Origin of the sequence: Nocardia sp. NPDC051756, assembly GCF_040681495.1 — a bacterium.
GTDB lineage: Bacteria > Actinomycetota > Actinomycetes > Mycobacteriales > Mycobacteriaceae > Nocardia.
In genome coordinates, this window is record NZ_JBFAYV010000005.1 from 257,164 (window position 1) to 369,735 (window position 112,572).

The following is a 112,572-nucleotide window of genomic DNA, read 5'->3' on the forward strand; positions in this document are numbered from 1 at the left end:
CGTGACGGTGGGCCGGTCGGTGTGGATGCCGTCGATCCGCTCGACTGTGGTGTCGAACCGCAGCGTGCCGCCACGGCGCAGGTACTCCTCGATCAGGTCGGTGACCAGGTCCTGCTGCGGGTACACCGTGTGCACCCGCCTGCTGCCGAGCTCGCCGTAGCGCAGGTCGACACAGCCTGCGGGACTGCGGAATTCGCAGCGATCATGGGTGTGACCGCGGGCATCGAGCCCGGCGGCGAGACCGTGCTCGCGCAGGACGTCGACGCTGTCCGGCGCGAGAAACCCTGCCCTGGCCCGTTTTTGCACCTGGACGCGACTGCGACGCTCGAGCACTGTCGTCTCCACCCCCGCGGCCTGCAAGATGTTGGCCAGCACGAGGCCCGCCGGGCCGGCACCCAGTACGAGCACTGTCGAATTCGGGTGTTTCACACTCTGGCGCACGTGCAGAATCTAGAACACCACAACGTCAGCGTCGACCGCTGTCCAGAGCTGACCGACGTGCCCGAACCGGCGATCGGCCATCGCACGACCGTGCAGCTATTCGCGACACTCGAGCACTCCAGAGATGATGTCGGCAACCGCAGCGACCATGATGGGTCGATGACGCGAAACGAGGACGAGGTGGGATCACCGGCGGCACGGGAGCTTCGAGTGCTCGCCTTCAATACGTGGCACAGCGGCAGCAAGGTCGCTCACGGCACCGAGCTGATCGCCGATCTCATCATCTCGACCCGTGCGTCGATCGTGCTGCTGTCGGAGGCGACCCACGCAACCATGGCCGTCGCGGCCGAATTGGCCCGGCGCGGACACGAATTCAACACGGTCAGCTCCCCCGACACGGGCATCCTGACCGTATTCCCGATCGAGGACAGCGCCGACCTGCGCTGGATGGTCAAGGCGCGGTTGAACATCGACGGAAGGCGCCTCACCGTCTACTCGGCGCATCTGGAGTTTCGCTGGTACGCCTCCAACCTGCCCCGCGGTTACGGCCCCGGCGTCCCGCCGCCAGATGAGTTCGCCGAGTACAACTTCGAGAAGATGCCGGGCGGCCCGGTGACCGACCCCGCGGTGATCCAGCGCGCCAACGCGGCCTCGGGACGCCCCGAGGTCATCCGCGCCTTTCTCGCCGACGCGAAAACCGAAGTTGCCCAGGTTTCTTCGATCATCATGGCTGGCGACCTGAACGAACCGTCGATGCTGGATTGGACACCGGCCACCGCAAACATGTTCGACCACAACGGCGTAACGGTGGCGTGGGAGTCCACTCGGCTCCTGCACGAAGCCGGCTTCATCGACGCCTACCGATCGATGTACCCCGATCCGGCCACCCACCCCGGACTCACCTGGCCCTCGGACAACGCCGAGGTGGACGTCGCCGAACTCGCCTGGGCCCCCGAAGCCGACGAACGCGACCGCGTCGACTTCGTCTTCGCCCGGGGAACTGCCCTCACGCTGTCCACCGTCGGCATAGTCGGCCCCCGCACATCCATCGTGCGCGGCACCCGGCAACCGGAAACCACCTCGGACAATTTCGCCGAATCACCGTCGCGGTGGTGCAGTGACCACAAAGGAATACTCGCGACGTACCGATTCACCGATTAGCTTCGACCGTCCGCCTTGTCGACCGTGAAGTCGCGAACCAGCAGGAAGAACGGGATCGCGGTGGCGATGCCGACCGCGAAGGTGAGCACGAACGAGACAGCCCACCAGCGCACGATGCCCAGCCGCCGCGCTTCGGCGAACGCCCACGCGTGGAAGCCGAGAACCACGAAGCCGAGGTCGGCCATCGCGAACCGGCCGGGCACCGTTTTGTAGATGTCGCCGACGAAGAAATCCAGGGCCGACTTCGGCCCATTGCGCCGCACATACGGCAGCGCGATCGAATTCTGGGTGATGAACGCGGCGATGAGGGTCGCGATAAGGGTGGGGCGTCGCCAGGACAGATCCACGGTGTGGTCGGACATGGAGCAATCTCCTTTGGTCACTCTGCGCCGGTGAACCGATCGGTCCAATCGGACCCTAGTAGACCGATTGGTACATCACAACCCCGAGACCCGTCGGCTCGCGCCGGAAACCGTTGTGCGGCACCCGCGCGAGCCGGCGGTAGTTCAGACCAGTTCCTCGACGGTTCGAGCGAACTCCTGGGCACCGTGACCATCCGCAACCTGGCGATCGATCAGGTTCTTGATCGGAGCGACGAAGTCGACGGTGACCCCGGCGTCGCGGGTGGCACGGTTGATCGCATCGAGAGCGGCCTTGTGGAACGCCAGGGATTGGACGGGCCGGGTGTAATCGCCGCCATCGATGATCTGTCCGTATGCGGGGAGCATCTGGGCCATTGCGGTCACCCACGCGGTCGCACGCTCAGCGAAGGCACCGGCCGAAACGCCGACCGAGCGCATCATGGCCGCACCGTGCATGAACCCGGCGAACATGGTGTACATATTGGCAAGCAACGCGAAGTCGTAGGTCGAGGCCAGTCCGGCGTCATCGCCGAAATACTCTGCGGCCGCCAGCAATTCGAGGGTTTCGCGGTGCTCGGCGTAAACCGTGCGCGAGCCGCTGTAGAGGATGGACGCGCCGGGCTGCCCGATCATCGGCGGAACCGCCATGATGCCGCCGTCGAGGTAATCGATGCCATGCCCAGCCGCCCACGTGGCGAGTTCGCGAGCCTCGTCGGGCGCGGTACTGGTCAGGTTGATGACCTGTCGACCGGACAGTTCGCCGACCACCGGATCGAGAGTGGCGTGCACGGACGCATGGTCGAACAGGACAACGATGATCGGCCCACCGGCCTGCACCGCCTCGGCGACCGACGCGGTACCGACCGCACCGGCGGCAACAAGATCGGCGTCCTTGCCGGGCGTGCGGTTCCACACCGTCGTCGGATGCCCGCCCTTCAGCAGCCTCGCGGCCAGCGCCTGGCCCATCGCGCCGAGCCCGAGGATCGTCACCGGGGTGTTCGTGGTTTCCGCCATTGCGGGGTCAACTCCTTGGTAAGTCGGTGAACAAAGTGGTCAGCGCGCTGAAACCAAGGTTGCTCGTTGCCCGCGACACCGACAAGTACCTACTATTTGGTCGGGTACTTACCAATGGGTGTGTGAACAGGTAGCGAGGTCGGACGATGGGCGAAAAGAGATCCGGACCATACTTCTGCGGCATCGACGCGGCGATGGACGTGGTCGGCGGCAAGTGGAAGGCGCTGATCCTGTGGGAGCTGGACACACACGGCGTTCGCCGGACCGGTGAACTGCGCCGCGGCCTGCCGGGCGTCTCGGAGAAAATGCTGATTCAGCAGCTGCGGGAGCTGGAGGAGGACGGGATCGTGTCCCGGGAGATCTATCGCGAGGTGCCGCCGCGCGTCGAATATCGGCTCACCGCTTCGGGTGTCGCCCTCAACCGGGCGCTCGAACCGCTCGGGTCCTGGGGTCGCGCGCGCATCGACCGGATCGGCGCGGACCGCGTCCACCCGGTGACGGCCTAGCTACTATTCGCGACCGGGCGCGGGCTTATCGATTGTGGGCGAGGGCATTTCGTTCCCGGCCGAGGTCGGCGGCGTCGAGATGAACGGCAACGTCCGCACCTGCTGGTCGGTTGCCGGCATCGGCGGTTCGTTCTCGGGCATCAGGAACAGCGCCATGATCACGAGCAGCAGAGCTGCCAACCCGCCAAGGATCGGTCGGCAGTAAACGCGCACATGCGAATGATCGCCGCCTGTGCTCGATCCGTTACCGAAATCCGCGAATCAGGCCATCTTCGGGGCCAGTGCATCCGCCAGATAGTCGATGATCCGCCGGGCATACCGGCCGTCGGCATCGAGATCAGGGTTGTAGATCGTCAAAGTCATTCCGACACAACCAGGTTGGAGGGCAGCGGCGGTGATCGCGTCGAGATCCGGCCAATCCAGCCCACCCGGTTGCGGGTAGTCGACAGCAGGTAGCGCATCGGTCGACAGCACATCCAGATCGACATGCAACCACCAGGAGAAGCCGCGGCGGCGAAACCGGCCGACGGCGATCTCGGTGGGAACGGCGGCCTTCCCCCGCAACTCGCGATCGGTCAGCAACGCGATGGTCGACCCGAGCGATTCGACACCGGCCGCCCGCAACTCGGATGCGTCCCGAGGCCCAAGGGCCACAACCCGCGTCGGATCGAGAACGGGCAACCGGTCAGCCAACTCGGTCGGCAAGCCCTCAGCACCGGCCAGCGCCAGACCGAGTTCGCAATCGGCCGCTTCGCCGGTGGTACTGCGATCCGGCGGCCACGCATCCTCGTGCCCATCCACGAAAACCAACGCGACATCACCGAGCGCATCTTGCGCGCCACGCAGGGCGCCGAGCAGCGCCGAGCAGTCTCCACCCAACACCAGCGGAAACTCCCCCGCCGCGATACTCGCGACCACCGCCGCGCAAACGGAAACCGTTGCGGCAGTGAGCGACTGCTGCGCCATGAGCCCACTCGCCGGGTCACGCGAAGCCACCGGCGACCCGACATCGACGTCCCCGACATCGCGCACGTCAGCAATCCGCCCGCGTAACACGTTGACCAGCCCGGCCGCTCGCAACCGCGCAGGCGCGTTACCCACTCCGCCGGCGACTCCAGCGGAGTTGAACGGTGCACCGATCACGGTCAGCAGCGTCCGGCCTCCTACTCGTGCGCGGCGCGGACGGCCGAACCGACGTCTCCCCCGTTCCGACGATAACCCCAAGCGCGCATACCAGACGAGAACTTTCGCCGACCCGCCATGCCCGGCCTACGCCCGCTGCGACGCGCATCACATCTGCCTATTGAATGTGACCCCCGCTTGGTGCTAAACATTGTGGCACGCAACGCAATACACGTTGCACTATATGCAACGTGCGATTGAATGGATCGAAAATCTTGATGCTGCACCGTGAATTCCGGCCAGGCGGGGCCGTACGACGCGCACTCACAGTCGGGGCCGCACTGTTCCTGCTCGCCGGCTGCGCGCCGGTCCAATCCGGTCCGGCCGGCACGGGCGGCGACGAGAAGACCGGCACCGTCCGCGTCTGGCTGTTCGACGAGGCGAACCGCGCACCGAAGGAAGCGGTGATCAACGAGGCGATCGCCGAGTTCGAGGCGACCAGGCCGAACGTCGAGGTCGACGTGCAGTGGGTGCCGGTCGCCGCACGCGCGGAGAAGTTCGCCGGCGCGTTCAACGATCCGGCCAGCGCCCCCGACCTCGCCGAGTTCGGCAACACCGACCTCGCCGGTTACGCCGTCACCGGCGCCTTCGCCGACCTCGGCGCCGATCTCGCGGCCTGGCCGGAGGGCAAAGACCTCGACCCGTCGGTGCTGGAAACGGCGAAATCCGGCGGCAAGGTCTACGGGTTGCCCTGGTACACCGGTATCCGCGCGCTGTACTACCGCACCGACGTGTTCACCGAACTCGGCCTCCGCCCGCCGGCCACGCTCGCCGAGGTCACCGAGACCGCGCGCCGCATCCGCGCGAAAAAGCCCGACCTGTACGGAATCTCGGTCGGCGGCAAGTACACCTACGCGATGCTGCCGTACCTGTGGGCGCACGGCGGCGAGCTCGCCGAGAACGACGGCACCATGTGGAACGCCACGGTCAACTCGGACAAGGCGAAGGCGGGGATCACCCGCTACGCGGAGCTGATCCACGACGACATTTGCCCGCCCGCGCAGTGCGCCGACTTCACCGGCACCCAGAGCGTGCAGGCCTTCGCCGGCGGCAAGGCGGCGATGACGATCGGCGGCGACTTCAGCCGTAAGGCGATGGATCAGGGTGCGTCCAAGGACAAGTACGCGGTGATCCCGCTGCCCGGCACCGAAACCGGTTCGGTCGCACCGGCTTTCGCGGGCGGCAACCTACTCGGCGTGTTCCGCGCGAGCATGCGGCGCGGCCTGGCCGTCGACTTCGTCGAATTGCTCGGCAGCGCAAAGTATCAGGAGAAGATGTACGCGGCGATGGGCAACCTGCCGACCCTGTCCGGGGTGCAGCGCAAGCTCGCCACGAACGATCCCTTCCTGGCTCCGTTCGTCGAATCGCTCAGGGCCGGTACGAAGTTCGTGCCGAGCACCCCGGCCTGGTCGAAGATCGACAGCCAGAACCTGCTGCCGACCGCGGTGCAGCAGATCGCCACCGGCGCGAAGGAACCGTCGGCAGCGTTGAACGCGGCGGCCGCCGCGATGAACAAGGCATTCAGGTAGGCGCACATGGCAATTCAGGAATTGACCGTCCCGACCCCGGCCCCGCGCACGCCGCCGAAACCGCGTCGCATCAGCCGGGACACCGTCGCCGCATGGCTCTATCTCGCCCCGGCGGGGATCCTGCTGGCCGCCGTCCTGATCTATCCGATCTATCAGATCGTGCTGATCTCGTTCTTCGACTACGGCCAGGCACAGGCCACCGGCGCGGCGCCGCTGGAGTTCATCGGTCTGGGCAACTACCGGGAACTGCTCTCGGACAGCCAGTTCTGGATCGTGCTGGCCAACACCTTCGTGTTCGGCGGGGTCTGCGTGATCGGCGGGCTGGTGGTCGGCACCGCGCTGGCCGTCCTGGCGACGCGGGTCCGCGCGGTACCCCGGATGCTGCTGTTCCTCGCCGCGCTCGGCGCGTGGGCGACGCCCGCCATGGCCGGGTCCTACGTCTGGCTGTTCCTGTTCGACGCCGACTTCGGCATCGTCAACGAGGCGCTGTCCGGTCTCGGGTTCGGTTCGATGGACGGGCACTCGTGGACCTTCGGCACCCTCAGCGCGTTCGGATTGGTTGCCGCCGAGGTGATCTGGTGCTCGTTCCCGTTCGTCATGGTGACCATGTACGCGGGCATCAAGGCAATCCCGGAGGAGGTGCTGGAGGCCGCGGCCCTCGACGGGGCGTCGACCTGGCGATCGGCCCGCTCGGTGATCCTGCCGATGCTGCGGCCGCTGCTGCTGATCGCGACCATCCAGTCGATCATCTGGGACTTCAAGGTATTCACCCAGATCTACGTCATGACCAATGGCGGCGGGGTCGCCGGGCGCAACCTGGTGCTCAACGTCTACGCCTACCAAAAGGCTTTCGCCGGGCAGGAATACGGGCTCGGCTCAGCGATCGGAGTCCTGATGACGCTGTTGCTGTTGTCGATCACCGGCCTCTACGTCCGGTCCCAGCGCAGGAGCACGCCATGGCAGTGAAACCCTTGCTTCGCGCACCGCGCAAGCCCGGCCGCCTGGTCGCCGAGGTGATTACCGTGGTGATCGCCGGATTCGTCGCCTTCCCGCTGTACTGGATGGTGCTCTCGGCGATCAAGCCGCCGGGTGAGATCCAGTCGGCCGATCCGAGACCGTGGACGCTGGCGCCCAGCCTGGACAGTTTCACCCGGGTGCTGTCGATGAACGGCTTCGGGCGGTTCTTCCTCAACAGCTTGCTGATCGCCGTTGTGGTGGTGCTGTTTTCGCTGCTGCTGTCGTTCCTGTCCGCGGTGGCGCTGACCCGCTTCCGGTTCCGTGGCCGGACCGTGCTGCTGGTGATGATCCTGGTGGCGCAGATGGTTCCGGTGGAGGCGCTGACGATTCCGCTGTTCTTCCTGATGCGCTCGATCGGCGGCACCGTTCCGGCGTTGGGGCTCAACGAACTCGGCTCGATCATGCTGGTGGATCTGGTGTTCAGCCTGCCGCTGTCGATCTGGTTGCTGCGCGGGTTCGTCGCGGCGGTGCCGATCGAGCTGGAGGAGGCGGCGAAACTCGATGGGGCGAGCCGGCTTCGGTTCGCCTGGCAGATCCTGCTTCCGCTGGTGGCGCCCGGGCTGGTGTCGGTCAGTGTGCTGTCGTTCATCCACGCGTGGAACGACTTCCTGTTCGCCAAGACGTTCATCATCTCCAAGACCGAGAATCAGACCCTGCCGCAGGCGATCCTGGTGTTCTTCAAGCCGGAGGACACCGATTGGGGCGCGGTGATGGCGGCCTCGACCCTGATGACCATTCCGGCGCTCGTGCTGTTCGTGCTCGTGCAACGCAAACTCGTCTCCGGCCTCGGCGGGGCGGTGAAAGGCTGACATGCCCGGCTTCGATACCCTGCTCCCCCGGCCGGTTTCGGTGACGCCGGCACCCGGCGTATGTGCCTGGCCCACCGAACTCGACGTGCACCTCGACCCGGATCTGCCGCCCGAAGGGTACCGGCTGGAGATCACGCCGAGCGGGATCACGCTCACCGCAGCGGATCAGGCCGGGCAGACGCACGCGCAGCAGACGTTGCGCCAGCTTGCCGGTCCGAATGCGTTCCGCGCGGCCACCATCGACACCGACCCGGTGGTCGTGCCGTGCGGTGTGGTCGAGGACCATCCCCGATACCGTTGGCGCGGTTGCCTGCTCGACGTCGCCCGGAACTTCCGCACCAAGGCGGAGGTGCTGCGGTTCATCGATCTGCTGTCGGCGCACAAACTCAACGTGCTGCACCTGCATCTCACCGACGACCAGGGCTGGCGCATCGAAGTACCGGGCTTCCCGAAACTCACCGAAATCGCCTCGTGGCGAACCGGATCGATGGTCGGCAGGCACGACGGCCCCGAACGCGACGGCCGCCCACACGGCGGCTTCTACACCACCGACGACCTGCGGGAGATCGTCGCGTACGCGGCCGACCGGTCCATCACCGTGGTGCCGGAGATCGACGTCCCCGGCCATGCGCGCGCCGCCATCACCGCCTACCCCGAACTCGGTCCCGATACCGAAACCCCTTGGGAGGTATGGACTTCCTGGGGCATCAGCACCTCACTGCTGGACCCCACCCCCAGCACCCTCGACTTCTTCCGCCGCGTCTTCGACCATGTGCTGACCATCTTCCCGTCGGAGGTCATCGGCATCGGCGGCGACGAAGTCCCCGGTGCGACAGCGGAACACGGCCGCCTCGTCGCCGACCTCGCCGCGTACCTGGCCACTCGGGGCCGCCGAGCCTTCGGCTGGGACGAGGTGCTCGACGCAGGCCCGCTACCGCCCATGGTGATCGGTGCCTGGCGCGACGCGACGGCCGCCACCCGAGCGGCGACCGCGGGCCACGACGTCGTCCTGTGCCCGGAAGACCACTTCTACCTGGACCACCGCCAGTCCGATCACCCCGAGGAACCGATCCCGGTCGGTTACCTGCGCACCCTCGAAGACGTGTACCGCTACGAGCCCACGCTCGACGACCCACGAGTCATCGGCCTGCAAGCCCAGCTGTGGAGTGAACACCTGGACACGGTGCGCCGAGTCGACTACGCCGCATTCCCCCGCCTGTGCGCCATCGCCGAGCTCGCCTGGAGCCCCGCCGCCCGTGACTACTCCGAGTTCCTGTCCCGCCTCCGCGACCACCACCTCCCCCGCCTGGCCGCCCTCGGCGTCGAATACCGCCCGCTCGACGGCCCGCACCCCTGGCAAACCCGCCCCGACGTCCCCCCAACCGCGCACCGCCCCAACCAACTACCCGTGCCGTCGGCCTGATCGACCGTCGGCCGGCATACACGGGCGTCCATTCACGCCACTCGAATGGACGGCGAAGACCGCTATCCGGAGATATCTCTGCGGATAGCGGTCGAATTCGCGCCGGAGCGGTGATCGCCCACCCGATCACCGTGCCGAATCAGGAATTACGCTGCTCGACGTAATTCACTGCGGGCACTTCTTCCACGCGAAGTGATAGGTGGTGTTGATGCTTCCGTCCGTGGAATCCATCGTGATGAAGCTGGTGGTCTTTTTCGGGTCAGAGGTGCCGGCGTCGACACGCAATTGGGTATTGATATTGAAATTGCGGAACTCGCCACACGGCTGGTAAACGATCGCCCCGACCTCGGTGGAGTCGGTGTACTGCCAGTCGTCACCGAACGGGCCCTTGAGGGTGTGATCGACGAAGTCGGTCGGCGAATTGCCCTGGAAGTAGTAGCGGGCCCGCTCCAGCGCGGTCGCGCCCTTCGCCAGCGAGGCGAAGCCACGGTAGTCGGCCTGCGCGATGCCGTAGGTGAAGCCCTGCGGGACATGCACTTTCAGGTTGAGCTGGCAGTTCATCCGGAATTCGGTCGGACCGGCTCCGATACCCACCTTGGCGGTGTACTGGCTGTAGGTGACCGTGAAGGCCTCATTGTCGGGCGAGACCGCGACGGCCGCGGTTCCGGCCGGGCAGCCGGTGCCATTTACGGTCGCGACATCGATAACAATCTTGTCGGGCGGAGTGGGCATGTCGCGATCGGTGGTCGGCATTCCAGACGCCGGCGAGCCGGCCATCGGAATAGCAAGCGCGAATAGTGCAGCGCCGAGCGTGACTGATTTCTTGTACATGAGGTGCCTCACAAAGGGCGGGGATCGGATAGGTCTCACTGTAAGACGTCTATACCCGCCCGAAGCTCCCCAATGGAAGTGGGGAAAATCCGGAAACTCTTACCGCCCCTACATAATTGGTGGTCGGTTCTCCGGATGCGGCGATAACCGTTGAATGTTGCAGTTTTACCTGCTCTAAGGGGCGTTCAAGGCCGGAGTAGGTGAAAAGCGTCCATCCGCTGCCGGTGATACTCCAGATCGTCCTCGTCGTGCTGGACGCCGCGGCCGACCGCGATGCCGAAATACACTGCCTCCCTGCGCAATCGGTGCCGCATCAACTGCGCGAGAGCAATGTCGTCGAGCTGCCCGGCGGTGCCGCCCGCGGCGTGATAGTCGTCGACGAATTGCCGCGCTCCGGTCAAATCGCGCCCGAGGACGTCGGCGAATTCCAAAGCGGCGGAGGCCAGTTCGACCTCCGGCGGGGCGATCAGCGCCTCATCCCAGTCGAGCACGGCGGTCACATGTCCGTCGCGGGCCAGCAGATTGCCCTCGTAGTAGTCGCCGTGCAGCGGTTGCGCGCGGGCGGACTTGCTGAACTCGCCCAGCCAATGATCCAGATCGGGATCGGGTAATTCAGCAGACGGTGACCCATCGAGCCCGACCTCCAGAAACGACCGTTTGGGCCGAGGCAACGGCCGGTAGTCCGCCAGCGCCCGATGCACCCGCGCCAGCAGCCCGGCCGCTTCGGTGACCTGCACCGGATCCTCGCTACTCGCCCACTGCCCCTCGATCAGCGGCCATACGGTGATCGGCCGGCCCGCCACCACCTCGACCGTCGACCCATCCGCACGCGGCAGCGGCGCCACCGCCTCCGGCACCGTGCGGGCGGCGGCAACCGCAATCCCGTTGCACCACTCCACTTCCGCCGGATCACGATCCACCGCGCCGATCCGCACCACCACCTCGCCGACCCGATACGCCGCGGATTCCTCACCGCCGTACAGGCGCACCCCGTCGCCCTTGTATCCCCACTCGGCCGCGACAGCGGCCCGAATATCCTCGGTCAGCGGAACGTCGACATAGATCACGCATCCACTTCTACCAGCGTCCCCGCAAGTCGGCCCGCCTATAGCCACCAGGCGTAATACGCGCGTATTATGCGAGGTGTGGGTTTCGAGTGGCCTGATTGGGCGTTGGACATGCTCATCGGGATCTCTCCGAACGAGGTGATGCAGGTGCTGACCAAGCAGCGACGGTGGCCACGGCGCGGACGCGGCACGGCCGGCATGGAGATGCTGACGATCTGGGGCCGCACGGCCGCGGGTCGCCCGCTGATCGTCGGCCTGCGCCAGGCCGAGGCCTGGCAATGGCAGATCGTCGCCGCCCGACCGATGAGCCCGGAGCAGCTGACCGAGTTCGAAAAGTGGGAACAGGAGAACCAGTGATGGGCGACAACACATTCCCCACCACCCCGCAGGGTGTGGACGAGTTGATGGACAGCCTCGTCTTCGACGACGCACCGGTACGCGACACCGACGTACCGCCCCCGATGGCGCCCGGCGAAGACATCATGGTGGTCCGATCGCTGCGCATTCCCCTCGACATGGACCAATCCATCAAGGCCGAGGCCCAGGCCCGCGGCATCACCATGAGCGAACTCATCCGCGACTGGCTCGCCGTAGAACTCGCCGCCCTCGCCGACGACCAACCCATCTCCCGCGCGGATGCCTTACGCGCCCTGGCCGGAGTACGCCCGATCCACCATCGCGCCAGCTGACCCCCGCCTCGCAGCCCACGTCAAGTCAGTTGGCTGCCCTCGGTACTCGACCTGTGCGGAGCCGGCCGTGGTCGAGGCGAGCAGAGTCTTGCCCTGCCTCATCGTGGTGGCTCGCGACGCCGCGCGCCCAGGCGAACGCCGTCGACGTGGTTCACAGTCGACGCACGCGCAGCACGCAGGTCAGCATCGGAAGGGTGAACTCGCCGTGGGTGGTCTCCGGTCGGCCGGCGAGGAAATCGCGAATTCTGCCCAGGGTGGCCTGCTGCTGCTGTTCCGGCATGACCAACATCCCCGCACGCGTCGCCAGTGTCGCTACGAGTGAGTCGGCGGTACGAATCTGACCGTGGGCGAACTCGGCTTGCTCCGGTGAGCCGAATCGTGCGGCCGCGCCGGATTTCGGCAGATGCATCTCGGCTGTCTCGGCTCGCCAACTCACCGGCGTATCCCGCGGGCCGATCGCCGCGCTCCCGCTGACCTGCGCGAGCCCCGCAACCCAGTCGACCCCGTCGTCCATGACGTTCCACAGACCAGCGAGAACGCCGGCCGGCGCGAGAACTCTGGCAATCTCCGGTCCCGCGACATCCATGTCGAACCAGTGCATGGCATTCCCCGCCAATACGGCATCGACAGAAGCGTCCGGCAGCGGAATCGACTCGGCGCTCCCCGACAGGGCACGAACACCAGGCAGTGCATGACGCAACTCGGCCAGCATCGCCGAATCCGGCTCAACCGCAACAACTTCGGCACCCAACCCGAGCAGCGTGGCAGTCAGCTTCCCCGTTCCGGCCCCGAGGTCGAGCACCCGCACCCCCGGCGCACCGTCGAGCGCCCACCGCACCGCGGCCTGCGCATAGTCCGGCCGATGCTCGGCATACGCCGCCGCCGCAGTTCCGAACGAAGAGGCAAGAACTGACTGTTCATCCTGGCGCACACAAACACCCTACGTACCTCCACGCGCCGCACCCCCGCAATCACGAACCCGAGCAAGATCCGCACCTGAACTCGGGATCTGCACTCACTCTAGGGCCCTATTCCGAGTGCGGATCCCGAGAGGGAGTGCGGATCTTCGGCGAATCCAGGCCTGGGGCGGAACGCGCAACAACGGGCGTTCGACAGTGTTGAACTGGTGAAACGTTGTGTGAACTGTGGGTGAGTAGCCGCCTGGTCAGCGGTGGCAATCCGCACGCCGACCGGCCGTGGACTTTCGGCACCGCCCCCACGCATCCCAGCGTGAAAGTAGTCACGGCTATTTTCCAGCGAATTACCTCTAATCTTCCCTCAACTGGTCGTACGACCAGTTTCTGTTTCACCCAAGCAGTCACCTTCCACACACCTGTGCACAGCACCCCTCTTGCTAGGAACCAGCAAATGAGAAGCATCCTCCGTTCGTCGCGCACGGTCGCGGCGATCATGGCAGCCGCGATTGTCGGATTAGGGCTCAACGCCGCGGTGGCCGTTGGGGATCCGGGCCCGGAGACGCACTCCGCCGACACCGTCGGATACGGCCCGGTACTGACCGACGAGGCCGCGGCCTTCGCCTACGGCCTGGTCAACCCGGACGTCGCACCGCAGGGGTCCAACGACTGGGCCTGCAAGCCCGACGACGCGCACCCGCGCCCGGTCGTCCTGGTGCACGGGACCTGGGCCAGCGCGTTCGGCGCCTACTCCTACATGTCCCCGCAACTCGCCAAGGCCGGCTACTGCGTCTTCACCTTCAACTACGGCCGAGCCAACGTCGCGGGCGCGGGGCTCAACCAGCCGACGATCGGCGCCACCGGCTACATCGAGGACTCCGCGAAACAACTCGCCGCTTTCGTCGATCGGGTCCGCGCGGCCACCGGCGCCGGCCAGGTCGACATGATCGGCCACTCCCAGGGCGGCGTAGTGGCACGCCAGTACCTGAAATTCGACGGCGGCGCGAACGCCGACGACCCCGCGGTCAACAAGGTGAACAAGCTCATCACCTTCGGCGCCACCAACCACGGCACCACGCTCAGCGGTCTGGGCAGCCTCCTCGGCGTCTTCAAAAACACCATGGGACTTGACCTTTCGACCCCGACCGAGGCGCTCATCGGCCACGCGGGCATCCAGCAACTCATCGGCTCGCCGGTGCTCACCAAGCTCAACGAGGGCGGCGACACGATGCCCGGCATCGACTACACCATCGTCGCCGACCGCTACGACGAGGTCTCCAGCCCGTTCACCCGCACCTACCTCGCGGCGGGCCCGGGCGCGACGGTCGACGATGTCCTCCTGCAAGACGGCTGCGTCCAGGACATCTCCGACCACAACTCGATGCTCTACTCCCCCCGCGCGGTCTCCCTCGCCCTGCGCGCACTCAACCCGGCCACCCATCCCGCGCCGGTCTGCGCGATGAACCCGTGGCTGCTCTGATCAGAGCCAGCTCCGGATCTCGTCGGTCAGCGGAATCGGGGCGTCGTAGTGCATCAGATGCCCCGATTCACCGATCAACCGGAACGTCGCGCCGGGAATGAGTTCGGCGAGTTTGCGGCCTTGGGCAGCGGGGATCCACGTGTCCTCGCTGCCCCACAGCACCCGAACCGGAATATCGATCCCGCCGAGTAGCTGCTCGTTCTCGATCAGGAAAGTCTCGTCGTAGTGCGCGATTTGGCGATAGAAGGCCGGCTGGCCCTCGTCTCCGGTCCACGGAGCGACCAACGCATCGAGGTCGTCATCACGCAGCCCCCGATGACTCGCCCCCTGGATGTAAGCCCGCACGATCGCCGCGTGAATGTAGGCGGGAAGCTGCCCGAGCAGATCCGGATGCTCCTTGACGAACCGGAAGAACGGCGACCCACTCGGCGGAATCGCGACGACATCGATCAGCATCAACGACCGATACGGCACACCCTCCATCAGATGCGCACGCAACGACACCGCACCACCGAAGTCATGCGCGATAACGTGCGGACGATCCAGCTGCCAATGTTCGAGCAACGCCGCGAACGCCGAAGCCTGACTCCCGAAGTCGACCGCATCCTCGGACCGTTTCGACGACTGCCCATACCCGGGCATATCCCAGACATGAACGGTGAAATCGCGACTCAACGCCTCCGCGAACGGTTGCCACAGCACCGACGAGAACGGCGTCCCATGGCAAAGCACCACGGCAGGCCCCTGCCCGACTCTCCCCCACGCGATTCGCCGACCCCGCCACTCGAAACATTCCGAAAGGTCCATACACCAGCGCTACCCGCATCGCGTCCGCGAAAAACCCGGAGCACGTCCCACTAGAGTGGCACTGCACGGACCGTGGCGGCCTTACGGTGCGGCCGAATCCGGAGGGGTCCCGATGAATGTGCTGGTACTGGGCGGATACGGAGCCGTCGGCGGACACGTTGTCCTGCTGCTCCGAGCGAACGGAATAGCCGCACTAGCCGCCGGACGTGACCCGGTCCGAGCCGACGTGACCCTCGATCTCTCCGACCTCGACAGCTTCACCGCAGCATTGAATGACGTTGCCGCAGTGGTCAATTGCGCAGGCACCGAGAATATCCGACTAGCCGAAGCATCCGCCGCCCGCGGAATACCGTTCCTCGATATCTCCGCCACCAGCGAATACGTCCAGAACTTGGAGGAAATCGCCGGCCCGGCCGTCCTCGGCGTCGGCTTGGCCCCCGGCCTGACCACCCTGCTCGCCGTAGACGTCCTGTCCACCCACCCAGGCCCCCTCGACATCGTGATCGGCCTCGGCTCCGGCGAACGCCACGGCGCCGCCGCCACCGCATGGACCTACGGCCTACTGGGACAACACTTTCCAGACCCCGACGGCTCCTCCGTCCGAAACTTCACCAGGCCACAACGATTCGAAACCCCGAAAGAATCCGGCTATAAACCGGCTCCCGCCCTCCGCACCGATTTCGCCGACCAACACCGCCTCACTCGCGAATTCGGCGTCCCGGTCCGTACCTACCTGCGCATGGACACCCGCCTCGCCACCACCGGCCTCGGCCTCCTCACCAGAGCCCCCGCCCTGCAAGCGCTCGCACCGAAACACATGCCGGGCAGCGACAAATGGATGGTGCTCGCCCGCTCATCGAACGGCTCGTCCCGCTGGGCAGCCGGCCGCGGTCAGTCCGTGGCAACGGCCGTCGTCACCGCCGCGGCCGTCCGAGCCGCCGTCGACCGCAACCTCACCGTCCCCACTTGGATCCACGAGATCCTCAGAATTGATGACCTGACCGATACCTTGCGCGCCAACGCGATCACTCTCGGACGCTGAGCGGCCGGGCTCGAATCCACGCCCCGCCCCCGATCATCGTCGGCCACAACGACAAAAGCACTGCTCAGCGGCGTGTCGACCGCTCGCGACCCGGTCCGCCCTGCCAGGATGGGCACGCACCGGGGCAACGTTGTCGGACGCTCGTCGAGGAGAGGTATGTCGCGTCGCCGTCTTGTCGGCATTGTTGTTCCTTTGTTGCTTCCCTTGATTCCCGTCGCGGCGCACGCTGAGACTGTGGCTGATTCCAGTAGGTACGTGAATCCATTCGTCGGCACGCAGGACGGCGGCCCCGATTTCGGACACGGCGGCGGCGCGGGAATGACCTTCCCCGGCGCGGTCTCGCCGTTCGGGATGATGCAGTGGAGCCCGGATACGGTGCGCACCGCGGGCGGCGGGTACAAGTACGAGGACAACCGGCTCTACGGCTTCTCGATGACGCACATCTCCGGTCCCGGTTGCACTGGTGCACAAGACTTTCCGGTGCTGCCGGTGTCCGGGATCATCGGCCGCTCACCCGCCGTCGACGGCGCGGGCTATCTGCAAACCTTCGATCACGCGAACGAGCAGGCCAACCCCGGCTACTACAGCGTCACCACCGACAGCGGCGTGCAGACCGAGCTGACCGCGTCGACCAGGGCCGGCGTCGCCCGGTTCACCTTCCCGAAGAACAAGCCGGGCACGCTGCTGCTCGACGTCACCGGCTCGGTCAACGGCGTCGACGACTCCTCGATCCGCATCGACGGCAACACCGTCTCCGGCTGGGCCCTGACCGGCGGATTCTGCGGCGCGCGCACCCGCTACCGGATCTACTTCCACGCGACCTTCGACCGCCCGATCACCGCATCGGGCGCGTGGAAGGACGCCGTCATCAAGCCGGGCGCCACCAGCACCGGCGGCGCGGCCCCCACCCGGCGCACGAATTCCGGTGATATCGCGAGCAACGGCCTCGGCACCGGCCTCTTCCTGCAATTCGATTCCGCGCAGCCGGTGCAGATGCGCACCGGCCTGTCCTACGTCAGCGTCGACGGCGCCCGGCGCAATCTGGCCGCCGAGGTCGGCGCGAAGGACTTCGACGCCGTCCGCGGGAACGCGCACGACGCGTGGCAGCGCAGATTCGATCAGATCCAGGTGACCGGCGGCGATCAGAAACGGCTGCAGACCTTCTATTCCGCGCTCTACCACGTCTTTTTGCAGCCCTACATCTTCGACGACGTCGACGGCAACTACACCGGATTCGACGGTCAGACCCATCAGGTGCGTCCCGGTCACCATTACTACGCCACCTTCTCCGGCTGGGACATCTATCGCAGCGAGGCCCAGCTGCTCGCCTGGCTGGCGCCCGACGTGGCCTCCGACATCGCCCAATCGATGTACGACAACGCGCACGTCCTCGGCGACGTGTGGGACCGCTGGTCGCATCAGAACACCATCACCGGGGTGATGAACGGCGACCCGTACCACTCGGTCGTGGCCAGCGTGTACGCGTTCGGGGCCCACGATTTCGATGCCGAGGGCGCGCTCACCTCGATGGTGGCCGGCGCCGAACGCATCGGGGAGAAGGCCGGCTACACCGAACGCCCGAGCAACGACGAGTACCAGCGGCTCGGCTGGGTGCCCAACCAGGTATCCGACACCCTCGAATACAACATCGCCGATTTCGGTATCTCGCAGCTGGCCCAGCGGCTCGGCAACAGCGAGGTCAACGCGAAGTTCCTGCGCGCCGCGCACAGCTGGCAGCACCTGTTCAACCCGATGACCAAATGGTTGCAACCCCGTACGGCCCAGGGCTTCTTCGGGCCGTTCGACCCGGCAGGCACCGACGGATACGTGGAAGGCAATGGCGCGCAATACCATTGGATGACCTTCCACGACGTGCGGGCCCTGTTCAACCTGATGGGCGACAACGTCGAGGACCGCGGCAACTCCGAGGCGATCCGGCGGCTGGACCTGTTCTTCACCAAGCTCAACGCCGGCCCCCACGAACCCTTCGCCTACCTCGGCAACGAGCCGACGCTGCAAACACCGTGGCTGTACGCCTGGGCAGGACTGCCCAAGCGGACCCAGGACGTGGTGAGCAAAGCCCGCGACGACCTGTTCGCGCCGACCCCGAACGGCCTGGTCGGCAACGACGATCTCGGCACCATGTCCGCCTGGTACGTCTGGGCCTCGCTCGGCATCTATCCCGTAATCCCCGGCCGCGCAGAACTTTTCGTGCACAGCCCGGCCTTCACCAGGGCCGAGATCGTCCGCTCGTCCGGCGAGCAGTTCACCATCACCGCCCCCGGCGTAGATTCCGCCCCCTACATTCGCGCCTTGCAGGTGAACGGCGAGACCACCACGAAAGCCTGGCTGCCCGAGGCGTTCGCGCTGTCCGGCGGCACCCTCGACTTCACCATGGGCACCGAACCCGGCCCGGATTTCGGCACCGCGAAGGCCGACGCGCCACCGTCGTTCAGCGTTCCCCGCTGAACCCTCGGTTCGGCCATCGGATGGTGGGACGTATACCGATCGTATGGAATCCATTCTGCTGTCGAGAAACTGGCCCGTAGGCCAGCCGCCGAGCCCACTATGGAGGAGGGCGCGGAGGATGAGGTTTCGGTGGTGGATCATGTGCGGGAGATCGTCGGTGCGGTCGAGCTGATCGACGTGTTTCCGACGGTGGACGAATTGAGCGAGTACGTCGACGAATTGGTCGCGACGGTGCCGGATCGGGTGACGGTCACCGAGATCGGCAGGTCACGCGGGGGTGATCCGATTCGCGAGGTGCGGGTCGGGTCCGGGGCGAGGCAGGTGGTCGTCATCGGGAACCCACACCCGAACGAGCCGATCGGCATGGCGACGATCCGCCATCTGCTGGGTCGGCTGACCGCGGATGACGCGCAAACCCTGGGCGCTACTTGGCATTTCGTGCTGTGCCTCGACCCCGACGGAACGCGGCTCAACGAGGGCTGGTTCGCCGAGGCGCGCACCAGAACCGGCGTCGCGCGCGGTTTCTACCGTCCGCCCGCCGCCGAACAGCCGGAGTGGTGCTTCCCGACCAACTGGCGCGGCAACGCGGTCGGCACGCCGCTGCCGGAAACCGTTGCCCTGATGCGCCTGATCGATCGGACCCGACCCGCCCTGATCGTGTCGCTGCACAACGCCGATTTCGGCGGCGGATTCTTCTACACCACCGGCGGCGACCGCGACTACTGGACCGGGCTCACCGATCAGCTCACCGCGACGGGTGTGCCGATCTATGCGGGCGCGGCCGATGTCCCCGGCGCAAGAACCTGGGCCCCAGGGGTTTTCGAGCTGCCGTCGTTCCAGCGGATCGCCGAGACCCTCGCGGCCGAGGGCGTCGAGCCGTTGGCGATGATGTACGGCGCGGGCATCCGCGACTACGCGGCCGCGCACGCAACCGCCCTGCTGGTCTGCGAATTGCCGCTGTGGGTCGACTCCAGGGTCACCGACGAGGCCCCGAGCGGACGCACCATGGCGAGCGCGTTGTGTTCCACCGCAACCGCTTACGAGGAGATCGCGGACATCGTGCAGGGTGCCCTCGACCGGCTAGCCGACCGTTTGACCGGCCGAAGCCCCTTCGAGCGAGCCTTGAAAGACACCGTGCGCGCCCTGCGCGGCAACGCCACCGCCAAACGCTCCGCCACCGACTCCCGCCCCGCCACCCGCGGCGACATCTTCATCGAAGACTACGTCTGGGTCGGCGTCGCCCGGCTCCGCGCCGGCGGCATGCTCCTGCGCCTGTTGGACGAGGAAGCGCAGCAGAACCCGTCCCCCGAGGTCACCGCCGAACGCACCCACTTCGCCGCGATCTTCGAAAAGTGGTGCACCGACATCGAGACCAATGCCCCCGGCCGGCCCATCCCGGTCCCCCACCTGGTCACCATCCAGTCCGCGGCCATAGTCACCGCGGTAACCCGCCTCCGGGACAACCTCCCGCTGTGACGGATTCCAACATCTGATCGAAGCCGATGACGGAATCCGTGAGAATCCGCGCGGCAGCTCGCGGTGCGGCACCGGGCGAGGCGAAGCTCGGATCATGATTCTCGACTTCGATGACCTGTATACGACCTCTACCGTGCCCTGGGATCTCGGCGAACCCCAGCCGGCCGTTGTCGCGTTCGAGCGTGCGGGACGGTTGTCCGGTGCGGTGCTCGATGTGGGCTGCGGCCTCGGCGACAACGCGATCTACCTGGCCGGAAAGGGGTACCGAGTCACCGCGATCGATGCTGCTGCGCCTGCGGTCGAACAGGCGCGGCAGCGAGCTGTGGCGCACGGTGTGGACGTTGAATTCACCGTCGCCGATGCCACGACCCTGACCGGCTTCGACGGCCGGTTCGACACCGTGTTGGACAGCGCGCTCTACCACTGCCTCGCCGACGAGCACCGGACGCAGTACGCCGCGGCGTTGCATCGCGCCACGAAACCTGGCGCGCGGCTGAACATGCTGTGCTTCTCCGACCAGACAATCGGCGGAGTTCCTTCCCCACTTCCCGTGTCGGAAAAGAACATTCGCGACACCCTGACCGCAGGCGGTTGGGCGATCACCGACCTGACCTCCGGCGAACTGCTCGCACTCACCGAACCTTCGCGAGAGTTCGTCGAGCAGTACCCGAATGCCGCGACCGACGACAAAGGGCGGATCGCAATGCCGATCTGGATCGTCCAGGCCGACCGCGTCACGTGAAATCATGAGGGCCACATCGGTGGCGAACGGAGGCGGCGTGGTTGGGGACGAGCGGGTGTCGGCGGCATATGCGGCGAATGCCGAGTTCTGGATCGGCATCGTGCGAGACCGGGTCGATCCGTATCAAACGCAGTTGACCGACCCGGCGCTGCTGGCGTCGATCGGCGACTGCGCAGGGCTGGCGATCCTCGACGCCGGTTGCGGCGAAGGGTATCTGACGCGCGAACTGGTCCGGCGCGGCGCGCGACATGTGTACGGAGTCGATACCTCCGCCGAATTCATCAGGGCGGCAATCGATCACCCTGATGCAGCACCCGAGACATCGACGTTCCACCACGCCGATGTCGCCGCCCTCCCCCTCGCCGATCACAGCGTCGATCTCGTCGTGGCCAACCGGCTGCCGAACGGAATCAACGACCCGGGCCATCGCTTTCACGAGTTCGCCCGGGTACTCAGGCCATCCGGCCGCATGATCCTGCTCGGCATGCATCCGTGCTTCTATGCCGCGCGCAGCGAACGAGCCGACGGCACAAAAGACTTCGCCATCGACGCCTACTTCGGCAGCCGAACGGTGGAGCAGAAGTTCAACGTCGCCGGCCGGACCTCACCGGCCGCCTCGGTCCAGCAGTTCTTCTCGCTGGAGACCTACATCCGCATGATCACCACCGCCGGTTTCGTCATCACCGGCGTGCGCGAGCCCCACCCGACCGACGAGCAGCGCCGGCAAACCCCTTGGTGGAACGACAATTTCACCCGTCCACTGTTCCTGCTACTGGAGTGCGCGCCCCGACCGGACGGCCGGGGCGCGCAACCGGATCAGTAACCGAACTGACGCAGAATCGGCCCGCAGACGTGCCATTCATCGCCGCCGTCGTGCGCCTCGTGGGCAAGGTGCGCGACGTACCACATCACGATGTCGGCCCCGTCGGTGTTCTCGCCGTTGACATGTCGCCAGAGCTCGTCGTCGTTCGCGTTGCCGAGCGCGCCGCCGAGGTCCTCGGGACCGTGGTAGGCGGTGACGGCGACGTCGAGCCGGGAGAACCAGTCGCTGGCGCCGTCGAACGGTCCCTTGTCGATGAGAAACCCACGCCCGGTGCCCTTTTTGAGCACCGCCCAGCGATTGTCGCCGATGTGGATCGAGGACAGTTCGCTGGTCCGCGGGATCCAGCCGGGCCCGTAACCCCAATCCTGGCTCGTCAGTGCGTGTTGCAGCGCGAGATTGTTCGCCGCACCGTCGATGTCCCAGTCGAATCGCCAGTACGTGTGGTGGCGATGGTTGGCCGGGTGTTGCAGGCCGGCGCTGTAGAGCTGCGGCAGGATGATGCCGTCGCTGCGGAAGATCCACCGGTTGAGCAGGCGGTAGCGGCCGATCACGTGGTAACTCTCCACCACGAGGAAGCGGTACTCGGGGTTGGTCCCTTCGTAGACCGCGACGGGCCGCTGCATGTTGCCGCTGCTGAGCGCGTCCTTGTACGGACCGCCCGCCCCACCGTCGTATTGCACGCGGATCATCGGCAGGCTGGCGCGGTGCAGCACCTTGACGCCCTTGTAGAAGACGTCGCGGAAGGCGATGGCTTCGCTCTTGCCGTCCAGCACCTCCCAGAAGAACTTCCAGACCGGGGCCTCGGGCGGCCAACTCACCGTCCCTGAGCTACTCATGACGTCCCTCCGGGATCAGGCCGACCTCGGCGACGTCCTCGGCACTCAGATCCACGATGGCGAACGCCGTGGGCAACCGCCGATCCGCGGGTCCGAAGCGCAGATCGACGAGCCGATGCCCATACCGCGAGCTGTGGATGTTCACGTCCTCGACGATCAGCCCGGCGCCGGTGCCGACGTCGATGCCCTGCTCGGCCAGCCGGCCGTCGCGGCGGACCAGTTCGATGGCGCGAGCTTCCTCGGCCGCGGACACGGCAGGCTGGTTCTGCGTCGTGTGCACCTCGACGAGCGAGCGCGTGGCCACGTCGACCATGACCTCGACGACGATATCGTCGGCATAGTTGTAGATGACGACCACCGGATATTCGGTGTCGCGATCCAGGAATCGGGTGCCGACGCTGATGATCTCGTAGCGTTTGCCGTCGAGCAGGTCGGCGATGCCCGGCAGGCCGAGCGCGATCTCGGGCGCGGCCGCGGCGGCTTCGTCCGCCGCCCGGAGGTCCCGTTCCGGCGAATGCACCGGCGTCGTCCGCACCGGCGAGAGCAGTTCGCTCCAGTCGCGCGCGTCGGAGAATTTCGGATCGATGTCGTGGCCGAGATCGGTGATCTCGGTTCGCAGAAATCCCGGAGGCGGCAGGGTGAATCTTTCGGCCATGAGCGAACTCCATGCTCTTGGTAATTACTGCGCGGTGTTCCGCACGCCCTCATCCTTCGACGCCGCGCCACCCCGGTCGCGAGTACTTCTGTACTCCACTTACCCGTCCCCACCAACCGGGGACACCAGGTAGCCGAGCCCCCGACCAGCGCATTCATCGCTCGTTCAGCCGGTCTGCCACCGCACGCCCGGCGACCCGCGGGGCAAGCAATCGGGGCCGCCGACCCGGCGATTCAACAGTCACGGTTTCGTAACGGCCCCGATTGGGTATTGAGAGATGTATGACATCGACGGATCACCGACCAACCCGGATCGCCGGCGTTGAGCCGGGGACCGCGGTACTGGCATTCGCTACGTGCCTTGCCTTTTCGATCGGCATCGCAGCTCTGACGCAGTCTGCTACCACCACGGTCCTCGCGCTCGCCAGCCTCGCCGCCGGACTCGCGCTTGTACTGACCATCCTGCCGCACAAGGCCTGACCCCCTTTCCGCTTCCGCCACCACCGGCCACATCGAGCGCCCGGCTCTTGCTTCCCGGGCCCGAGCCTGGTGGCATAGCAAGCATGCTGTCCCTTCAAGAGATTTCGGACCGCCTGGAGATCCAGGACCTGATGGTCCGGTACTCCCACGCGGTCGACACCGGACAGTGGGAGCTGCTCGACGACATCTTCACCGAGGACGCGCACATCGATTACTCGGCGATGGGCGGCTCGGCCGGCGACGTGGCGGCGACGAAGAAATTCCTCGCCGCCATGTTGCCGAATTTCCCTGCCTTCCAACACTTGATCAGCAACTCGTCGATCACCCTCGACGGCGATACGGCCACCGGCCGGACCATGTGCCACAACCCGATGCTGCTCTCCGGCGGCGACGGCCCGCCGAGCCTGATGCTGTGCGGGCTCTGGTATTTGGACACCTTCGCCCGCGTCGACGGGCAGTGGCGGATCGCCCGCCGGGTCGAGGAGAAGAGCTACATGTTCGTCGCGCAAGCGCTGCCCGGCACCAGCTGATCGACTGCGGCCCAACCGATATCAGCCGACGATCGGCAACCCGCGTTCCTCGGCGAGGCCGCTCAGCGCCTCCTGCATGACGCCGGTGACGTGCGCGTAGGCGGCGTCCAGATCCAGCTCCGGCCCCAGCTCGGCGCGCAGATCGATCGGGTCGAGGAACTCGACGGTGACCTTGCTCGGCAACGGAATGTGCCCCGCGAGATCGCCGACATTGAGCCCCCACGGCAAAGCGATCGAGATCGGGAACACCTTGAGCCGCAACATCTGATCCAGCCGGAGCAGCCGGGCCAGCCGGTCTCCGCGGGACAGCATCAGCGCGGTCTGCTGGGCGCCCATGTTGACCATCGGCACGATGGGCACGTTTTCCTCCCAGGCCAGGCGGAGGAAACCGGTGCGGCCGGCGAAGTCGATCTCGTCTTCTTTCCAGCTGGGACGATGCACTTCCCAGTCGCCGCCGGGATAGACGAGCACCGCCGCGCCGTCGCGCAGCACCTGCCTGGCGCTGTCCTGGTCCGCACCGACCGCGCCGAAGCGGCGCAACAGGGTGCCGATGACCGGATAGGCCATCACCATGTCGTGCGCCAGCTGAAAGAACGGGCGGTGCGGACCGAACCGGCGCACGAAGGCCAGCGTGGCCACCAGCACCTCGGGTGAGACGTTGCCCCCGGAATGATTGCCGACCAACAGGACCGGGCCTTCGGCCGGTATCCGCTCGAGCCCCCGGACCTCGGCCCGGAAGTACAGTCGCGCGAACATCCAGCCCGGACCCACCGTGTCGATGATGAACTCGGGATCCCGCTCGGCCGGATCGGCCGCGGGGACGCGCGAATTCACCTGTTCGGCGACCCAGTCGGCGACCTGGTCGATCCGCTCGGTCGGCAATCGAAACAAGTTCATGGGCAACGCTTTCCGCTAGGGACGCTTACGACTCGATCGACAGCAGCCGACGGAAGAAGCCCCGGTAGCCGCGCAGCGCCTGGCGGAGGTCTTCGGTATCGGATTCCTGTAGACCGGCGCTGCGCTCCTCGAGCACCCGCTTGCGTTCGGCGTAGACGGTGGTCAGCTGATAGATGATGTCCGAGACGATCGTGTCGGCCTGGGTGACCGCGTCGCGCGGGCTGTCGACGAAGGCGCCCTGCACCTCGCGCCACTGACTGCGGAGCCGGTCGAGATCGGCCTCGGCGAACAGCGGGGTCTCGACGTCGTCGAGCGAAACATGCTGCTGCTCAGCGCCGTTACTCGCGGGATTCGCCTGCTCCGTGGCCGTGTCGGTCGCGGCGGGGGTGAACTGCTCCGCATCGGTGTCGGCGGCCGTGGTGGTCACGTGGTCCTCCTCGGCGGTCGGTCGCGCGTCGTAGTCGTAGTCGGCGGCGGTCGTCTCCGCGGGCTGTGCGTCGTAGTCGGCCGTGGTCGCCTCCCCCGCACCGGAATTCGCCGTGGTCGCCCGATCGGGCTCGGCGTCGTATTCCGTCGTGCTCACGTGCTCCGGTTCGACATCCACGTCGGTCGTGCTCGCCCGCTCGGTGCTCGAATGCTCGTCCGCGAGGCCGGTTTCCGATTCGCCGGTGGTTCTCGCGTGCTCGGCTTCGTCCCCCTGCCAGGACGACCGCGCCTCGTGTTCACTCAGCGGGGCCTCGTCGGTCGACTTGTCGGAATGCACGGTGCGCTCGTATTCGGTGCTCATGACAGTGCTTTCTTGTCGTGCTCGGAATTCTTGTCATCGGTGTGCTTGTCGGTGGCGCCATTCAGCAAGTCCTGGAACAGGTCTCGGTAATGCACGATGGCGGCGCGCCGGTCCTCGGTGGACACCTCGGTGCCGGTCGCCCTGGTCGCGATCTCGTGCGCGGCGCGATAGTGGCCGAGCGGCTCCGCGTGCTCCACGGACAGGTCGGCAACCTGCTGGTCGAAATTCTCGGTGGGATAACCGCGTTGGCTCATCACCGTGGTCAGCAGCCGATCGGCGGCTTGCAGCGCCTCGGCCGGATCGTCGATGAACCGCTCCTGCACCTCGACCCACTGCGCGGTGTAGAGCTGCTTCTGTTCCGGCGTCAGCGCGCGCAGTTCCAGCTCGGCGTGACGCTTTTCGCGTTCGGCCAGTTCACGTTCGGCCGCCCGGCGGTCGTCGTGTTCCTCGACCGTCCGGTCGTACTCGGGGCCGAACTTGCTGCGCAGTCGCTGCCTGCGCACCATCGGCCACACCGCTAACGCGACGACCACCGCCGCGACAACGACCAGAACGATCACAATGATCAACACTCCAGACGACACCTGAACCTCCTTGCCGAGCCTGTCGTATTCGGACAGGTAATGCCTCGCCGTCGAGGTTCCAAACTCTTGATCTCGTTCGGATGTCACCCAATGGGATCGGGCCGCGCCCAGGAGTTTCCGTGCCCGCCCGACTCAGCCGAAACGCAGCGCCTCGACCGGGCAACTATCGATGGCGAGCTGGATCAGGTCGTGGTCGTCGTCCTCGATCGCGTCGGCGATCGGCTCGACGATGCCGTCGTCGCCGACGCGGAAAAGGTTGGGGGCCAGGGCCTCACACATGCCGTGCCCTTCGCAGCGGGTGCGGTCGGCGTTGATCTTCATGACGGCAGTCGCTCCAGGTGGATGGGCAATCCGTCGGCCGGCATCGGGCCGGTGCCCGCGACCAGCGGCACCTCGTAACCCGGCCGCACGGACCAGCTGTATTGCAACAACATCTGGTGCAGAACGGCTTTGACCGTCATGCCGCCGAAGTAGAGGCCTATACATTTGTGCGCGCCGCCGCCGAACGGCGACCAGGCGAGGCGGTGCGACTTGTCCTCGCGCCGGTCTGCGGCGAACCGCTCCGGGTCGAAGACGTCCGGGTTGTGCCAGTACTCCTCGGTGCGCATCATCGGGTACGCGCCGACCATGACCAGCGTGCCCTTCGGCACGTAGTGGCCGAGAATGTCGGTGTCCCGGATGGTTTCGCGAATCTGCTGCGCCACCGGCGAATACATCCGCAGCGCCTCCTTGAACGCCAGGTCCAGCGCGGGCAGCCGGTCGAGATCGGCGTAGTCGAGGGTCGGCTTGCCGAGCGCGCGAGATTCGGCGCGCAGCCGGTCCTGCCATTCCGGGTGGCGGGCCAGTTCATAGGCGAGCATGGACGCGGCGATGGTGCTGGTGTCGTGCGCGGCCATCATCACGAAGATCATGTGCTCGATCACCTCCTGATCCGAGAAGGTGTGTCCCTCATCGGTTTCGGCATGACACAGCACGCTGAACAGATCGGTCCCCGTACCCGCCCGCTTGGCCGGCAGTTCGCGCCGGAAGTAGTCGCTGAGGATGCGCCGGCCGCGCACGCCGCGCGACCACACCCCGCCGGGCACATTGGTGCGGATGAGCGCGGTCGCTCCGTGCACCGCATCCTCGAAAGCCCGTTCCACCACCACGCTTTCGGGGCCGAGCTCGGCGCCGGCGAAGACCTCGGTGGCCTGCGCGAGCATGATCTGCTTGATCGAGTCGAAGAGCGGGAACTGGGTGCCGGGCCGCCAGCCGGCGATGCCGCGGGTGATGCGCGGGGTGGTCAGGTCCAGGTAGCCGATCAGCCGGGGCCGGGTGAACGCCTGCTGCATGATCCGGCGATGGAACAGATGCTCGTCGAAGTCCCGCAGCAGCAGGCCGCCGCGAAAGAACGGGCCGATCAAGAACTCCCAGCCGCGCTGCGCCGAGAACGACTTGTTCCGATCCATCAGCACGGCCTCGATGGCCGCGGGGCTGGTGACGCCGACCGTGCGGCGGCCGAGGATGCCCATCCAGTTCACCGGGCCGTAGCGCTCGGCGCGATGGCGTATCAGGTCGATCGGGTCGGTCAGCGCGTGCAGGGTGTATCCGATTCCCGGAGCGCCGAAGTCGCCGGGCACCGGCCGCAGACCGCTGCCCGGCGGTGGGTCGGCCAGCGGGCGTTCGACGGACGGGAATCGGCCGGCGACGCGGGCGCCCAGCGTTTGCGCGCGTTTGGCGACCCGGGCCCGTAAGCGCCGGACGTCCCCTTGGACATCGGTGACTTTCGGAGGAATCAGAAGACTCATGACGGCCGTCCCTTCGCAACGCTGCGGCCCTTTAGACGATAGAGGAAACATGCGTTTCCGTAAACAGTTGTTTCCCGACTTCTCCTCTGCCAGACTGCTCTGGTGACCCGAGCATTCAGCGGCACCTACCGCGGCACCTCGACCGCCGAGCGCCGGGAAGATCGACGCAGGCGGCTGCTGGACACCGCCCTCGACATCGTCGGTACCCAGGGGCTGTCCGCGTTAACCGTGCGTGGTCTCTGCGAACAGGCCCGGGTCGGACCCCGTTTCTTCTACGAGGCGTTCCCCGATCTGGACGCGCTCGCCTCCGAACTGCTCCTGGAGATCCAGGAGGCGGCCCTCGGCACCGCGCGCGCGGCCGTGGCGGGCACCGACGGCACGCCGTCGGACAAGATCCGGGCCGGCGTCGCCGCGCTCATCACCGAACTCACCGACGACCCGCGCCGGGCCAAGGTGGTCTTCGCCCAGGCCTCCGGCAGCGAGCCGCTGATGCGCAGCCGCTTCGACGGCATGCGCCGGGTCGCCGACGTCATCACCGAGCAGACCCGCCTGGTGCTCGACCTGCCCGCCGGCCACGACACCGCGGTCACCGCGACCTCGCAGCTGATCACCGGCGGCGCCGCGGAACTCGTCCTGGTCTGGCTCGACGGCGGGCTCGATGTCGACCGCGACGGTCTCATCGATCTGCTCGCCGAATTCACCATCGCCATGGTCGGGCGGCTCCCCGACGTCGCTCTGCGCCTGTCCGCGGGTGGCGCGAGCTAGGTCCTATCCCCCGATCGGCGCGTGCCGCAGGCTCTCACCCGCGCGCAGCAGCAGGCCGAGCACCTGCTGTTCCGGAGGATGGCCGCAGCCGAGCAGCCGGTTGCAGTGCATGTGCACGAAGCTGCGGGCGAGCTCGAGCCGGGATCGGCGCAGTTCGCCCCGTGCGTCGAGCGCCGCGAGCTGGGATGCGGCGGCCTGCAAGCGAATTCGGCGTCGAGCGAGGACGTCCGCGATCGCGTCGCCGCCCGGTTGCCCGGCCAGCCAATCCGGATCGCCGAGCACCGCTCTGAGCACGTCCTGCTGACCGCGGTACTCCTTGGCCGTGGCCCGCCGGTCGAGCACGCTGTGCCGGTACAGCGCGTCACGCTCCCGGTCGTCGAGGCCGAGCGCGGTCAACAGATCGTGCACCGCGTATACGCCGAGCAGCGTGCGGTCCAATTCCACCCGCCGCTGATCGATCAGTTCGAGCAGTTCCACCACGGCCACGCTGTCGGCGGCGAACAAGTCCTCCGCGACCGCGATACCGGCTGTGCCGCCGTAACGCTCGACCTCCTGGTCGTAAGTATCCAGACACACGCGGCGACAGAATCCCTTGTCCACCAACGCAGCTCCCCAGCGCAGCAGCGCGGGCGCCAGCCGGTCGGCCAACGCGTCGGGATCGCCGTGCCAGCGGATCCGCAGGTGCGGGTCCGGATCGGTATAGCGGAGGAAGAACCAGCTGTCGGCCGATCCATCGGCGAAGGTCTGCGCGCAGAACGTGCGGATCTGCTCGGCCAGCAGGTCCTCTTCGAAGGTGGGCACGTGATAGAGCTTGGCGAACAGCCAGTCGCTACCGGGCGGATGGACTCGATCGGCAATCGGCGGCAGGGATTTACGAGCGGCTCGGTCCAGAACGATTGTGGTGTCCCGGGTTTCGTGCGCGGCGAGCACCACCGGTACCACGACTTCGCTGATGTAATGCCCGTCGGGCCCGGGCAGCCACGCCTGATCCGGCGCGGGCAGCGCCTCGTGCAGGTAGATCTCCTGAGCGCCGCGCCCTTCGGTGCGGATCTGTTCGACCTGGGCAGGCGAGTCGAGGTCGAGCAGCAGGCGATGGTCGGAAAGTGCCAGGTAGACGTATCGCGGTGGCTGCCACCGCGCCCGCCACCGGTCGAAGAACTCCGTGAACTCGGCCGCCGATGTCGCGGTCCGCTCGTCGAGGGTGAGCCGCCACCTGGCCGGAGCCAGCACGATCCGGCCCACCTGAACCCTTGGCAGGAACGGGAATCCGGCCACCGGACCCCAATTGAACGGCGCCGGAACCGGTTTGCCCGCGCGGCTGATCTCGTCCAGGAACCGCAGCACGGCGGGCGCGACCTCGGCGTTGAGCATGTGCCCCGCACAGGCCACGACCTCCTGATCGACCTGCGGCCAGCGCACCACGAACCGGCCGTCACGCACCCCGACCACCAGTTCGGACAGCGGGACCACCCGGTCGGACGGCACGCCGGGGGTGGTGTCCGACGCCAGCTCCCACTCCCGCACGGCCGGCCGGATCGCGACGTTCGCCAGGCGGCCCGGCAGCGGGTAGTAGCTGACCTCGGCCCACAGCCGGCCGGGACGACTCGCCGCCTCCGCGTCGGCCACGGTACGCAGCGCCGCCTCGGCCCGCGGACCGATCAGATCGGCGAAGCGGCCGAGCACCCGGCCCGCGGCCGCTGCCCCCATATTCGGTCCGACCACCACCTGGAAATCGCCCGCGTCCACCGCGGCCGCGGACTCGGCCACCACGAACAGCGAAATATCCAGGGATGGTGGCACTTTCGCCACGTCGACGGGCTGAAGTTCCAGCTTGGCGATGGTCGCCGGGTCCAGCTCCACCACCTGCCGTCGATCCCGGATCGCGTCGAGTGCCAGTTCGGTGAGTGTGCGCAGCCGCAATTGCCGTGCGCTGTCCTCGGGTTCGGTGTGGTCCGCTCGACCGGGTGCGCCGAGTCCGATCTCCGGATCGATCAGTTCGAGCAGACCGACCTCACGTTCGGCTCCGTACCGCTCCACGAACGAGTCGCGGTACTTGTCCAGATGGGACAGGCCGGTCGGCCAATTGCTGAGTCGCAGTACGAGTTCGGCGGTGCGGGCGGCCTCGTCCGCGACGGCTCGGTTGACCAGAGTCCCGGCCAGCGGTGTGGCCATGTCCGTCTGGAACGGCCCCTTCGGCGTCGGCGCGGAATGCACCGCCCGCGCCTGGGCGACCAGCTTCGGATATCCGGCCGCGGCTTGGTCGTGGTCTAGCCGGTCCCAGACGTCGAGTTGTTCGAGGAGGTCGCCGAGGGCCGCCGAATCGTCGGCGGCGGCGGGGATTTCGGCGAGGCGGCGGGCCACGTACCCGGCCGGTTCCGCGACGGTGAGCGGCGGCCGGAGGTCGGTGAGCAGCAGGGTCTGTTCGCACAGCTGGTCCACCAGCCGCGCCGCCTTCTCCGGGCCGACGCCGAAGTCCGTGCTCAGCTCCTCGACCAGCCGGCCATAGGGCAGCGGCGACCGTGCGCATTCGAGCGCACTCAAGACCGCGGGTGTAGCCCGTAACGAAATCGACTGGCCCGCTTGGGCATCCTCGCCGATAGCCGCCCGCTCGCTGAGGAATACCCGATCGGCCTGGGTGAAAGTGGCCGGGTTCGCGAATACCCTGAGCTGCGAACGGACTTCGGCGCGCTGTTCGAGGGTATGGACGAAGTCGAGCAGCCAACCCATGTCCGGCCGGGTGCGCACGATGGCCGGAGCGTCGGCGAGCGCGAGATCGGTGCGCTCGCCCCAGTTCGCCAGGCCGACACCCGCGAACAGGCCGAATGGTGTCGGCCTGCTCGACATCCGGATCAGGTAGCGCTGGAGTTTTCTGGCCAACCTGCTGCGAGCACGGGCGTCGCCTTTCGGTCGCTCCAAGGCGCGCAACAGATCACCGCCGCCGACCGCGAGCGCCCGCTGCACCCGCGGGTCGGCGGGCAGCATCGTTCCCGGTGCGGTGTCGATCGGCCCGGCGTCGGCCAGCGCCAGATACTGCTCGATGGGTAACAGGGGCGCGCGGACCATCAGCCAGTCCAGCGGGCGGTAGATCTTCGAACCGGTCATCGTCGTCTCGAATCGTCAGGCCAGCAACAATGTTCGGTCCCAGGCGGGCGGAATGTCGGTGGCGGCGGCGAGCAGCGCGAGGGCGATGCCGGCGGCGCCGTCGAGCAGGCCGGGATCGTTCGCCGTCGCGCCGCCCTCGGCGAGCGCGACGTAACCGAAGGGGCTCTCCGGCTCGAACATGGCAAGCACCCGGGTGGTCAGCTCTGCGGCGGCCTGTGCGAACACGGCGTCGCCGGTGTCCTGGGCGAACCGCAGGGTGATTTGCAGCAGTCCGGCCACGCCGTGGCACAGGCCGGGTGAATGGTCGCTGCGCCGCGCATACGGCGGCCTGCCGTAGACGGTGGTCGTCGTGTCCACCGCGAGCATGCGTAACGCATTGTCCTGCAGAGCCATTCCGGCCAGCCACAGCGCTCTGGCCACCCCGGGACTGCCATAGCACCAGGCGTTGTGGGTCGGCCCGTAGCTCGGCGATGCGGCCCCGGTCGGATCCGGCAGCGAAACCGCCGTCGGCCAGTTGGGCCCCCATTCGTCATCGGCCCGGTGGGCGATCAACCAGTTCGCCACTCGTTCGATCGCGTCCCGTTGCCCCGGCACGGAGATACCCGCGCGCTCGGCCAGCGCCAGCAACGCCAACGGGCCGGGAATCCCATGCGCCAGACCGCAATTGAATACGCCGGCCGGAAAGGACTGCGCCAACGGCGTGCCCTGGACCATGGCGGCAGCCGGGGTGTGCCAGTTCGGGAGCCCGGCCCGCTCGTCGCAGAGGGCCACCAGCCCGGTCAGTACCGCGCGCAGTGCGGTGTCGGCGTGCGGGTCGTCCCTACGGCACAGCAGGTAGGCGCCGACACCCGCGCCGCCCGAGATCAGGTCGAACGATCTGAACGGCTGGCCGGCTGGGTGCGCCGTGAGCAGCTCACCCAGCGAGATCGAAGCAGCGGTGAGCGGACCGTCCAAGCTGCTGAGCAGGCGGCGGTACCTGGCGCCGTCCCTGGACAGCGCGTCGGCCGCGAACGCCACCTCGCACATGCCGCCGCCGAACAGGCCGAGAAAACTGTGGTCCGCCTGCCGGACAGTCTGTACCGCATCAGCCAGGCAGTCATGCGACAGCTCTGCCCAACCGCGTTCCGGCAGACACTGATCCAGCTGGCCGTACAGGATGGCCCGACCGGAACTGAGTGGCGGCTCCGGCATCTGCCGCGCCACCGCTTCGGGATCGCACAGCCGCTGCCCGACGTCGACGGCGACGGCGAGCGCCCGGTCGGCCAGCTCCTTCGGCAGTATCCGTCGCCACCCTTGATCGGCGGTATGGAGTTGATCGACCATGGTCGACATACGGTCCGCATTCACCTTCGACCGCATCCTTTCTCTGGCCCGAGCCGAGCGACGGATCGGGGATCGTCACCGGCTCTGTGCTGCGCAGGTCCGTTTCGGCGGGCCTGCGCAGGCGATCAGCAGTACTTGGTGCAGCGCGGCGGATGTTCGGTGTTGCAGGCCGAACCGCAGGTGGGACAGTGCGATTCGTCGCACCAATCGCCGCCGGTGGTCTTGGTGGACATGACCGGGGCGAGGATCCGGATCGGCTCGCCGATTCGAATGTCGAGGTCGAAATCGTCTACTGGTGCAGACATGTCATTCCTTTCCGCACGTGTTCACCGTGTGCGTTGGTTGGTAGTGCCCATCGGCTGGCCGCGTCGATTGCCCGATTCGGCCGTCTCCCACGGTGCTTCGTCGCCGTACCTGCGCGGCAGAGCAGGCAGCCACGGCCGCCCGGGAATTTCGCCCGGCCGAATCGGGAATCGCACCCTTGCGGGGTGGTGGGCGCCCGATTCGCCGGGAACGTTTCCCGGGAGTGCGCGGCTGTGGTCCCTGCCGATCGGGAAGGCCGCCGGGTGAGCCTGGTCGGGTGTCGACGGCCGAACCCGGTGCCGCGCCCCTCGTCGGCGTGGACGAAATGACCACGCCCACCTGGATGACGGTGGACCAGCAGGTGGCCGCCGCGGGGCTGTGGCGGACGCTGCTCGCGCTGCCTGCCGGTGCGCGCGTGGTGATCGGCCTGGCCTGGCAGGCGTCGGCACGGTTGACCGTCGGCACCGTGCTGCTCGCCGTGGCGGGCGGCTGCGCGACCGCGTTCGGCTTGCTGGCCACCGCGGACGTGCTGGGCGGGTTGCTCGCGCAGGGGCCGACGCCGGACCGGGTGGTATCGGCGCTACCGTCGGTGGGGCTGGTCGCGGGCGCGCTGGCGGTGCGCGCTCTGATCGAAAGTGCCACCGCCACAGCCGAAGCCTTGTTGAAACCCCGGGCCGAGCGGATCGCCCGGGACAAGGCGCACACCGCGATCGCACGGGTCGAGCTGGTCGCCTTCGAGGACAGTCACTACGCCGATCTGGTCCGCCAGGGGTTACAGCGCGGCATGGGCAGTATCGCTCGTTGCGTGCAGGCGATCGTCGGCATTTCCGGCGCGGCGATCCACGTGATCGCCGCGGTGACCACCACGGCGGTGCTGCATCCGCTGCTCGCGCCGCTGGTGTTGCTGGCCGTGCTGCCGGAGCTGTGGGCTTCGGCTCGGGCGGCGAAGCTGTCCTACCAGTCCTATATCCGGACGGTGACCCGCAATCTGCGCACCGCGATCGCCAGCGAGCTGCTGTCCGGCCGGGACACCGCGGCGGAGTTGCGCTCGTGCACAGCCGGTCCGGCGTTGCTCGCCGAGTATCGGCGGATCAGCGATCAGCTCACCGACGAGACCAGCCGGGTCGAATTGGCCAGGGCACGAGTGCGATTGGCCGGGCGCACCGTCGCGGGAGTGGGCACCGGCCTTGCCTACGGCGTGCTCGGCCTGCTGCTTTACCTGGATGCGCTGCCATTGGCGCTGGCGGGCACGGCGGTCGTCGCGATGCGGATGGCCGCGGCGGCGTTGTCGCAGACCATGATCGGGATCAACAGCCTCTACGAGAACATCCTCTACCTCGAGTTCTACGCCAACCTGCTGGAGCAGACCGAGCGGCACACCCGGCCACCTGCGACCGGGCGCGCACCCGCCGATCCGCGCGAAATCACCCTGGATTCGGTGTCGTTCACCTACCCCGGCCAGGACGAGCCCGCGGTGCGCGCGGTGAACGTGACCATCGGCCGCGGCGAGATCGTCGCGCTGGTCGGCGAGAACGGCTCGGGCAAGAGCACGCTGGCCAAGCTGATCACCGGCCTGTACCTGCCGACCAACGGCCAAGTGCGGTGGGACGGCGTCGATCTGGCCACGGTCGACGAGCAGTCCATCTACCGCCGCATCGCGATGGTCATGCAGGATCCCGCGCGCTGGCCGATGACCGCACGGGACAACATTCGCATCGGCCGGATCGAGCGCACCGATCCCGAGGGAACCACGCCGGAACTCCCACGCTGCCCATCCCAACTGCGGGAGGTAGGTCGGGTACGGCACCTGACGCGCCCAGCATTACTCGATCATCCCCAGGGACCAGGTTTACCTATCCAGGCAGGCACAACAACAGACATCCCAACCGGACCTGGCAACAGAAAGCTGAAGACCTACACAGGTTTTCACTGGAGCAGTGCTGGGCGCGTCGTGTGCCGTACCCGGCTTACCTCCCGCAGTCAGGTGCGTGTTCGTCGAGTTCCGGCGTGGTTCCTTGGCTGTGGTCCCGTTACAAACGCTTCGGACAAGAAGAGCGGGATGGTCGGTTGCGGTTCGGTGGTCGGAGTGTTGGCCGTAGTTGTTCGCACACCTGCTCCATCCATCACACTCCTGCTTCCACACTCCTGCTTCATCCTCCGCACACCTGTTTCATTCTTCGCACACCTGCTTCATCTTTCGCATATCCGTCAGCACGTTGAGAGGTATGCGGAGTGAGAAGCAGGTGTGCGGAGTTGACCTATCTGTCGCTTGGTTGAGCTTGCTGCGACGTGGCCCGCGCTCAGCTAACCGAAGAAGGCGGTCAGCTCACGCACCACCTGCTCCGGCTGCTCCTCGGCGATGTAGTGACCGCTGCCCTTGACCTCGACCACTCGAATATCGGTGCCCTTTTCCGCCGACATCTGTTCGCGCAGAACAGGATACGACTCCTCCCCGGCCAAGGTCAGGATGGGCAGGGTCAACGGTTCGTAGGTGGCGAGGTCCGCGATGTCTCGGCGCATCGTCTGATACCAGCCGTTGCCCGCCCGGATCGCCGCCGGCGCATCGTAGGCGTGCGCGTAGATGCGCCGCGCTTGCTCCTCGACCGACGACTGATCGATCAGCATGTGCCCGTAGAGCCAATCGATCACCAGCCGAAAGCGGTCGGCCAGAAGCTGTTCCGGTAGCTCGCGCAGCTGGTTCAAGGCGAACCACCACGGATAGCCGCCGCGCCCGTCCACGAGCGCCTTCTCCTGGCCGTCGCTGCTGGGCAGCATGGGGATCGCCTGCCAGGCGGCGTCGGGGACACCCATGTCCATGGTGACCAGTCGCCGTACCGACTCGGGGAAGTTGGCGGCGAGGTGATAGGCGAGCGAGGCGCCGATATCGTGCCCGGCCACGAATGCGGACCGGTGACCGAGGTGCCGGATCAGTTCGTGGATGTCGCGCGCCATCGTCTTCTTGTCGTAGCCGGACTCGGGTTTGGCCGAGCCGCCCATGCCGCGCAGGTCGACGGCGGTCACTCGATAGCGAAGAGCCAACTGCGGCAAGATCTTCCGGAATTGCCACCAGGTCTGCGGCCAGCCGCCGAGCAGGATCAGCGGCTCCCCCGCGCCGCCGGTGACGTGGTGCAGTCGGACGCCGTTGACCTCGGCGTAGGCGCTGGTGAAATCGCCGGCCAAGGAGGCGGCCAGCTCGGCATCGGTGGGGACGGTGCGTGTCACAGAGTTACCTTTTCTTTAACGATCAGTCCAGAAAATGGGCATGGCAATGCCCGAACAGGCGTGCGTGCTGCCCGAACGGGCGGTGTGGTGCGAACCGACGAAATGTCAGGCGAGCAGGGCGAGCGCCTGTTCGACGGTGTCGTCGAGGAAACGTTGCCGGACGGGCGTCTTGCCGACCACGCGAACGCCTTGCAACAGCGTCACGAGAAACCTGGCCAGCACGACCGGATCCCGCTGCACCGACAACTCCCCCTCGGCGCGAGCCCGCAGCAGCGCGCTCGTGAACACCGTCTCCATGGTTTCCAAACTGGAGATCACCAGTCGACGCGCGCCCTCGTCGGCGGGGAGTTCGACCGCGGTATTGGTCATCAGACAGCCTTTTCGCTGTTCGTCGGCGAGCGAGCTCTCGGCATACCAGCGGACCATGGCGCGGACCGCGTCGAGCGCGGAACCCGGCCCGGACAGCTGCGCGAGCAGGTCTGCCCTGGTGTCGTCCACGTAGCGTTCGACCGCTTTGAGATAGAGCTCGCGCTTGCCGCCGAACGCGCCGTAGATGCTGCCGCGACCCAGCTTCAGGTGATCGACCAGGTCCTGCATGGACGTGGCCTCGTAGCCCTGTCGCCAGAACAGCTCCATCGCCGTCCGCAGCGCGACGTCCGGATCGAATTCCTTCGTTCTGCCCACCTCGGTGAGACTACGTTATCTGGACCGATCATTCAAATAAATTGGCGGCGGCTGGTCGGGCGGGCGGCTGATCCCTTAAGCTTGGGTCATGAACTGGTGCACGCGATTTCTGCGCCCCGGGCCGTCAGTCGGCCGCGGGGTCTGTCGCGTGCGTCCGCTCGCGTAGTTCCGGCGGCAGTCGTCGGTTCGGGGGTTTCACCGAATCCGACCGACTACCAAAGGAATACGCATGCCTACCTATCTCACTCCCCTGGATCTGTCGCGCGCGCTGACCGTGCGCGATCTCAGCGATGCCGCGCAGGGGCCACACGCCATGCAGACGCTGCTGGACGGGACCGTCGACGCGCTGGTCCGCGCGTGGGGGTCGACCGTGCGCGTGGTGCGCAACTCGCCGCTCGTCGCGGTCGTCGACAACTACGACAAGCTGGGCTACGACCTCGCCGACGTCACCCGCGACACCCGCTACACCCGCTACGTCAGCCCCACCACGATGCTGCGCAGCCACACTTCGGCCGATATCCCTGAGACGCTACGGAGTTACGCCGACTCGGCGGTGGCGATCGATGACCTGATCGTCGTGCCGGGCCTGGTCTACCGCCGGGACGTGGTCGACCGCATCCATGTCGGCGAACCGCATCAGGTCGACCTGTGGCGGCTGCGCTCGAGCCCGGACACCGGCGACGCCGACGTCCACGACATGGTCGCCCACCTGGTGGAGGCCGTCCTGCCCGGCGCGCAATGGCGTACGACACCGGCCCGGCACCCCTACACCGCCCTCGGCCGCCAAGTTGACGTGCGCCTCGGCGACGACTGGCTCGAACTCGCCGAGTGCGGGCTGATCGCCGACCACGTCCTCGCCGGTGCGGGACTCGATCCCACCCGCTGGTCCGGCACCGCGCTCGGCATGGGTCTGGATCGAGCCCTGATGTTGCGCAAGGGAATTCCGGACATCCGCTACCTGCGCTCGGCGCACCCGCGGATCGCCGAGCAGCTGCGCGACCTGTCGCCGTGGCGGCCGGTCTCCATGCTGCCGCCGATCCGCCGCGACCTGTCGGTGGTGATCGCCGACGACACCGACGACGAAACCCTCGGCGACACAGTGCGCAAGGTGCTGCACGATCGGGTCGACGACATCGAGTCGGTGCTCGTCACGGCCCGGACGCCGTGGGCGGAGCTGTCCGAAAAGGCAAGGGACCGGCTCGGAATCGTCCCGGGTCAGACGAATGCCGTTGTGCGACTGGTTCTCCGGCCGCTGACCCGGACGCTCACCGACGAGGAGGCGAATGCGCTGCGCAATCAGGTGTATCTCGCGATCCACGTCGGCCCGCGACTGGAGCTGGCATGAATCTATGCCGCAGCGCCGAACCAGCGAATCAACGCTGCTTCCAGTCCATCCCGGTCACCCGAGTCCGCGGCCCACGCCACGAATCCGTCGGGGCGAACCAGCAGCGCGGTCAGCTCGCCGGGTCGCACAGTCTTGGCCGTGACCACCCGGACCTGAGCCGCCCAGGGTGCCGCCGCCGTACGCAGTTCCGCCGAATCGGCCAGGTCGAACAGCACCGCACCGCCCTCGAAGAAGTGCTCGCCGATCCTGGTCCCGTCGGACAACTCGAAATCGGGCACCATGGCGCCGACCCGTTCGTGGCCGCCGCCGAGGTCGTAGCGGTGCAGCACGCCGGAGATCTTCTGGAACACCATGGTCGTGCCCTCGCGGGTGGCGAGCAGTTCGGTCATCACCGCGCGAAGTTCCCTGCTGCGCTTGTCGGTTCGCATCAGGGCGACCTGGGCCCGGGTCCAGTCGAGCACCCAGGCGCCGACCGGATGCCGCTCGGTGGTGTAGGTGTCGAGCAGGTCCGTCCGTGCTTTCCCCTGCACCACCGCGGCCAGTTTCCAGCCGAGGTTCACCGCGTCGCCGACACCGAGGTTCAGCCCCTGCCCGCCGAACGGTGAATGCACGTGGGCCGCATCGCCGGCCAGCAGCACCCGGCCCCGGCGATACTCGGTGACCTGCCGGGTGTTGTCGGTGAACCGGGTGGCCGAGTGCACGGCGGTGATCTGCACCGGAACACCGGACACCGCACGCAGGCTCGCCTGGAGATCGGCGGCGGTGATCGGTGCGTTGCGGTCGGCGGGCGGCCCGTCCAGCTCCACGGTGAGGATGCGGCCGATCGCCGGGTTGTAGACATACATGCCGGTGTCGGTCGCCGTCCATCCGGGTATCAGGGCTTCGGCTCCGGTCATGTCGACCAGTGCCTGATCGCCGGTCACCTCCGGGCCGAGCCCGGGAAAGTCGAAGCCGGACCGCTTGCGCACGATGCTGCGCCCGCCGTCGCAACCGACCAGCCAGGCGGCCCGAATCGTGTTGTCGCCGAGCCGGATCGTGACGCCGTCACCGTCCTCGGTGAAGTCGGTGAGTTCGACGCCGCGGCGCACGATGACACCCAGCTCGGCGGCGCGGCGCCCGAGGGCGGCCTCGATGTCCTGCTGCGGGACGAAGAAGACCTCGCCCGCCGGACCCAGGTCGGCGAAGTGGGGAACGTCGAAGTCGACCAGGCCGATGTCGAGCATGATGCCCGCGAAATGCCCGGCGAATCTCAACTTCAACGGCTCGGTCCCGGGCGACTCGGTGCTATCGCGCACGAACAACCCCATCTTCGCGCGCGCCCGCTCCTGATCGACGATCAAATCCGGCAACAGCCCGCGTCGGTAGAGCGCCTGCGCGGTCGGCACATTGATCCCCGCGGCCTTCATCGTGGGATCGATCTCATCGAGCCGCTCGACCACCAATACGTCCACCCCGGCGAGCCGCAATTCGCATGCCAGCATCAGCCCGACGGGCCCGGCCCCGGCTACTACTACATCAAATGTCTCGTTCATGAATCCGACTGTGCCGTCGGCCGATTGCGGCGCCCTTGCACCACCCTTGCGCGGTGTCTTGCGTCCGGCTCACTTCGTCTTGCGAAGCAGCCGAATCACCGCCTGATCGACCAGCTCTCGGCGGGCGTCGTCGGAGTCGGCCCGGCGGGCGCGACGCAGCGCGGACGCGATGGTCGATCCGTTCTCGAACGCCGTGACCACCCGCGGATCGACATAGGAGTTGCGCGCGACCGTCGGCGTATTGCCGAGCGCCGTCGCGACGTCCTCCATGACCTTCTTCACCACCGCCTTGCGGCCGCGTTTGGAGGCAGGACGTTCGGTCGACGCGAAGTCCGCGGCCGCCAAAACCGTTGCCTGCCAGGTGCGTAAGTCCTTGGCGCTGCACTCGCAGCACGCGAGTTCCTTGAACCGGAGATTGATGTCGTCGGCGTGCAATTCGCGATAGCCGGTGCCGTTGCGGTAGACGAGCAACCGTTCCGAGCCGGACTTGCAGCGTCGCAACGCGCGAACGGTCTTGGCCACCAACGGTTCCCGAATGCTCACGCGTCGCCGGATACCGCCCTTGGCCGGATAGTCGAACAGCATCTCGTCCCCGGACATCCGCACCTGCTCCCGCAGGAGCGTGGCGACCCCGCGCGTGCCGTTCTCCTCCGCGTATTCCTCACCGCCGACCCGGAATACGCCACGGTCCAGCAGTTCGATGGCCACCGCCTCGGCTCGGTGCCGACCGAGCCCCTGCTCGGCCAGATCGGCCCTGAGCTGCCGCCTCACCTCGGGTAACCGGGCCGCCAGCTCGAGCACCCGGTCGAACTTCTCTTCGTCGCGGTCCTTGCGCCACTGCGCGTGGTACAGATACTGCCGCCGACCGGCCGCGTCGACGCCGACCGCCTGCACGTGGCCGTTGGGATGCGGGGAGATCCACACCTTGCGCCACGCGGGCGGAATCACCAAAGCTTTGATCCGGTCGAGGGTTTCGTCGTCGGTCACCGGTTCGCCGCCGGTGGTCGCGTAGGAGAATCCGCGGCCGCGTCTGACCCTGGTCAGGCCGGGACCGTACACGGTGCTGCGGCGCAAGCGCATCGGGCTGCCATCCCCTCGGGACGGACGATGGGCGAGGCCGTTGCCTCGCCCATCGACTGTTTCGACTATCGGTTCAGGTGGCTGCGTTCGCCGCCGAGGCGTTTGGCCGCGATCGGCTGGGCCGCCGCGCCCTTCTTGCCTGCCTCGCTGGCCCGCTTGGGGTCGTTGTCGAAGCTGCCGCTGCTCGCCTTGCCACCCTGGCTGGCGATCTTGCGCTGCTGCTCCGCGTCCATGGCGGCAAAGCCACGTCGGGCGGCCATGAATCCCTCCTTGCCTCGAGTAATTCTGTCGGCGACGGCTGGGTGCCGTCACTGACGGCCCTACCCGGGGATCCTGGCAGCAAACACTCGGGAGGTCAGGATCAGTGTTGCGGCACCAGCGCGGGGGTGGGTTCCGGCACCCGGGCCGCGCGGCGGCCGGAGACGAAGTACAGCGCGACGAGCAGGACGCTGAACCAGACATAGGTGTTGCCGATGAAGTGTTGCCATGGGGTCCACTGGGTTTCGCGATGCTCGCCGTCGGGCAGCCAGTTCTGCGGGCCGTAGACGAAGACCGCGGTCATGACCGCGATGGTGATCGACCAGCCGATGGCCTGCCTGCGCGGCAGCAGCGTGGTGTAGCCGATCGCGGCGGCCAGAGCAGGCGCGATCCAGACCCAGTGGTGTGACCAGGAGATCGGGGACAGCAGCAGGGTGAAGACCGCGTTGATGGCGAGCGCGAGCGGCGGGAAGTCGGCCGCCCGGCGCATCGCGGCGACCACGAGGACCAGCAGCGCGGCGCCGAGGACCAGCCCCAGCACGGTCGAGGCCGGTTTAGGCACCTGCAAGCGGGACAGAACCGCCTGGATCGACTGATTCGTATGGAAGGCCGATCCGCTCAGGCCGGACACATTGCCCATGCCGCCGAACCAGTACTTCACGGAGTCGCGCGGCAGCACCGCGAAGCCGAGCAGGGTGGCCGCCGCACCGGTCGCCGCGGCCGTCGCCGCCGACTTGTAGTCGCGGCGGACCAGGAAATACAGCACGAACGCCGCGGGGGTCAGCTTGATCGCGGCGGCGATGCCGATCAGCATGCCGCGCCGCCAGCGCGGTTTGAACGCGAGGCAGTCGGCCGCGACCAACGCCATCAGCAGCAGATTGACCTGACCGAAGTCCAGCGTGGCGTGCACCGGTTCGAGCAGCAGGGCCAGCGGTGTCGCACACGCGGTGGCGAGCAGGACCAGCCTGCGCTGCTCCTCGCCGGGCCACACCCGCCGGGCGACCAGGTACAGCGTCAGCGCGAGGGCGAGCACCGAGGAGACGAAGAAGGTGAACGCGGCCGCATGCCACGGCAGCAGCGCGAACGGGCTCAGCGCCAGTGCGGCGAACGGCGGATAGATGAACGGCAGCCCGAACCCGATGCTGGTCTGCGGCAGCTGCCCGTACATGTCGTTGCCATGCCGCAGCGCGTCGACCCCGAGGCGATAGACCTGTAGGTCGATGAATCCACCGGTGATCTTGTGGAACGGCCAGGTCGGCAGCAGCAGACAGAACGCGGCGAACGCGATACAGGCGACGGGTGCCAGCCACACCGCGACGCCGAGTCGACGGTTCTTGGCATCCGGCTCAACGCGGGTGGTCACACTACTCATCCGCGGCGACTATACCGACCTATCGCGTCCGGCACACCAGGTGGGAGGGGCCTTCCGGGGCCGGCCGGACGATCCGGCGCAAAACGGACGCCGCGCCGTGGTAGGAATGGGCGAATGAGCGATGACCTGGATCCGGAAATCGTCGAGCTGGCCACCAAGGTGTTCGGCTTCGCGCGGCAGGGGGATGCTGCCTCGTTGGCCACGTATGTGGATGCTGGGGTGTCCGCGGATCTGACCAATGATTCGGGCGACACGTTGCTGATGCTGGCGACATATCACGGGCATCGGGATGCGGTGGCGGCGTTGCTCGATCGGGACGCGGATCCGAACCGGGCCAACGACAAGGGGCAAACTCCTTTGGCCGGTGCGGTTTTCAAGGGTGAGTCCGAGATCGTGCGGCTGCTCATCGAGTCCGGCGCGGACCCGGACGCCGGGACGCCGTCCGCGCGCGATGCCGCCCGCATGTTCGGCAAGGCCGATCTGCTGGAGCTGATGGCCGACTACTGACCGGCCGGAATTTCGACGCTCGCCCGGTGGTTGCCGGAGGAAACGCAACCGCTGGAGGAATGACGTGTCCGAGAACGCCACCATCGAACCGAAGAGCTTCAACGAGCAGGTGATCGACGAGTTCCGTGCCAACGCGGGCAAGGTCGGCGGCATGTTCGAGGGCGCGGCCATGGTGCTGATCACCACCACCGGCGCCAAATCCGGACGCCGCATCACCAGCCCGCTGGTCTACCTGCCCGACGGGGACCGGATCGTGCTCATCGCGTCCAACGGCGGCGCCGACAAGCACCCGTCCTGGTACTACAATCTGCGCGCGAACCCGGACCTGACCGTGGAGATCGGCACCGAGCGGTACGAGGCGAAGGCCGAGGTCGTCACGGGCGCCGAACGCGACGCGCTCTACGCCAGGATGGTCGAGATCATGCCCGGATTCGGTGAATACCAGGAGAAGACCTCGCGGGTGATCCCGGTTTTCGTGGTGCACCGCCACGCGGCCTGAGCGCTATCCGCGCTCGCGCACCGCGACGACCGCCTTGCGGGCGGCCACCAGGATGGGGTCCCACACCGGGGAGAACGGCGGTGCGTAGCCGAGATCGAGGGCGGTCATCTGTTCGACCGTCATCCGCGCGGTGAGCGCGACGGCAGCGATGTCGACGCGCTTGCCCGCGCCCTCCCGGCCGACGATCTGCACGCCGAGCAGGCGTCCGGTGCGCCGCTCGGCGAGCATCTTCACCGTCATCATCGCGGCGTCGGGGTAATAGCCCGCGCGGCTGGTTGATTCGATGGTGACGGTGACGTATTGCAGGCCCGCGGCGCGGGCGTCCTTCTCCCGCAGGCCGGTTCGCGCGACCTCCAGGTCGCAGACCTTGCTGACCGCGGTGCCGACCACACCGGGGAAGGTCCCGTATCCCCCGCCGACCCCGGCGCCGATGATCTGGCCGTGCTTGTTGGCGTGCGTGCCGAGCGCGATGTGACGTTCCCGCTCGGCCACCAGATCCAGCACCTCGACGCAATCGCCACCGGCCCAGATGTTTTCGTGGCCGCGCACCCGCATGGCCAGATCGGTGAGCAGTCCGCCGAACTCCCCCAGCGGCAGGCCCGCCGCGCTCGCCAGTTCAGTGTCGGGGCGCACGCCGATGCCGAGCACCACCACGTCCGCGGCATACTCCGCGCCGTCGGCGACCACCGCACGCACGAGACCCTGTTCGTCGGTGCGGATCTCGGTCACCTCGGCATTGCCGACCACCTTGATCCCCATGCCGCACATGGCATCTCGGACCAGCGCACCCATGTCCGGGTCCATCGTCGACATCGGCTCGGGACCGCGGTGCACCATGGTGACGTCGTAACCGCGCTGAATCAGCGCCTCCGCCATCTCGACTCCGATGTACCCGGCGCCGACCACCACCGCGCGCTTGCCCTCGATGCGGTCGAGAGTCTCGATCAGCGCCTGCCCGTCGTCGAGGGTCTGCACTCCGTGCACGCCCTGCGCGTCGATGCCCGGCAGCGGCGGCCGGATCGGGCGCGCGCCGGTGGCGATCACGAGTTTGTCGTAGTCCGTCCATGATTCGGCGCCGGACTCCAGATCGCGGGCGCGCACCCGGCCGCCCGCTACGTCGAGCTCGAGCACCTCGGTGCGCATGCGCAGATCGATGTCGCGGGATCGATGCTCCTCGGGCGTGCGGGCGATCAGCGCGTCCCGCTCGGGCACGTCGCCGCCGACCCAGTACGGGATGCCGCACGCGGAGAACGAGGTGAACCGCCCGCGCTCGAAAACCACGATCTCCAGCTCGCTCGCGTCCTTCAGCCTGCGTGCCTGCGAGGCCGCCGACATTCCGGCCGCGTCACCACCGATGACCACCAGTCGCTCCATGCGCTTCACGCTACGGCGGACCGTCCATCGCCGGAGGGAGGGGGTCGCCGCGATTTGCTGCGGTATTCCTGGTTGCCGTGCGGTTGACCCGGGTTTACTCCACACTGATCTTCTGGCAAACGCTGTGTGAGGGCAGCGTTTACACCCGGGAGCTACACATGAGTGATCAACCGTCTCCGTCCGACGATGAACGTCGGCTCGCCGAACTCGGCTACAAACAAGAATTGGCCCGATCCTGGTCCGGATTCTCGAACTTCGCCATCAGTTTCACCATCGTCTCCATCCTGACCGGCGGATTGGCCAGTTACGGAATCGGTTTGGCCAATGGCGGCCCGATCACCATGGCCTGGGGCTGGCCGTTGGTCTCCATCATGGTGCTTTTTATCGGCATGGCGATGGCGGAATTGGCCTCGGCCTATCCGACCTCCGGCGGCCTGTACTGGTGGGCGGCGCAGCTCGGCGGCCCGGTCTGGGGTTGGTTCACCGGGTGGTTCAACCTGATCGGCCAGATCGCGGTGACCGCGGCAATCGATTACGGGGCGGCGATCTTCACCACCGTGGTACTGAACGTGATCGGCATCGATATCGGCACCGACCGGACCGCGATCTTCCTGGTCTTCATCGTGATCCTGGTGCTGCACGCGGTGCTCAACGCGATCGGGCCGCACCTGTCCGCGGTGATCAACAACATCTCCGCCTGGTGGCACGTCGGCGGCGTGGCGATCTTCGTGCTGGTGCTCGCGTTCGGCGCGAATCATCATCAGAGCGTCGAGTTCGTGTTCACCAAAACCGTCGACAACGCCGGCGTCGGATTCGGCGGCGTGGCGTTCAGCTTCCTGCTCGGCCTGCTGCACGCGCAATACACGTTCACCGGATACGACGCGTCCGCGCACATGTCCGAGGAAACCCACGATGCCTCGCGCATGGCCGCCAAGGGCATCATCAACACCATCGTGGTCTCGGCGATCGCCGGTTATCTGCTCATCATGGCGGTGACCTTCGCCATCCCGAATCTCGACGACGCGCTGGATCCGACGAAGAACAGCGGTTATCCGGTGATCTACATCCTGGAGAACTCGCTCAATTCGTTCTGGTCCGGGCTGTTGCTGATCATCGCGGCGATCGCGCAGTTGTTCTGCGGGTACGCCTCGGTCACCTCGGCCTCGCGCATGCTGTTCGCGTTCGCCCGCGACGGCGCGGTGCCGGGATCGGCGCTCTGGTCGAAACTTTCGGCCAAGCGGGTGCCGGTGAACGCGGTGCTGTTCATCTCGGTGTTCGCCTTCGTGCTGCTGATTCCGTCGATGCTGGTGCCCGCCGAGAACGCGCCGACCGCCTACGCGGCCGCCACTTCGGTCGCCACCATCGGGCTCTACATCGCCTACGGCATCCCGATCCTGCTGCGGCAGGTGCACGGCACCCGGTTCCGCACCGGCCCTTGGCAATTGGGCAAGTGGTATCGCCCGGTCGGGGTGGTGGCGCTGATCTGGATCGTCCTGATCAGCTTCCTGTTCATCCTGCCCACCGACGACCGCGGCTATCCGTGGAACAGCGAATTCACCTGGAACACCGTCAACTACGCGCCGATCGCGTTGGTCGGCGTGGTCGGCGCGATCGGCATCTGGTGGCTGGTTTCGGCGCGCACCTGGTTCACCGGCCCCAAGCGCACGGTGGAGGAAGCGCCGGATGCCGGCGACGAGACGGCGGTCAAAGCTTGATCGACCGGCGCGAAGCGACTACTGGTTCGTGGTTTGTCGGTGCCGGTCGCTAAGTTCGTCGGTATGGAAAGGATCGACCTGGAGGACAATCCGGCCCGCGGCCGGATTGTGTTTCCGGGAAACCCGTGGCCGGCCGGACACGCGATCGAAGAGTTCGCGTGGACCGGGCGGATCGACGAGAACGGCAATTTATGGTTCGACTTGCACCTGCGGTCGGCCCGGTATGTTGCCGAGGGGGACGCGGAAAGTGCCGTGGCGGCCGATGATTGGTCGTCACCGGCGGTCTGGCAGAACTATGGGAGTTGCACGCTGTCGTCCACCTACTGGGGCGAGGACGACGGCACCGGTTTTCTGGCCGCCACGCCCGGAAATCCATTTCATCTGAAAGAGTTGACACCACAACGACTAACGGCCGATCCGCTGCCGCTCATCGAGATCGATCAGCTCGAATATCTCGCCTTCAACATCTACCTGTTGGGCCACGATTCGGTGGCCGACCAGGAGGTGGTTTTCACCCGCCGCCCGGACGGCAGCCACGACATCGCCTGGCGCGGACGCATCGCGCTCACCTACGTCGACGACGCCGAATTCCGGCATCGATTCGAGGCCCGAATCATCGCGCCGCTGGAATACATCCGCTACCCGGCCAGCCTTTCGCTGGAGGAGGCGCACGATCATCTCCAGGCCGTCGTGGACGCGCCGGAATTCTTCACCACCGGGCTGGTGGACGGTCAGCCCGCCTGGGTGCCGAACCGTTAACTATCGGAAAACGGTTGTCCCAGCCTCTATTTCGCGAAATCGCGCTACCGTTGGACAGATGAATTACGAGTTCGTGGTGCTGCCGATGGGAGCCGTCGACTCGCCCGCCGAGGTCCCGGCTTACGTCCGGACCCAGGCCGGACAACCGGTCGACGAGCAGTTACGCCGGTTCGTGCTGTCCGGTCTGCACCTGTGGAACGGCCGGGTGCCCGCGGCTTACCGGCACGCACTGCTCAATGTCGAGGCCGCGGGGAATTCGATCCGGATAACCGCGGCCGACCGCGCCGATCGGCGCAGGCACCGCGGGTCGGCGGTGGACAGCGCGGCCACCGCGGTGCGCGGGCTGATCGAGAGTTTGATTTCCGGTTTGGCCTATCAGCTCTACGACGCCGCGGACGACACGTTCTGGCCCGAACGCACCGAATAATCGTTAGTTATGCGGCCGAATGTCCAGGCAGCACACAGACGGTGTCGAGGCCGAGAACTCGATTGAGCCGGCCGAAGGCCAGCCAGGAACCGATGCTCATGCTCAGTTCCACGAGTTCGACCTGGGTGTACTCGGTGAGCATGCGGGTCAGGAACTCGTCGTCGATGCCGTGATGATCGAGGGCGTAGCGTTCGGCGTATTCGGCGGCGAGCCGGGTGCGTTCGTCGAACGCCTCGGTGAGTCGCCAGTCGGTGACGGCGTCGGCGAACTCCGCCTCCACCTTTTTACCGTCGCGTTCGGTGCGCCAATCCTGGCAGAAGATACAGCCGTTGATTTGCGCGATACGCAAACGGGCGGCCTCGAATTCGCGCAATCCGAGCGTGCTGTGCGAATACACCGACATCGAGAACTGCGCGGCGGCCACGCCGATGCCGGGCACCATTTCGCCCCAGACGTAACCGATCGGGTCCTTGCCCTCGGGAATATCGATGATCATGGGTGTTTCCTTCCGAGTTTGCCGACTGCCGGACGCAGTGGAATATCGAGCGCGTCATAGAGTCCGGGTTCGGCGTCGGCGAGCCAATCGATGGCGCTCACCAAACGACCTACGGCAGTGGCATTTCCGCCCGCGGCCCGGTTGCCGTTCTCGTCGGACGCCTCGATGGTGACCTCGATGTGCGGACGCCCCTCGATGATCACCCGGTGCGCGCCGTCGCCGTCGGCGGGCGCGGGCCAGTCCGGGGCGCAGGACGGATGGATGCGGGTGACGTGTTCGACGATGATGCGCGGCTCGCCGTCGACGATGCCCTGCACCTCGAAGCGGACGGCGCCCTGGCCGCCGGCCACGAACTCACCCATCGACTGCGTGCTGATCGTGGTCTCGAGCGGCTGCCGTTCGAGGGTCTCGCGGATCTCGTCGAGTTCGACGCCGAGTGCGCGGGCCATCAGGCGAATCTGCCCGCCCCACACCATGGTCGGCACCGTCGGCGCGAGCATGGGCGGCTGGTAGTCCATCGGCTGGCCCATGCCGACCAGCCAGCGCACCGAGTCCGGCTGGTCGTAGGTGGAGTAGTCGAAGATCTCCTGGCAGCGGATCACGTCGACGGTGCCGCCGAGGCCGCTGATCAGCAGGGGCAGCACGTCGTTGCCCCAGCCGGGGTCGACGCCGGAGACGAACAGCGAACCGCCGCCCTCGGCGATCGCGGCCAGCACGGGGTCGCGGATCTCGGGCGGGGCGTTGCGCGGGTCGTAGAGCGCGTACAGCGCGGGCGTGACGACGATCGCGCCGGCCCGGATCGCCCGGACGATGTCGGCGAGCGCGTCATCGGGGCGGATATCGCCGGAGGCCGCGTACACGACCGCGCGCGGACTTGCCGCGAGGACCGCGTCGATGTCGTCGGTGGCCGCGACCCCGACCCGATAGTCGAGACCGCTCAGCTCTCCCGCGTCGCGCCCGACCTTGTCCGGATTGTGCACGAGCACATTCGTGAGGGTCAGCGCCGGATGTGCCTCGACGGCCCGAATGGCCGCCCGGCCGACATTGCCGGTGCCCCACACCGCCGTGGAGATCATGCCGGGAGCGTAGCAAGCGCTTGGTCGGTTTCACTCGGTTATGGAAAAGGTGGGGTCCGGTAGCGCACAGGGGAGGCAGCAGGTAGGCTTAGCGACATCTCAGGTCCCGCGTGATCACTCCGCGACTGAAATCCTCCCCAAAATCCTCCCGAAGTTATCTGTAACCGTCGGTTACAGATAAATCCTCCACCGTCAGCGGTGCCCTACGAGCAGGCATGCGCACCAAGTGGCGCTGCACCGTCTACAGCGGGCAGGTCGCGTGCTTCGATTCCGGCCGCGCCGGACAGGCCATCGGATGAATTTCACGGACGCGAACCCGACTGCCGCACAACACATCACAACAATTGATCACGCGCGTAACCAGCGCGCTTATCGTCACGCCGGAACGAATGTTCCCCAGTCCCCGAATTCGACACCTGCCATGGCCTGGCCGGGTTAGGTTTAGAACGCTCGGGGGCGGGCTACAAGGTGGTGTCATGCGGTACCGGGCCAGATTTCGATGGGCGAGGAGGGGTAATGACCGTGGATCCGACCGCACTCGGTTATGTGCGACGCGATATCTCGGGTCCGCAGCAAGCCTGGGATGAAACCCAGATCCGAAGTCTCGCAAAGCGACTCGGCTACGACCTGGTCAAAACGATCATCTTCGACGCGGACAGCGAATACCGCCTCGACCAACTCGAAACCGCGGTCAAGATCAACAACGCCGAAGCCGTGATCACCCCCACCCTCGACCACCTCGACGGCGCCGCCGATCCCCTGGTCAAATTCTGCGACGTGATCACCCTCCGCCCCGAAAACACCTACGCCCGTTGGGCCTTCCCCAAAGCCCAGGCCGACGGGTAGAGCCGCGCCCGGTTTTTCCCGAGCAAACGTCCGGTTTCCGGAGGGCGCCGGGGATACTATGCGCAGATGGCGCACCCCGCCCCGCCGGTTTCGGGGGCGACGGTCGCATCGGACCGTTCGCCCGGGAGTTCGCGCGGCAATGGGGTCGCCGAGGTGGTGGAACGGTTCGCCGAGGCCTGGCAGGCCGGGGCCGAACCGCCGGACCTGCTGGCCTATCTGCCGGATTCTCCCGGCATTCGCCGAGTGTCGTTGATCGAATTGATCAAGGTCGATCTGGCGAATCGGTGGGGTCGCGGCGCGGCGCCGAAACGGCTCGCGGAGTATGTGGCGGATCTGCCGGAACTGCGGACCTGGCCGTTGCCGCCGGATCTCATCTACGAGGAATTCCACGTGCGCAGGCGCGCCGGGAGTTCGGTTCAGGTGGCGGAGTACACCGCGGCGTATCCCGAGCAAGCCGAACAGCTTTCGGAAATGCTGGGCACCGACGATTACCACAGCACGATGATGTCGGCGGCCGAGCCGGTGAATCTCGACGATATCGAGGTCGGGCAGAAGATCGACGACTTCGATCTGATGACCGGGCTCGGCCGGGGCGCGTTCGCGCGGGTGTTCCTCGCGCGGCAACGATCAATGCAGCGGCTGGTCGCGGTGAAGATCTCCCGGGACAAGGGCACCGAGCCGCAAACGCTGGCGCAATTGGACCACGATTACATCGTTCGGGTCTTCGACCAGCGGGTATTGGAAAGCCGGAAACTACGGCTGCTCTACATGCAATACGTGCCGGGCGGAACGCTGTTCACCGTGCTCGAACGGGTCCGCGTCACACCGCCGGACCAGCGCGACGGAAACCTATTGCTCGACGTCATCGACACGGTACTGGCCGACAAAGGCGAGATCCGCCCGAGCGAATCACCGTTGCGCGCGGAACTGGCCCGGCTGTCCTGGCCGGAAACCATCGCCTGGCTGGGCCGGCGACTGGCCGAGGCGCTCGACTACGCGGGCAACGTCGGCGTCCTGCACCGCGACATCAAACCGGCGAACGTATTGCTCACCGCGGACGGCATTCCCAAGCTCGCCGACTTCAATATCAGCTTCAGCGGCAATGTTTCGGGCGACAGCCCGGTCGCCTACTTCGGCGGCTCGCTGGCCTACATGTCACCCGAGCAGCTGGCCGCGGTGCATCCGGAGCACGCGAGCACGGCCGAGGACCTAGACACCCGCAGCGACCTCTACGCGCTGGCCGTGGTGCTGTGGGAATTGCTCACCGGCCGAAAGCCTTTCGCCGACGACTCGGTGACCGGCGGCGACCGCACCGCACTGGACGGCATGCTGGAGCGTCGCTCGGGCAGCCCGAAAGCGCTGCCGTACCAGGATCTTCCGCCCGATTGCCCGGCGGCGTTGGAGCGCGCTCTGGTGCGCGCGCTCGACCCCGAACCCGACAACCGTTGGCCGCGTGGGGCGGACATGGCCCAGCAGCTGGAGGTCTGCCTGGACACCAGAGCCCGCGACCTGGTCGACCCGCCGCCGTCGAGCTGGCGGCTGCGCGCGCGGCAACTCATGCACCCGATCATGGCGCTGGCCATCGCGGTGCCGAACGCGCTGGCCATCTGGTACAGCTACCTGCACAACCGGACCCTGATCATCAGCAAACTGGACGCGCCGGCGCAGCACCGATTCGATCAGATCGCGGTGACCACCTACGGGCTGTGCTTCCTGATCGGTTTCCTCGTCACCAACATCCTGCTGGCGAATCTGTGGTCCATTTCGCGCGGACTGCGCAAAGGAAAGTCCTACGACGCCGCCACGCTGGCCCGCGCGCGCGGCGACACCCTGCTGCTCGGCAAGCGAAATGTGCTGACCTGCTTCGCGCTCTGGGTCATCGCGGGCGTGGTCGTCCCGGTTTCGGTGCAGGTCTCCGGCAATCACATCCCGCCACAGTCGTACGTGCACTTCTTCATCACCCAGATCGTGTGTGGCGCGATCGCCATGGCCTATCCCTATTTCCTGGTGAACTTCTACGCCGTGCGCTCGCTCTATCCGATGTTCCTTCGCCACGGCGGACTCGGCGCCCAGGACGCGCGCCGCCTGCAACAGCTCGACCGGCGCAGTACCTACTTTCTGGCCATTGCCGCCGCCGTCCCGCTGCTCGGTGTCGCAGGTGCGACGTTCATTCCGCCCGCGGATATTCCGGCGGTTATCGTGGCGCTGCGGGTGTTGTGCGTGGGCAGCGCGCTGGCGTTTGTCGGCGTGTACTGGCTGTTCCGCATGCTGGAGAAGGACCTGGCCGCGCTCGAACGCATTGTCGCCCGGTCCGGTCGCTAGCCCCGCAGGATTGCTGGGCCATTCCCGGCTATGGCGGGTACGGTATACCGGGCCGCAACGGCAAGACGCATTCGGCGGAAAGGCGGGCATCGATGAACGAGCCGTATTCGTCATGGGCCGCTCGGAATTCGCCCGACGACCGCCCGCTCGCCGCCCGATATCAGAGCGCGGAACCCATCGTCTTGCGCGGCAGCAAGGTCTATCCGATGTATACCGAGCAGGTCGGGCCGGACCCGACGACGGTCACGGTGACGCTGCTCTCCACCGCTCCCCCCGCCGGATTGCGTGGGCTCGGGATGGGCCTATCGGTGGTCGACGGCTATGTCGGCCTGAACGGTCGCCGCCTGGCCGGGGTCGATGTGTGGTCCGACGCCCTCGTCGGCGGGATCAGTTTCGACATCATCGGCACCGCCCCCGTCACGCTGGTGACGCTGACCCCCGTCTGGGTGGACGGTTTCGGCGAGCAGAAGTCCTGGGTCGGCAATTACGGCATCGTCATCGAGAACGCACCGGACGGCCGAAGGATCCTGTGGTGCAGCATCGGCGAGGGGCCCGCCAATTTCGCCAACCTCGTCGTCGAGGTGACCACCTCCCCCGCGGCACTGCAAACACAGCCGCATCCCGCCCCGGATGCTCAGCACACCCATCCGCTGCGGTCGATGCCGAACCTGCCCACGAATCCGACCGGGGCTTATCCCTCGGCGACGCAGAACAACGCGCACCATCCGACCATGCAGTCGGCGCAGAACAATCCCGGCGGCGTTGCGCAGCCGAGTTCGAATGTCGCAACTGCTGGCGCTCCGCAGACGCCGGCGGCACTCCAATCGACTCCGCCGAACCCGCAAGCCGGTAATCAATCGGCACCGCTCAACTCACCGGCCGCCGCTCAGCAGCCACCGCCGAACTCATCGGCTACCGCCCAACAGCCGAATTCCCCCCATGGAGTCCAGCAGCCCCTACCGAATCCGCAGGCCGGTAATCAAGCGGCAGCGCGGAACCCGCAGGCCGGTAACCAACTGTCACCGCCGAATCCACAGGCCGGAAATCCACCGGAACCGACCGGCTCGCACGCGGGTAGTCAATCGTCACCGTCGAATCCCTATTCGGGCGCCCAATACTCACCACCCAACTCGCATGGCAGTTCCCAACAGCCACCAGCGAATCCGCAGGTCGGCACCCAGACAGCACCACCTAACGCGTACGCCGGTGCCCAATCGTTGCCACCGAACGCGCACATGGGTGCCCAGCAACGACCGCCGAACCCACAGGCCGCTGCCCAGCAGCCGCCCACCTCACCAGCCGCCGCGCAACAGCCGAACTCGCACGCCGGTGCCCAACCGTCGCAGCTCAACCCACACGCTGGTGCCCAACAGCCACCGCCCCACTCACCGGCCGCCGGTCAGCAGCCACCATTGAACTCACCGGCCGCCGCCCAACAGCCGAATTCACCCAACGGAGTCCAGCAGCCTCCCCTGAATTCGCCCGCCGACGCCCAACCGACTCAGGCTTCCAATTCGGGCGTTCACCAGCGTCCGCACGCAACCGCGCCACAGCCGAACCCGCATTCGGGCGTCCACCAACCACCCCCGAGCCCACGCGCGGGAACTCAGTCGCACGACAACCCCCACGTCGGCACGCACCCCCCGACCCCGCACCTCGGCTCGGACGCCCAATATGGCCCCGGCGTCCAGTCCGCCCCCACCCGCCCCATGCAGACCAAGCCGGCCACCGAGGCAGAACCACCCCCGGACACCAGCTACCGCACCGCCCTCTACGACCTGGGCGTGGCCATGTACGGCCGCGGCGAGGAAGACCAGGCGTGCGGGCTATGGGCCCAGGCCGCCGACGCCGGCCACGCGGGCGCCGCCTACGACCTCGGCGTTGTCCGCTTCCGCCGCGGCGATCTGGACGATGCCGAACGCTGGTGGCGCACCGCGGCCGACCGCCGCGAACCCCGCGCCATGGCCGGCCTCGCCGAACTGCTCGACCGCCAAGGCAATTACACCGAGGCGCGGGTCTGGCGCGCGTGCGCCGACGAGGAACGCGTGACGAAGTCCGATCAGTCGGTCAGCTCCGGCTGACCGCCGCGCAGTTCGGCGCGCGCCGCCATCAACGCAAATCCCAGCAGGTTCAACCCCGGCCACTGTGCCGGGTCCTCGGCCCGCGGATCGTCGGCCGCCAGCCCGATCCCCCAGATCTGGTCCACCGGACTGGCTTCCACCAGCACCCGATCCCCAGTGCCGAGCAGATACTCGGTCAGCTCCGCGTGCTGGCCGAACTTCGCGACATTCCCCCGCACCACCACGTCGTACCGGTGCGCACTCCACACCTTGCCGTCGAAGCCGCGGACCTCCCGCCCGAGCGCCTTCGCCGCCTTCGGCGTCGGCGCCGCCAGCACCCGCTCGGCATTGTCCGTATCGCCGAAAAGCCGCGCCTTGCCCCACATCATGTAGTGCTCGGCCGAGGCGAACTCCAAGCCGTCGAGGACGAACGGCGCAGGCCACCACTGGCTCAGGCAGCTGGCCCCGATCCGTCCGCTCCGTTCCGGTTGATGCCCCCAGAACAGCAGATAGTCCACCTTCTCGCCCGCGGTTGTCACCCTGACCAGGTCGCCTACCGAACGCAGGTTCATGATCAAAGTGTGCCCTATGGCCGGGCGTGCTCGCCTACCAAATATCGGTGATCGGCGTTGGAGGCGGCCGACATAGGGTCGAGTCGTGAACAGGCACATCGCTTTCGAACGACTGCACAACTTCCGCGATCTGGGTGGGTACCCGACCGCGGACGGACAGGCAGTGCGCTGGGGACGTCTGTTCCGCTCCGATTCGCTGAGCAAACTGCGCGACGCCGATTTGCGGCGCTTCTTGGACCTGGGTGTCACCACGGTTATCGATCTGCGGTACCCGTGGGAGATCGACGCGAAAGGCCGAGTACCCCACTATGATTCGCTCACCTATCACAATCTCAGCATCGAACATCGGCCCTATGATCAGGCGGCGCTCGGCCCGGAAATCGAGGTCGGCCCGTACCTCGCCGAGCGCTTCTTGGAGGTCGCGTACGACGGCGTCGAGGAAATCCGCGAAGCCCTCGACGTGATCGCCGCCACGGACGGACCGACGGTCTTCCACTGCGCGTCCGGCAAGGACCGCACCGGCCTGCTCGCCGCCCTGGTCCTGACCTTGCTCGGCGTCTCCGACCAGCAGATCATCGAGGACTTCACCCGCACCGAGCTGGCCACCGAGCGTCTCGTCGCGGACTGGCGGGCCGCCTATCCGGACAAGGAACTGACCTGGCCCGGCTACGGACGCGCACCCGCCGAGGTGATGCGTCTGTTCCTCGACGGCTTGGCTGTCGATCACGGCTCGGTGCACGGATACGCGACGGACCTGCTCGGCGTCGACGACGATCTGATCGCGGCCCTGCGTCGGAGTCTGCTCGAACCGAACTGACCCGATCAGCTGGTCCGGCGCGCGATTAAAGCGGTCGCGTCCGACGGGACCGGTGGGATATCTTGCCAGACATGGGCAGTTTGGAGATGACCGGAGTGTGCGCGGTCGGCGCGTACTACCTGCGGCTGCGCACGGAGGCCTGGGCTCTGCCAGCGCACCGTTGCACTCCGGTGTCCCGACTGTTCTGATCGGGACCTGCACCGGCGGTCGATAACCGCCGGGTTTTCTGTGCCCTGGCATGGGTCCGGGCGAATCACTTTTCCTGATTCGACCACTCCGTTCGGAGGACACCCATGTCCCGCCATCGTTCGCTGCCGCGTGCCCGCGATACGCGCGTCAGTACGCGAAAGCGTTTATCCCAGAACTTTCTCACCGATGCCGGTGCCGCCCGATTGATCGTGCGCTCGTCCGGCATCGATGCCGACGATCTCGTATTGGAGATCGGCCCCGGCGACGGCATGCTGACGAGGCACTTGCTCACCACGGCAGGCCGGGTACACGCCTACGAGAAAGACGCCCACTACGCCGACCGGCTGCGCAGGCGGTATGCCGGTAATGCTCGAATAAGTCTGTACAACAAGGATTTCCGCGCCGTTCACGAACCGGGCGAGCCGTTCGCGGTGGTGGCCAACGTCCCGTTCGCGGTCACGACCGACGTGGTGCGCTGGTGCCTGGCCGCTCGTCGGCTCACGTCAGCCACCCTGCTCACCCAATTGGAGTTCGCCCGCAAGCATTCCGGCGACTACGGCCGCTGGACCAAACTCACCGTCACCCATTGGCCCACTGTCGCAATGGAATTGGGTGCCCGCATCGGACGCGGCAGCTTCCACCCGGTACCCCGCGTCGACACCGCGATCCTGCACCTACGCCGCCGCCCGAACCCACTCCTGCCCACCTCGGCCCTCCCCGACTACCGCCGGCTCGTCGAACTCGGCTTCTCCGGCATCGGCGGCTCCCTGGCCAACTCCCTGCGCCACGAGTTCCCCGCGCGCACCGTCCGGGCCGCCTGCACCACCGCGGGCGTCGCACCGACCGAGCCGGTCGGCCTGATCGACCCGGACCGCTGGCTTGTCCTCTATCGGTCATTGCGAACCCCGGCCAACTCACACCGCTACAGAAATGTATCGGATACATTCATGTATCAAACGAGGAAGGGAGCGCCGTGACCGGCAACTTCGGTGACTACCAGTACGAGATCTACTTCCAGGGCCTCGGCGGTGTCCAGCCCAACCTGCCGATGACCTTCTCGGAACTGGAGGCGAAGGCGCAGGCCGCGCTACCGCCGGGGATCTGGTCCTATGTCGCGGGCGGGGCCGGCGACGAGCTCACCCAGCGCACCAACGCGACCGCCTTCGAGAAGCTGGGCTTGACCCCCCGCATGCTGCGCGCCACCAAGGAACGCGACCTCTCGATCGATCTGTTCGGCCTGAAACTGCCGTCCCCGATCTTCATGGCCCCGGTCGGCGTGATCGGCCTGTGCGCGCAGGACGGTCACGGCGACCTCGCCACCGCCGAGGCCGCGGCGCGCACCGGCGTCCCGATGGTCGCATCCACGCTGACGGTCGACCCGCTCGAGGACGTCGCCGCCAAATTCGGCGACACCCCCGGCATGTTCCAGCTCTACACCCCGACCGACCGCGACCTGGCCCAGAGCCTGGTCAGCCGGGCCGAGGCCGCCGGGTTCAAAGCCATTGTGGTGACGCTGGATACGTGGGTGCCCGGCTGGCGACCGCGCGACCTGAGCACCTCGAACTTCCCGCAGCTGCGCGGCCACTGCCTGGCGAACTACTTCAGCGACCCGGTATTCCGCGGGATGCTCGCCAAGACCCCCGAGGAAGACCCGAAAACCGCGATCCTGACCTGGATTTCGCAGTTCGGCAACCCGATCACCTGGGACGACCTGGACTGGCTGCGCTCGCTGACCGATCTTCCCGTGGTGCTCAAGGGAATCTGTCACCCGGACGACGCCCGCCGCGCCAAGGACGCCGGCGTGGACGGCATCTACTGCTCCAATCACGGTGGCAGGCAAGCCAATGGCGGCATCCCCGCGATCGAGCACCTGCCCGGCGTGGTCGCCGCCGCCGACGGCCTGCCGGTGCTGTTCGACTCCGGAATCCGTTCCGGCGCAGACATTGTCAAGGCGTTGGCGCTCGGCGCGACCGCCGTCGGCATCGGCCGCCCGTACTGCTACGGGCTGGCTCTGGGCGGCGCCGACGGCATCGCGCACGTGCTGCGCGCGCTGCTCGCCGAGGCGGATCTGCTGATGGCGGTGGACGGCTATCCGACGATCGCCGACCTCACCCCGGAGACGATCCGCTGGTCGAGCTGACCGGTCAGCCGAGCTGGGTAGACGACTCAGCTCGGCTGAATCAGCGTGCGCTTCAGGATCTTTCCGGTCGCGTTGCGCGGCAGCGCCTCCAGGAACGTCACGTCGCGCGGCACCGAGAACCGGCTGAGCCGATGCCGGATGTAGTTGCAGACCATGTCGCGATCGAGCCCGAAACCCTCGCGGGTCACCACGAACGCGGCGAGGCGCTGGCCGTACTCCTTGTCCGGCACGCCGACCACCGCGACCTCGCTGACCTGCGGCAGATGCGACAACGCCTCCTCCACCGGCCGCGGGAAGACATTCTCGCCACCGGAGATGATCATCTCGTCGTCCCGGCCGGCCACGAACAGCAGACCGTCCGCGTCGAGGTAACCCAGGTCGCCGGTGTCGAGCATGCCGCCCCATTCGGTGGGTGGCTTCGCGTCGGTGTACCCGTCGAACAGCATGTGGTTCAGCACGAAGATCCGACCGGTGACTCCGCGCGGTACCGGACGCAGATCCTTGTCCAGCACAGCGAGTTTCGTGCCCAGCGGCGGCCGCCCGGCGGTGGTCGGCGCGGCGCGCAGATCGGCCGGATCGGCGATGGTCGCCCAGGACACCTCGGTCGAGCCGTAGACGTTGTAGAGCACGTCCCCGAAGGTGTCCATGAACTTCAGCACCGTCGGACCGGCAAGCGGCGCACCACAACTCGCGACCACCCGCAGGCTCGACGTGTCGTAGCGATCCCGGATGTGCGCGGGCAGATCCAGGATCCGGTTCACCATCACCGGCACCACGATCAGCGAGGTGACGTGATGCTCCTCGATCAATCGCAGGCAGTCCTCGGCGTCGAACCGTTCCGGCAGCACGACACTCGCCCGGATCGGCGTGCTGATCTGCAACGCCGCCAGCCCCCAGGTGTGGAACAGCGGCGCGGGGATGAGCATGGTCTCGTCCATCCGCAACGGAATCCGCGACAGCAGCGCGGCGACGGTGCCGAATCCCTTGGGCTGCGGGCGTTGTGCGCTCTTGGGCGTGCCGCTGGTGCCGGAGGTGAGCACGATCAGCCGGCCCGGATGCGACGGCCGGGAGAACGTCGGCGCGTCCAGCGCGATCAGGTCGTCGACGGTGTTGCGGTCGAACCGGGACTCCCGGCCGGTCGCGAACCGCGGCACCTCGGCCGGGATGTACTTGGTCGACGCGTCGTACTCGTCGTCGAGGAAGACCGCGGACAGCCCGTGCCGGTCGGCGACGTCCTCGATCTGGCGGGCCGAGAGCCCGGTGTTCAGCAGCACCGTGTCCACGCCGAGTTTGCCGGTGGCGACCATGCATTCGACCATTGCCACGCGATTGCGCGAGAGTAGCCCGATTTTGTCGCGCGCGCCGATGCCGAGCAAGGTCAATGCCGACGCGAGTTTGTGTGTGCGATCGTGCATTTGACCGAACGTGTAGGCGGACACGTCGTCCACCACGGCCAGCCGATTCGGCGAATGTCCCGCGGCGGCGGCATAACCGCCGGCCAGGGTGAATCCCCACTTCGCCAGTCCGCCCATCTGTTTGAGCGCGCGGTCCGGCCGGTAGGTGCGCACGACGCCGGTCGTCACCATTTGTTTCAGCGTACCGACCTGCTGTTTCGTCCCCGACTCCTCGCCGTTGACCAGCACCGACGTCGGGGCGCCGAGGATGGCGTCGACGATGCGGTCCAGCCCGGCCATGGTCCAGGCGATCACGTCCGCGTTGTCCTGCTCGGCGATCCACGGATGAATCCGCGCGGCGCCGAAGTAGGTGATGGTGACCCGGGTCTGTTCCTGCTCGCCGCGTAGTCGTACCGCGGCGAAACTGCCCAGCCCGGGGCACTGTAGCTCGAAGGTTTCCAGCTCCTTGCCGACCACGAGCCGCAGCGCGGGCACGGTCAACTCGTTGTTGTCGTGGCGCGCCCGGATCAGGAGAACGGGATGCGTGTCCGAGGTTTCCGCACGTTCACAACCTCCGATTCCGAGGAACATCCGGGTGTATGTCTGCGGGTCCAGGAAAAAGTCCCACAGTGCTTTTCGTGCGGCCGCGAACTCCGCATCGATAGTGATGACGTCCGTTACCAACTGCGTGCATTTCTTCCTGGGCCGACCGAGCGGTATGCGTCGGCATGGTTACGTAGTTGTACCCACCGGTAACAATAAGGTCAAGGGCTACCGGCGTTGCTCAGGATTTGCCGCTAAATTGGTCAACCGCCCATGTTTGTGCACAATGCGGGCACCTGACAGCACTCTGCACAAATCGTCCGAAAAGGCCTCCGGGCCAGCCACAATCAGGTAGCGGAACGAGAAGACCACGGGCACACTGTCCGTCGGTGACTAGTTCGGCCCGCGGGCGCGATCGGACGGCGCCGGGCCGGTGAGTGATCTTGTGGCGAACACCAACCGCGTCGGGTTGTCCGAAACATTGCACACGCCCGAAGAACTTTTGGCGGGCCGGCCGGAACTGGGGGCGAATCGGGCTGTGTGGGGCGACAACAGCGGATGGCCGAGAGGATCGTACCGCCGATGCGCACGGGGCGCGCGCCGAGCGCGAAGGCGCCCTTCGGTCCGGTGCACGGGCAGAGAGGGCGCCTTCGATGCGCGAATCAGGCGGACAGCGGCGTGAAGTCGCGGCTGCCGATGTAACCCGGGCGCGGGGCGGGCGCCGCGAACGGCTCCACCAGCGTGTTCTCCACGCTGTTGAACACCAGGAAAATGTTCGAGCGCGGGAACGGGGTGATGTTGTTCGACGATCCGTGCATCAGGTTCGAGTCGAACAGCAGCGCCGATCCGGCGCGGCCGGTGAACTGGCTGATCCCGTAGGTGTTCGCCAGCGTGGTGATGTCTTCCTGGGTCGGCACGCCGATTTCCTGCTCCTGCAACGACTCCCGGTAATGCTCGGCGGGCGTGCTGCCCAGGCAGGGCACGAACGTCCGGTGCGAGCCCGGCATCACCATCAGGCTGCCGTTGATCGGGTAGTTGTCGGTGAGCGCGATGGACAGGCTGACCGCGCGCGGCGCGGGCATGCCGTCCTCGGCGTGCCAGGTCTCGAAATCCGAGTGCCAGTAGAAACCGGTGCCGCGGAAACCGGGCATGTAGTTCACCCGGCTCTGATGGATGTAGACCTCGGTACCGAGGATCTGCCTGGCCAGCCCGGCGACCCGGGACTCCCGGGTCAGGTCCGCGATGGCCGCGCTGAGGCGGTGCACCTCGAAGACCGAACGCACGCGCTTCGACGACTTCTCCACGATCACCCGGTCGTCGTCGCGCAACGACGGGTCGCCGGCGAGCCTGCCGATCTCGGCGGAGAAATCGGCCACCTCGGTCGGCGTGAGCAGATCGTCGACGCTGGCGAAACCGTCGGTGTCGAAGTGCACCAGCGCCGGGGTCTCGACCCGGCCCCACACCGTCGGATCCTTGCGATCCAGATGTGGGCCAGGTGTGCTCAGCCGAGTCGGGTAGCGATCGGCCGGGCCGGTTTCGGGTCGAGTTTCCGTGTGCAGCAAAACCATCCTGTTCTATCCCCCGATCGTCGCGGCCACCAACGGGTATGCGCCGCTACTGTCGTGGACCTCCTGCCCGGTGACCGGCGGATTGAACACGCACATCATCCGCATCTTGGTGCGGGCCTCCAGGCGGTGCCGTTCGTGTTCGTCCAGCAGATACATCGAACCCGGCTCGAGCACGTAGGTGACGTTGTTGTCGAGATCGGTCAGGCTGCCCGTTCCCTCGATCAGCCATACCGCTTCCACATGATACCGATAGTGGAACTCGTGCGTGGTGCCCGCGTCGATGGTCGTCTCGTGGAACGAGAAGCCTACGCCGTCGCCGCCGAGGATGATGCGCTTGCTGCGCCAACCCTCGCCTGCCACATCGCGTTCGGTGCCGGTGATCTCTTCGGTGCTACGTACGATCATGCGATCGCTCCCATTCCACTGCACACGGTGTCCACGGCACCGGTGAGGATGCCGAGCCCGTGGTCGAGTTCCTGATCGGTAATTGTCAACGGCGGCAACAACTTCACCACCTCGTCGGTGGAACCGGAGGTTTCCACCAGCAGGCCGCGCTCGAAGGCGACCTGGCAGACCTTGCTCGCCTGCGAGGCGTCGTCGAACACGACGCCCTGCACCAGGCCGCGACCGCGGGTCGACAGGCCGGGGATGTTGTCGGCGAGCTCGCCGAGCGTCCGCGCGACGCGCTCGCCCTTGGCCAGCGTCGAGGCCTGCAACGTGCCGTCGGACCAGTAGTGCCGCAACGCGACCGACGCCGTGACGAACGCCGGGTTGTTGCCGCGGAAGGTGCCGTTGTGCTCACCCGGCGACCACTGGTCGAGCTCGGACTTGAACAGCACCAGCGCCATCGGCAGGCCGTAGCCGCCGATCGACTTGGACAGCGTGACGATGTCCGGGGTGATGCCGGCCAGCTCGAAGGAGAAGAACGGACCCGTACGGCCGCAACCCATCTGGACGTCGTCGACGATCAGCAGGATCTCCCGCGCCTCGCACAACCCGGCCAGATGCCGAAGCCATTCGGCCCGGGCGACATTCACGCCGCCCTCACCCTGCACGGTCTCGACGATCACCGCGGCCGGGCGGTCGAAGCCCGAGGAGGTGTCGTCCAAAACCTTTTCCATCCACTGGAAGTCGGCCGTGGTGCCGTCGAAGTAGCCGTCGTAGGGCATGTGCGCCGCGTGCACCAGCGGCACGCCCGCGCCGGCCCGCTTGGCCGCGTTGCCGGTGACCGACAGCGCGCCGAGGGTCATGCCGTGGAAGGCGTTGGTGAAGCTGACGATGGTCTCGCGGCCGGTGATCTTGCGGGCCAGCTTGAGCGCGGCCTCGACCGCGTTGGCGCCCGTCGGGCCGGGGAACTGCACCTTGTAGTCCAGGCCGCGGGGGGTGAACAGGGTGTCGCGCAGGGTGGTCAGCAGCTCCCGCTTGGCCGTGGTCGACATGTCCAGTCCGTGCGTGATGCCGTCGCCCGCAATGTAATCGAGCAGCGGCTGCTTGAGCACATCGTTGTTGTGGCCGTAGTTCAGCGCGCCCGCGCCGGCGAAGAAGTCGAGAAAGTCGTTGCCGTCTTCGTCGCGTAACCAGGCGCCCTTGGCCTTGGTGAACACGGTCGGCCAATTGCGGCAGTAGCCGCGGACATTCGATTCCAGACTTTCGAAAATGCTCGTGTCGGCGTTGATCATCGGTGGTCCTCCTGCGTTGTGCGAGCGTTCGGTGCGATGAGATACAGATCCTCGGGCGCGTGGCTGTCCGGGAAGACACCCGCGTCGAACAAGGGGCGCTTGGTGATTCGGGCGTCGCGACGCCGAGCCACCGAGCTGAACAAGGCAATGGATGCGGCGTTGTCCGGCGAGATCGTCGTCTCCAGCTGGGAAACGCCTTGGGCGGCAACGTTGTCGAGCAAGGCGTGCAGCAACCGCGCACCGATTCCCTTGCCCTTCTGCGCCCGGTCGACGGCTACCTGCCAGACGAACACGGTGTCCGGCGCCTGCGGCCGGACGAAGCCGATCACGTACCCGATCACCCGGCCGTTCACCTCGGCGACCACCGAGGTGGCCGCGAAATCGCGGCACCACAGCACGTAGGCGTAGCTCGAATTGGTGTCCAGTACGGCCGAATCTTTCGCGATTCGCCACAGCTGGGCGCCGTCTGCGACGCGGGGCGCGCGCAAGGTCACGGCGGACCCGGGCTGGGTAGTGGTCTGGGTGGAGCCAAGTGCGGCTGCGGCCTGTACGACGCGAGATCGTTCGATCTCCGCGGTGTTCAACGTTGGCAGTGGCATACAACTCCCGTCGGTAGTACTTATCCAGACTTACGACTCAACTTTGAGGTGACCTGGTCGACTTCATTACGGTCGTGTTACGACTCGATTGCGTCGATCCCCGGCAAGGTGACGACGAACCGGGCGCCGCCGCCCGGGCGGTCGGTGCAGGCGACCTGGCCACCGTGCTTGACCACGGTCTCGGTCACCAGCGCGAGCCCGATGCCCGTGCCGGTCGCCGAGCGCCGGCCGCTGCGCGCGGTCGCGAAACGTTCGAAGATGCGGACCCGGTCCACGGCGGGCACTCCCGGTCCCGCGTCGTCCACCACGATCACGGCAGCGCCGCCCTCGCGGTCCGCCCGGACCGCTACGACCCCGCCGCCGTGCAGGTCGGCGTTGCGCAGCAGGTTGCCCAGCGCGCGTTCCAGCTCGAGTTTGCGGCCGCGCACCACGACGTCCTCGTCGACGGTCAGCAGCTCCGGCGCATACCTTCGCTCAGCGAGCGTGTGCCGCAACAGATCTCGCACCGACAGCGGTTCCATGTCGCCGCGATGCATGCCCGCCTCGACGCGCGCCAAGGCCAGCAGATCGTCGAGCAGCCGGCGCAGATGGTCCACCTCGGCGGTGACCAGGCCGAGCGCGCGCTGCGAGCGTTCCGGCAGATCCGCGCGATGCCGGTTGAGCACGTCCACGCTGGCCATCAAAGTGGTCAGCGGCGTACGCAATTCGTGACTGACATCGCCGAACAGCCGATGCTCGCGTTCGATCCGGCGCTGCAACGAATCGACCATGCTGTTGAACGACTCCACGGTGGTGACCAGGTCCTGATCGCGAGTGGCGGACAGGCGCAAATCCAGGTCGCCGGAAGCGATCTGGGCCGCCGCGCCGGCCAGCTCATGCAGCGGCGTCAGCACCCGCCTGCTCGCCCACCAGCCCACCGCGGCGCCGATCAGCGTCACCACCACGGCGCAGCCGATCAGCACGTTGCGCAACAGATTCAGGTTCGATTGCAGGTCGGTGCCACCGGCCTGCGCGTGTTCGAGATAGCTGCGGCTGATGGTGAACACCGACACGACGAGCACCAGCGACATGAGCGCGGCGATGGCCGCGAACATGGCCGTCACCCGTCCGCGCAGACTCCAGCGTTTCGGCTCGAACCAGCGCTCAGCGCTGGACATCGAGTCGGTAGCCGAGTCCGCGCACGGTCACCACGATGTGTGGATCGGACGGGTCCCGTTCGATCTTGGTGCGCAGCCTGCGCATATGCACGTCGACGATCCGCTCATCGCCGAAAAACCCTTGGTCCCATACCCGTTCGAGCAGCACGGTGCGGCTGAGCACCCGGCCGGGCGCCTCGGCCAGCTCACACAGCAGCCGGAATTCGGTGAGCGTGAGCCGGATCTCGTCGTCACCGCGGCGGACCACGCCGGCGTCCTGCGCGAGCACCAGCGGGGCGACCGGGTCGGCGTCGAGCACCATCTCCTGCGGCGCTTCCCGCTCGACCGTCACCCGAGCCCGCCGGCGCACGGCGCGCATGCGCGCGGTGATCTCCTTGATCTCGAACGGTTTCGTCACGAAATCGTCCGCGCCGGCCTCCAGCGCGGCGACCACATCGTGGGTATCGTCGCGGGCACTGACCACGATGATCGGCACATCGTGCTCGCGGCGGATCTCCCGGATGCAGTCGAAACCGTCCATCCCGCCGAGCATCAGATCGACGATCATCACATCGGGAACACCATTGCTGCGCAGATGGGTGAGCGCGTCTTCGGCCTCCTCGGCCTCTTCGACGTCGTAGCCTTCGTCCTCCATGGCGAGCCGCAGCGCACCACGGACCCTATCGTCATCCTCAACGATCATCAGGTTCGCGCTCATGCCTGCACCTCGCTGACGCTCGGTTCCGGCATGACCGCGAGGGCGGCTGTGCCTTTTGTTCGCTCGCTGCGCTCGCTCAAATACCTATCCTTTGCAGACACGCAGAACGCATCACCGGTACGGAAGTTTCGCATCCCCATACCGACGCGACATTCCGCTGTTCGAGCCACCTTGCCGACCTTGCAAATACCCGTACAGACCGTTCGGTAAACGTCAACTGGACGCTCGTTCAAGAATCTGGCTCGTCACAACCACCCTGTACCCGCCCACACCGTTACGCAACCGTTACGTGACGCCTGACACATCGACGCCATCACCTGTTCACCCTCACCCACCGCAATGCCGTATCGCGATCTCAGCGATCCTCACGAGTTGGACGTTCCAGGCGGTTGAAATTGCTCGGCGTCCCGTCCGCGCGCCGATCCTGGTAGCGGAAATGCAGGTGCCGCTCGTCGAAGGTGGCGAACCACTCGTCCCAATCCACCGGCCGCAGCACCGCGCCCCCATACCCGGGAAAATCGAAGCGCAGCACCCGCAGATGCCCGTCGTCCTCGCTACCCGGCATGGTCGCGGGGCGCGCACCACGACGCTCCGCCCACTGCCGGATGATGTCGTGATTCTGGGTGACGCGCGTGCGCTCCACATTCGTGGCGCGGGTGCGGGCCATCCGCTCCTGGGACGGCATTTCCTGCGAGTATTTCGGCGACCTCGCGCTCCCCGATCCGGCGTACGGATTCCGGGTGCCTAGTCGGTGATCGTTCATCAACGAGCTCCTGAGCCATCGGCATCGTCTGTCCGGTTCCCTTTTTGGTACCCGTCGCCAACTTCGCGCAAACCGCTTCCGCGGCACTGCGCCCGCCGAATCGGGCATAAACGGCCCGAAAAGCGCTGACCGGCAGCGCGTCTGTGAGGGGAGTCACCCGCGACAGGGTGGCGAGGGCGGCCGATTCAGGCGGGCGCGGGTGGGTAACTCGGACCCGAGGAGGAATGCAGATGACCAGTCCAGTGTCTCCCGATCCGAGTCCGGTTCCACCGACCCCGAATCCGAACCCCAGCCCCATCCCACCAGTACCGGGACCCGATCCGGCCCCCGCGCCACCGGACCCGGTGCCACCGGTGCCCGGGCCCGATCCGGCGCCGGCTCCGCCGAACCCCGGCGGACCGCGGCCGATCCCACCGGTCCCGGAGCCGGGCGGGCCGTTCCCGCCGACGGAGCCGGTTCCACCGAATCCGTTGTGATCCTGGGTATTTCCGGCTCTCAGTCGCGTAATGCCTGTTCGCGCAACTCATTCAGGGTTCGCGAAAGGATCCGCGAGACGTGCATCTGGGAGACCCCCAGCACGTCCGCGATCTGTGTCTGCGTCTTGTTCTCGAAGAACCGCATGATCAGCACCTGACGCTCACGCTCGGGCAGCTCTTCGATCAACGGACGAACGGCGAGGAAGTCCTCCACCAGATGGTAGGAGGGCTCCTCTGCCCCAAGGCTTTCCAGCAGCGGCAGCGGAGCGTTCTCGATATCGTCGCCGGCCACCGCGTCGATCGACGAGGACTGATAGGCGTTGCCCGCGATCAGCGCCTGGGTGACCTCGACCAGGTCGACTTCCAGCTCCGCGGCGATCTCCCTCGCCCGCGGTATCCGCCCGAGCCGTTGCGAGAGCGCCTCCACCGTCGCGCCGATGCTGAGCTGAATCTCCTTGGTGCGCCGCGGTACTCGCACCGACCAGGTGTTGTCCCGGAAGTGCCTGCGCACCTCACCCATGATGGTCGGCACCGCGAACGCCAGGAACGACGAGCCACGGGTGACGTCGAACCGGTCGGTGGCCTGCACCAGACCGAGCCGCGCGACTTGCAGCAGATCGTCGAAATTCTCGCCGCGCCCGGAGAACTTGCGCGCGATGTGCTCGGCGAGCGGCAGGCAGCGCCCGATCAGCTCCTCGCGCATCGTCTCCCGGCGCGGGTCGTCCTCTCCGAGCGCGGCGATCTTCTCGAACAGCGGCTCGATATTGTCATAGCTGTCGCCGCGTGATCTCGATTCACCCGCCATCCGAAGCCCCTCGTATCCAACTGAAGTCGACGACAGTCGGATACCCGGAAACAACGCCGTCGAACGGAGCTTGCGCGGCGGCGATGGAATGCGTCAGCGTGCGCACGATATGCCAGCCGAAACCGGCCTGGCCCACCACCGACTCCGAGGTGGTCACCGACGCGACATGCACGAACATCTGGTTCGTGTCATAGGTGAAATCGCACTCCAGACTGGACCCGGGCACCGCGTCCAGAATCAGCGAGGTGGCGACCTCGTCGAGCGCCAGCCGAATATCGGTGACCTCGTCCAGCGCGAAATCGGCGATGAGCGCGACCGTCTCGGCGAGCGCGCGCAGCATGGTCAGCTGTTCCAGCTGCGCGGGGATTCGGACACCGATTGTTGTTGTTTCCGTTGAGGATCGGGAAGTCCATTCCCCCATGCCCATCACCACCTTGCTCTCGCAGCCAAACCCTGGACCGCCGGTGCAACCGCCGATCCGAGTTCTTCCGGGCCGCCCGCTGCCCAGCGCCGCGACAGGCCAGAACTCCGAGGCCGCAGCGCTCCTCATCGCTACCGTCGTACCCGCCGCGCTGCCCCCGAAACGTCCGCGCGAGATCAGCTCACGTCGATCCGCTCGTGCGCGGTCAGCAGCAAGTGGTCGAATCGGGTGCGCAGACCGACGGTCGAACCGGTCAGCGAGCCGAGATCGGCGACCAGCCGGGAGGCGAGGGTGCGCAGCTTGATGTTGGTCTCCTGAGAGCGCCAGCTGAGCACCCGGAAGGCCTGCTCCGAGCTGACCCCGTAGACCAGCATCACCGCACCCTTGGCCTGCTCGATCACCGCGCGGGAGGCCCACAGTTCGGGCAGCGCGTCGTCGAGGGCTTCCTGCCGGTGGTGCTCGAGCGTGTCGGTCACGTCGATGTAGTAGCCGGCGGTGCCGGCGACCTGGCCCTCGTCGTCGAAGAGATGATCGGCGACCACGATGACGTGGTGGACTTCGCCGGTCGTATCGATGATTCGGTGCCTGCTGGAGAACGGCTCACCGTCATTGATGGATTTGGCCAGCGCGTTGGCCACCTGGGCGCGATCGTCGGGGTGCTTGTGCGTCAGCAGCAGGTCGGTGGTCGGTACCACGGTTCCCGGCGAATAGCCGTGCATCGCGGCGACCTCGTCCGACCATTCCCAACGCTGATCGGCGAACCAGAAACGAAAACTGCCGACACTCTGCGGTGTCCCTAATCCGATCACCCGGTCCAGCGCGAGCGAATCCTCGGGCTGGACCGGCCCCATTTCAGTCACAGCGCCAAGTATCCGTCGTTCGCGCACGCCACGCGACCAGATCGGGACGCGCCACGCCGGAATCGGCGGCGCTGATGAATCCGTTGCTCCTCAGGCGTCCAGTGCGGCACGCATCGACGGATAGTGGCTGAACAACGGCCGCACGCCGGAGACCTCGAGCGAACGCTCGATCGGCTGCCGACCGGCCACGATACGAACATCGGTGCCGTCGCAGGCGGCCCGCTGCCGGAGCGCGCCCAGCGCGCCGGCGGCGCGGAGACTGAGGAATCTCGCCGCCCGCAGATCGATGACCACGGCATGGCAGTTCGAGCGAACCGCCCGTTCGACAGTGGCGAAGAATTGCGGAGACGCGGCCGCATCCAATTCGCCTTCGACGCGGACCACCACACATTCATTGCGGCGATCTACGCGTTGCGCCCAAGCGTGGCTATCGTGGGGCTTCGGCCCCGAGCCGTTCTGGTGTACGCCTTCTGCGTACTCATGCAGAGCGGGACTAGCGGACATAACTGAACCTCCCGTATAAGGGGGGAATACCAGTCCGTCGCGACAGGTTCGGCCGATGTGCGAAATGGGAGCGAACAACTGTCGCAACACTGCGAATAGGTTGCCGCTACGAATCCCATCGACCGGTTTCGGCGGGTGTGGTGCGCCCAAACGTCGGACCGGGGTCGGCTGTAGTCTCAACCTCTCTACAGTGTTGCACGGTCCGTCGCCGATGTCACAAAGTCACCGAGTACCCCGCCGTGGGTTGCCGATCTTGTGACTGGGTACGCCATAGATATGGACCCCGACCCGAGCACGACCACCGAGCCGCCGACCAACCATCTGTTCCCCGGTACCGGCCCCGCCGCGATGATCGCGACGATGCTGCTGGTGGTCGTGTTCACCGCGGTCGCGATCGGGATCGTCGTGTCGATGATCTGACCACGTTCCGTATTGCCAAGCAGGGTCAAGGGTTTCGTTCCCGCCCGCACGGGCATATCTGGGGCATACCCGAATTCAACACATGTCACGCGATGCCTGGTCGCGGGCGTCGGTGCAGCGCCGCCGGGTCCCGTCACCTGTGGTGAGAACGGAGCACATCGTGAAGATTGCCATGGTTTCCGAGCACGCCAGCCCGCTCGACGCGCTCGGCGCAACCACCGCGACCGGCCAGCACGTCCATGTCGCGGAGTTGGCCGCGGCCTACGCGCGGCGCGGACACGAGGTCACCGTGTACACCCGCCGGGAGAATCCGAACGTCCCGCCGGAGGTGCTCACCGACGCGGGCTACCGCGTGGCGCACGTGACCGCGGGCCCGGTCGAACCGCTGCCGCGCGACCAAAGTCTGCCGTTCCTAGGCGATTTCGGCACCTTCCTGCAACGTCAGTGGGGTCTGGACGCCCCGGATATCGTGCACGCGCACTTCTGGATGTCCGGGCTCGCAGCGGAATTGGCCGCACGCGCACACGGGATTCCGGTGGTGGTCACCTTCCACGCGCTCGGCACCGTGCGCCGCAGGCATCAGGGTCTGGCCGACACCAGCCCGCGCTCGCGCATCCGGTTCGAGCGGCTGATCGCCGGGCGCGCAGCACATATCGTCGCCACCAGTTCGGACGAGGTGATGGAGCTGACCCGGATGGGCGTTCCCCGCTTCCGCATCTCCACCGTGCCGAGCGGGGTGGACCTGTCCGCCTTCACCCCCGAGGGCCCGGCCGCCGACCGCGGCCAGCGGCAACGGATGCACCGCGTGCTGTCGGTCGGAAGGCTGGTGCCGCGCAAGGGATTCGACGTCGCGATCAAGGCGTTGCAGGAACTGCCGGACACCGAGCTGGTGATCGCCGGCGGACCGGTCGGCGACGACATCGAGGACGACAGCGAAGGTAGGCGGCTGCGCCGGCTGGCGATGGATTACGGTGTGCAGGACCGGCTTCGGATGCTCGGCCACGTCCGCCGTTCCGAGTTGCCGCGCTGGTACCGCTCGGCCGATGTGGTGCTGTGCACGCCCCAGTACGAGCCGTTCGGCATGGTCCCCCTGGAAGCGATGGCCTGCCGGAAACCGGTGGTGGCCACCGCGGTCGGTGGCATGCTCGACACCATCGTCGACGGCGTCACCGGCCGGCTGGTCGCGCCGCCGGATCCGCTCACCGTGGCCAGGGCGGTCCGCCAGCTCCTCGAAGACCGGACCCTACGCGAAACCTGGGGCGCGGCAGGCTATCAGCGCGCCGCGAGCCGATACGCCTGGGATCACGTCGCCCTCGAAACCCTGACCGCCTACCACCGCGCCGCGCCCGCCCACGCCGGAGAAGTAGTTTCGGCCCGCTAGACCCTCCGCGGGCTCGCTCGATCCACGCCAGAACCCTTCACTCTTTCGGCCGCACGACGATTGACCAGGCATCGGCCGGGTACCACCGCAGTGCGCGCCGGGACGCAGGCGTCCAGTCCCATCGAAGACGGAGAGAGTTGAAGCCTCATGCGGATCGCGGCGATCGGCGATGTCCATTTCGACACCGAGTCAACCGGCCGGTTGCGGCCTGAGCTGCGGGAACTGCCCGAGCGGGCGGACGCGCTGCTGCTGGCGGGCGACCTGACCAACCACGGCACCCTGGACGAGGCACGGGTGGTGGCCGCCGAGTTCAGCGACCTCGGGGTGCCGGTGATCGCGGTGCTCGGCAATCACGATCATCACAGCGATGCCGACCTCGATATCGCGAAACTGCTGACCGACCAAGGCATCACCGTTCTGGAGGGCACGTCGGTCACGCTCGAGCTCGGCGGCCGCACCCTCGGCGTGGCCGGCACGAAGGGCTTCGGCGGCGGCTTCGCGGGCCGGTGCGCGGGCATCTTCGGTGAACGCCTGATGCGCGAATTCGCCGGGCACGCAGTGGATCTGGCGGCATCGCTGGGCTCCGCGCTGGCCGAGCTGGCCACCGACGTGACCATCGCGCTCACCCACTACTCCCCCGTCACCGGCACCCTGCTCGGCGAGCCGGCCGAGCTGTACCCGTTCCTCGGCTCCTACCTGCTCGGTGAGGCGATCGACGAGTTCGGCGCCGACCTGGCGGTGCACGGCCACGCGCACTCGGGCAGCGAGCACGGGACGACCCCCGGCGGCGTCCCGGTCCGCAATGTCGCCCAGCCGGTCATCCAGGCCGCCTACCGGGTCTACGAATTGCAGCCTGCCGCCGCCTGATCCGCCATTGATGGAGAGCGGACGTTTCGGATTTCCCGACACGGGCACCCGCCTCCTATGGATGCTCCGACGACTGAAACGACCGGGGCGGCCTGGCCGCGCACCCACGCCGCGCACCGAACGTTGGCCCTCCGGTGAGCGGCCATGTACTGGTAGCGCGCCTGGACAGCGCGGGTGACGTCCTGCTCGCCGGACCCGCCGTGCGCTCGGTCGCCCGCCGCGCCGAGACGGTCACCTTCCTCGCCGGCCCGCGCGGCAGTTCCGCCGCGGCGCTGCTTCCCGGCGTGGATCGCGTGCTGCAATTCGAGGCCGCCTGGGTCGAAGCCGATCCGCCCCCGCTGACCAACGCCGCCGTGCGCGCCCTGATCGAATGCGTGCGCATGCTGGAGCCGGACGAGGCGATCATCAGCACCTCGGCGCACCAATCCCCGCTGCCGCTGGCCATATTGCTCCGGATGGCGGGCGTGCCGCGGATCAGCGCGATCACCACCGACGAGGCGGGCGCGCTGCTCGATGTCCGCCACCGCGTGAACGACGATATGCCGGAACAGATTCGGGCGTTGTCGCTGGCTGTGGCGGCCGGCTATCCGCCGGTAGCGCCGCGCCTGCGGGTCCGCCAGGATCTGCCCGAGGTCGCCGAATTGACCGGCGGCCCAGGCTATGTCGTGCTGCATCCGGGCGCCGCCGAACCGAGCCGCCGGATGTCCGCGCCACGCAGCAGGCAGGTCGCCGCCGCCCTGGCCGACGCGGGCCACCGCGTGGTGGTCACCGGCAGCGCGGCCGAACGCGCGCTCACCGACGCCGTCGCCGACGGGCACGCCCGCGACCTCGGCGGGGCCACCGATCTGGCCTGCTTCGCCGCCGTGCTGCGCGACGCCGACGCGGTGGTCGCGCCGAACACCGGCGCCGCCCCGCTGGCCGCGGCGGTGGCGACACCCGTCGTTTCCCTGTTCGCGCCGGTCGTCCCGGCCCGGCGCTGGGCGCCCTACGGCGTACCGACCGTCGTGCTCGGCGATCAGAGCGCGCCCTGTGGGCGGCACGGCCTGGACGCCATCCCGGACATCGCGATCGTCTCGGCCACCGAACAGGTGCTGCGCGCCACCGATTGAGCCGCCGCGGTCCGGGTATGCGGTCGAATGCCCCCGTTTCGGTGGTTGGACCAGAAAGGATCCCTATGCTTCCCGGACCGAATGAATCGACCACGGGACACAGCGGTGCCGAGCACCACGGCGGCCCCGACGACAATTTCCCGGACTACACCCGGACCTCGCGGGCCCATGTCGGGGAATCCATCGAGGACGCGCGCAACTGGCCGGGCATCATCCTGGTCGCGCTCGGCCTGGTCGGCCTCGGCTTGACGCTCACCGCGGCCGGCTACGGCTTCGCCGGCTGGGCCGTCATCGGCGCGATCGCGACCGTGGCATTGATCGTCATCGGCATTCTCCTGGTCGTGCTCGAGCATCGCCGCCTGAAGAACCGTGAGGGCCTGAGCCTCACCGATCAGGCAGGTCATTGACCATGACCCGACCTCACCACCGGCCGGTTCTGCGCGCGCTGCTGATCGCCGGCGCGCTCGCCGCCGCCCCGCTGGTCGCCGCGTGTTCCGGCGACGACAAGGACCCGGCGGCCCCGGCCACCGCGACCAACACGGTCCTGTTCTCCATGCCGTCGACGACGGCGCAGGTGCCCAATCCCGACGGACAGATCTCCAGCGCCGCCGCGAAGCAACTGTGTGACATGATGCGCCCGGACCTGGACAAGTGGCGCACCGAAGGCGCCGCGCTCGGCCGGGTGGCGTTCAACGGCACCGTGCACAACTGGGCCGCCCGCAACGGCGGGCTCAACGACACCGTGCTCAGAGACCGCGGCGTCGTCGACCAGATCACCACGCAGAACTGCCCCGATGTGCGCCAGCAGGCGCTCGAGGCGCTCGACACGTCAGATCTCGCCAGTGCACTCGTCGGATTCGGAGGCTGATCAATGTTCAAGAATGCCAAGTTCTTCGTGTTCGTCATCGCCGCGGCGTTCTTCGTCGGCGGCTGCGGCGACGAGCCGGAAAAGCTGGTCAACAAGGGCGGCAGCACGCCGTGCAACGAGTTCTCCGCCCAGGATCCGGACAAGCAGCGGATCACCGTGACCAAGTTCCTCGAGCAGGAACGCAACGGCGACGCGCCGCCCACCCAGGATCGGACCGTGGACGCGGCCATCGCCTCGATCAAGCTGATGTGCGCGGCGCAGGCGAACCCGGACACCCCGATCAACAAGGCCGACCTGACCGGAATCCTGGTCCCGAAGTAGGCGAAGCCATGACCACTCGTCACCACAGAAATATCGTGGAACTCCTTGTTCTGCAACATAATCGGATGCGCGAACTGCTCGACGACCTGCAATCCACCGCGGGGCCGGATCGCCGGGAGTCGTTCGAGGAGTTCGCGCGCTGGCTCGCCGTGCACGAGGCCACCGAGGCGGAATTGATGCAGGCTGAATTCATGCGGGAGTCCACCGCTACGTGGTGAGCAACTTCGATACCCGGTCCACCGGCAGCGCCGGTGAGCGATGGCCGTTGCGGCCGACCATCGTCTCACCGGCGAACAGCACGTTGACCACCGCTTCCTCCACCACCTGCACGACCGCGTCGTAGAACGGGTTGAGCTGACCCCACGGGATGAATGTCAGCTGCTCGTACGGGGTTTCACCGTTCGGGAAGTAGCTGGTGAGCGCGCCCTCGTTGGCGGTGGAGAAGGCGAGGAAGATATCGCCGGAGAAGTGCGAGCCGCTGGTTCCGGTGCGCGCGAGACCGAGCGGCACCCGGCGGGTCATGGCGGTCAATTGCCCCGGCAGCAGCGGCGCGTCGGTCGCGATGACCACGATGACCGAGCCGGAGCCCGACGGTGCGTGCCACTCGCCCAGCGGATCATCGTCGGCGAGCAGGGTGCCGAGCGGAACGCCGCGGATCGTCAGTTCTTTGCGGGAACCGAAATTCGCCTGGACGAAGGCGCCGACCGTGTAGCTGTCGTTGCCGTAATCGACTCGGCGCGAAGCGGTTCCGCTGCCGCCCTTGAAGCCGTAGCAATTCATTCCGGTGCCACCGCCGACGCTACCCTCGGCGATCCGGCCACCCACCGCGGCGTCGATGGCGGCGACCGCATCGGCGGAGGTGACATGGGATCCGTTGATGTCGTTGAGATATCCGTCCCAGGTCTCCGCGACCACCGGCAGCGCCCAGTCGTCCGGCAGCTCGGGGAACGCGCCGACCAGCCAGTCGATGATCCCGCGATGGCAGGTGCCGACCGCGTGCGTGTTGGTGATGAGCACGGGCAGCGCCAGCGAGCCGGTTTCGGTGAGCCAGGTGGTTCCGGTCATCTCGCCGTTGCCGTTGAGCGAATACCAGCCCGCGGCACACGGCGTGAACACCCGCTCGCGGCCGCGCGGCAGGATCGCCGTGACGCCGGTGCGCACATCGGCACCGCGGATGATCGTGGTGTAGCCGACCTCGACCCCGGGCACATCGGTAATCGCGTTCAATTCCGCGGTGGCTCCGGGGAATTGCACCCCATACTCCCGTGCACGCACATTCATGGGATGATCTTAGGCAAGGAAACGGCCTTTCGCTCGTCGGTTTGCCGATCAGCACACCGGCTATGCCGGGGTTATGACGTCACTATGGTTGAACGACGCAGAGGTCCCGGCACGTCTGCGATTAACGCCAGGATCGCGCTTCGACACCGTCGTGATCGGCGGCGGTCTCACCGGTTTGGTGACCGCGCTGCTCTTGGCCGAGAGTGGCGTCGAAGTGGCGGTGGTGGAGGGCCGCCGGGTCGGCGCGGGCACCACCGGCGCGACGACCGGAAAAGTCAGTCTGCTGCAAGGAACTCGGGCCCAGCAGATCCGGCGGCGGCACAGCGCCGGCACGTTGCGGGATTATCTGGCGGCGAATCGCGAAGGGCAGCAATGGTTGTTGCGGTTCTGCGCGGAGCACGGGGTCGCGGTGCAGCATGCCGCCGCCCTCACCTATGCGCAAACGAAAGCCGAAATCGGAAAGGTGCGTGCGGAATTCCACGCGACACAGGAGGCGGGATTACCGACCGAACTCGTCGAAAGGCTGGACGTGCCGTTTCCCGCGTTCGGCGCGGTGCGGCTGGCCGATCAGGCGCAGGTCGACCCGATGGCCGTGCTGGCCGCGCTGGCCGCCGAGGTCGAATCGCACGCGGCGCCGATCTACGAGTCGACCATGGTGCGCGGGGTGCGCGGCGGGTTGAACGGCGACCTGACCGTCGAAACCGATCACGGCGATCTCGGCGCGGGCACCGTCATCTTGGCCACGGGCACACCGATACTCGATCGCGGCGGCTTCTTCGCCCGGCTCACCGCCCAGCGCTCCTATCTGGCCGCCTTCCGGCTGGACGAGCCGATGCCGCGCGACATGTATCTCAGCGCGGGCCAACCCACCCGTTCGCTGCGCTACGCGCCGACCCCGGACGGTGACGTGCTGCTGGTCGGCGGCAACGGGCATGTCGTCGGGCGCACCAGATCAGAGCGAAACAAGGCCGACGAGCTGCTGAGCTGGGCGCAAACCTGGTTCCCCACCGCCGAACTCGCGCAGGAGTGGTCGGCACAGGACTACTCGCCGATCGGCGAACTCCCCTACGCCGGACCGCTGCTGCCCGGGCAGAACAACATCCTGCTCGGCACCGGATACGCGAAATGGGGCCTCACCAACGGTGTCGCCGCCGCCTTGGCGCTGGCCGGGCGCATCATCGGCAAGTCGCCGAATTGGGCGGGCGCACTGGCCAGTTGGCGGCCCGACGAACTCAAGGCGCTGCCGTCGGCCACCCTCGCGAACAGCGCTGTCGCCCAACGGCTCACGACCGGCTGGTTGCGCGCGGCCACCCACTCCGCCGACCAGATCCCCGCGGAGGGATGCGGCACCGTGCGCCGACATGGCCTGCGCCCCACCGCCACCAGCACGGTCGACGGCACCACCACCGAGCTGTCCGCCGTCTGCCCGCACCTCTACGGCATCGTCCGCTGGAACGACGCCGAGCGCTCCTGGGACTGCCCGCTGCACGGCTCCCGCTTCGCCGCCGACGGCACTCTGCTCGAAGGGCCGGCCACCGAGCCGCTCACCCCACTCGGCCCGCCGCAGCCGCCGATGCCATAGCAAGTTCCTGCCTATCAGTATCAGTACCAGGACCGATCCGCGTTTCGATGGTTAGCGTGAGGCAGGTGGTCACGCGACCACGAAAGATCCGGTGCTGGAGGAACAATGACCGATGGGCTTCTGCTGCCGCCCGGGGCGGGCCGCCGATTACAGACCATGACCTTGAAGGTGGGCGCCGAACGCTCGTCGGTCTGGTCGACCTTCGAGGCGGAGGTGCCGCCCGGTTTCGATGTCGGCGCGCACTGGCACGGGCAGGCCGAAGAGGTGTTCTTCGTGCTCGAAGGCGAACTCGACCTGCTCGCCTTCCACCCCAAGGACCAGCCGAACGGTGACTGGCGCGCGTGGGAATCCGCCGACGGCACCCCGGTATTCCGGGGCGGCCCAGGCAGTTTCATGCACGTCCCGGCCGGCTGCCCGCACGCCTTCTTCAATCCCGGCACCGAGACCGCGAAGATGCTGTTCCTGGTCTCGCCGTCCGGTCACGAGGTATACCTCCAGGAACTCACCGACCTGCTGCGCTCCGGCGGCGCACCGGACCCGGCCGAAATCGCCGCTCTGCGTGAACGTCACGACATCCACCAGCTCACCCCCTTGACCAATCACCCGGTGGCGCACCACCACTGAACGGCGGGGAGATCCGCGCGGGGTCACTGCGACAGTGGCTCCGCGCGGGTCAGTATCTCGTCGACGGTCTGCCGCACGGTGAGATACGAAGTGTCCAGCCACAATCCGATGCGCGGCGTGCTCTGCCACAGATCGGCGTCCAGCTCGGCGACGGTGAACGTGCCGTAGGCGGACTTGTCCCGCGCCGCCTCCCTGGCCGCGACGACTTCCGGCCGCGGCGCCAGCACCACCACAAACAACGGCCGCGTCGCGATCTGATCGATGGTGTACGGCAACAACTCGCCGAGCACGGTGTCCTGGAGAACCGTCGTAAAGCCTTCCGCCGCATAGGCATCGGCGGCGTTCGCGGCCAGCCGATGCCGCAATGCCAGCTGCCGCAGCGCCTCCTGCGACGGCTCCCGGCTCATCTCCTCGCGACCCCCGACCACGAACCGCCGAAAGGTGTCCCCGCGCACGTGCGCCGACCGCGGCAATCGCTCGGCCAGCGCCTGCGCCACCGTCGACTTCCCGGCCGCCTGAATGCCGGAGATGAGGTAGACCGAAGGTGTCATGGCGATCATGATTGCACTCGGTGCAAGCGAATGTCAGCTGAGTACCGAAGGCAGAACGAGCCGAGAAGGAGTTCCCCCGTGGCAGTTGATCCGATTCCCGCTGGGCAGCACAGCCTGACCGCGTACCTGGCCGTCGCGGATGCGCGGGCCGCGATCCAGTTCTACAAGGACGCGTTCGAGGCCGTCGAGATCTATGTCGGGCAGTCGCCGAACGGCCGAATCGACCACGCGGAACTGAAGATCGGCGACTCGTCCCTGGTGCTCACCGAACCCAGCGAAGGCAATCCGCTCGCGCTACCCACCAGCACGTCCGTCGGCCTCAAGCTCTACCTCGCCGATGTCGACAAGAGCTTCGCCAACGCGCTGGAACTCGGCGCCCGCCAGTTCAGCCCGGTCAAGGACCTGTTCTACGGCGACCGCAGCGGCACCCTCACCGACCCGTTCGGCCACGTCTGGATCGTCTGCACCCGCACCGAAAACCTCACCCTCGAGGAAATCCAGGAGCGCGCCAAGCGGCTGTACGGCGGATAGGGATCAGATCATCGCGCGGTGGATCCCCTGCGGTTCACCGCCGAGCTGCGTGAGCGCCGACGAGTGGAAGATCGAGCCGGGTACGTGAATCGCGTGCGACAGCCCCGCGTGCGCGTCCCGCCAGAACCGTTGCAGCGGTGTTTTCATCTGCAACGCGCCGCCGCCCGATCGAGCGAAGATCTCGTCCACCGCGCGCACGACCCGCCACGCGGCCGCGGTCTGCGTGCGCCGGCCGATCGCGCGCAGCTCGAAGCCGACCTCCTCGCCCCGCTCGACCATGTCCCAGAACCGGTCCACGGTCTCCAGGATCGCCGCCCGCGACGCCGCGATCTCCGCGGCGGCGTCACCGATCGCGTACAGCACATACGGATCGTCCTTGATCGGGACGCCGGTGATCGCCACCCGCGATTTCTGCGCCGCGATATGGCAGGCCAACGCGCCCTCGGCAATTCCGATCAGCGACGAGGTGATGCCGAGCGGGAAAATGCACGAGAACGGAAAGTTGTAGAGCGTCTCCGTGCGCCCCGCATCTTTCGGCGCGGTGCCGTCGAACACCTTCGCCGCGTCCAATGTCCGGTACGCCGGCACGAACGCGTCCTCGACGATCAGATCCTTGCTGCCGGTCCCGCGCAATCCGACAACGTCCCAGCTCTCCTGATCGATCTCGTAGTCGCTGCGCGGCAACAGGACATGCATCGTCCGCGGCGGCATCACCCGTTTGCCGTGCTCGTCCCCGAGCGCCGCCCCGATCATCACCCACCGGCAATGATCGGTCCCCGAGGAAAACGACCACCGCCCGCTGAGCAGATACCCGCCGTCCACCGGCCGCGCCACCCCCATCGGCGCGTACGGCGAAGCCATCCAGGTATCCGGATCCGCTCCCCACACCTCGTCCTGCGCCTTCGGATCGAAGAACGCCAACTCCCACGGATGCACCCCCACGATCCCGGTGACCCATCCGGCCGCCCCATCCATCGCCCCGACGGCCATCGTGGTCTCCGCGAATTCCCGCGGATGCACCTCGAGCCCCCCGTATTCCTTCGGCTGCAACATCCGAATCACCCCGGACTCCCGCAACCGCCCCGCCGAGACATCGGACAGGCGCATCAGCTTGTCCCCCGCGACCCCCTCCGCCCGGATCTCCTCCGCATACTGCTCGATCCGATCCACAACACGCGCCATGCCATTCCCCGTTCGTACGGCCATACCCCTCAAACTAGAACACGTTCCAGTCGCTTAGGGTCGAAACGGCCCGAACGAGAACGAACGACGACCCCCAGGTGCCGGGACGACGGATCGACCGTTGGTGGTTACGATCGAGCCAGCATCGAAAGCCTGGCCTTTCATCAACGGCCGTTGCCCGAATCTGATCAGGAGACCAGTTGACGATCTTCCGCAGTGTGGTCGGTGTGCAGTTGTTGATGAGCCGGGGCGAGCAGGTATTGCTGGCAAGGCGGCGGAATACCAGCTTCGGGGACGGGGAGTGGAACGCGCCCGGTGGGCGGCTCGACGAGGGGGAGGATGTGCTCACCGCGGTGATCCGCGAGGCGGATGAGGAGATCGGGGTGCAGGTCGATCGGGACGACGTGCGGATGGTCGCCTCGATGCATATCCAGTCCCCGCCGGGACAGGCGCTGATCGTGTTCATCTTTCACACCGACACCTGGTCGGGTGAGCCGCGAAATCTCGAGCCCGACCGGTGTTCGGATCTGCGCTGGTTCGACTATGACGACATTCCGGACGAAACGATCCTGAGCACCCGCGCCGGCCTCGACATGTTCCGGCGCAAGCAGCATTTCGGCCTGTTCGGGTGGCCCGAGCACGCGTCGCTCGGCGCGCACAACTGGTAGCTCAGAGCAGGGTGCCACCGCTGGCGTCGATGTAGGAGCCGGTGATCCAGCGGGAGTCGTCCGAGGCGATGAAGGCCACGACGTCGGCGATGTCGGAGACCTCGCCGACTCGATTGAAGGCGGACCATGCGGACATTTCGGCCACGGTGTCGGGGTCGTCGAAAACCGGGTCGCCATTGTTGGTCACGCCCGGGGCGACCGTGTTGATGGTGATTCCGCGGGGCGCGATGTGCAGGGCCAACTGAAGGGTGATCTGCTCCATCGCACCCTTGCTCATCGCGTAGCAGATCTGCGCGGGCAGCGAGGTCCTGGTCATGCCGGAGGAGATGTTGATGACGCGGCCACCGGTCGGCATGGAGTTCAGGGCGCGCAGGGTCAGGTAGAACGGGGCTTTGGCGTTGACCGCTATGTGACGGTCGAACATCTCCGGCGTGACATCCTCGGGCTGCGTGCCGGTGAAGCCGGCGTGGGCGGCGTTGTTGACCAAGATGTCCAGCGTGGCCGTGCCGGTGCGGGTGAGCAGCTCCGGTTCCAGTTGGGCGAACAGCGACGAGACCGCCTCCGGCGCACCGAGTTCGGCGTGCACCAGGAAGGCGTTTCCACCGTCCGCCTCGATCTGCCGAACGGTTTCCTTACCCGCCTGCTCGTTGCTCGAGTAGTGCACCGCGACCAGCGCCCCCTCCCGCGCCAGGCGGCAGGCGATCCCCCGGCCGATTCCCCGGCTGGATCCGGTGACCAGGGCGACTTTGCCCCGCAGCTTGCCCATGACTTCCCCTCACATCTACGACTTCCTGTAGTAGAGGGTAGTGAGAGGCAGGCGAAAAGGACAATCCCGGCGGCCGGTGCCGAACGCCACAGCCGAATGCCGTTGCGGGAACGCCGATCATCTGCCCGTCAGTCGGCGCGTGCGGTCCGCAGGGTCAGGTAGCTCGGCTGATCGGGATCCAGCACGATGGTCTGCCCGGTCATCGTGCGCTGCTTCCACGGCGGGATCAGGTGCCGCGGAAAGCTGGTGCGGCTCACCGCGATCCGCAATCGGTGACCGGCGCGCAACACGGCTTCGGTGGGGTTGATCTCGACGTCGACGACGAACGGCTCGCCGGGGATCACCGGCAGCGCGGATTCGGCGGTGAGGGTGTGCAGCGGGAACACCAGCTCACCGTCGACGTACTCGCTGCCTGCGGTATCGATCGCCCGCATGCTGGACAGCAAGGCCCCGCGCGTGATCGGCACCGAGGCGCCGTCGGGCTCCACATCGCATACGGTGACCGACCAGAACGCGTCCGCCCCTTCGGCTTCCACGTTCAGATGCAGATTCATCGGACCGGACAGCACGGTGTCTTCGGCCAGCGGTTCGCTGGTGAACGTGACCGCGCCGGCCTCGGCATGCCGGTCATCGGTCCCGAACCGACGCCCGAAGAGCAGGGTCACCCCCATGCTCATGACCCCGGTGTTGTTGGACGCCATCCGGATTCGCCCGGTCGGCAGCGGTAGTCGCGACTCGATCTCGGTCGGTTCCGCGGACAACCCCGCGTCGGTCCCGGCATGCGTTGCCGCCCCGGTGATTTCGGAATTCAGGTAGAGCCGGTGCAGCGTCGCCGCCGGATCCGGGAACTCGTTGTGCCGCAACCACTGCCCATCGCCTTGCCGGCGGACGGTGACCGGCCCGTAGCGATCTATGCCGTTGTCGATCCCCTTGACCCACCGATCGAACCACGCGCATTGCAGCTCGTCGAGCGCCTGCGGGCTGTCCGGCGCACCGAGTCCGGAGCCGACGGTCAGGTGGTAGGAATCGTCGACGAAGACCTGTTTCGCCCCGCCGGACAACGGGATTCGATCGAACATCCGGAAGTTGGACCGGTTGTAGACGTCGTGCCACCCGCCATGGATCCAGGTCGGCGCCGAAATGTCCTCGAAGCGAGCCAGTTTGCTCGCCCACATCGGATTGAGAAAGCTGTCCGGATGGTTCTCGGTGAGCCCGATATCGATCGCATGCCGCACCCAGCCCGCCGGGTCGGCGATCCGATCCCGGAGGAACTGCTTGGTGATCCCGGCGCGCAGCAGACCGGGCACCGACGGTAGCCATTTCGCCCCGGTGACGGCGAGAATCCACAGCATCATCCCCGGAGTCGGCACGCCACCGGTCAGCCCGAGTTCACGCACCGGATCCTCGCCCGCCTCGATGGCGAACACGGCCCGCAACCCTTCCGGTTGCAGCCCGGCGGTGATCAGCGCGGAAATCGCGCCGTAGGACACCCCCGTCACCACGAATTCCCCGTTGCACCAAGGCTGTTCGCGCACCCACGCGATCGCCTCCAGGTAGTCCTGCTGCTCCCGCGGCTGGAAGAAATCCCAACTCCCGGTGGACGTTCCGGTGCCGCGCACATCGATCATCAGCCCGACGTACCCCCGGCGCACGGCGGTCCGGTTGATCACGAAGGGTTCCAGAATCCCACCGGCCGGCGTGTGCAGCACATCCCGCGCGGTGAAGCGCCGCCGATCCGAGGACCCGATCCGCTCCCCGAGCGCCCGCAACGCGCTGTTCCAGCGCATGCTGTGCCGGTTGATCATCTTGTTGTACGGGGTGAAATTGATGATGGCGGGCAACGGCTCCCGCGCCGGACCGCTCCCGTCGCCGGGCCGCAGGATATCGGCGGTGAGCACCGCCCCGTCCGACATCGCGATGGGAACGGTGGTGGCGCCGAACAACTTCGGATAGCGGGCGGGCCCGATATCGAATCGATGATTCGGCGGCACCGTCGCCGCGGTGGTGGTCAGCGGCTGGGCCATGGTGGGGTCCTCTCGGCGTCAGCGCACGACGGTCTTCGTGGCCGGTTGATCGATGTAGCGACTCATCGCCCAGTTCAGTCCGCGCATCGCCAGGTTGTAGGACGGCGGGAAGTAACGTTGCGCCCAGTGCCCGATGCGAATGTCGTTGGAGGTGTAGACGAGATAGGTGTTGCGCTCGACCCCGCGCACGATCGAGCGCGCCGCGGCCTCCGGCGTCACCGCTCCGCGCAGGAACAGCGCCATCCCACGCTGCACCATCTCGCTGGTGCGATCGATGCCTGCGATGTCCACCCGGTCGACCATCGGCGTCGACATCGCGCCCGGACAGACCAGGCTGACCCCGATCCGGTGCTGCCGCAGATCGAACCGCAGCACCTCCGACACCCCGCGCAGCCCGAATTTGCCCGCGCTGTACGGCGCGTGCCACGGCAGCCCGAACAGGCCGGCGGCCGAGGACACGTTCACCAGATGCCCGCCGCGCCCGGCCGCGATCATCGGCGGCAGGAACTCCTCGATGACGTGGATCGGCCCCATCAGGTCGATGTCGACGGTGCGCCGCCACTGCTCGTGCGTGAGCCGGTCGACGGTCCCCCAGGTGGCGATGCCGGCCACGTTCATGACGATGTCGACGCTGTCCACCTCGTCGTGCGCCCTGGCCGCCAACGCGACCACCTGCTCGTGGTCGCTGACATCGGCGGTCGCCGCGAGGTGCACGTTCGCCCCGGCGGCGCGGGCCAGCTTCGCGGTCTGCTGTAAGCCCTCCGCGTCGATATCGGTGAGGATCAACGAGGCGCCCTTGGCCGCGACCGCGAGGGCGGTGCTGCGCCCCAGACCGCTGGCCGCACCGGTGATCAAGCAGCACTTACCGCCGAACTTCGTCATGGCTCCCGACCCACCTCGCTAGCGCTCGAACAGCGCTGTGTCTCTGGTTCGTTCACGACGATAGGCGTAAATGAACACTGCTGTCTACAAAACAGGGCATACTGTCCCAGACGCAAACCGGCTGCCACTCAGGCAGGTTCATCGATGGCGAACACAATGGTTGTCCAGCCACCGAGGTGGATCCGATCACCGCTGCGCAGCGGAACGGGCACCTTCGCCGGAATCAGCTCGTCGCTGCCGTTCACGCTGGTGCCGTTGGTCGAACCGAGATCCGTGACGGTGAGCGAGTCGTCCTCGATGTGGATCGTCGCGTGCATCCGGGAGACGCCCACATCCGCCGGTGCGATACCGAGATCGATATCGGGCGTCAGCCCTTGTGACACACTACGCTTGCCGATCAGAATATCGTTGCCTTGCAGCACAATTCGACGCTCAGGATAGAACGCGGGAAACCCGACCTGATCGGCATCGGGTCCTTTGCGCGCGATCACCCGGTCATAGAATTCGCGATCCGCGGTAATAGTGGCAACCCACGCGACCGATGTGGAAACCGGCAGCGGATCAGGCCGGGCGGCCGGACTCGGCAACGCCGAATCATGCCCGCACACTTCACAAAACCGCCCACTGCTCGGCGCGCCGCAGGACGGGCACAACGCGACCGGTTCCGCGGCGACCGCCGGCGCCGCCTCCCCGATCGGCGCGCCGCACACATCGCAATAGTCGGTCGCGTTCGACTCGTGCCCTTCCGGACAGCTGACGCCCACTACCCCTCCTTCCGCACCCTGGCCGTTTTGGTCGAACGCGCGTCCAGGGCCATCTCGTCGGCGGCCGCCACGCTCGACCGCAACCGCACCGTCCCGCTGCGCTCGTCCACCTCGACCACGCCGCGCAACAGCTTCGCCGTGCTCTCGTTCCCCGACTCCGCCGCCAGCTCGACCGCCCGGCGCAGCTTGGCCGTCGCGGTATCGGTGTCGCCGCTCTTCCGTGCGGCCAACCCCTCCTGCACGGCCTGCGCCAGCTCCGCCTGACCGGTGTAATGCGCTACCCGCCTGCTGATTCGGGCCGACAGCTCGGTATCGGTGGTCCACACCGCCTTGACCAGGCCCTGCCCGAGCACCTGGTCGCCGCTGACCACGCTGACCCGCGCGGCAAGCTTCTCCCGCCCCGGCGCGGCCGGTTCCACCTCGACCTGCACGTGGTAATCGCGGTCCTCCGCGCCCCACGCACCGAGCGGGTACTCCCCCACCTGCGCGGCGGTTTCCACCCGCCGCGCGGTGAGGTCCTCGATGGCCGGCGCGACCTGCTTGACGAACCGGACCTTGGCACCGGCCGGCGTCCACACCCGCAGCGTCAGTTCCGGAATCGCCTTCGACATCGAGCCCTGCATCATCGCGGTGAAGTCCTCGGCCAGCTTGGCCGGGTCGGCGACGATGTCGACGGTGCCGTGCAAGGCGGACGCGATGGTGCGCAATTCGTCGACCCGCCAATCGGTTCCGACGCCGCGGCAGTCACAGGTGAACATGCCTTCGGACTGCTTGATCTCCGCGGCGAGCGCGGCGGGCTCCTCGTGCTCGTTCTTGCCGTCGGTGAGCAGGATCGCGTGCACCATGGCGCCGGGATGCTTCTTGGCCAGCTGCCTGGTCAACCCGAGCCAGGAGCCCATGGCGGTGCCGCCGCCGGGCGTCAGCTTGTCGAGTGCGCGCCGCGCGGCCGCACGGGACTCCCGATTCACCGCCATAGACGGCACATTCGAGGGAAACGCCAGCCGCGCCATCGCGGTGCCCTCGACGATCGCGAACTTGGTGCCGTCCGACATCGCGTCGAGCGCGGCCAGCGCGGCCTGGCGGGCGCCGGGGAACTTGCGGCCGGTGGCCATCGAACCGGAGCAGTCCAGGATGAGGATCTCCAGCCGTTCCTGCGGCGCGGCGGCCACCACCAGGTCGGCCGCGGTCTCGACGGTCACCACCGCGTCGACCGTGCCGACGCCGTCGGCCAGATACTCGTTCTGATCGATGGCTACCGAAATGCCATTGTCTGCAACGGAACTCACTGAACTTCTCCTGGCTGTGCGGTCCATGGAACGGGGACGAGCGCGACGGTGATGTTGTCGCTGCCGCCGCAGCGCAGGGCGAACTCGACCAGCTCGCGCGCGGCGACCGCGGGCGCGGTCGCGGTGGCCACCTCGGCGAGCGCGGTCGCGTCGGACAGGTAGTTCCACAGGCCGTCGCTGCACAGCAGCAGCACACCGGGTCCGGTGGTGCGAAACGTGCGAATGCAGCTGTCGGACCACGGTTTCACCGGTCCGTCCGCACCCAGCCAGCGGATCAGCGTGTGCGCCCGGGGGTCGTGCATCGCGGCGTGCTCGTCCATCGCGCCGGCGTCGACCAGGGCCTGTGCCCAGGAATCGTCCACGGTCAGCCGCTGCGAGGGTGGGTTATGCGGGTCGTCGGGCGCGTCGGCGTGCAGCCAATAGGCCCTGCTGTCACCGACATTCGCGACGGTGATCTCGGTGCCGCCGTGCTCGTCGGTCTGCACGACCGCGGACACGTAGGTGCACGACGGCGCGTGCCCGTCGGCCACCGCGATATCCCGCACCGCCTGCGCCGCCGCCGCGAGACCGGCCATCGCCGCTTCCGCGGCCGGCTTTCCGTCCAACAGCGCGGTACGACAGGCATCGACACCGGTCTTGGCCGCGGTCCCCGAGGCCACCTGCGGATCCTCCGACGACGAAACCCCGTCCGCGACAACGATCACCGCCGCCTTCGGCGCCCCACCGGCGCCGTCCAGCACCGCCGCGGCGACCGCATCCTCGTTGCGCGCGTGCGAGATCCCGCGATCGGTGACCACCGCGACCGCGCCGAGATCGGCGTCGAATCGGTCCGGCGCCCCGCGCAATTGCCCACAGCCCGCGCAGTATCCGTCGGCGTCGTAGTCCAGCCCCCCGCAGGCCTCACACGCGGTGGGCGGACCCGGCTCGTGGTTCGGCAACGCGATCCGCCGGCCGCCGAGTTCCTGGCCGCAGTTCTCGCAGAAGCGATCCTGCTGATGCACCTCGGCGCGGCACCCCGGACAGCTCAGACCCACCCCGGTGCTCATAACCTGGTCCTTGGCCGTACGGTGTTGGCCTGCTCTACCAATGCGAATCGCTCCCACATGTCGTCGGTTTCCCGGGCCAGATCTCGATAACAACGCTCCAATCCGGTGCGCACCCCGGCTTGATCCAGCTTCGCGCCGAGCAATGGCTCGAGCGAGTTCGCGGCGTGTCCCGCGCCCAGCCAGTCCAGTGCGGCGGTCAGTACGCGCAAACGCACCTGCGCGCCACGGCGTTTGGAGTCCAGGCGTAGCCGGGCCGCCCGCTCGCCCGCGTCGCGCACGATCAGCTCGTTGAGTTCGGCCGGTGACCGTCCGTTCAGCTTGGTCTCGATCGCCGCGATTCTCGCCTCGGTGAACAGCGCGGAGCCGGCGTCGACCTGATCGAGCACGCCGATCGCGCCGTCGCGATCACCGGCCGACGCACGCAGCCTGGCCAACCCGAACACCGCACTGAGGTACGTCCGATCGGTGCGCCATACCGTCTCGTAATAGCTTGCCGCCCTGCGCTTTTCCTGCACGGCATTGAATCCGGCGGCATCGGGGTCGGCGGCGCCGGACAGTTCGGCGACGGCGGCCAGCGCCAGTTTCGGCGCGCCCTCGCCGGGCAGCGCGGCATACACCGAGTCGAATTCGGCGGTCGCCGCCGCGAAATCACCGGCGAGCAAACGGCTTTCGCCGCGATACCAGGCGAGCCGCCAATCTCCGGGCAGCGTCTCGGCGACCTCCGTCAACCGCCGATCGGCCTCCGCGGTGTCACCGACTTCCAGCGCGGCCCGGATGAGCCGCAACGGAATCTCGGTCGACGCGCCACGCCCGGTGACCACCGACCGCAGCCCGGCCTCGAACGCGTGCTCCAACTCCGCCGGGGTCGTACCGCTCGTCGTGGCGAGCAGCGCCGCCGCGCTGTCGGTCGGGTCGACCAGCGGAACCGGCAGGGCAGCAACGATATTCGCCGCATCCACCGGCCCGTCCACGCCGAAGACCGCACGGGACGGACCGAAGTAGGTCGACATCCCGGGCCGCGGCACCCCGTCCTCGGTGGACAGGACCTCGCGCAGCACCCCGGTCAGCTGATCGGTCATCTCCTCCATCGAGGCGAACCGCACGTCCGGGTCGTCATCGGTGGCGCGTAACAGGAATCGGTAGAGCGAGTCGTAGGTGACCAGCAACGACTCGCTCTCCGGACCGGGCAGTTCGGCGAAATGACCGCCCCGCTGCGGCACGTCCATCAGCAACACGGCCAGGGTGCGCCCGACCGTATAGACCTCGGTGGCGATGGTCGGCCCGGTCTCGGCGATCTCCGGCGCCTGATAGCCGATCGTGCCGTAGATCGGGCTGTCCTGATCGTCCATCGCGATCACCGCGCCGAGGTCGATCAGCTTGAGCTGCTCGTCGGTCTGCATCACGTTGTCCGGCTTGAAATCGCAGTAGGCCAGGCCGAGCGAGTGCAGATAGCCGAGCGCGGGCAGCATCTCCAGCACGTAGGCGATCGCCTGGGCCGGCGGCAGGAACCCGCCGCCGGAGTCGCGGTGGCCGCGCAGGATCTGCTTGAGCGAGGTGCCGCCGACATACTCCATCACGATGTAGCCGACCGCGACCCCGTCCGCCCCGGCGTGCTCGACGAAGTTGTGGATCTTGACGATGCTCGGGTGCTCCACCTCGGCGAGGAAGCGCTTCTCCGCCACCGCGGCCAGCATCGCGTCCGCGTCGCCCGCGTTGAGCAGGCCCTTCAGCACCACCCAGCGGTCGCTGACATTCCGGTCGATGGCCAGGTAGATCCAGCCGAGCCCGCCGTGCGCGAGGCAGCCTGCGACCTCGTACTGCCCGGCGACCAGGTCGCCCTTGACCAGCTTGGGGGCGAAGGAGAACTCGGTGCCGCAGTTGGCGCAGAAACCCGCACTGCGACCGGGCTTTCCGTCGCGGCCCCGGCCGACCGGCTTCTCACACTTGCCGCAGAACCGCTTGTTCTCCGGGACCTGCGGATCGGTCATGATCGCGGTGGTCGGATCGATGCGCGGAACCCGCGGCACCTCGACCATGCCCGCGCCCAAGCGACCACGCCGGCTGGACCGGGACGAGGATCGACCGGTGCGCACCGACCGTGAACTGCTCCGGGTGCTGCGGGTACTGCCGGACATGGTCGCGACCGTGTCCGGCGCGGGCGCGGTGCCGCACACCTCGCAGTAACCGTCGATAATCGTTCCGCCGCAACCTGGTTCGGTGCACTGCCGGTGTGCGGACTCCGCGGTCGTCGCCTCGGTCGTGGCCGCCGACACGGCCTCGGTGGTCGCCGCGGCGGCCGCGGCCTTCGCCGCAGCGGCCTGGGGCACGGTCGCCTGGACGGTCGTGGCCTCGGCCGGGGCGGTCCCGCACACCGCGCAGTAACCGTCCTCGATCGTGCCCGTGCAGCCGGGTTCGGTGCATGTCCTCACGGTCGCCTCCCCGATTTCTCCGCGATGATGTGCTGGTAGTCGGCGACGGCGCGGGTGACCGCCGCCAGATCGCACGGCGTGCGCGCGAGCAGCCCGGCGGCGATCTGATAGGAGGCGAGCAGATCGCGGTCCTCGCCGACCCCGAGCCGCGCGGCCTTGGCCTGGTAGGCGGCCAGCCGCCCGCGCAGTTCACCGCGCCGGTCCAGCAGGCCCTGGGCCAGGTTCTCCGCGGCGGCCGCGTCCGCGCTCGCGGTATCGATGCGGCGGCCGAGTTCCAGGAGCACCGCTACCGCACCGGGATCGGCCGGGATGGCGTCCAGCTGCGCGCGATAGAGGCCGATGTCCTCCGCGAGGATCGGCAGCGGACCGGACACGATGGTCTGCTCGACCGCTATCCGAGCCTGCCTGGCTCGCTCCCGGGTCGCCTGCAACGCGTCCAGGCGCTGGTGTGCGCTCGCGATCGCGGCGGGCCAATTCGCGGCTACCGCGGCGAGTTCGGCGAGCACGGCCGCCTCCCTGCGCATGGCGCCGGCAAGCTCGGCGAGGCGCGCATCGATCTCGGCCGTGGTCAGGGCGAGCGGATCGGTGGCCGAGCGACTCAGCAGATCGGCGATGCCGTCGCTGATCGCGCGCAGCTCCGGCGTCACCGCCCCGGCCTTGTCCAGCTTGTCCTGCAATGGCGCGAGCCCCGACATCACGCGGGTGTTCACCTTGTCCACCGCGTCGAGGAATTCGGCGATCACCGGGAAGGTCGCCCGCATGCGATCCAGCGTATCGGCGAGGCCGACGAACAGCACGTGTTCGCTCGGACCGGTCAGCGAACGCTCGGCCAGCGGAATCGGGGTGCGCGACACTTCGTGCGGCCGGCCGCGCAGCAGCTCGGTCAGTTCCGCGCGCTGGCCGTCGTCGAGCCGGCCGCGGGTGCCGCGCACGGCGCTCGCCGAATCCAGGATGGCGCGCATCCGGCCGAAGTCCTCCCACATCAGCGCGAGCGCGTCGCGGACGGGTAGCCAGCGCGCCTCGGTCACCCCGGACGGCGGGAAGCGGCGCACCAGCTCCAGCCCCGGATGCTTGTCCAGCTCCAGCAGGGTGGCCACGATCGAATCGGCTTCGCTTGCGCGCCTGGCCAATTCGCGGTCGATCTCGATGAGCGTGAGCGGTTGCATGCTGATCGAACTCATCCCACGTACCGGGGCTCGGGCGGATCCTGCGCCTGCCCGAGCGCACCGAGCTGGGCCGCGGAGATCCGCTTCCAGGTGCCGTCGGAGCGCATCCGCTCGAGCACTCCGTTGACGAAGCGGACCAGATCGTCGCTGCCCTTGGACATGCCAACCGCGTACGCGCCGGTGCCGACCGGCTGGCCGACCACCTCGAAGTTGTGGTCCTGGGCGACCAGGCCGAACAGGATCGGGTCGTCGCCGCTGATCGCGTCCACCTGTCCCTGTTGCAGCGCGACCAGGCAGTCGGTCCAGGTGGTCACGCCGATCACGGTGGGCCGCTTGGGCAGCGCGAACAGCGGCGCGGGGGCGGTGGTGCCGCGGGCCACGCAGACCCGCTTGCCCGCCAGGTCGTCGCCGGAGCGGATGCCGGACTCGCGCGGCGCCAGGATGCGTTGCGCGGCACGGTAGTACACGGCGGAGAAGTCGACCTCCTTGCGCCGCTCGCAGGTCGCCGAGAAGGTGCGCACGATCATGTCGACCTTCTTGTCCCGCAGCGCGGGGATGCGTTCGGCGGCGGTCACCGAGCGCAGTTCGATCTGGTTCGGGTCGCCGAACAGCGCGCGGGCGATCTCGTGCGCGATGTCGATGTCGAAGCCCTGGAGCTGACCGGTGCCCGGATCGCGGAAGCCGAACAGGTAGGTGTTCTGGTCGACGCCGACCCGCAACCGGCCGCGCGCCACGATCGCCGCCATCGACGAACCGGCGGGCATCGCACCGACGTTCGGCAGCCCGCCGGGCCGCAGCGTCGCCTCCGTGTCGCAGTTTCCGTCCCCTTCGGCCTGCGGCGGTGTGGTGATCTCCGCCGCGCCCGCGGGTTGCGGGTTCACCGCGTCGAGGGTGTGCGTCGGGGGCAGCTCGCCGGATCCGCACCCCGTCACCAGCACGGCCGCCCCGACCAGGAGAGCGGCGAACAGCCCACGTGTACTCACAGGAACTCCTTCAGCCGCGGCCACACGCCGGTCACCACGGCGGCCGCGGCCAGCACCAGCAATACCAGCGTGCCGAACGGGCTGAGGATCAGCGCGTTGCCCGCGGTCTCCAGCCCGCCCCGCAGATCGCGGCGGGCCTGCGCGATGTTGTCGTTCAACGAACGGTCCAGCGCCGCGAATTGGGTGGCCGACGAATCCGGCGTCGTGCCGATCGCCTGCGCGAGCGCCGCCGGGTAGTTCGCCGACTGGTACGCCTCGATCTGCGCCCGGTGTCCGGCCGACCACTTCGTGAACTGTTGTACCGCAGCGGAATCCGGACCGACCACGGCGCCGAGCCGGCCGCGCAGATCGGCGCTGTGCCGGTTGTAGGAGTCCTCACCGGCCGCGATGTCGCCGCGGGTGATCAGCTGCAACGTCTCGTCGGTGCGCGCCTGCTGTGCCGAGATGCGCGCGTTCGCCAGGGTTTCGAAGCGCTTGCTCGCCCCCGACGGACCGGTGTCCAGGGAATTGGCCGCGAGGCCCGTCGCGGCGATCACCCACAGCAGCGCCAGCGCCGCCGCGCCCGCCGCGGCCAGCACACCGAGGTTGGCCAGACGGTTGGTGCGCCGCAACAGAATCCACGAGCCCACCGCACAGGTGAGCAACACCAGGACGATCAGCGTGATGCTCAGCAACGGCAGTTTCGCGATGGCCTGCTGGTCGGCACGGACGGCGGCGAACCGGTCGGCGGTGAGCCGTTCGGCGTTGGGCAGCAACGACTTCTGCATCACCTCCGAGGCCGCGCTCAGGTAAGACGAGCCCACCGGGAAGCCCTGCCTGCTGTTCGCCCGCGCCGTCTCGACCAGGCCGGTATAGGCGGGCAGATCGGCGGCGATCCTGGCCACGATCTGCCTGGTCTGCTCGTCGGACGCGCCCGCGGTGGCGTCGGCCAGTGCGGCGGCCGCATCGGCCAGTGACTGCTGATACTGCTGGCGCACCGCGGGCGCCTCGATGCCGACGGCCAGGAACGCGGTCGCCGCGGCGGCGTCCGCGGCCGAGAGCGCGACGTAGAGCCGTTGCGCCGCGAACGCGAGGGGCTCGGTGTGTTGCAGCGCGACGTCCCGGCGCGCGCTCTTGCCGCTCATCTGGTTTGCGCTGGTGAAACCGGCGAGCAGGCACAGCACGACGGAAACGACGACAAGGACGGCGATCACCCCCGGCGTCGTTCCGGCGAAGCGTCGCAACCACAGGGTCCCGTTGCGGATGCGAGGTCCCACACCGTCCTCCTAACATCTCCCCGGCCGGTGTATCCGATCGCGATAGTACGGGAGGAGGAAACAGTGTGCCGACCGATTGCCCAGGTAGTGGACAATCATGGTTTCAGACGTCGGCGCGAACCAGCTTGGGGGCGGTGCTGATTCGGGCGACGATCAGGGCCGCGAAGCACAGCCCGGTGATGGTCAGCCAGCCCAGATGGGCCGGCGGGCGGAAGGCCGCGGCCGAGGTCAGGGCGTCGGGATGGCTGGCGATCAGCGAGCCGATGACCGCGACGCCGAGCGACTGACCGATCTGCCGGGACGTGGTTGCCAGGCTGGCCGCGACCCCGGCCTGGGCGGCGGGCAGCCCGGCCACCGCGGTCGCCGTGATCGGCGTGTAGATCAGGCCGATGCCCGCGCCGAACAGCGCGTAACCGATGAGCAGCAACAGGTTTCCGCTGCCGTCGAACGTCGCGGTCAGCACCGCCGCCGCGGCGGTCGCCAGCACGGCCCCGGCGCTCAACGCGCTGCGCGCACCGCGGTGCGCGACGATCCGGCCTGACATCGGCCCGAACACGAACATGGCCACCGCCATCGGCACCAGCGCGAGCCCGGCGGCCAGCGGCGAATCGTGCCGAATCTCCTGCAGATAGAACGTATTCAGGAACAGGAACCCGCCCAGCGCGGCGAACGCCAGGATGGCGATCACGAACGCGCCGGTGAACGGGGCCGACCGGAACACCCGCAGATCGATCAGCGGATGCGGGTGCCGCGGCGCGTAGCGCAGCAGCGCGGCGAGGCAGGCCGCCGAGCCGGCGAAGCAGCCCACCGTCACCGGCGCGAGCCAACCCCGGTGCGGCCCTTCGATAATCGCGAACACCAGCAGCCCGAGCACGCCGATCACCAGCAGCTGCCCGAGCGGATCGAGCGCGCGCGGCTGCTCGGATTTCGACTGCGGAACGACCAGGAAGGTGAGCGCCAGCGCGACCGCCGCGATCGGCACATTGATCCAGAACACCGATTCCCAGCCGATCGAGTCGACCAGGAATCCGCCGATCACCGGTCCGGCCGCCATGCCGATCCCGATCGAGCCGCTCCAGATCCCGATCGCCCGGACCCGCTGCCCCGGCTCGGTGAACACCGCCGAAATGATCGCCATCGCAACCGGAGTCAGCATCGAGCCGCCGATTGCCTGCACCACTCTGAACGCGATGAGCCAGCCGACCGAAGGCGCGAGACTACAGGCCAGCGAACTCATGGCGAATATGGCCAGGCCGAGCTGGAAGATGGTCCGCCGACCGATTCGGTCGGCCAGCGACCCGGACAGCGTCAACAGGCAGGCCAGGGTCAGCGTGTAGGCGGCGACCACCCACTGCGCGCCGGCCACCGAACCGTCGAGTCCACGACCGATCGCGGGTAGCGCGACGTTGACCGCGGTGGTGTCCACGTTCGCCATCACCACGGCGGCGCAGCAGACCGCCAGCACCGTGGCCTGCCGCATCGTCTTGGGAACACTCGGCGCAACCGGGGCGCTGATCGACATGCCAGCATACTTGCAGCATCCCGCCCGTCTGCCAGTCCCAACACACCGTGCGGTCCGCTTCGTTCCACTTGGAACTCCCCGCGCCCGGGTCAGTGCACGCCGACGCCCACCGCGACCGGCGCGTGGGCCGACGCGAACGCGCGACCCCCATGCAGCCGGAACTCCTGCGGCGGGCAGCCTTTCCAGCGGCGGAAGGCGCGGATGAACGACGCGGCTTCGGCGTAGCCGAGGCGGGCGGCGACCTGTTCGGTGGTCAGGTCGGTGTAGGCGAGTAGTTGCTCCGACATCAGCTGCCGGACCTCGTCGAGCAGGCCGCGGAACGACGCGTCCTCTTCGTTGAGCCGCCGGGACAGCGTGCGCGGACTCATGAACAGCTCGTTGGCGACCGCGATCTGGTCGGGGATGTCGCCGGGGTTGCGAACGAGCAGATCGCGGACCGCGCCCGCGACGCCGGAGCGGGTGCGATGCCGATCCAGCAGATCGCGGCACAGCTGCGCGCACACACTGCGCGCGCGTTCATTCGTGGGCGGCACCGGCAGGTCGAGACAGCGGCCGTCGAACGACACCGTGTCGGTCTCCGCGCCGAAAATCGGTTCGGCGCCGTAGATCTCGTGATACCGGTCGAGGTCGCCCGGCGCCGGTCGGCGGAATTCGATTCGGGCGGGTGGAATTCCGGTATCGAACAGCGCGCCGCCGATTGTGCCGAGACCGGCGATGATTCGCTCGGCGAGAAATACGCGCAGGTCCGGCGGGCATTCGGAATCGTCGAACCGCAATCGCAGCACGCCCGCGGATTCCTCGGCGAGGAACCGGCCGGAAACGAGCGCGCGGTCGAGATAACGCATCATTACATCGATCGCGTCCCGCCTGGTCCGGCTGCTGAGCAGGGCGAGGCCCCAGGGGCCGGACAGCGGAATATCGGCTCTGCGCCCCGCTTCCGCGCCGAGTGCCGCTTCGCCGCCGAAGCGGCCGACCAGATTACGCACGACCAGTAGTTCTTGCCGGGCCGTGCACTCGATATCGGTGGCCGACAGCCCGGTGCCGGACAGGCATTCCGTAATGGACATTCCACGCTCTTCGGCGAGCGCGATCAGCACGCGAACGCTGGCAGTGCTGCGGCGAAATTCCCGGTCGAACATGTACTCGCATTCCTCATCGAATTCGCCGTACCGGACGGCTTGGCGAAATCTATCAATGCGCGGGCGATCTGTGGTGCGAAACGACAAACTACTCATGGAGCGCGCAGCAGCATTTCCTTCAGCATGGTGATGATGCGGTCGATGTCGAATCGGTCCGGGTCGTCGAGCACCAGTTGGGCGGCGGTGTGGATGATGCCCTGGATGACGCGGACCAGAACGTCGACATCGACCTCCTCGGCGCCGCGCTTGCCGGAAAGCCATTGCCCGAGCGTGCAACTCAGCGGGGCGCGCAGGTCGTCGCGGGCCTGTTCCAGGCGCTCCCGGAGGACGGCCGGGACGCCGTCGATCGGGAAGTAGATCAGTCGCCAGCTGTCGGGCACGGCCCGCACCTCGGCCAGGAATCGGGCCAGCGCCGCGGCCAGCATCTCGCCCCGATCCTCGTGCGGCGCAGTCGATTCGATGCCCGCCATCGATCGGTCCACGGCCGCGCGCAGGCGGGCGCTCTCCCGTTCGATCAGCTCGTGCAGCAGGTCGTCGCGGCCGGCGAACGAGTCGTAGACCACCGGGCGGGTGACGCCGCCGCGCTCCGCGACCGCGGCGATGCTGACGTCGGCGAAGCCACGCTCGCCGATGAGCGCCAGCGCGGCGTCGAGCAGTTGTTCCTTGCGATCGGCGGGCGCGAGCCGCTTGGCGTAGCGGCGGCGCTGTGGCCCTTCGGATTTCGTGCTCGGCCGGACCACTACGCCTCCATCGCGAGCGCCGCTTCGGTCATCCGGCGCACCATCCAGCGTAGGGTTCGCGCCACCGCTTCGCGTTGCGCGCCGTGGTCGGCGAGCGCCAGCCGGGCGCCGGTCTCGCTGGCGCTGGTCACCGCGTAGCTCAGCAGCTCCGCGTCGACCACCCGCCCGCGCAACGCCGCCACCGCGCCGATCGCCGCCGCCGTCTGCTGTCGAATCTCGTTCTTGCCGTGCTCGATTCGGTCGCGTGCCGCGGGCGGCAGGCCGTCACCGGGCATCAGGACCAGCTGCCAGGTCTCCGGCGCGGACAGCACGAGGTCCAGGTAGACGTCGACGGCGGCCACCGACACCTCCACCGCTATGTCGGCGGGATCGCCGCCGGGGGGCACCATCGGCAGCGCGGTGGCGGCCATCTCGACCACCCGGGCCCGCTCCCGGTCCAGCAGCGCCGCGAAAACCTCGTCACGGTCACCGAATTCGGCGTAGAGCGTGGGCCGCGTGACTCCTGCGGCGCGCGCGATCGCGTGCATGCTGACGCTCGCGTAGCCCTCCCGGACGATGACCCCCCGCGCCGCATCGAGGATGCGCTCGCGTCGCGCCGACACGGTCTCCTCCTGCGGTGCTCGATCGATGATCAGCGGTCTGTGCACCGGCGATCCGTGGCGCCAGTGTACGCATCGGCTATAACTGCGACGGCGGTATCGGAAGCCGGGCACGACTGGTCGAAGGTCGGATACTACGTGCTGAGAGCAAGTCCGGCAGTGAAATTGACACTGTTGTACTCGAGCAAAACCGGTGCTACCGTTTGCCGAGCGTTGGTGGGGCGGATCACAGTTGGGCAACCGGCCGCATCTGTCGGCGCACGATCACGCGACCTCGCCGATGCGGTTGTCGAAACTGTCAACACCCTGGCCAGCTGAGCTACGAGCAACTCCGCCGGAGCGACCTACCGCGCGGAGAGACCTTGTGTACGAATCCGTATACAAGGCGGTAGGAGGATTGATGAAGGGCGCTCCCCCGCTCGCGGAGCCGGCGGATTCCACCTCGGCCGGGCAGATCATTCGGGAAAACCTCACCGGCACCGTGCTTTCCAGCCTGCGCACGTTCGGGCGGGCGGTGGACCTCGGCCTGGAATCGGTGCGCGGCACCGTGACCGACGTGCTCGGCCTGCGCTTCCAGTGGTCGGAAATGCTGCGCCAGGCCTGGTATCTGATCACCGTCACCGCGATACCCGCGGTGCTGATGGCCATTCCGTTCGGTGTGGTTGTTTCGGTGCAGGTGGGCAATCTGATTCATCAACTAGGCGCCGACTCGATGATCGGTGCGGCGGGTGGCCTCGGGGTGATCCAGCAGGGTGCGCCGATCGCCACCGGGCTGTTGCTCGGCGGCGCAGGCGCTTCCGCGATCGCCGCCGACCTCGGCGCGCGCACCGTGCGCGAGGAGATCGACGCGCTGCGCACCATGGGGATCAGCCCGGTGCATCGCCTGGTCATTCCGCGGGTGACGGCCATGCTGCTGGTCGCGCCGCTGCTGAACATCCTGATCATCTTCGTCGGCATCGTCTCCGGGTACGCGGTCGCGATCGGCGCGCAGAACGTGACGCCCGGCAGCTACTGGGCGACCTTCGGGTCCTTCTCCGTGCTGGCCGACGTGTGGATCTCGCTGGCCAAGGCGATGCTGTTCGGCTTCCTCGTGGTGATCGTCGCCTGCCAGCGCGGGCTCGAGGCCAAGGGCGGGCCGCGCGGGGTGGCCGACGGGGTGAACGCCGCGGTGGTGGTGTCGGTCGCCGGGATCATCCTGGTGAACCTGGTGATCACCCAGGTGGTGGCGATGTTCCTGCCGCTGCGGGTGGCGTGATGACCGCGACACCGTATACCCCGAAGGGCCTGGGCTGGGCGTATCGCGTTGTCCGGCAACCGGGCCGGGTGTTCGCGCCGATCGAGACCACCGGGTTCATGCTCGGCTTCGTCTTCCAGGCGCTCTGGGCCATCCCGCTCACGCTGCGCCGCTACCGGGCGCAGACCATGCGCACCATCACCGACATGACCTGGGGCCGCGGGTCCGTGCTGGTCGGCGGCGGGACGGTGCCGATGCTGGTGGTGCTCGGCATCGCGATGGGCGCGGGGGTCGGCATCCAGTCGTTCGCGGCGCTGGATCTGCTCGGACTCGGGCCGGTGACCGGCGTGGTGTCCGCGTTCGCGAACACCAGGGAGCTCGCGCCGATCGCGGCGGCGGTCGGGTTCGCCGCGCAGGCCGGCTGCCGGATGACCGCGGAGATCGGCTCGATGCGCATCTCTGAAGAGATCGACGCGCTGGAATCCCTTGGGCTGCGGTCGATTCCATTCGTCGTGACCACGCGGGTGATCGCCGGGGCGGTGGCGATCGTGCCGACGTTCCTGATCGCGCTGGTGCTCAGCTATGTGGCCTGCTCGACGGTGGTGGTGCTGCTGCACGGCCAGTCCGGCGGCGTGTACGACCACTACTTCTTCCAGTTCACCAGCGGCTACGACGTGCTGGCCGCGGTGGTGAAGATCCTGGTCTTCGGTGTCGCGGTGATCCTGATCCATTGCTACTACGGGTTTTTCGCCTCCGGCGGGCCCGAGGGCGTCGGCATCGCGTCGGGTCGGGCGGTGCGGGCCAGCTTCGTCGCGATCGTCGGGCTGGACATGGTGCTGTCGGTGCTGCTGTGGGGCGTCAACTCCGCCATCGAATTCCCGGGGTGAGCTGATGCCGAACTACAGCATGCCCGGCGTGCCCATGACTCGTCGTGGCTCGCTCGTCCTCGGCGCGGTCGCGATGGTCACCGCCACCCTCGTAACACTGGGCTGGCGTGGGGTTTTCGACGACGCGGACCCCAGCCGCGTACGCATCCAATTGCATACCGAGCAGATCGGCGAAGGGGTCATCCCGGGCACCAAGGTGCGGATGGACGGCGTGGCGGTCGGCGAGATCGCGACGATCACCGGCGCGGAGCAGGGGCGGCAGCTGATCACCCTGGATCTCGATCGCGCCGAAACCGCCTCGCTCACCGATGCCTTCACCGTCGACTACGCGCCGGACAACCTGTTCGGGATCAGCGCGCTCACCCTGCGCCGAGCGGACGGCGGCGGCGCGCTGCGCGAGGGTGCGGTGGTCGATCTGGCCGGCCGCAATGCCGGCAAGGTGACCGATGTGACGATGGGCAGCCTGCTGCGCTCGCTCACCGGCACCTCCACCGAGGTGCTCACGCCCAAACTCACCGAGTTGATCACCCGGTTCAACGGCGACCTGCATGCCTTCACGCCGCTGCTGGAGGCGATCGTCACGCTCAATCGCGTGGTCGCGGACACCCAGCGGTATCCGACGCCGTACCTGCTCGATCAGTACGCGTCGCTGTTCGGCGGGATCGGGACGTTCACCTCGGCGACCTTCCGGCTGCTGGACGCGATCCTGAATATCGACGTGTTCGTGCACGATCGGCCGAAGTACGACGCGTTCATCGGCATGGTGGTCAACGACGTGTTCCCGGCGGTCGGCGAGGTCGGCGCCGCGGCGCGCGGCCAGCTCTCCGGCGCCACCACGATGCTCACGCCGCTGTTGGCGGCAATGGCGGCGACGGTGCCCGATCCGCAACGGTCGCAGGCCGAGGCCGGCGCGCTGATCGACCGGCTGAACCGGATGTTCGCCGATACGCCGGAGGGGCCCGCGGTGAACGTGGCGGTGGTGCTGCGCGGCATGCCTGCGCTCGCGGGGCCGCTGTTCGGCCAGCCGGGTCCCGGGGGTGCTCGATGAAGCAGTTGCCCATCCGCTCGATTGCGCTGCGGCTCAGCGTCTTCGCCGTCGCGATGATCGTGCTGCTGGTGGTGGTCGCGCAGGCGATCACCCGGCCGATCGGCAGCGACACCGACAGCTTCCGTGCGCGATTCACCGACGTGAGCGGCTTGAAGACCGGCGATGACGTGCGAGTGTTCGGCGTGCAGGTCGGCAAGGTCACCGCGATCGACCTCGACGGCGCGACGGCGGTGGTCCGGTTCTCCTTGCAGCGGGATCGGCCGGTCTACGACACCAGCGTGCTGGCCATCCGGTATCAATCGCTGACCGGGCAGCGCTATGTCGACATCAAGCAGCCGGACCGGCCCGCCACCCGGCTGCGGCCGGAAACGACCATCGCCGAGGCGAATACGATTCCGTCCTTCGACGTCACCCAGCTGTTCAACGGGTTGCAGCCGGTCATCGCCCAGTTCTCCCCCGGCGCGCTGAACCAGTTCACCGAGAACGTCCTGGCTGTGATCGACGGCAACGGTTCCGGCATCGGGCCCGCGCTGGAATCCCTGGACAAGCTCAGCCGATTCGCCGGCGACCGGCAGGCGGTGATCAGCACGATCGTGGCCAATCTCAGTACTATCTCCAGCCAGATCGGCGGCCGCTCACCGCATCTGGTGACGCTGCTGCGCGGCATCGCGGACGTGTTCACCGCGTTCCGCGAAAAGCTGGACGGGCTGCTGGATTTCGCCGCCGTCGCACCGTCCGCGCTCGGGCCGCTCAACAGCCTGATGGACACCCTGGGCTTCACCGAGAACACCAATCCGGATCTGATGACCGATCTGCGCCTGCTGTTTCCGGACCCGCAGGCGGCGCTGGACACACTCGGCAGGCTGCCCGGACTGCTGCAAGCACTGAGCGCGGCGCTGCCGCCCGCGGGCGCCGCGGCGAACGAGGTGAACCTGACGTGTTCGAAGGGTGCCGCCGAACTCCCCGAGGTGATGCAGGTGCTGATCGCCGGGCAGCGGGTGACGATATGCAACGGGTGAAGCCGACCGACCTGCTGCACAAGCTGATTCCGGATCACGTCGATCGGCACGAGGCCGCCAAGGATCGGCGCGAATTACGCCTCGGCGTATCGGGGGCCGCGTTCGTCGCGGTGCTGCTGTTGATCACCGCGGCGATCTATATCGTGCCGATCGGAAAGTCCACCTACACGGCCGAATTGGCCGAGGCGCAGTCGGTGAAGGTGGGCGATCAGGTGCGGGTCGCCGGGATCACCGTCGGCGCCGTGACCGGGCTGGAGTTGAAGCCGGATCGGGTGCGCATGAGTTTCACCGTCAAGCGGGGCGTGTTCCTCGGTGAAGCAACGTCTTTGGAGTTGCGCATGCTCACCGCGGTCGGCGGTCACTATGTGGCGCTGTTCCCGGCGGGGTCGAAGCCGCTCGGCGACAAGGCCATCCCGATCGATCGTTCCCGATTGCCCTACAGCCTGATCCGCACCTTGCAGGACGCGGCGCAGCCCACCCGCGAGGTGGACGGTGCGACGTTGCGGAAAAACCTGGCTGCCCTCCAGGATTCGCTCGATCAGAGTCCGGACGCGCTGCGACAGATGGGCGGTGCGGTGCAGTCGTTCGTGGACATCCTGAATCGCCAGAACAGCGAGGTGTCGCGGGCGCTGACCGTGATGACCGAGTTCCTCGGCACCATCGATCAGAACAAGTCGCTGGTCGGCGAGTTCGTCCGGCAGATCGGGATGCTGATGGTCACCGGGCTGGACAAGCGGGCGGAAATCGAAGTGGCGCTGCGGATCACCGCGCAGCTGCTGTCCCGGCTCGCCGCGCTGGAACCGTCGTCGCGGGAAGTGCTGGAGCCGCTGGCCGGCAAGCTGCGCGAGACGCTACCGCAGCTGTCCGAACTGGGCGCGCAATTGGATGTCGCGATTCCGGCCTGGCGCGAGCTGCGCGATCGCCTGGTCGCGGCGACGGCCGGACACGACGGGGTCGCGATCGATCAGGCGGCGCTGACGCCGCGGCTGTGCGTGCCGGTGCCGGGACGGGCGTGCTGATGAAACGTCTGCTGGCCGCACCGGGTTTCGTGACCGTCGTCGGCGCGCTGGTGCTCGCCGTCGTCGCGGTCGCGGGCTATCTCATCGCGTTCGAACCGAACAAGAAGACGCTGAGCTACTGCGCGCTGATGCCGGACGCGGTCGGCCTGTACACCGGTAATCAGGTGACCACCCTCGGCATTCCGGTCGGCACGGTCACCGCGATCCGGCCGGAGGGCACCGCCGTGCGGGTCGACTTCGAGGTGCTGGCCGAGCATCCGCTGCGCGGGCAGCCGACGGCGACCACCCTGTCGGACAGCCTGGTCGCCGACCGCACCCTGGCGGTCTTCGGCGAGCCGACGGCGCTGGCCGACTGGGACCGGAGCCGTTGCCTGACCAAGACCTTCACGCCGAAGAGCATCAGCCAGACCCTGGATGGCTTCGCCCAGCTGGCATCCCAGCTCGGTGGTGGTGACAATCCGGCGGAGCAGACCCGGATCCGGGACGGGGTCAACGCGTTTCGCACGGCGACCGCCGATACCGGACCGCGGCTCAACGCACTGATCAAGGATCTGGCCACGGCGCTACGCCAGCCGGATGCGGCGATCGGCAATATCGGGCGCCTGATCGACGCGTTCGCCTCGATCACGGCGAGTATCTCGATCAACTGGGATGACATCGCGACGGTATTGGTGCGTGCCAATACGGGTATCGCGTTCATCAACGATCTGTGGGGCCGGGTCGTGCAGATCGCCGATTCGCTGCTCGTGCTGCTGCCCTGGCTCAACCGCCTCGCCCGGGACTACGGCAGGCCGCTGCTCGGCGCGCTCGACGGCGCGGCGCCCGGGTTGCGGCTGCTGGCCGCGAATGTCGGTTCGCTGCAACAGGTCGTGAACATGATCCCCTCGATCGTGGGCGCCTTCCAGCAGTCCATCGACCCGGCGACCGGCTGGCCGCAGATCACCTATGCGGCGCCGAGAGTGGCGCTGCCGCAGGAGCAGGCGGATCAGATCTGCGGAGTGATCAATGCGGTGAACCCCGGTTGGTGCCATCCCGAGAACGGGCTCACCGCAACGAATCTCGTGCCGATGGTCCTGGGTTCGGTGGGTGCGCGATGATCAGCTCCATTCTCCGGTCCGGGGTCGTCGCGGCCGCGGTGCTGCTGACCGCCTCAGGTTGCGCGTTCGATCCCGCCACGGTGCCGGTGCCGGGCGCCTCCGTGTCCGGGCCGACGTATCAGGTGCGGATCGAGCTCGCCAGTGCGCTCAACCTGCCCACCCAGGCGAAAGTGGTGGCCAATGGCGCGCAGATCGGCAGCCTGCGCTCGGTGCACGTGGTGGACCCGACCGCGACCAGCAGCGGCCGCGTCGACGCGATCGTCGAGATCTCGAACTCGGTGCGGTTGCCGGCCGCCACCACGGCGCAGCTTCGGCAGAACACCTTTCTCGGCGATATCTACATCGGACTCACCACTGCGCCAACGGGATCCGCCGAGATGATCCCCGACGGCGGCATCATTCCGCTGCGCCAGACCAAGGCCGCGCTCCAGGTGGAAGACCTGCTGGCCGGCATGTCGACCTTCGTCGGCGGCGGCGCGCTGCAACAGGCCCAGGACATAGTCAACCGGGTGAACGCGGTGCTGCCGGAGCAGCCGGCGGAGACCGCGCGGATCTTCGCGGCGCTCGGCCGGGACGCCCAGGATGTCGCCGCCGACACGGGGTCGGTGGATCGGATGCTGGACGCGATCGAGCGGGATCTCGGTGCGGTGCTGGACAATCCGACCCAGCTGGACGCATTGCTCAGCGAGCGCGGCGCCGTGGAGATCCCGGCGGACGCGCAGTCGCTGGTGTTGACGCTGGGCATCGTCGGCGGGCTCGGCGTCATCGGGCACGCGGTGCAGTGGCTGGCGCCGCTGCTGGAGGCCGGTGACGCAACGGCCAAAGCGCTGGTGCCGCTGCTGTTCACGGGTCGTCCACTGGATCTGAACGCACCGTCGAATCTCAATCGGGTGGTCGCGCTGTTGCGGGACAAGGTGATTCCGTTCGCCGAGCGGGGGCCGAAGATCAATGTCACTCGCGTCGAGATCGAGGGGGCGGCGAACCCGATGGATACCGACGAACAGGTGGCGCGAATGCTCGACGCGCTGCGGATGATCGGAGTCGTCCGATGAGTTTCGCAGGCAGGCAGCTGGGCTCGATCGCATCGCTGGGCTCGATCGGCGTAATCCTGGTCGTGGTCAGTTCGTATCTCACCTTCGGTGTGGTGCGGGTCGATTGGTTCCGCGACAGCACCGCGGCGACCATGCTGCTCGCGGACTCCGGCGGGCTCATTCCGCGATCCAAGGTGCTGTTGTCCGGCATCGAGATCGGCCAGGTGACGTCGGTGGCGCACCAGGGGCGGTCGGTCGAGGTGGCGTTCCGGTTCGACGCCGAGTACCGGGTGCCGATCGCGAGTTCGGCCCGGATAGAGGCGCTTTCGGGGCTCGGCGAGCCGTATCTGGAGTTCCGGCCGACCGCGGCGGGCGGGCCGTACCTCCAGGACGGGCAGCGGGTCGATGCGACGACCGTGGCAAAGCCGGTCTCGATCCCCGAAGTCGCGCGCACCGCGACGCGGCTGCTCGAGCAGCTCGATCCGCAGGCGATCGCGGGCATCGTCGAGACGTTCGAAAAAGGTTTCGCGGGAACCGAATCCGTCATTCCGCAGCTGTCCCGGTCCACCGATCTGCTCGCGGCCACGCTGCTCAGTCGCACCGACGTGATCCGCGAGATGCTCGTCGCCATGCAATCGCGTGCTACCGAGTTGACCTGGGCTGGAAACGAATTGGAGCAGGCATCGGGGCCGTGGGCCGAATTCGGGCCGCGGGTCGCGCAAGTGGCCGACTCGATCGCGCGCATCGCCCGCTCGGGTGACATTCCGGGCGACTATCTCGCCGACACCGACGACGTGATCGGCCTGATCCCGCTGCTGAAGGAAATCGCCGCGAAGATCAATCGACTCGGGCCGGACCTGCGGACGCTGCTGCCGGTGTTCGAGCCGTTGGTCGCCACGACCACCGGGTTGGTGCACGGAATCGACCTCGGCGACCTCATCTCCCAGGCCCTGCACGCCACCAGCCCGGACGGCGCGCTGAACTTGCAGATCACCGTCAAATAGGAGCGGCCACCATGCCACAGCTGACCAAGACCGTCGAATCCGGCACCGCGCCAACGCCTTCCGCCCAGGGGCGGTCGGTGAGCATCGAGATTCCCACACTCATCCGCGGTGCGGTGATCACGGTGCTCGTCCTGGCGGTGATCGTGCTGTCGATCTTCCTGGTGCGCGCCCGCGGCGAGCTGGCCGGGGACCGGGCCGCGGCGGCCGACGATCGGCACGCCGAGCAGGTCGCCATCGATTACGCCGTCGGTGCGTCGACCATCAACTACGCCGACATCAACACCTGGATCGGTAAGTTGAGGGCCAATACCGCGCCCGCGCTGGCCGGCAAGTTCGAGACGGTCGGCCCGAAGATGGGCGAGCTGCTCCTCCCGCTGAAGTGGACCTCGACCGCGACGCCGGTGGCGGCCAAGGTCACCGCGCGGAACAACGGCGTGTACACGGTGAACGCGTTCGTGAGCCTGACCATCTCGAATGTGCAGAACCCGCAGGCCGGACAGGTGACCGCCACCTACACGGTGACGGTCGACCAGCATTCCGGGTGGCAGGTCACCGAGGTCGGCGGGATGAATCAGGCGCTGCCGCTCAAGTAGTCCGTGGCTTCGGGGTGCGCAGCAGCGTGCCGCTCACCGCGAGCAGCCAGAGAATGGTCAGGCCGCCGGTGGACGCCGTGGTGCCCCAGCCGTTGGCAGCGTAGAAGTTCGCCGGGTCGTTCCCGCAGAACAGGGACGGCACGAAGAGCAGGTGGATGGCGGCCAGGCCGAAGGCGGTCCACATCGTCCAGCGCGGCAGCAGCGCGGTGCCCGCGATCGCGCAGCCGAAGGCGACCAGGAACAACGCGATCAGCAGCTTCGACAGCGAACCGTAGAGCAGGTAGGTGCCGGTCACCGCGATGGTCGGATCGATCGGGTCGGGTGCGGCGATGGCCGCGCCGACCTCGAGGCAGGTGGCGACGCTGGTGACGGTGAGCCAGATCAGGCCCGCGGCCGCGCTGATCGACCCGATCCACGCGTACTCCGGGCCGCGCTCCTTCAGCAGCTGCGGCAGTCCGATCATGAACACCATCAGCAGGACGTTGCCGATGAGCCCGAACATGCTGCGGGTGAGGATATTCCAGTCCGGCGGCGGGCCGGCGTAGACGAAGTAGAGCGGTAGCTCGACGAGCATCAGGATCGTGGCGGCCAGGCCTGCCGTGCCGGTGGTTCGTCTGATGACGGTGCTGTCCATGGACTCTCGCTTTCACTGATCCGCCTACCGCTCGACGCGCGACCAGGCTCTTTCCTCTTTAGTATATCTCTTATACTATAAGGCGCATGCTAATCTTCCCGCCGTTCGGACACAAGCGCTGAGGAGGCGAACCGCACGATGGTCGACGACACCCCGCCGAACGAGCTGGTCCGCCTGTGGCGACTGCCCACCGGTGCGCGCCTCGGCCGGCCCGCCGGGCTCGATGTCGAGCAGGTCGTGCGCACCGCCGTGCAACTGGCCGACCGCGACGGGCTGTCCGGCGCCACCTTGCCGAAGATCGCCGAAACCCTCGGCGTCACACCGATGTCGCTCTATCGCCACATCGGTTCGAAGGAAGAACTGCTCGTCCTCATGGGCGACGCCGCCACCGGCCCTCCCCCGGATTTCCTTGCCCCCGTGGATGATTGGCGTCCGGCGCTGCGCGAGTGGGCCTGCGCCCTCTGGTCCATACACCGGCAGCGCCCCTGGCTGACCCAACTCCCCATCTCCGGCCCACCCAGCGGCCCGAGCGCCATCGGCTGGATGGACGCGGGCCTACGCGCCCTGCGCCCCACCGGCCTCGACGCGGGCGCGAAGGTCGGCATCGTCATGGTCGTCAGCGGCTACGTCCGCCAAGCCGACCTCCTCGCCCAGCAACTCGAACAAGGCAGGCGCGCAACCGGTCTCGACGAACCCGAAACCAACCGCAACTACGCCCGCCACATGGCCCGCCTGGTCGACCCCGCCCGCTTCCCCGACGCCGCCGCCCTCTTCACCTCCGACCTCTTCGAATCCCCACCCCCCACCCCCGACCCCACCCGAGACGACTTCGAATTCGGCCTGAACATCATCCTCGACGGCATAGCCACCACAATCACCCGCGCAGGCGCTTGACCGCTACTGGCACACCGCATTTCGGGCCGAGAACGGGTCGCCGAGATAGCGCACGACGAGGTCGTCGATGCACTGGTTCACGTCATTGAAGACGAAGGTGTGTCCGTCACCCTCGCGGGTCAGCAGCGGGCTGTCGAGATAGTCCGCCATGCGCTCGGCGTTGCGCAGCGGAGTGGTCGGGTCGTGCCTGGTGCCGACGAACAGTACCGGCGCCGAACTGTCTCCGCGATGCGGCCGGAAGGCCTTGGCCGTTCCCGCGAACGGCCAGAAATCGCAAGTGTCGAGCGGGAATTCGGCGGGACGCGGGGCGTAGTCGTCGAAGGTCGCGGCGTCGTACATGGCCGCCCCGTCGGCTTGTCGCGCGGCCCGATCGTCGGTCGGCTCCGCGACGTCGGCGCAGGTGATCGCCACGAGCGCATTGTCTTCCATGCCCGAGGTCCAATAATTGAGGCCGGTCTCCGCGTCGGCCAGTACGCGCATCGGTGCGCCGTCGCCGTGCCGGACCGCGCCGAGGGCATCGAGATACGGTGCCCAGCCTTCGGGCCAGAGGTAGCTCGCGACCAATGCTTTCAGGATGTCGCCCGGCTCCACCGCCTGCGCTGCGCCGGCGGCGACCGGGTGGTCCTTCGCGTCGCGCAGAACGCCGCGAAAGACGTTCTCCGCCTGGGCCGGATCGTCGCCGAGTGGGCATTCCGGGTGCCCTTCCGCGCGATACCGGCCGGCGCAGAAGACGGCCACCCGATCGAAGGTCTCCTGGTAACCCTTCTCCTGGCCTACGTACATCTGGGTGCTGTTCTCGGTGACATCGACGACGCCGTCGAGCACGGCGGCGCGATAGCCGTTCGGGTAGCGGTCGATGTACATCGCGGCGACCTGCGTACCGTAGGACGCCGCAAGGATATTCAGCTGCGGCTCGCCGAGTACGCCACGCAGGATGTCGATGTCCTCGGCCGCCTCGTCGGAACCGATGTGCGCCAACACTTCCGCGGCGGTGCCGCGCATGCACGAGTAGACGAAATCGCGCCGCGACGCCTCGGTTGCCGCCACCGAATCCTGTTCCCGCGTGGGGTCGATGTCCGTGGGGTCGCACCTGATCTGCGGCGTCGAACGACCGACGCCGCGCGGGTCGTAGGCGACGATGTCGTAGTGCCGGCGGATCTGTTCCGGGAGCGCCATGTCCAGCATCGATAGACCGGGTCCGCCGGGGCCACCGCTGATCAGCAGCAAGGTGCCGTGTTTCTCCGCCTCGGCGGGTTGCCGCGCGACGGCGAGGGAGACCGTCAACCCCGTATCGGGAGCCAGCCGGCCGGCCGCGTGATAGCTCAACGGGGCGAGTATGCGAGCACACGTACGGTCGTCCGCGCGTATGTCCGGGAACCAGTCGCTCGGTTCACTTTCCACGCAGGGTAGCCACTCGACCGGTTGGGCGTAGAACGCGTCCCGCTGACCGGTGCCCGGATATTCGAACTCGGCATCGGAGCATCCGCCGACCAGCAGCGCCGCCGCGGTCACCGGGACGACGACCAGAGCCGGTATTCGCAGAGCTTGCACGGGTCGGTCTCCTCGCTGCTCGGAGCCAGACGATCGAACTCGACGCTCAGCGAAACATTAGCAATCGAGCACCGGGAAACGTGCGATCCCCCAGGTCATCAGGAGTTTCGGACCAGGAGGCCGAGGTGGCGGGCGAGGGCGGGGGCCAGTTCCATGAGTTGGCCGTTGTCTATGGTGGCGCCGCGGAGGGAGTCGAGGCCGTCGGTGATGTCGAGGGCTCGGGCGCCGCGGAGGTCTACCTTGGTGAGTTTTACTCGGTTCATGATCATGCTTTCCAGGGTCGAGCCCGGGAAGGTGACGTTGGTGAGGGTGGCGTCGCCGAAATCGCAGTCGCGCAGGACACATTCGACGAAGGTGACGTCGCGCAGTTGGGCGGTGCGGAAGTTGACGGAGTCGAATTTGCAGCCTTCGAAACGGACGCGGCGCAGCCGGGAGCCGGCCAGATCGACGCCGGACATGGCGCCGGCGATGACCTCGCCGTCCTGCCAACCGGTATCGGCGAGTTCGGTGCCGATCCAGCGGACGTTGCGCAGCCAGACGTCGACGAACCTGGTGTGCCGCAGGCTGCCTCGGTTGAACGCCATCGAGGTAAGCGCGGATTCGCTGAAGCGGGCGTTCTGAAGTTCGACGTCGTCGAGTTCGGCGCCGTCGAGGTGCACGCAGTCGTAGTCGCCTTCGGGCTCGAGCTCGCCCTCCCAGGCCGCGAGGTGGCGCGCGTAGGGCAGGTCTTCGAGCTCGCGGGGCATTCGGGTCCTCCTGGTGACGGTTATAGGGCGACAGCAGTCGAGTATTCCGGGCGGCACCGACAGGTTCAGCCGGAGGTCTCCCCTGGCAGGCGGGCGGCGCGGGCGTGCAGGTAGCGCTGCTGCGGGATGCTCATGGTGTGTTGCGCGGCCAGCAGATACGCGGCGCGGGCGGCCGCGGTGTCGCCGATGGTTTCCAGCAGGTGGGCGCGCACGGCGTGCAGGCGGTGGTCGTCGGTGAGGCGACCGTCGGCTTCCAGGTCGTCGACGAGTTTCAATGCCGCGTGCGGTCCGCGGGCCATCGATACCGCGGCGGCGTGGTTGAGCGCGATCATCGGATTGTCGACGAGGGCGAGCAGGCGTTCGTAAAGCAGCATGATCTGCGGCCAGTCGGTGTCCGGGTAGCTCGGCGCCTCGTCGTGCAGCGCGGCGATCGCGGCCTGGAGTTGGTACGGGCCGGGGACACCGCGCGGCAGCGACGCGGTGATCAGCGCGATGCCCTCGGTGATGAACTCGGCATTCCATCGACCGCGATCCTGATCCGCCATCGGAATCAGTTCCCCGCCGGGTCCGGTGCGCGCTTCGCGGCGGGCGTCGGTGAGCAGCAACAGCGCGAGCAGTCCGGCCACCTCGGCGTCGCCGGGCAGCAGGCGATGCACCAGGCGGGTGAGCCGGATTGCCTCCGTGGACAATTCGACGCGGTGCAGGCTCGCGCCGGCGGTGGCGGCGTAACCCTCGGTGAAGATCAGGTAGAGCACGTGCAGCACCGCGGCGAGGCGGGCGTCGCGGTCGCCGACGGACGGCGGGGCGAACGGGACGCCGCTGTCCTTGATCGTCTTCTTGGCTCGGCTGATGCGCTTGGTCATGGTCGGTTCGGGGACCAGGAAGGCGCGGGCGATCTCGGCGGTGGTCAGGCCGCCGACCGCGCGCAAGGTGAGCGCGACCTGCGACGGCGGCGAGAGCGCCGGGTGGCAGCACAGGAAGAGCAGGATCAGGGTGTCGTCGGAGTCCGTCGGCTGCCGGTCGGCGGGTGGGGTCAGCCAGTCCTGCGGCAGCGCCCAGCGGGCGACGGTCTCCTCGCGCTGTTTGCGGGCCTGCTCGCTGCGCAACAGGTCGGTCATTCGGCGGGACGCGACGGTGATCAGCCAGGCGCGCGGATTGTCCGGAAGGCCTTGATCGGGCCATTGCGTCGCGGCGGCAAGCAGCGCTTCCTGCACCGCGTCCTCGGCGGTGTCGAAGTG

General features: G+C 67.5%; 115 protein-coding genes (2 of these 115 cut by a window edge). 53 read left to right on the forward strand and 62 right to left on the reverse strand.

The window, feature by feature from the left end; genetic code table 11:
- Positions 1–441 carry the beginning of a 4-hydroxybenzoate 3-monooxygenase gene (locus AB0M22_RS23145; protein ID WP_364730395.1) on the reverse strand. Its footprint begins 750 nt before the window's first position, so 441 of the gene's 1,191 nt are visible here — the first part of the coding sequence; it begins with the start codon at positions 439–441; its stop codon lies beyond the left edge, outside the window.
- A 159-nt stretch (positions 442–600) separates the two neighbouring features.
- Here AB0M22_RS23145 and AB0M22_RS23150 point away from each other — a divergent pair, with 159 nt between their 5' ends.
- Entirely contained in the window at positions 601–1,602 is a 1,002-nt protein-coding gene (locus tag AB0M22_RS23150; protein ID WP_364730398.1) for an endonuclease/exonuclease/phosphatase family protein, read from the forward strand.
- Here AB0M22_RS23150 and AB0M22_RS23155 read toward each other — a convergent pair.
- Together AB0M22_RS23155 and AB0M22_RS23160 are read right to left on the reverse strand one after the other, a co-directional pair.
- Complete coding sequence (locus AB0M22_RS23155) at positions 1,599–1,964, reverse strand: DUF2834 domain-containing protein (RefSeq protein ID WP_364730401.1); 366 nt, start codon at positions 1,962–1,964, stop codon at positions 1,599–1,601. The two genes, AB0M22_RS23150 and AB0M22_RS23155, sit on opposite strands and share 4 nt — an antisense overlap.
- Before the next feature lie 144 nt (positions 1,965–2,108).
- Complete coding sequence (locus AB0M22_RS23160) at positions 2,109–2,978, reverse strand: NAD(P)-binding domain-containing protein (RefSeq protein WP_364730403.1); 870 nt, start codon at positions 2,976–2,978, stop codon at positions 2,109–2,111.
- A gap of 146 nt (positions 2,979–3,124) precedes the next feature.
- On the opposite strand from AB0M22_RS23160, the gene AB0M22_RS23165 reads away from it, so the two are divergent.
- Complete coding sequence (locus AB0M22_RS23165; protein ID WP_364730406.1) at positions 3,125–3,484, forward strand: helix-turn-helix domain-containing protein; 360 nt, start codon at positions 3,125–3,127, stop codon at positions 3,482–3,484.
- A 3-nt stretch (positions 3,485–3,487) separates the two neighbouring features.
- On the opposite strand, the gene AB0M22_RS23170 is transcribed toward AB0M22_RS23165, so the two are convergent.
- Positions 3,488–3,664 carry a hypothetical protein gene (locus AB0M22_RS23170; RefSeq protein WP_364730409.1) on the reverse strand — a complete coding sequence of 59 codons (177 nt, stop codon included), beginning with the start codon at positions 3,662–3,664 and terminating at the stop codon, positions 3,488–3,490.
- A gap of 81 nt (positions 3,665–3,745) precedes the next feature.
- Entirely contained in the window at positions 3,746–4,627 is an 882-nt protein-coding gene (locus AB0M22_RS23175; RefSeq protein WP_364730411.1) for an arginase family protein, read from the reverse strand.
- A 257-nt stretch (positions 4,628–4,884) separates the two neighbouring features.
- Between AB0M22_RS23175 and AB0M22_RS23180 the strand changes: the two genes are divergently transcribed.
- From AB0M22_RS23180 to AB0M22_RS23195, 4 genes are read left to right on the forward strand one after another with little or no spacing between them, the layout of a single operon-like run.
- Complete coding sequence (locus AB0M22_RS23180) at positions 4,885–6,195, forward strand: extracellular solute-binding protein (RefSeq protein ID WP_364730414.1); 1,311 nt, start codon at positions 4,885–4,887, stop codon at positions 6,193–6,195.
- Positions 6,196–6,201: 6 nt separating this feature from the next.
- A complete protein-coding gene (locus tag AB0M22_RS23185; protein ID WP_364730417.1) occupies positions 6,202–7,161 on the forward strand; it encodes a sugar ABC transporter permease in 960 nt (319 codons plus the stop codon).
- Entirely contained in the window at positions 7,152–8,021 is an 870-nt protein-coding gene (locus AB0M22_RS23190; protein WP_364730420.1) for a carbohydrate ABC transporter permease, read from the forward strand. Before AB0M22_RS23185 ends, AB0M22_RS23190 begins: the two co-directional genes overlap by 10 nt.
- 1 nt (position 8,022) lies before the next feature.
- A complete protein-coding gene (locus tag AB0M22_RS23195) occupies positions 8,023–9,444 on the forward strand; it encodes a beta-N-acetylhexosaminidase (RefSeq protein WP_364730423.1) in 1,422 nt (473 codons plus the stop codon).
- 165 nt (positions 9,445–9,609) lie between these two features.
- Here the strand turns inward: AB0M22_RS23195 and AB0M22_RS23200 are convergent, their stop codons facing one another.
- Together AB0M22_RS23200 and AB0M22_RS23205 are read right to left on the reverse strand one after the other, a co-directional pair.
- Positions 9,610–10,287 carry a DUF4360 domain-containing protein gene (locus AB0M22_RS23200; RefSeq protein WP_364730426.1) on the reverse strand — a complete coding sequence of 226 codons (678 nt, stop codon included), beginning with the start codon at positions 10,285–10,287 and terminating at the stop codon, positions 9,610–9,612.
- A gap of 173 nt (positions 10,288–10,460) precedes the next feature.
- Positions 10,461–11,342: a phosphotransferase gene (locus AB0M22_RS23205; protein ID WP_364730429.1), complete on the reverse strand. Its 882-nt coding sequence runs from the start codon at positions 11,340–11,342 to the stop codon at positions 10,461–10,463.
- A 69-nt stretch (positions 11,343–11,411) separates the two neighbouring features.
- Between AB0M22_RS23205 and AB0M22_RS23210 the strand changes: the two genes are divergently transcribed.
- Both AB0M22_RS23210 and AB0M22_RS23215 read left to right on the forward strand, forming a co-directional pair.
- Positions 11,412–11,699, forward strand: a complete 288-nt coding sequence (locus tag AB0M22_RS23210) for a hypothetical protein (RefSeq protein WP_364730432.1) — start codon at positions 11,412–11,414, stop codon at positions 11,697–11,699.
- Positions 11,699–12,031, forward strand: coding sequence for a hypothetical protein (locus tag AB0M22_RS23215; RefSeq protein ID WP_364730435.1), 333 nt, complete (start codon positions 11,699–11,701; stop codon positions 12,029–12,031). The genes AB0M22_RS23210 and AB0M22_RS23215 overlap by 1 nt, the downstream gene beginning before the upstream one ends.
- A 151-nt stretch (positions 12,032–12,182) precedes the next feature.
- Here the strand turns inward: AB0M22_RS23215 and AB0M22_RS23220 are convergent, their stop codons facing one another.
- Positions 12,183–12,962 carry a class I SAM-dependent methyltransferase gene (locus AB0M22_RS23220; RefSeq protein ID WP_364730438.1) on the reverse strand — a complete coding sequence of 260 codons (780 nt, stop codon included), beginning with the start codon at positions 12,960–12,962 and terminating at the stop codon, positions 12,183–12,185.
- 437 nt (positions 12,963–13,399) lie between these two features.
- Between AB0M22_RS23220 and AB0M22_RS23225 the strand changes: the two genes are divergently transcribed.
- On the forward strand, positions 13,400–14,425 hold the full coding sequence (locus tag AB0M22_RS23225; protein ID WP_364730441.1) for an alpha/beta fold hydrolase: 1,026 nt from the start codon (positions 13,400–13,402) through the stop codon (positions 14,423–14,425).
- On the opposite strand, the gene AB0M22_RS23230 is transcribed toward AB0M22_RS23225, so the two are convergent.
- The gene (locus AB0M22_RS23230) at positions 14,426–15,160 is read right to left on the reverse strand and encodes an alpha/beta hydrolase (RefSeq protein ID WP_364730444.1); all 735 of its coding nucleotides are present in this window, start codon (positions 15,158–15,160) and stop codon (positions 14,426–14,428) included.
- A 184-nt stretch (positions 15,161–15,344) separates the two neighbouring features.
- On the opposite strand from AB0M22_RS23230, the gene AB0M22_RS23235 reads away from it, so the two are divergent.
- The 5 genes from AB0M22_RS23235 to AB0M22_RS23255 all read left to right on the forward strand — a co-directional run bounded on the left by AB0M22_RS23235 (position 15,345) and on the right by AB0M22_RS23255 (position 21,784).
- Positions 15,345–16,274, forward strand: a complete 930-nt coding sequence (locus AB0M22_RS23235; protein WP_364730447.1) for an NAD-dependent epimerase/dehydratase family protein — start codon at positions 15,345–15,347, stop codon at positions 16,272–16,274.
- 156 nt (positions 16,275–16,430) lie between these two features.
- Positions 16,431–18,743, forward strand: a complete 2,313-nt coding sequence (locus AB0M22_RS23240) for a GH92 family glycosyl hydrolase (protein ID WP_364730450.1) — start codon at positions 16,431–16,433, stop codon at positions 18,741–18,743.
- A gap of 99 nt (positions 18,744–18,842) precedes the next feature.
- Positions 18,843–20,219: a M14 family zinc carboxypeptidase gene (locus AB0M22_RS23245; RefSeq protein ID WP_364730452.1), complete on the forward strand. Its 1,377-nt coding sequence runs from the start codon at positions 18,843–18,845 to the stop codon at positions 20,217–20,219.
- A gap of 94 nt (positions 20,220–20,313) precedes the next feature.
- A complete protein-coding gene (locus AB0M22_RS23250) occupies positions 20,314–20,961 on the forward strand; it encodes a class I SAM-dependent methyltransferase (RefSeq protein WP_364730455.1) in 648 nt (215 codons plus the stop codon).
- Positions 20,962–20,998: 37 nt separating this feature from the next.
- Complete coding sequence (locus AB0M22_RS23255) at positions 20,999–21,784, forward strand: methyltransferase domain-containing protein (protein ID WP_364730458.1); 786 nt, start codon at positions 20,999–21,001, stop codon at positions 21,782–21,784.
- Here the strand turns inward: AB0M22_RS23255 and AB0M22_RS23260 are convergent.
- Positions 21,778–22,620: a hypothetical protein gene (locus AB0M22_RS23260; protein WP_364730460.1), complete on the reverse strand. Its 843-nt coding sequence runs from the start codon at positions 22,618–22,620 to the stop codon at positions 21,778–21,780. The two genes, AB0M22_RS23255 and AB0M22_RS23260, sit on opposite strands and share 7 nt — an antisense overlap.
- Positions 22,613–23,275 (reverse strand): hypothetical protein, encoded by a 663-nt coding sequence (locus AB0M22_RS23265; RefSeq protein WP_364730463.1) that lies wholly within the window; start codon positions 23,273–23,275, stop codon positions 22,613–22,615. The genes AB0M22_RS23260 and AB0M22_RS23265 overlap by 8 nt, the downstream gene beginning before the upstream one ends.
- A gap of 281 nt (positions 23,276–23,556) precedes the next feature.
- Here AB0M22_RS23265 and AB0M22_RS23270 point away from each other — a divergent pair, with 281 nt between their 5' ends.
- Both AB0M22_RS23270 and AB0M22_RS23275 read left to right on the forward strand, forming a co-directional pair.
- On the forward strand, positions 23,557–23,754 hold the full coding sequence (locus tag AB0M22_RS23270) for a hypothetical protein (protein ID WP_150404742.1): 198 nt from the start codon (positions 23,557–23,559) through the stop codon (positions 23,752–23,754).
- 83 nt (positions 23,755–23,837) lie between these two features.
- Complete coding sequence (locus tag AB0M22_RS23275; protein WP_364730465.1) at positions 23,838–24,284, forward strand: nuclear transport factor 2 family protein; 447 nt, start codon at positions 23,838–23,840, stop codon at positions 24,282–24,284.
- A 21-nt stretch (positions 24,285–24,305) separates the two neighbouring features.
- Here the strand turns inward: AB0M22_RS23275 and AB0M22_RS23280 are convergent, their stop codons facing one another.
- From AB0M22_RS23280 to AB0M22_RS23300, 5 genes are all read right to left on the reverse strand, one after another.
- The gene (locus tag AB0M22_RS23280) at positions 24,306–25,181 is read right to left on the reverse strand and encodes a lysophospholipid acyltransferase family protein (protein WP_364730467.1); all 876 of its coding nucleotides are present in this window, start codon (positions 25,179–25,181) and stop codon (positions 24,306–24,308) included.
- A 25-nt stretch (positions 25,182–25,206) separates the two neighbouring features.
- Entirely contained in the window at positions 25,207–25,968 is a 762-nt protein-coding gene (locus tag AB0M22_RS23285) for a hypothetical protein (RefSeq protein WP_364730470.1), read from the reverse strand.
- On the reverse strand, positions 25,965–26,552 hold the full coding sequence (locus AB0M22_RS23290; RefSeq protein ID WP_364730473.1) for a hypothetical protein: 588 nt from the start codon (positions 26,550–26,552) through the stop codon (positions 25,965–25,967). Before AB0M22_RS23290 ends, AB0M22_RS23285 begins: the two co-directional genes overlap by 4 nt.
- Before the next feature lie 132 nt (positions 26,553–26,684).
- The gene (locus tag AB0M22_RS23295) at positions 26,685–26,873 is read right to left on the reverse strand and encodes a ferredoxin (RefSeq protein ID WP_364730476.1); all 189 of its coding nucleotides are present in this window, start codon (positions 26,871–26,873) and stop codon (positions 26,685–26,687) included.
- On the reverse strand, positions 26,870–28,339 hold the full coding sequence (locus tag AB0M22_RS23300) for a cytochrome P450 (protein WP_364730479.1): 1,470 nt from the start codon (positions 28,337–28,339) through the stop codon (positions 26,870–26,872). Before AB0M22_RS23300 ends, AB0M22_RS23295 begins: the two co-directional genes overlap by 4 nt.
- 102 nt (positions 28,340–28,441) lie before the next feature.
- On the opposite strand from AB0M22_RS23300, the gene AB0M22_RS23305 reads away from it, so the two are divergent.
- On the forward strand, positions 28,442–29,104 hold the full coding sequence (locus tag AB0M22_RS23305) for a TetR family transcriptional regulator (protein WP_364730482.1): 663 nt from the start codon (positions 28,442–28,444) through the stop codon (positions 29,102–29,104).
- Between the two features lie 3 nt (positions 29,105–29,107).
- Here the strand turns inward: AB0M22_RS23305 and AB0M22_RS23310 are convergent, their stop codons facing one another.
- The 3 genes from AB0M22_RS23310 to AB0M22_RS23320 all read right to left on the reverse strand — a co-directional run bounded on the left by AB0M22_RS23310 (position 29,108) and on the right by AB0M22_RS23320 (position 33,834).
- Positions 29,108–32,206: a lantibiotic dehydratase gene (locus AB0M22_RS23310; protein WP_364730485.1), complete on the reverse strand. Its 3,099-nt coding sequence runs from the start codon at positions 32,204–32,206 to the stop codon at positions 29,108–29,110.
- Between the two features lie 15 nt (positions 32,207–32,221).
- Positions 32,222–33,553 carry a lanthionine synthetase C family protein gene (locus AB0M22_RS23315; RefSeq protein ID WP_364730488.1) on the reverse strand — a complete coding sequence of 444 codons (1,332 nt, stop codon included), beginning with the start codon at positions 33,551–33,553 and terminating at the stop codon, positions 32,222–32,224.
- A gap of 101 nt (positions 33,554–33,654) precedes the next feature.
- Positions 33,655–33,834, reverse strand: a complete 180-nt coding sequence (locus tag AB0M22_RS23320) for a hypothetical protein (protein ID WP_150404733.1) — start codon at positions 33,832–33,834, stop codon at positions 33,655–33,657.
- Between the two features lie 275 nt (positions 33,835–34,109).
- Between AB0M22_RS23320 and AB0M22_RS23325 the strand changes: the two genes are divergently transcribed.
- Entirely contained in the window at positions 34,110–36,068 is a 1,959-nt protein-coding gene (locus tag AB0M22_RS23325) for an ABC transporter ATP-binding protein/permease (RefSeq protein WP_364730491.1), read from the forward strand.
- Between the two features lie 68 nt (positions 36,069–36,136).
- Here AB0M22_RS23325 and AB0M22_RS23330 read toward each other — a convergent pair whose 3' ends face one another.
- Positions 36,137–37,054 carry an alpha/beta hydrolase gene (locus AB0M22_RS23330; protein WP_364730494.1) on the reverse strand — a complete coding sequence of 306 codons (918 nt, stop codon included), beginning with the start codon at positions 37,052–37,054 and terminating at the stop codon, positions 36,137–36,139.
- A 105-nt stretch (positions 37,055–37,159) separates the two neighbouring features.
- Entirely contained in the window at positions 37,160–37,738 is a 579-nt protein-coding gene (locus tag AB0M22_RS23335) for a TetR/AcrR family transcriptional regulator (RefSeq protein ID WP_364730497.1), read from the reverse strand.
- Between the two features lie 229 nt (positions 37,739–37,967).
- Between AB0M22_RS23335 and AB0M22_RS23340 the strand changes: the two genes are divergently transcribed.
- Entirely contained in the window at positions 37,968–39,083 is a 1,116-nt protein-coding gene (locus AB0M22_RS23340) for a hypothetical protein (protein ID WP_364730500.1), read from the forward strand.
- Positions 39,084–39,085: 2 nt separating this feature from the next.
- Here AB0M22_RS23340 and AB0M22_RS23345 read toward each other — a convergent pair whose 3' ends face one another.
- From AB0M22_RS23345 to AB0M22_RS23360, 4 genes are all read right to left on the reverse strand, one after another.
- Positions 39,086–40,615 (reverse strand): FAD-dependent monooxygenase, encoded by a 1,530-nt coding sequence (locus AB0M22_RS23345; protein ID WP_364730504.1) that lies wholly within the window; start codon positions 40,613–40,615, stop codon positions 39,086–39,088.
- A gap of 69 nt (positions 40,616–40,684) precedes the next feature.
- Entirely contained in the window at positions 40,685–41,695 is a 1,011-nt protein-coding gene (locus tag AB0M22_RS23350) for a DNA topoisomerase IB (RefSeq protein ID WP_364730506.1), read from the reverse strand.
- Positions 41,696–41,760: 65 nt separating this feature from the next.
- Positions 41,761–41,955 (reverse strand): general stress protein, encoded by a 195-nt coding sequence (locus AB0M22_RS23355; protein ID WP_364730509.1) that lies wholly within the window; start codon positions 41,953–41,955, stop codon positions 41,761–41,763.
- A gap of 101 nt (positions 41,956–42,056) precedes the next feature.
- Complete coding sequence (locus tag AB0M22_RS23360; RefSeq protein ID WP_364730512.1) at positions 42,057–43,325, reverse strand: glycosyltransferase 87 family protein; 1,269 nt, start codon at positions 43,323–43,325, stop codon at positions 42,057–42,059.
- A gap of 114 nt (positions 43,326–43,439) precedes the next feature.
- Here AB0M22_RS23360 and AB0M22_RS23365 point away from each other — a divergent pair, with 114 nt between their 5' ends.
- Together AB0M22_RS23365 and AB0M22_RS23370 are read left to right on the forward strand one after the other, a co-directional pair.
- The gene (locus AB0M22_RS23365) at positions 43,440–43,832 is read left to right on the forward strand and encodes an ankyrin repeat domain-containing protein (RefSeq protein WP_364730515.1); all 393 of its coding nucleotides are present in this window, start codon (positions 43,440–43,442) and stop codon (positions 43,830–43,832) included.
- A 64-nt stretch (positions 43,833–43,896) separates the two neighbouring features.
- Complete coding sequence (locus AB0M22_RS23370; RefSeq protein WP_364730517.1) at positions 43,897–44,331, forward strand: nitroreductase family deazaflavin-dependent oxidoreductase; 435 nt, start codon at positions 43,897–43,899, stop codon at positions 44,329–44,331.
- A gap of 3 nt (positions 44,332–44,334) precedes the next feature.
- Here the strand turns inward: AB0M22_RS23370 and AB0M22_RS23375 are convergent, their stop codons facing one another.
- The gene (locus AB0M22_RS23375) at positions 44,335–45,705 is read right to left on the reverse strand and encodes an FAD-dependent oxidoreductase (protein ID WP_364730519.1); all 1,371 of its coding nucleotides are present in this window, start codon (positions 45,703–45,705) and stop codon (positions 44,335–44,337) included.
- A 158-nt stretch (positions 45,706–45,863) separates the two neighbouring features.
- Between AB0M22_RS23375 and AB0M22_RS23380 the strand changes: the two genes are divergently transcribed.
- The 3 genes from AB0M22_RS23380 (at position 45,864) to AB0M22_RS23390 (ending at position 48,606) form a co-directional block, all read left to right on the forward strand.
- The gene (locus tag AB0M22_RS23380; RefSeq protein ID WP_364730522.1) at positions 45,864–47,420 is read left to right on the forward strand and encodes an amino acid permease; all 1,557 of its coding nucleotides are present in this window, start codon (positions 45,864–45,866) and stop codon (positions 47,418–47,420) included.
- A 63-nt stretch (positions 47,421–47,483) separates the two neighbouring features.
- Positions 47,484–48,179 (forward strand): hypothetical protein, encoded by a 696-nt coding sequence (locus AB0M22_RS23385; RefSeq protein ID WP_364730525.1) that lies wholly within the window; start codon positions 47,484–47,486, stop codon positions 48,177–48,179.
- Between the two features lie 58 nt (positions 48,180–48,237).
- Positions 48,238–48,606 (forward strand): hypothetical protein, encoded by a 369-nt coding sequence (locus tag AB0M22_RS23390; protein ID WP_364730528.1) that lies wholly within the window; start codon positions 48,238–48,240, stop codon positions 48,604–48,606.
- 7 nt (positions 48,607–48,613) lie between these two features.
- On the opposite strand, the gene AB0M22_RS23395 is transcribed toward AB0M22_RS23390, so the two are convergent.
- The gene (locus AB0M22_RS23395; RefSeq protein ID WP_150404715.1) at positions 48,614–49,102 is read right to left on the reverse strand and encodes a carboxymuconolactone decarboxylase family protein; all 489 of its coding nucleotides are present in this window, start codon (positions 49,100–49,102) and stop codon (positions 48,614–48,616) included.
- Positions 49,099–50,178: a dihydrodipicolinate reductase gene (locus AB0M22_RS23400; RefSeq protein ID WP_364730532.1), complete on the reverse strand. Its 1,080-nt coding sequence runs from the start codon at positions 50,176–50,178 to the stop codon at positions 49,099–49,101. The genes AB0M22_RS23395 and AB0M22_RS23400 overlap by 4 nt, the downstream gene beginning before the upstream one ends.
- Positions 50,179–50,694: 516 nt before the next feature.
- On the opposite strand from AB0M22_RS23400, the gene AB0M22_RS23405 reads away from it, so the two are divergent.
- The 3 genes from AB0M22_RS23405 to AB0M22_RS23415 all read left to right on the forward strand — a co-directional run bounded on the left by AB0M22_RS23405 (position 50,695) and on the right by AB0M22_RS23415 (position 55,427).
- The gene (locus AB0M22_RS23405; RefSeq protein WP_364730535.1) at positions 50,695–51,024 is read left to right on the forward strand and encodes a hypothetical protein; all 330 of its coding nucleotides are present in this window, start codon (positions 50,695–50,697) and stop codon (positions 51,022–51,024) included.
- Between the two features lie 66 nt (positions 51,025–51,090).
- The gene (locus AB0M22_RS23410) at positions 51,091–53,346 is read left to right on the forward strand and encodes a protein kinase (protein WP_364730538.1); all 2,256 of its coding nucleotides are present in this window, start codon (positions 51,091–51,093) and stop codon (positions 53,344–53,346) included.
- A gap of 92 nt (positions 53,347–53,438) precedes the next feature.
- Complete coding sequence (locus AB0M22_RS23415; protein ID WP_364730540.1) at positions 53,439–55,427, forward strand: hypothetical protein; 1,989 nt, start codon at positions 53,439–53,441, stop codon at positions 55,425–55,427.
- Here the strand turns inward: AB0M22_RS23415 and AB0M22_RS23420 are convergent.
- Positions 55,406–55,978, reverse strand: coding sequence for an NADAR family protein (locus tag AB0M22_RS23420; protein WP_364730543.1), 573 nt, complete (start codon positions 55,976–55,978; stop codon positions 55,406–55,408). The two genes, AB0M22_RS23415 and AB0M22_RS23420, sit on opposite strands and share 22 nt — an antisense overlap.
- Before the next feature lie 85 nt (positions 55,979–56,063).
- Between AB0M22_RS23420 and AB0M22_RS23425 the strand changes: the two genes are divergently transcribed.
- The 3 genes from AB0M22_RS23425 (at position 56,064) to AB0M22_RS23435 (ending at position 59,124) form a co-directional block, all read left to right on the forward strand.
- Positions 56,064–56,795: a tyrosine-protein phosphatase gene (locus AB0M22_RS23425; RefSeq protein WP_364730546.1), complete on the forward strand. Its 732-nt coding sequence runs from the start codon at positions 56,064–56,066 to the stop codon at positions 56,793–56,795.
- A gap of 293 nt (positions 56,796–57,088) precedes the next feature.
- Positions 57,089–57,961 carry a 23S ribosomal RNA methyltransferase Erm gene (erm, locus tag AB0M22_RS23430; RefSeq protein ID WP_364730549.1) on the forward strand — a complete coding sequence of 291 codons (873 nt, stop codon included), beginning with the start codon at positions 57,089–57,091 and terminating at the stop codon, positions 57,959–57,961.
- Positions 57,958–59,124, forward strand: coding sequence for a lactate 2-monooxygenase (locus AB0M22_RS23435; RefSeq protein ID WP_364730552.1), 1,167 nt, complete (start codon positions 57,958–57,960; stop codon positions 59,122–59,124). The genes erm and AB0M22_RS23435 overlap by 4 nt, the downstream gene beginning before the upstream one ends.
- Positions 59,125–59,150: 26 nt before the next feature.
- Here AB0M22_RS23435 and AB0M22_RS23440 read toward each other — a convergent pair whose 3' ends face one another.
- From AB0M22_RS23440 to AB0M22_RS23495, 12 genes are all read right to left on the reverse strand, one after another.
- Positions 59,151–61,202: an AMP-binding protein gene (locus AB0M22_RS23440; protein ID WP_364730553.1), complete on the reverse strand. Its 2,052-nt coding sequence runs from the start codon at positions 61,200–61,202 to the stop codon at positions 59,151–59,153.
- Positions 61,203–61,723: 521 nt separating this feature from the next.
- Positions 61,724–62,629: an ectoine hydroxylase gene (thpD, locus tag AB0M22_RS23445; RefSeq protein ID WP_364730555.1), complete on the reverse strand. Its 906-nt coding sequence runs from the start codon at positions 62,627–62,629 to the stop codon at positions 61,724–61,726.
- Positions 62,630–62,635: 6 nt separating this feature from the next.
- Positions 62,636–63,034, reverse strand: coding sequence for an ectoine synthase (locus AB0M22_RS23450; protein WP_150404705.1), 399 nt, complete (start codon positions 63,032–63,034; stop codon positions 62,636–62,638).
- Positions 63,031–64,308 carry a diaminobutyrate--2-oxoglutarate transaminase gene (ectB, locus tag AB0M22_RS23455; RefSeq protein ID WP_364730559.1) on the reverse strand — a complete coding sequence of 426 codons (1,278 nt, stop codon included), beginning with the start codon at positions 64,306–64,308 and terminating at the stop codon, positions 63,031–63,033. The genes AB0M22_RS23450 and ectB overlap by 4 nt, the downstream gene beginning before the upstream one ends.
- Positions 64,305–64,907: a diaminobutyrate acetyltransferase gene (gene ectA, locus AB0M22_RS23460; protein WP_364730562.1), complete on the reverse strand. Its 603-nt coding sequence runs from the start codon at positions 64,905–64,907 to the stop codon at positions 64,305–64,307. The genes ectB and ectA overlap by 4 nt, the downstream gene beginning before the upstream one ends.
- Positions 64,908–64,984: 77 nt before the next feature.
- A complete protein-coding gene (locus AB0M22_RS23465; protein ID WP_364730564.1) occupies positions 64,985–66,064 on the reverse strand; it encodes a HAMP domain-containing sensor histidine kinase in 1,080 nt (359 codons plus the stop codon).
- Positions 66,051–66,761, reverse strand: coding sequence for a response regulator transcription factor (locus AB0M22_RS23470; protein WP_364730567.1), 711 nt, complete (start codon positions 66,759–66,761; stop codon positions 66,051–66,053). The genes AB0M22_RS23465 and AB0M22_RS23470 overlap by 14 nt, the downstream gene beginning before the upstream one ends.
- Positions 66,762–67,116: 355 nt before the next feature.
- Complete coding sequence (locus AB0M22_RS23475) at positions 67,117–67,524, reverse strand: hypothetical protein (RefSeq protein WP_364730569.1); 408 nt, start codon at positions 67,522–67,524, stop codon at positions 67,117–67,119.
- Positions 67,525–68,019: 495 nt separating this feature from the next.
- The gene (locus AB0M22_RS23480; protein ID WP_364730571.1) at positions 68,020–68,805 is read right to left on the reverse strand and encodes an RNA polymerase sigma factor SigF; all 786 of its coding nucleotides are present in this window, start codon (positions 68,803–68,805) and stop codon (positions 68,020–68,022) included.
- Positions 68,795–69,226 carry an anti-sigma factor gene (locus tag AB0M22_RS23485; RefSeq protein WP_364730573.1) on the reverse strand — a complete coding sequence of 144 codons (432 nt, stop codon included), beginning with the start codon at positions 69,224–69,226 and terminating at the stop codon, positions 68,795–68,797. Before AB0M22_RS23485 ends, AB0M22_RS23480 begins: the two co-directional genes overlap by 11 nt.
- Before the next feature lie 176 nt (positions 69,227–69,402).
- Positions 69,403–70,077: a PAS and ANTAR domain-containing protein gene (locus AB0M22_RS23490; RefSeq protein ID WP_364731929.1), complete on the reverse strand. Its 675-nt coding sequence runs from the start codon at positions 70,075–70,077 to the stop codon at positions 69,403–69,405.
- 99 nt (positions 70,078–70,176) lie between these two features.
- Positions 70,177–70,590 (reverse strand): STAS domain-containing protein, encoded by a 414-nt coding sequence (locus AB0M22_RS23495; protein ID WP_364730576.1) that lies wholly within the window; start codon positions 70,588–70,590, stop codon positions 70,177–70,179.
- Between the two features lie 276 nt (positions 70,591–70,866).
- Between AB0M22_RS23495 and AB0M22_RS23500 the strand changes: the two genes are divergently transcribed.
- From AB0M22_RS23500 to AB0M22_RS23535, 8 genes are all read left to right on the forward strand, one after another.
- On the forward strand, positions 70,867–71,010 hold the full coding sequence (locus AB0M22_RS23500) for a hypothetical protein (RefSeq protein WP_364730578.1): 144 nt from the start codon (positions 70,867–70,869) through the stop codon (positions 71,008–71,010).
- A gap of 160 nt (positions 71,011–71,170) precedes the next feature.
- Positions 71,171–72,391: a glycosyltransferase gene (locus tag AB0M22_RS23505; RefSeq protein WP_364730581.1), complete on the forward strand. Its 1,221-nt coding sequence runs from the start codon at positions 71,171–71,173 to the stop codon at positions 72,389–72,391.
- A 147-nt stretch (positions 72,392–72,538) separates the two neighbouring features.
- Complete coding sequence (locus AB0M22_RS23510) at positions 72,539–73,258, forward strand: metallophosphoesterase (RefSeq protein ID WP_364730584.1); 720 nt, start codon at positions 72,539–72,541, stop codon at positions 73,256–73,258.
- A 134-nt stretch (positions 73,259–73,392) separates the two neighbouring features.
- Positions 73,393–74,367: a glycosyltransferase family 9 protein gene (locus AB0M22_RS23515; protein WP_364730587.1), complete on the forward strand. Its 975-nt coding sequence runs from the start codon at positions 73,393–73,395 to the stop codon at positions 74,365–74,367.
- 65 nt (positions 74,368–74,432) lie between these two features.
- Positions 74,433–74,774 (forward strand): hypothetical protein, encoded by a 342-nt coding sequence (locus tag AB0M22_RS23520; RefSeq protein WP_364730589.1) that lies wholly within the window; start codon positions 74,433–74,435, stop codon positions 74,772–74,774.
- A 2-nt stretch (positions 74,775–74,776) separates the two neighbouring features.
- Complete coding sequence (locus AB0M22_RS23525; protein ID WP_364730591.1) at positions 74,777–75,235, forward strand: hypothetical protein; 459 nt, start codon at positions 74,777–74,779, stop codon at positions 75,233–75,235.
- 3 nt (positions 75,236–75,238) lie between these two features.
- A complete protein-coding gene (locus AB0M22_RS23530; protein WP_364730594.1) occupies positions 75,239–75,556 on the forward strand; it encodes a hypothetical protein in 318 nt (105 codons plus the stop codon).
- Between the two features lie 35 nt (positions 75,557–75,591).
- Positions 75,592–75,774, forward strand: coding sequence for a hypothetical protein (locus tag AB0M22_RS23535; RefSeq protein ID WP_364730597.1), 183 nt, complete (start codon positions 75,592–75,594; stop codon positions 75,772–75,774).
- Here the strand turns inward: AB0M22_RS23535 and AB0M22_RS23540 are convergent.
- Positions 75,764–76,837, reverse strand: a complete 1,074-nt coding sequence (locus tag AB0M22_RS23540) for a P1 family peptidase (RefSeq protein WP_364730600.1) — start codon at positions 76,835–76,837, stop codon at positions 75,764–75,766. The genes AB0M22_RS23535 and AB0M22_RS23540 overlap by 11 nt on opposite strands.
- A 151-nt stretch (positions 76,838–76,988) precedes the next feature.
- Here AB0M22_RS23540 and AB0M22_RS23545 point away from each other — a divergent pair, with 151 nt between their 5' ends.
- Positions 76,989–78,419 carry an FAD-dependent oxidoreductase gene (locus AB0M22_RS23545; RefSeq protein WP_364730603.1) on the forward strand — a complete coding sequence of 477 codons (1,431 nt, stop codon included), beginning with the start codon at positions 76,989–76,991 and terminating at the stop codon, positions 78,417–78,419.
- Between the two features lie 105 nt (positions 78,420–78,524).
- A complete protein-coding gene (locus AB0M22_RS23550) occupies positions 78,525–79,043 on the forward strand; it encodes a cupin domain-containing protein (RefSeq protein WP_364730606.1) in 519 nt (172 codons plus the stop codon).
- A gap of 23 nt (positions 79,044–79,066) precedes the next feature.
- Here the strand turns inward: AB0M22_RS23550 and AB0M22_RS23555 are convergent, their stop codons facing one another.
- Positions 79,067–79,594: an AAA family ATPase gene (locus AB0M22_RS23555; RefSeq protein ID WP_364730609.1), complete on the reverse strand. Its 528-nt coding sequence runs from the start codon at positions 79,592–79,594 to the stop codon at positions 79,067–79,069.
- Positions 79,595–79,672: 78 nt separating this feature from the next.
- On the opposite strand from AB0M22_RS23555, the gene AB0M22_RS23560 reads away from it, so the two are divergent.
- Positions 79,673–80,125 carry a VOC family protein gene (locus AB0M22_RS23560; protein WP_364730611.1) on the forward strand — a complete coding sequence of 151 codons (453 nt, stop codon included), beginning with the start codon at positions 79,673–79,675 and terminating at the stop codon, positions 80,123–80,125.
- A gap of 3 nt (positions 80,126–80,128) precedes the next feature.
- Here the strand turns inward: AB0M22_RS23560 and AB0M22_RS23565 are convergent, their stop codons facing one another.
- Positions 80,129–81,307 carry a hydroxylase gene (locus AB0M22_RS23565; RefSeq protein ID WP_364730614.1) on the reverse strand — a complete coding sequence of 393 codons (1,179 nt, stop codon included), beginning with the start codon at positions 81,305–81,307 and terminating at the stop codon, positions 80,129–80,131.
- Between the two features lie 200 nt (positions 81,308–81,507).
- On the opposite strand from AB0M22_RS23565, the gene AB0M22_RS23570 reads away from it, so the two are divergent.
- Positions 81,508–81,975 carry an NUDIX domain-containing protein gene (locus AB0M22_RS23570; RefSeq protein ID WP_364730617.1) on the forward strand — a complete coding sequence of 156 codons (468 nt, stop codon included), beginning with the start codon at positions 81,508–81,510 and terminating at the stop codon, positions 81,973–81,975.
- A 1-nt stretch (position 81,976) separates the two neighbouring features.
- Here the strand turns inward: AB0M22_RS23570 and AB0M22_RS23575 are convergent, their stop codons facing one another.
- The 7 genes from AB0M22_RS23575 to AB0M22_RS23605 form a co-directional block, all read right to left on the reverse strand.
- On the reverse strand, positions 81,977–82,741 hold the full coding sequence (locus AB0M22_RS23575) for an SDR family oxidoreductase (protein WP_364730620.1): 765 nt from the start codon (positions 82,739–82,741) through the stop codon (positions 81,977–81,979).
- 128 nt (positions 82,742–82,869) lie between these two features.
- Positions 82,870–84,765, reverse strand: a complete 1,896-nt coding sequence (locus tag AB0M22_RS23580) for a CocE/NonD family hydrolase (protein ID WP_364730623.1) — start codon at positions 84,763–84,765, stop codon at positions 82,870–82,872.
- A gap of 18 nt (positions 84,766–84,783) precedes the next feature.
- Positions 84,784–85,647, reverse strand: coding sequence for an SDR family oxidoreductase (locus tag AB0M22_RS23585; protein ID WP_364730625.1), 864 nt, complete (start codon positions 85,645–85,647; stop codon positions 84,784–84,786).
- Between the two features lie 128 nt (positions 85,648–85,775).
- Positions 85,776–86,411, reverse strand: a complete 636-nt coding sequence (locus AB0M22_RS23590; protein WP_364730628.1) for an FHA domain-containing protein — start codon at positions 86,409–86,411, stop codon at positions 85,776–85,778.
- On the reverse strand, positions 86,411–87,697 hold the full coding sequence (locus tag AB0M22_RS23595) for a VWA domain-containing protein (RefSeq protein ID WP_364730632.1): 1,287 nt from the start codon (positions 87,695–87,697) through the stop codon (positions 86,411–86,413). The genes AB0M22_RS23590 and AB0M22_RS23595 overlap by 1 nt, the downstream gene beginning before the upstream one ends.
- Entirely contained in the window at positions 87,694–88,743 is a 1,050-nt protein-coding gene (locus AB0M22_RS23600; RefSeq protein WP_364730635.1) for a PP2C family serine/threonine-protein phosphatase, read from the reverse strand. Before AB0M22_RS23600 ends, AB0M22_RS23595 begins: the two co-directional genes overlap by 4 nt.
- The gene (locus tag AB0M22_RS23605; protein ID WP_364731931.1) at positions 88,740–90,878 is read right to left on the reverse strand and encodes a tetratricopeptide repeat protein; all 2,139 of its coding nucleotides are present in this window, start codon (positions 90,876–90,878) and stop codon (positions 88,740–88,742) included. Before AB0M22_RS23605 ends, AB0M22_RS23600 begins: the two co-directional genes overlap by 4 nt.
- A gap of 82 nt (positions 90,879–90,960) precedes the next feature.
- On the opposite strand from AB0M22_RS23605, the gene AB0M22_RS23610 reads away from it, so the two are divergent.
- On the forward strand, positions 90,961–91,125 hold the full coding sequence (locus tag AB0M22_RS23610) for a hypothetical protein (protein ID WP_364732014.1): 165 nt from the start codon (positions 90,961–90,963) through the stop codon (positions 91,123–91,125).
- 43 nt (positions 91,126–91,168) lie between these two features.
- Here AB0M22_RS23610 and AB0M22_RS23615 read toward each other — a convergent pair whose 3' ends face one another.
- The 7 genes from AB0M22_RS23615 to AB0M22_RS23645 all read right to left on the reverse strand — a co-directional run bounded on the left by AB0M22_RS23615 (position 91,169) and on the right by AB0M22_RS23645 (position 98,625).
- Positions 91,169–92,353, reverse strand: coding sequence for a hypothetical protein (locus AB0M22_RS23615; protein WP_364730638.1), 1,185 nt, complete (start codon positions 92,351–92,353; stop codon positions 91,169–91,171).
- Positions 92,350–93,321, reverse strand: a complete 972-nt coding sequence (locus tag AB0M22_RS23620; protein ID WP_364730641.1) for a glutamate ABC transporter substrate-binding protein — start codon at positions 93,319–93,321, stop codon at positions 92,350–92,352. The genes AB0M22_RS23615 and AB0M22_RS23620 overlap by 4 nt, the downstream gene beginning before the upstream one ends.
- Positions 93,318–94,577 (reverse strand): hypothetical protein, encoded by a 1,260-nt coding sequence (locus AB0M22_RS23625; protein ID WP_364730644.1) that lies wholly within the window; start codon positions 94,575–94,577, stop codon positions 93,318–93,320. The genes AB0M22_RS23620 and AB0M22_RS23625 overlap by 4 nt, the downstream gene beginning before the upstream one ends.
- A gap of 103 nt (positions 94,578–94,680) precedes the next feature.
- Positions 94,681–96,099, reverse strand: a complete 1,419-nt coding sequence (locus tag AB0M22_RS23630; protein ID WP_364730647.1) for an MFS transporter — start codon at positions 96,097–96,099, stop codon at positions 94,681–94,683.
- An 89-nt stretch (positions 96,100–96,188) separates the two neighbouring features.
- Positions 96,189–97,238: an AraC family transcriptional regulator gene (locus AB0M22_RS23635; RefSeq protein WP_364730651.1), complete on the reverse strand. Its 1,050-nt coding sequence runs from the start codon at positions 97,236–97,238 to the stop codon at positions 96,189–96,191.
- Positions 97,239–97,330: 92 nt separating this feature from the next.
- Complete coding sequence (locus AB0M22_RS23640) at positions 97,331–97,978, reverse strand: helix-turn-helix domain-containing protein (protein ID WP_364730653.1); 648 nt, start codon at positions 97,976–97,978, stop codon at positions 97,331–97,333.
- The gene (locus tag AB0M22_RS23645; protein ID WP_364730655.1) at positions 97,978–98,625 is read right to left on the reverse strand and encodes a helix-turn-helix domain-containing protein; all 648 of its coding nucleotides are present in this window, start codon (positions 98,623–98,625) and stop codon (positions 97,978–97,980) included. The genes AB0M22_RS23640 and AB0M22_RS23645 overlap by 1 nt, the downstream gene beginning before the upstream one ends.
- A 352-nt stretch (positions 98,626–98,977) precedes the next feature.
- Here AB0M22_RS23645 and AB0M22_RS23650 point away from each other — a divergent pair, with 352 nt between their 5' ends.
- From AB0M22_RS23650 to AB0M22_RS23690, 9 genes are read left to right on the forward strand one after another with little or no spacing between them, the layout of a single operon-like run.
- Positions 98,978–99,832: an ABC transporter permease gene (locus AB0M22_RS23650; RefSeq protein ID WP_364730658.1), complete on the forward strand. Its 855-nt coding sequence runs from the start codon at positions 98,978–98,980 to the stop codon at positions 99,830–99,832.
- Positions 99,832–100,698 (forward strand): ABC transporter permease, encoded by an 867-nt coding sequence (locus AB0M22_RS23655; RefSeq protein ID WP_364730661.1) that lies wholly within the window; start codon positions 99,832–99,834, stop codon positions 100,696–100,698. Before AB0M22_RS23650 ends, AB0M22_RS23655 begins: the two co-directional genes overlap by 1 nt.
- A gap of 4 nt (positions 100,699–100,702) precedes the next feature.
- On the forward strand, positions 100,703–101,746 hold the full coding sequence (locus AB0M22_RS23660; protein WP_364730663.1) for a mammalian cell entry protein: 1,044 nt from the start codon (positions 100,703–100,705) through the stop codon (positions 101,744–101,746).
- Entirely contained in the window at positions 101,743–102,765 is a 1,023-nt protein-coding gene (locus AB0M22_RS23665) for an MCE family protein (protein ID WP_364730666.1), read from the forward strand. Before AB0M22_RS23660 ends, AB0M22_RS23665 begins: the two co-directional genes overlap by 4 nt.
- Positions 102,753–103,784 (forward strand): MlaD family protein, encoded by a 1,032-nt coding sequence (locus tag AB0M22_RS23670; RefSeq protein ID WP_364730669.1) that lies wholly within the window; start codon positions 102,753–102,755, stop codon positions 103,782–103,784. Before AB0M22_RS23665 ends, AB0M22_RS23670 begins: the two co-directional genes overlap by 13 nt.
- A complete protein-coding gene (locus AB0M22_RS23675; RefSeq protein WP_364730672.1) occupies positions 103,784–104,881 on the forward strand; it encodes an MlaD family protein in 1,098 nt (365 codons plus the stop codon). The genes AB0M22_RS23670 and AB0M22_RS23675 overlap by 1 nt, the downstream gene beginning before the upstream one ends.
- Positions 104,878–105,933 (forward strand): MlaD family protein, encoded by a 1,056-nt coding sequence (locus tag AB0M22_RS23680; RefSeq protein WP_364730675.1) that lies wholly within the window; start codon positions 104,878–104,880, stop codon positions 105,931–105,933. The genes AB0M22_RS23675 and AB0M22_RS23680 overlap by 4 nt, the downstream gene beginning before the upstream one ends.
- Positions 105,930–106,916: an MlaD family protein gene (locus tag AB0M22_RS23685; RefSeq protein ID WP_364730678.1), complete on the forward strand. Its 987-nt coding sequence runs from the start codon at positions 105,930–105,932 to the stop codon at positions 106,914–106,916. The genes AB0M22_RS23680 and AB0M22_RS23685 overlap by 4 nt, the downstream gene beginning before the upstream one ends.
- A gap of 11 nt (positions 106,917–106,927) precedes the next feature.
- Positions 106,928–107,509 carry a hypothetical protein gene (locus tag AB0M22_RS23690; protein WP_364730680.1) on the forward strand — a complete coding sequence of 194 codons (582 nt, stop codon included), beginning with the start codon at positions 106,928–106,930 and terminating at the stop codon, positions 107,507–107,509.
- Here the strand turns inward: AB0M22_RS23690 and AB0M22_RS23695 are convergent.
- Positions 107,502–108,143 (reverse strand): hypothetical protein, encoded by a 642-nt coding sequence (locus tag AB0M22_RS23695; RefSeq protein ID WP_364730682.1) that lies wholly within the window; start codon positions 108,141–108,143, stop codon positions 107,502–107,504. The two genes, AB0M22_RS23690 and AB0M22_RS23695, sit on opposite strands and share 8 nt — an antisense overlap.
- Before the next feature lie 138 nt (positions 108,144–108,281).
- Between AB0M22_RS23695 and AB0M22_RS23700 the strand changes: the two genes are divergently transcribed.
- Positions 108,282–109,037, forward strand: a complete 756-nt coding sequence (locus AB0M22_RS23700) for a TetR/AcrR family transcriptional regulator (protein ID WP_364730684.1) — start codon at positions 108,282–108,284, stop codon at positions 109,035–109,037.
- A gap of 3 nt (positions 109,038–109,040) precedes the next feature.
- On the opposite strand, the gene AB0M22_RS23705 is transcribed toward AB0M22_RS23700, so the two are convergent.
- The 3 genes from AB0M22_RS23705 to AB0M22_RS23715 form a co-directional block, all read right to left on the reverse strand.
- On the reverse strand, positions 109,041–110,588 hold the full coding sequence (locus tag AB0M22_RS23705) for an alpha/beta hydrolase (protein WP_364730687.1): 1,548 nt from the start codon (positions 110,586–110,588) through the stop codon (positions 109,041–109,043).
- A 98-nt stretch (positions 110,589–110,686) separates the two neighbouring features.
- Positions 110,687–111,334, reverse strand: a complete 648-nt coding sequence (locus AB0M22_RS23710) for a pentapeptide repeat-containing protein (protein ID WP_364730690.1) — start codon at positions 111,332–111,334, stop codon at positions 110,687–110,689.
- A gap of 65 nt (positions 111,335–111,399) precedes the next feature.
- Positions 111,400–112,572, reverse strand: partial view of a sigma-70 family RNA polymerase sigma factor gene (locus AB0M22_RS23715; protein WP_364730693.1) — the 3' portion only. 78 nt of this gene lie beyond the right edge of the window; the window shows 1,173 of its 1,251 coding nt (coding positions 79–1,251); its start codon lies beyond the right edge, outside the window — the gene reads right to left on this strand; its stop codon occupies positions 111,400–111,402.

Excerpts from the sequence above, each read along its gene's own strand:
- AB0M22_RS23150 (WP_364730398.1), top strand. The coding sequence starts at position 601 with ATGACGCGAAACGAGGACGAGGTGGGATCACCGGCGGCACGGGAGCTT.
- AB0M22_RS23155 (WP_364730401.1), bottom strand. The coding sequence starts at position 1,964 with ATGTCCGACCACACCGTGGATCTGTCCTGGCGACGCCCCACCCTTATC.
- AB0M22_RS23160 (WP_364730403.1), bottom strand. The coding sequence starts at position 2,978 with ATGGCGGAAACCACGAACACCCCGGTGACGATCCTCGGGCTCGGCGCG.
- AB0M22_RS23165 (WP_364730406.1), top strand. The coding sequence starts at position 3,125 with ATGGGCGAAAAGAGATCCGGACCATACTTCTGCGGCATCGACGCGGCG.
- AB0M22_RS23180 (WP_364730414.1), top strand. The coding sequence starts at position 4,885 with ATGCTGCACCGTGAATTCCGGCCAGGCGGGGCCGTACGACGCGCACTC.
- AB0M22_RS23185 (WP_364730417.1), top strand. The coding sequence starts at position 6,202 with ATGGCAATTCAGGAATTGACCGTCCCGACCCCGGCCCCGCGCACGCCG.
- AB0M22_RS23190 (WP_364730420.1), top strand. The coding sequence starts at position 7,152 with ATGGCAGTGAAACCCTTGCTTCGCGCACCGCGCAAGCCCGGCCGCCTG.
- AB0M22_RS23195 (WP_364730423.1), top strand. The coding sequence starts at position 8,023 with ATGCCCGGCTTCGATACCCTGCTCCCCCGGCCGGTTTCGGTGACGCCG.
- AB0M22_RS23210 (WP_364730432.1), top strand. The coding sequence starts at position 11,412 with ATGCGAGGTGTGGGTTTCGAGTGGCCTGATTGGGCGTTGGACATGCTC.
- AB0M22_RS23215 (WP_364730435.1), top strand. The coding sequence starts at position 11,699 with ATGGGCGACAACACATTCCCCACCACCCCGCAGGGTGTGGACGAGTTG.
- AB0M22_RS23225 (WP_364730441.1), top strand. The coding sequence starts at position 13,400 with ATGAGAAGCATCCTCCGTTCGTCGCGCACGGTCGCGGCGATCATGGCA.
- AB0M22_RS23235 (WP_364730447.1), top strand. The coding sequence starts at position 15,345 with ATGAATGTGCTGGTACTGGGCGGATACGGAGCCGTCGGCGGACACGTT.
- AB0M22_RS23240 (WP_364730450.1), top strand. The coding sequence starts at position 16,431 with ATGTCGCGTCGCCGTCTTGTCGGCATTGTTGTTCCTTTGTTGCTTCCC.
- AB0M22_RS23245 (WP_364730452.1), top strand. The coding sequence starts at position 18,843 with ATGGAGGAGGGCGCGGAGGATGAGGTTTCGGTGGTGGATCATGTGCGG.
- AB0M22_RS23250 (WP_364730455.1), top strand. The coding sequence starts at position 20,314 with ATGATTCTCGACTTCGATGACCTGTATACGACCTCTACCGTGCCCTGG.
- AB0M22_RS23260 (WP_364730460.1), bottom strand. The coding sequence starts at position 22,620 with ATGAGTAGCTCAGGGACGGTGAGTTGGCCGCCCGAGGCCCCGGTCTGG.
- AB0M22_RS23265 (WP_364730463.1), bottom strand. The coding sequence starts at position 23,275 with ATGGCCGAAAGATTCACCCTGCCGCCTCCGGGATTTCTGCGAACCGAG.
- AB0M22_RS23270 (WP_150404742.1), top strand. The coding sequence starts at position 23,557 with ATGACATCGACGGATCACCGACCAACCCGGATCGCCGGCGTTGAGCCG.
- AB0M22_RS23275 (WP_364730465.1), top strand. The coding sequence starts at position 23,838 with ATGCTGTCCCTTCAAGAGATTTCGGACCGCCTGGAGATCCAGGACCTG.
- AB0M22_RS23280 (WP_364730467.1), bottom strand. The coding sequence starts at position 25,181 with ATGAACTTGTTTCGATTGCCGACCGAGCGGATCGACCAGGTCGCCGAC.
- AB0M22_RS23285 (WP_364730470.1), bottom strand. The coding sequence starts at position 25,968 with ATGAGCACCGAATACGAGCGCACCGTGCATTCCGACAAGTCGACCGAC.
- AB0M22_RS23295 (WP_364730476.1), bottom strand. The coding sequence starts at position 26,873 with ATGAAGATCAACGCCGACCGCACCCGCTGCGAAGGGCACGGCATGTGT.
- AB0M22_RS23300 (WP_364730479.1), bottom strand. The coding sequence starts at position 28,339 with ATGAGTCTTCTGATTCCTCCGAAAGTCACCGATGTCCAAGGGGACGTC.
- AB0M22_RS23310 (WP_364730485.1), bottom strand. The coding sequence starts at position 32,206 with ATGACCGGTTCGAAGATCTACCGCCCGCTGGACTGGCTGATGGTCCGC.
- AB0M22_RS23320 (WP_150404733.1), bottom strand. The coding sequence starts at position 33,834 with ATGTCTGCACCAGTAGACGATTTCGACCTCGACATTCGAATCGGCGAG.
- AB0M22_RS23340 (WP_364730500.1), top strand. The coding sequence starts at position 37,968 with ATGCCTACCTATCTCACTCCCCTGGATCTGTCGCGCGCGCTGACCGTG.
- AB0M22_RS23345 (WP_364730504.1), bottom strand. The coding sequence starts at position 40,615 with ATGAACGAGACATTTGATGTAGTAGTAGCCGGGGCCGGGCCCGTCGGG.
- AB0M22_RS23350 (WP_364730506.1), bottom strand. The coding sequence starts at position 41,695 with ATGCGCTTGCGCCGCAGCACCGTGTACGGTCCCGGCCTGACCAGGGTC.
- AB0M22_RS23355 (WP_364730509.1), bottom strand. The coding sequence starts at position 41,955 with ATGGCCGCCCGACGTGGCTTTGCCGCCATGGACGCGGAGCAGCAGCGC.
- AB0M22_RS23360 (WP_364730512.1), bottom strand. The coding sequence starts at position 43,325 with ATGAGTAGTGTGACCACCCGCGTTGAGCCGGATGCCAAGAACCGTCGA.
- AB0M22_RS23365 (WP_364730515.1), top strand. The coding sequence starts at position 43,440 with ATGAGCGATGACCTGGATCCGGAAATCGTCGAGCTGGCCACCAAGGTG.
- AB0M22_RS23375 (WP_364730519.1), bottom strand. The coding sequence starts at position 45,705 with ATGGAGCGACTGGTGGTCATCGGTGGTGACGCGGCCGGAATGTCGGCG.
- AB0M22_RS23380 (WP_364730522.1), top strand. The coding sequence starts at position 45,864 with ATGAGTGATCAACCGTCTCCGTCCGACGATGAACGTCGGCTCGCCGAA.
- AB0M22_RS23385 (WP_364730525.1), top strand. The coding sequence starts at position 47,484 with ATGGAAAGGATCGACCTGGAGGACAATCCGGCCCGCGGCCGGATTGTG.
- AB0M22_RS23390 (WP_364730528.1), top strand. The coding sequence starts at position 48,238 with ATGAATTACGAGTTCGTGGTGCTGCCGATGGGAGCCGTCGACTCGCCC.
- AB0M22_RS23395 (WP_150404715.1), bottom strand. The coding sequence starts at position 49,102 with ATGATCATCGATATTCCCGAGGGCAAGGACCCGATCGGTTACGTCTGG.
- AB0M22_RS23400 (WP_364730532.1), bottom strand. The coding sequence starts at position 50,178 with ATGATCTCCACGGCGGTGTGGGGCACCGGCAATGTCGGCCGGGCGGCC.
- AB0M22_RS23405 (WP_364730535.1), top strand. The coding sequence starts at position 50,695 with ATGACCGTGGATCCGACCGCACTCGGTTATGTGCGACGCGATATCTCG.
- AB0M22_RS23410 (WP_364730538.1), top strand. The coding sequence starts at position 51,091 with ATGGCGCACCCCGCCCCGCCGGTTTCGGGGGCGACGGTCGCATCGGAC.
- AB0M22_RS23415 (WP_364730540.1), top strand. The coding sequence starts at position 53,439 with ATGAACGAGCCGTATTCGTCATGGGCCGCTCGGAATTCGCCCGACGAC.
- AB0M22_RS23420 (WP_364730543.1), bottom strand. The coding sequence starts at position 55,978 with ATGAACCTGCGTTCGGTAGGCGACCTGGTCAGGGTGACAACCGCGGGC.
- erm (WP_364730549.1), top strand. The coding sequence starts at position 57,089 with ATGTCCCGCCATCGTTCGCTGCCGCGTGCCCGCGATACGCGCGTCAGT.
- thpD (WP_364730555.1), bottom strand. The coding sequence starts at position 62,629 with ATGGTTTTGCTGCACACGGAAACTCGACCCGAAACCGGCCCGGCCGAT.
- AB0M22_RS23450 (WP_150404705.1), bottom strand. The coding sequence starts at position 63,034 with ATGATCGTACGTAGCACCGAAGAGATCACCGGCACCGAACGCGATGTG.
- ectB (WP_364730559.1), bottom strand. The coding sequence starts at position 64,308 with ATGATCAACGCCGACACGAGCATTTTCGAAAGTCTGGAATCGAATGTC.
- ectA (WP_364730562.1), bottom strand. The coding sequence starts at position 64,907 with ATGCCACTGCCAACGTTGAACACCGCGGAGATCGAACGATCTCGCGTC.
- AB0M22_RS23465 (WP_364730564.1), bottom strand. The coding sequence starts at position 66,064 with ATGTCCAGCGCTGAGCGCTGGTTCGAGCCGAAACGCTGGAGTCTGCGC.
- AB0M22_RS23470 (WP_364730567.1), bottom strand. The coding sequence starts at position 66,761 with ATGAGCGCGAACCTGATGATCGTTGAGGATGACGATAGGGTCCGTGGT.
- AB0M22_RS23475 (WP_364730569.1), bottom strand. The coding sequence starts at position 67,524 with ATGAACGATCACCGACTAGGCACCCGGAATCCGTACGCCGGATCGGGG.
- AB0M22_RS23480 (WP_364730571.1), bottom strand. The coding sequence starts at position 68,805 with ATGGCGGGTGAATCGAGATCACGCGGCGACAGCTATGACAATATCGAG.
- AB0M22_RS23485 (WP_364730573.1), bottom strand. The coding sequence starts at position 69,226 with ATGGGGGAATGGACTTCCCGATCCTCAACGGAAACAACAACAATCGGT.
- AB0M22_RS23490 (WP_364731929.1), bottom strand. The coding sequence starts at position 70,077 with ATGGGGCCGGTCCAGCCCGAGGATTCGCTCGCGCTGGACCGGGTGATC.
- AB0M22_RS23495 (WP_364730576.1), bottom strand. The coding sequence starts at position 70,590 with ATGTCCGCTAGTCCCGCTCTGCATGAGTACGCAGAAGGCGTACACCAG.
- AB0M22_RS23500 (WP_364730578.1), top strand. The coding sequence starts at position 70,867 with ATGGACCCCGACCCGAGCACGACCACCGAGCCGCCGACCAACCATCTG.
- AB0M22_RS23510 (WP_364730584.1), top strand. The coding sequence starts at position 72,539 with ATGCGGATCGCGGCGATCGGCGATGTCCATTTCGACACCGAGTCAACC.
- AB0M22_RS23520 (WP_364730589.1), top strand. The coding sequence starts at position 74,433 with ATGCTTCCCGGACCGAATGAATCGACCACGGGACACAGCGGTGCCGAG.
- AB0M22_RS23525 (WP_364730591.1), top strand. The coding sequence starts at position 74,777 with ATGACCCGACCTCACCACCGGCCGGTTCTGCGCGCGCTGCTGATCGCC.
- AB0M22_RS23530 (WP_364730594.1), top strand. The coding sequence starts at position 75,239 with ATGTTCAAGAATGCCAAGTTCTTCGTGTTCGTCATCGCCGCGGCGTTC.
- AB0M22_RS23540 (WP_364730600.1), bottom strand. The coding sequence starts at position 76,837 with ATGAATGTGCGTGCACGGGAGTATGGGGTGCAATTCCCCGGAGCCACC.
- AB0M22_RS23550 (WP_364730606.1), top strand. The coding sequence starts at position 78,525 with ATGACCGATGGGCTTCTGCTGCCGCCCGGGGCGGGCCGCCGATTACAG.
- AB0M22_RS23555 (WP_364730609.1), bottom strand. The coding sequence starts at position 79,594 with ATGACACCTTCGGTCTACCTCATCTCCGGCATTCAGGCGGCCGGGAAG.
- AB0M22_RS23565 (WP_364730614.1), bottom strand. The coding sequence starts at position 81,307 with ATGGCGCGTGTTGTGGATCGGATCGAGCAGTATGCGGAGGAGATCCGG.
- AB0M22_RS23575 (WP_364730620.1), bottom strand. The coding sequence starts at position 82,741 with ATGGGCAAGCTGCGGGGCAAAGTCGCCCTGGTCACCGGATCCAGCCGG.
- AB0M22_RS23580 (WP_364730623.1), bottom strand. The coding sequence starts at position 84,765 with ATGGCCCAGCCGCTGACCACCACCGCGGCGACGGTGCCGCCGAATCAT.
- AB0M22_RS23585 (WP_364730625.1), bottom strand. The coding sequence starts at position 85,647 with ATGACGAAGTTCGGCGGTAAGTGCTGCTTGATCACCGGTGCGGCCAGC.
- AB0M22_RS23600 (WP_364730635.1), bottom strand. The coding sequence starts at position 88,743 with ATGAGCACCGGGGTGGGTCTGAGCTGTCCGGGGTGCCGCGCCGAGGTG.
- AB0M22_RS23605 (WP_364731931.1), bottom strand. The coding sequence starts at position 90,878 with ATGTCCGGCAGTACCCGCAGCACCCGGAGCAGTTCACGGTCGGTGCGC.
- AB0M22_RS23615 (WP_364730638.1), bottom strand. The coding sequence starts at position 92,353 with ATGAGTTCGATCAGCATGCAACCGCTCACGCTCATCGAGATCGACCGC.
- AB0M22_RS23630 (WP_364730647.1), bottom strand. The coding sequence starts at position 96,099 with ATGTCGATCAGCGCCCCGGTTGCGCCGAGTGTTCCCAAGACGATGCGG.
- AB0M22_RS23635 (WP_364730651.1), bottom strand. The coding sequence starts at position 97,238 with ATGTTCGACCGGGAATTTCGCCGCAGCACTGCCAGCGTTCGCGTGCTG.
- AB0M22_RS23650 (WP_364730658.1), top strand. The coding sequence starts at position 98,978 with ATGAAGGGCGCTCCCCCGCTCGCGGAGCCGGCGGATTCCACCTCGGCC.
- AB0M22_RS23655 (WP_364730661.1), top strand. The coding sequence starts at position 99,832 with ATGACCGCGACACCGTATACCCCGAAGGGCCTGGGCTGGGCGTATCGC.
- AB0M22_RS23660 (WP_364730663.1), top strand. The coding sequence starts at position 100,703 with ATGCCGAACTACAGCATGCCCGGCGTGCCCATGACTCGTCGTGGCTCG.
- AB0M22_RS23665 (WP_364730666.1), top strand. The coding sequence starts at position 101,743 with ATGAAGCAGTTGCCCATCCGCTCGATTGCGCTGCGGCTCAGCGTCTTC.
- AB0M22_RS23670 (WP_364730669.1), top strand. The coding sequence starts at position 102,753 with ATGCAACGGGTGAAGCCGACCGACCTGCTGCACAAGCTGATTCCGGAT.
- AB0M22_RS23675 (WP_364730672.1), top strand. The coding sequence starts at position 103,784 with ATGAAACGTCTGCTGGCCGCACCGGGTTTCGTGACCGTCGTCGGCGCG.
- AB0M22_RS23680 (WP_364730675.1), top strand. The coding sequence starts at position 104,878 with ATGATCAGCTCCATTCTCCGGTCCGGGGTCGTCGCGGCCGCGGTGCTG.
- AB0M22_RS23685 (WP_364730678.1), top strand. The coding sequence starts at position 105,930 with ATGAGTTTCGCAGGCAGGCAGCTGGGCTCGATCGCATCGCTGGGCTCG.
- AB0M22_RS23690 (WP_364730680.1), top strand. The coding sequence starts at position 106,928 with ATGCCACAGCTGACCAAGACCGTCGAATCCGGCACCGCGCCAACGCCT.
- AB0M22_RS23695 (WP_364730682.1), bottom strand. The coding sequence starts at position 108,143 with ATGGACAGCACCGTCATCAGACGAACCACCGGCACGGCAGGCCTGGCC.
- AB0M22_RS23700 (WP_364730684.1), top strand. The coding sequence starts at position 108,282 with ATGGTCGACGACACCCCGCCGAACGAGCTGGTCCGCCTGTGGCGACTG.
- AB0M22_RS23710 (WP_364730690.1), bottom strand. The coding sequence starts at position 111,334 with ATGCCCCGCGAGCTCGAAGACCTGCCCTACGCGCGCCACCTCGCGGCC.